107 protein-coding genes, 5 tRNA genes and 3 pseudogenes (2 of these 115 only partly in view) are annotated in these 113,683 nt (G+C 72.8%); 62 read left to right on the top strand and 53 right to left on the bottom strand.

Annotated elements, in window-relative coordinates; all coding sequences use genetic code 11:
* From OG946_RS20780 to OG946_RS20745, 8 genes and pseudogenes are all read right to left on the bottom strand, one after another.
* Positions 1–94, bottom strand: partial view of an ABC transporter ATP-binding protein gene (locus tag OG946_RS20780; protein WP_326797558.1) — the beginning only. It extends 830 nt beyond the left edge of the window; only the first 94 of its 924 coding nucleotides appear in the window; the start codon lies at positions 92–94; the stop codon falls past the left edge of the window.
* A gap of 46 nt (positions 95–140) precedes the next feature.
* Positions 141–1,250, bottom strand: coding sequence for a metalloprotease (locus tag OG946_RS20775; protein WP_326797557.1), 1,110 nt, complete (start codon positions 1,248–1,250; stop codon positions 141–143).
* Positions 1,247–2,362, bottom strand: a complete 1,116-nt coding sequence (locus OG946_RS20770) for a lantibiotic dehydratase C-terminal domain-containing protein (RefSeq protein ID WP_326797556.1) — start codon at positions 2,360–2,362, stop codon at positions 1,247–1,249. Before OG946_RS20770 ends, OG946_RS20775 begins: the two co-directional genes overlap by 4 nt.
* On the bottom strand, positions 2,359–5,190 hold the full coding sequence (locus OG946_RS20765; RefSeq protein WP_326797555.1) for a lantibiotic dehydratase: 2,832 nt from the start codon (positions 5,188–5,190) through the stop codon (positions 2,359–2,361). Before OG946_RS20765 ends, OG946_RS20770 begins: the two co-directional genes overlap by 4 nt.
* 10 nt (positions 5,191–5,200) lie before the next feature.
* The gene (locus tag OG946_RS20760; protein ID WP_326797554.1) at positions 5,201–6,835 is read right to left on the bottom strand and encodes a nitroreductase family protein; all 1,635 of its coding nucleotides are present in this window, start codon (positions 6,833–6,835) and stop codon (positions 5,201–5,203) included.
* A 59-nt stretch (positions 6,836–6,894) separates the two neighbouring features.
* Positions 6,895–9,168: a TOMM precursor leader peptide-binding protein gene (locus OG946_RS20755; protein WP_442814431.1), complete on the bottom strand. Its 2,274-nt coding sequence runs from the start codon at positions 9,166–9,168 to the stop codon at positions 6,895–6,897.
* On the bottom strand, positions 9,155–11,323 hold the full coding sequence (locus OG946_RS20750) for a TOMM precursor leader peptide-binding protein (RefSeq protein WP_326797553.1): 2,169 nt from the start codon (positions 11,321–11,323) through the stop codon (positions 9,155–9,157). The genes OG946_RS20755 and OG946_RS20750 overlap by 14 nt, the downstream gene beginning before the upstream one ends.
* 72 nt (positions 11,324–11,395) lie before the next feature.
* Positions 11,396–13,398 (bottom strand): annotated as a pseudogene (locus tag OG946_RS20745) (BTAD domain-containing putative transcriptional regulator); the annotation flags it as partial.
* Between the two features lie 453 nt (positions 13,399–13,851).
* Here OG946_RS20745 and OG946_RS20740 point away from each other — a divergent pair.
* Genes OG946_RS20740 through OG946_RS20720 form a run of 5 tightly spaced genes read left to right on the top strand, consistent with a single transcriptional unit; the run spans position 13,852 to position 20,417 of the window.
* The gene (locus OG946_RS20740; protein WP_326797552.1) at positions 13,852–15,036 is read left to right on the top strand and encodes a serine/threonine-protein kinase; all 1,185 of its coding nucleotides are present in this window, start codon (positions 13,852–13,854) and stop codon (positions 15,034–15,036) included.
* Positions 15,033–16,226: a hypothetical protein gene (locus OG946_RS20735; protein ID WP_326797551.1), complete on the top strand. Its 1,194-nt coding sequence runs from the start codon at positions 15,033–15,035 to the stop codon at positions 16,224–16,226. Before OG946_RS20740 ends, OG946_RS20735 begins: the two co-directional genes overlap by 4 nt.
* Positions 16,227–16,255: 29 nt before the next feature.
* On the top strand, positions 16,256–16,879 hold the full coding sequence (locus tag OG946_RS20730) for a hypothetical protein (protein ID WP_326797550.1): 624 nt from the start codon (positions 16,256–16,258) through the stop codon (positions 16,877–16,879).
* Positions 16,876–19,377, top strand: coding sequence for an Hsp70 family protein (locus OG946_RS20725; protein WP_326797549.1), 2,502 nt, complete (start codon positions 16,876–16,878; stop codon positions 19,375–19,377). Before OG946_RS20730 ends, OG946_RS20725 begins: the two co-directional genes overlap by 4 nt.
* Positions 19,374–20,417 carry a tetratricopeptide repeat protein gene (locus OG946_RS20720; protein ID WP_326797548.1) on the top strand — a complete coding sequence of 348 codons (1,044 nt, stop codon included), beginning with the start codon at positions 19,374–19,376 and terminating at the stop codon, positions 20,415–20,417. The genes OG946_RS20725 and OG946_RS20720 overlap by 4 nt, the downstream gene beginning before the upstream one ends.
* Here OG946_RS20720 and OG946_RS20715 read toward each other — a convergent pair.
* Genes OG946_RS20715 through OG946_RS20705 form a run of 3 tightly spaced genes read right to left on the bottom strand, consistent with a single transcriptional unit; the run spans position 20,404 to position 21,373 of the window.
* Positions 20,404–20,721: a hypothetical protein gene (locus tag OG946_RS20715; protein ID WP_326797547.1), complete on the bottom strand. Its 318-nt coding sequence runs from the start codon at positions 20,719–20,721 to the stop codon at positions 20,404–20,406. The two genes, OG946_RS20720 and OG946_RS20715, sit on opposite strands and share 14 nt — an antisense overlap.
* An 8-nt stretch (positions 20,722–20,729) precedes the next feature.
* Complete coding sequence (locus tag OG946_RS20710; RefSeq protein ID WP_326797546.1) at positions 20,730–21,200, bottom strand: NUDIX domain-containing protein; 471 nt, start codon at positions 21,198–21,200, stop codon at positions 20,730–20,732.
* Positions 21,201–21,238: 38 nt separating this feature from the next.
* Complete coding sequence (locus tag OG946_RS20705; RefSeq protein ID WP_326797545.1) at positions 21,239–21,373, bottom strand: hypothetical protein; 135 nt, start codon at positions 21,371–21,373, stop codon at positions 21,239–21,241.
* 10 nt (positions 21,374–21,383) lie between these two features.
* Here OG946_RS20705 and OG946_RS20700 point away from each other — a divergent pair, with 10 nt between their 5' ends.
* From OG946_RS20700 to OG946_RS20680, 5 genes are all read left to right on the top strand, one after another.
* Positions 21,384–21,620 carry a hypothetical protein gene (locus OG946_RS20700; RefSeq protein WP_326797544.1) on the top strand — a complete coding sequence of 79 codons (237 nt, stop codon included), beginning with the start codon at positions 21,384–21,386 and terminating at the stop codon, positions 21,618–21,620.
* A gap of 62 nt (positions 21,621–21,682) precedes the next feature.
* Positions 21,683–21,865, top strand: a complete 183-nt coding sequence (locus tag OG946_RS20695) for a hypothetical protein (RefSeq protein WP_326797543.1) — start codon at positions 21,683–21,685, stop codon at positions 21,863–21,865.
* 2 nt (positions 21,866–21,867) lie between these two features.
* Entirely contained in the window at positions 21,868–22,080 is a 213-nt protein-coding gene (locus OG946_RS20690) for a hypothetical protein (RefSeq protein ID WP_326797542.1), read from the top strand.
* A 367-nt stretch (positions 22,081–22,447) separates the two neighbouring features.
* A complete protein-coding gene (locus OG946_RS20685) occupies positions 22,448–22,885 on the top strand; it encodes a hypothetical protein (RefSeq protein WP_326797541.1) in 438 nt (145 codons plus the stop codon).
* Positions 22,886–23,262: 377 nt separating this feature from the next.
* Positions 23,263–23,751, top strand: a complete 489-nt coding sequence (locus OG946_RS20680; protein WP_326797540.1) for a hypothetical protein — start codon at positions 23,263–23,265, stop codon at positions 23,749–23,751.
* Positions 23,752–23,897: 146 nt separating this feature from the next.
* On the opposite strand, the gene OG946_RS20675 is transcribed toward OG946_RS20680, so the two are convergent.
* The 4 genes from OG946_RS20675 to OG946_RS20660 form a co-directional block, all read right to left on the bottom strand.
* A complete protein-coding gene (locus OG946_RS20675; protein WP_326797539.1) occupies positions 23,898–24,560 on the bottom strand; it encodes a class I SAM-dependent methyltransferase in 663 nt (220 codons plus the stop codon).
* Between the two features lie 76 nt (positions 24,561–24,636).
* Positions 24,637–25,152 (bottom strand): hypothetical protein, encoded by a 516-nt coding sequence (locus OG946_RS20670; protein ID WP_326797538.1) that lies wholly within the window; start codon positions 25,150–25,152, stop codon positions 24,637–24,639.
* A 164-nt stretch (positions 25,153–25,316) separates the two neighbouring features.
* The gene (locus tag OG946_RS20665) at positions 25,317–25,529 is read right to left on the bottom strand and encodes a hypothetical protein (protein WP_326797537.1); all 213 of its coding nucleotides are present in this window, start codon (positions 25,527–25,529) and stop codon (positions 25,317–25,319) included.
* A 2-nt stretch (positions 25,530–25,531) separates the two neighbouring features.
* Entirely contained in the window at positions 25,532–25,714 is a 183-nt protein-coding gene (locus tag OG946_RS20660; protein ID WP_326797536.1) for a hypothetical protein, read from the bottom strand.
* A gap of 165 nt (positions 25,715–25,879) precedes the next feature.
* On the opposite strand from OG946_RS20660, the gene OG946_RS20655 reads away from it, so the two are divergent.
* The 3 genes from OG946_RS20655 to OG946_RS20645 are packed head-to-tail and all read left to right on the top strand — an operon-like array spanning position 25,880 to position 27,518.
* Complete coding sequence (locus OG946_RS20655; protein WP_326797535.1) at positions 25,880–26,140, top strand: hypothetical protein; 261 nt, start codon at positions 25,880–25,882, stop codon at positions 26,138–26,140.
* Positions 26,112–26,639 carry a DUF6879 family protein gene (locus OG946_RS20650; RefSeq protein WP_326797534.1) on the top strand — a complete coding sequence of 176 codons (528 nt, stop codon included), beginning with the start codon at positions 26,112–26,114 and terminating at the stop codon, positions 26,637–26,639. Before OG946_RS20655 ends, OG946_RS20650 begins: the two co-directional genes overlap by 29 nt.
* 24 nt (positions 26,640–26,663) lie before the next feature.
* Positions 26,664–27,518, top strand: coding sequence for a helix-turn-helix domain-containing protein (locus OG946_RS20645; protein ID WP_326797533.1), 855 nt, complete (start codon positions 26,664–26,666; stop codon positions 27,516–27,518).
* Positions 27,519–27,603: 85 nt separating this feature from the next.
* Here OG946_RS20645 and OG946_RS20640 read toward each other — a convergent pair whose 3' ends face one another.
* The 4 genes from OG946_RS20640 to OG946_RS20625 form a co-directional block, all read right to left on the bottom strand.
* The gene (locus tag OG946_RS20640; RefSeq protein WP_326797532.1) at positions 27,604–27,750 is read right to left on the bottom strand and encodes a hypothetical protein; all 147 of its coding nucleotides are present in this window, start codon (positions 27,748–27,750) and stop codon (positions 27,604–27,606) included.
* A gap of 304 nt (positions 27,751–28,054) precedes the next feature.
* Positions 28,055–28,127 (bottom strand) — tRNA-Lys (locus OG946_RS20635).
* Positions 28,128–28,233: 106 nt separating this feature from the next.
* Positions 28,234–30,300: a LamG domain-containing protein gene (locus OG946_RS20630; RefSeq protein WP_326797531.1), complete on the bottom strand. Its 2,067-nt coding sequence runs from the start codon at positions 30,298–30,300 to the stop codon at positions 28,234–28,236.
* A gap of 182 nt (positions 30,301–30,482) precedes the next feature.
* Positions 30,483–32,702: a DEAD/DEAH box helicase gene (locus tag OG946_RS20625; RefSeq protein WP_326797530.1), complete on the bottom strand. Its 2,220-nt coding sequence runs from the start codon at positions 32,700–32,702 to the stop codon at positions 30,483–30,485.
* Positions 32,703–33,037: 335 nt separating this feature from the next.
* On the opposite strand from OG946_RS20625, the gene OG946_RS20620 reads away from it, so the two are divergent.
* Positions 33,038–33,601: a hypothetical protein gene (locus tag OG946_RS20620; protein ID WP_326797529.1), complete on the top strand. Its 564-nt coding sequence runs from the start codon at positions 33,038–33,040 to the stop codon at positions 33,599–33,601.
* Positions 33,602–33,702: 101 nt separating this feature from the next.
* On the opposite strand, the gene OG946_RS20615 is transcribed toward OG946_RS20620, so the two are convergent.
* The gene (locus OG946_RS20615) at positions 33,703–34,002 is read right to left on the bottom strand and encodes a hypothetical protein (protein WP_326797528.1); all 300 of its coding nucleotides are present in this window, start codon (positions 34,000–34,002) and stop codon (positions 33,703–33,705) included.
* Between the two features lie 102 nt (positions 34,003–34,104).
* Entirely contained in the window at positions 34,105–34,455 is a 351-nt protein-coding gene (locus OG946_RS20610; protein WP_186462007.1) for a metallopeptidase family protein, read from the bottom strand.
* 60 nt (positions 34,456–34,515) lie between these two features.
* Between OG946_RS20610 and OG946_RS20605 the strand changes: the two genes are divergently transcribed.
* Together OG946_RS20605 and OG946_RS20600 are read left to right on the top strand one after the other, a co-directional pair.
* The gene (locus OG946_RS20605) at positions 34,516–36,156 is read left to right on the top strand and encodes a metallophosphoesterase family protein (protein ID WP_326797527.1); all 1,641 of its coding nucleotides are present in this window, start codon (positions 34,516–34,518) and stop codon (positions 36,154–36,156) included.
* Between the two features lie 103 nt (positions 36,157–36,259).
* Positions 36,260–39,004, top strand: coding sequence for a glycoside hydrolase family 97 catalytic domain-containing protein (locus OG946_RS20600; RefSeq protein WP_326797526.1), 2,745 nt, complete (start codon positions 36,260–36,262; stop codon positions 39,002–39,004).
* Between the two features lie 159 nt (positions 39,005–39,163).
* Here OG946_RS20600 and OG946_RS20595 read toward each other — a convergent pair whose 3' ends face one another.
* Both OG946_RS20595 and OG946_RS20590 read right to left on the bottom strand, forming a co-directional pair.
* The gene (locus tag OG946_RS20595; RefSeq protein ID WP_326797525.1) at positions 39,164–39,499 is read right to left on the bottom strand and encodes a branched-chain amino acid transporter permease; all 336 of its coding nucleotides are present in this window, start codon (positions 39,497–39,499) and stop codon (positions 39,164–39,166) included.
* Positions 39,492–40,193: an AzlC family ABC transporter permease gene (locus tag OG946_RS20590; RefSeq protein WP_326797524.1), complete on the bottom strand. Its 702-nt coding sequence runs from the start codon at positions 40,191–40,193 to the stop codon at positions 39,492–39,494. Before OG946_RS20590 ends, OG946_RS20595 begins: the two co-directional genes overlap by 8 nt.
* Before the next feature lie 62 nt (positions 40,194–40,255).
* Between OG946_RS20590 and OG946_RS20585 the strand changes: the two genes are divergently transcribed.
* The 3 genes and pseudogenes from OG946_RS20585 (at position 40,256) to OG946_RS20575 (ending at position 42,204) form a co-directional block, all read left to right on the top strand.
* On the top strand, positions 40,256–40,714 hold the full coding sequence (locus tag OG946_RS20585; RefSeq protein ID WP_326797523.1) for an Lrp/AsnC family transcriptional regulator: 459 nt from the start codon (positions 40,256–40,258) through the stop codon (positions 40,712–40,714).
* Between the two features lie 217 nt (positions 40,715–40,931).
* Positions 40,932–41,396 (top strand): annotated as a pseudogene (locus OG946_RS20580) (glycoside hydrolase family 71/99-like protein); the annotation flags it as partial.
* 307 nt (positions 41,397–41,703) lie between these two features.
* Complete coding sequence (locus OG946_RS20575) at positions 41,704–42,204, top strand: glycoside hydrolase N-terminal domain-containing protein (RefSeq protein ID WP_326797522.1); 501 nt, start codon at positions 41,704–41,706, stop codon at positions 42,202–42,204.
* Here OG946_RS20575 and OG946_RS20570 read toward each other — a convergent pair.
* Complete coding sequence (locus tag OG946_RS20570) at positions 42,143–42,745, bottom strand: ScbR family autoregulator-binding transcription factor (protein ID WP_442814430.1); 603 nt, start codon at positions 42,743–42,745, stop codon at positions 42,143–42,145. The genes OG946_RS20575 and OG946_RS20570 overlap by 62 nt on opposite strands.
* Positions 42,746–43,249: 504 nt before the next feature.
* Between OG946_RS20570 and OG946_RS20565 the strand changes: the two genes are divergently transcribed.
* Complete coding sequence (locus tag OG946_RS20565; protein WP_326797521.1) at positions 43,250–44,023, top strand: HAD family hydrolase; 774 nt, start codon at positions 43,250–43,252, stop codon at positions 44,021–44,023.
* A gap of 219 nt (positions 44,024–44,242) precedes the next feature.
* Positions 44,243–44,434, top strand: a pseudogene (locus OG946_RS20560) (PKD domain-containing protein); the annotation flags it as partial.
* A 90-nt stretch (positions 44,435–44,524) separates the two neighbouring features.
* Here the strand turns inward: OG946_RS20560 and OG946_RS20555 are convergent.
* Complete coding sequence (locus OG946_RS20555; protein ID WP_326797520.1) at positions 44,525–45,538, bottom strand: NAD-dependent epimerase/dehydratase family protein; 1,014 nt, start codon at positions 45,536–45,538, stop codon at positions 44,525–44,527.
* Between the two features lie 40 nt (positions 45,539–45,578).
* Positions 45,579–46,427 carry a TetR/AcrR family transcriptional regulator C-terminal domain-containing protein gene (locus OG946_RS20550; RefSeq protein ID WP_326797519.1) on the bottom strand — a complete coding sequence of 283 codons (849 nt, stop codon included), beginning with the start codon at positions 46,425–46,427 and terminating at the stop codon, positions 45,579–45,581.
* A gap of 81 nt (positions 46,428–46,508) precedes the next feature.
* On the opposite strand from OG946_RS20550, the gene OG946_RS20545 reads away from it, so the two are divergent.
* Positions 46,509–48,029 (top strand): MFS transporter, encoded by a 1,521-nt coding sequence (locus tag OG946_RS20545; RefSeq protein WP_326797518.1) that lies wholly within the window; start codon positions 46,509–46,511, stop codon positions 48,027–48,029.
* Here OG946_RS20545 and OG946_RS20540 read toward each other — a convergent pair.
* Positions 48,008–48,847, bottom strand: a complete 840-nt coding sequence (locus tag OG946_RS20540) for an endo alpha-1,4 polygalactosaminidase (protein WP_326797517.1) — start codon at positions 48,845–48,847, stop codon at positions 48,008–48,010. The two genes, OG946_RS20545 and OG946_RS20540, sit on opposite strands and share 22 nt — an antisense overlap.
* A gap of 136 nt (positions 48,848–48,983) precedes the next feature.
* Between OG946_RS20540 and OG946_RS20535 the strand changes: the two genes are divergently transcribed.
* Complete coding sequence (locus OG946_RS20535; protein WP_326797516.1) at positions 48,984–50,018, top strand: LacI family DNA-binding transcriptional regulator; 1,035 nt, start codon at positions 48,984–48,986, stop codon at positions 50,016–50,018.
* 143 nt (positions 50,019–50,161) lie between these two features.
* On the opposite strand, the gene OG946_RS20530 is transcribed toward OG946_RS20535, so the two are convergent.
* Both OG946_RS20530 and OG946_RS20525 read right to left on the bottom strand, forming a co-directional pair.
* Entirely contained in the window at positions 50,162–50,548 is a 387-nt protein-coding gene (locus tag OG946_RS20530; RefSeq protein ID WP_326797515.1) for a peptidase inhibitor family I36 protein, read from the bottom strand.
* A gap of 118 nt (positions 50,549–50,666) precedes the next feature.
* Positions 50,667–51,581: an aromatic prenyltransferase gene (locus tag OG946_RS20525; RefSeq protein WP_326797514.1), complete on the bottom strand. Its 915-nt coding sequence runs from the start codon at positions 51,579–51,581 to the stop codon at positions 50,667–50,669.
* Between the two features lie 395 nt (positions 51,582–51,976).
* On the opposite strand from OG946_RS20525, the gene OG946_RS20520 reads away from it, so the two are divergent.
* Positions 51,977–53,986, top strand: coding sequence for a 4-hydroxy-3-methylbut-2-enyl diphosphate reductase (locus OG946_RS20520; RefSeq protein WP_326797513.1), 2,010 nt, complete (start codon positions 51,977–51,979; stop codon positions 53,984–53,986).
* 134 nt (positions 53,987–54,120) lie between these two features.
* Here OG946_RS20520 and OG946_RS20515 read toward each other — a convergent pair whose 3' ends face one another.
* The 9 genes from OG946_RS20515 to OG946_RS20475 all read right to left on the bottom strand — a co-directional run bounded on the left by OG946_RS20515 (position 54,121) and on the right by OG946_RS20475 (position 63,675).
* A complete protein-coding gene (locus OG946_RS20515; protein ID WP_326797512.1) occupies positions 54,121–54,714 on the bottom strand; it encodes a hypothetical protein in 594 nt (197 codons plus the stop codon).
* 312 nt (positions 54,715–55,026) lie between these two features.
* Complete coding sequence (locus OG946_RS20510) at positions 55,027–55,545, bottom strand: DinB family protein (protein WP_326797511.1); 519 nt, start codon at positions 55,543–55,545, stop codon at positions 55,027–55,029.
* A gap of 138 nt (positions 55,546–55,683) precedes the next feature.
* Positions 55,684–56,361: a class I SAM-dependent methyltransferase gene (locus tag OG946_RS20505; protein WP_326797510.1), complete on the bottom strand. Its 678-nt coding sequence runs from the start codon at positions 56,359–56,361 to the stop codon at positions 55,684–55,686.
* Positions 56,362–56,405: 44 nt separating this feature from the next.
* Complete coding sequence (locus tag OG946_RS20500; RefSeq protein WP_326797509.1) at positions 56,406–57,200, bottom strand: SAM-dependent methyltransferase; 795 nt, start codon at positions 57,198–57,200, stop codon at positions 56,406–56,408.
* Positions 57,201–57,612: 412 nt separating this feature from the next.
* Positions 57,613–59,664 carry a DNA methyltransferase gene (locus tag OG946_RS20495; protein WP_326797508.1) on the bottom strand — a complete coding sequence of 684 codons (2,052 nt, stop codon included), beginning with the start codon at positions 59,662–59,664 and terminating at the stop codon, positions 57,613–57,615.
* Positions 59,665–59,714: 50 nt separating this feature from the next.
* Positions 59,715–60,599 carry a hypothetical protein gene (locus OG946_RS20490; protein ID WP_326797507.1) on the bottom strand — a complete coding sequence of 295 codons (885 nt, stop codon included), beginning with the start codon at positions 60,597–60,599 and terminating at the stop codon, positions 59,715–59,717.
* 741 nt (positions 60,600–61,340) lie between these two features.
* Positions 61,341–61,416, bottom strand: a tRNA-Glu gene (locus tag OG946_RS20485).
* Positions 61,417–61,564: 148 nt separating this feature from the next.
* Positions 61,565–62,971: a GntP family permease gene (locus OG946_RS20480; RefSeq protein ID WP_326797506.1), complete on the bottom strand. Its 1,407-nt coding sequence runs from the start codon at positions 62,969–62,971 to the stop codon at positions 61,565–61,567.
* A 143-nt stretch (positions 62,972–63,114) separates the two neighbouring features.
* Positions 63,115–63,675 (bottom strand): gluconokinase, encoded by a 561-nt coding sequence (locus OG946_RS20475; RefSeq protein ID WP_326797505.1) that lies wholly within the window; start codon positions 63,673–63,675, stop codon positions 63,115–63,117.
* Between the two features lie 94 nt (positions 63,676–63,769).
* Here OG946_RS20475 and OG946_RS20470 point away from each other — a divergent pair, with 94 nt between their 5' ends.
* Positions 63,770–64,546, top strand: a complete 777-nt coding sequence (locus tag OG946_RS20470; protein ID WP_326797504.1) for a FadR/GntR family transcriptional regulator — start codon at positions 63,770–63,772, stop codon at positions 64,544–64,546.
* Positions 64,547–64,712: 166 nt separating this feature from the next.
* Here OG946_RS20470 and OG946_RS20465 read toward each other — a convergent pair whose 3' ends face one another.
* On the bottom strand, positions 64,713–66,887 hold the full coding sequence (locus tag OG946_RS20465; protein WP_326797503.1) for an MMPL family transporter: 2,175 nt from the start codon (positions 66,885–66,887) through the stop codon (positions 64,713–64,715).
* Between the two features lie 155 nt (positions 66,888–67,042).
* On the opposite strand from OG946_RS20465, the gene sigJ reads away from it, so the two are divergent.
* Positions 67,043–67,978, top strand: coding sequence for an RNA polymerase sigma factor SigJ (gene sigJ / locus OG946_RS20460; RefSeq protein ID WP_326797502.1), 936 nt, complete (start codon positions 67,043–67,045; stop codon positions 67,976–67,978).
* Between the two features lie 54 nt (positions 67,979–68,032).
* Here sigJ and OG946_RS20455 read toward each other — a convergent pair whose 3' ends face one another.
* Positions 68,033–69,463, bottom strand: a complete 1,431-nt coding sequence (locus OG946_RS20455; RefSeq protein WP_326797501.1) for a M20/M25/M40 family metallo-hydrolase — start codon at positions 69,461–69,463, stop codon at positions 68,033–68,035.
* 220 nt (positions 69,464–69,683) lie between these two features.
* A complete protein-coding gene (locus tag OG946_RS20450; RefSeq protein ID WP_326800320.1) occupies positions 69,684–71,723 on the bottom strand; it encodes a glycoside hydrolase family 6 protein in 2,040 nt (679 codons plus the stop codon).
* Positions 71,724–72,243: 520 nt separating this feature from the next.
* On the opposite strand from OG946_RS20450, the gene OG946_RS20445 reads away from it, so the two are divergent.
* Both OG946_RS20445 and OG946_RS20440 read left to right on the top strand, forming a co-directional pair.
* Positions 72,244–73,629: a sulfotransferase family protein gene (locus tag OG946_RS20445; protein ID WP_326797500.1), complete on the top strand. Its 1,386-nt coding sequence runs from the start codon at positions 72,244–72,246 to the stop codon at positions 73,627–73,629.
* Entirely contained in the window at positions 73,626–74,822 is a 1,197-nt protein-coding gene (locus OG946_RS20440; RefSeq protein ID WP_326797499.1) for a glycosyltransferase family 4 protein, read from the top strand. Before OG946_RS20445 ends, OG946_RS20440 begins: the two co-directional genes overlap by 4 nt.
* Before the next feature lie 161 nt (positions 74,823–74,983).
* On the opposite strand, the gene OG946_RS20435 is transcribed toward OG946_RS20440, so the two are convergent.
* Both OG946_RS20435 and OG946_RS20430 read right to left on the bottom strand, forming a co-directional pair.
* Positions 74,984–78,349 carry a S8 family peptidase gene (locus OG946_RS20435; protein ID WP_326797498.1) on the bottom strand — a complete coding sequence of 1,122 codons (3,366 nt, stop codon included), beginning with the start codon at positions 78,347–78,349 and terminating at the stop codon, positions 74,984–74,986.
* Positions 78,350–78,575: 226 nt separating this feature from the next.
* On the bottom strand, positions 78,576–80,657 hold the full coding sequence (locus OG946_RS20430) for an ATP-binding SpoIIE family protein phosphatase (RefSeq protein WP_326797497.1): 2,082 nt from the start codon (positions 80,655–80,657) through the stop codon (positions 78,576–78,578).
* Positions 80,658–80,903: 246 nt separating this feature from the next.
* Here OG946_RS20430 and OG946_RS20425 point away from each other — a divergent pair, with 246 nt between their 5' ends.
* From OG946_RS20425 to OG946_RS20415, 3 genes are all read left to right on the top strand, one after another.
* A complete protein-coding gene (locus tag OG946_RS20425) occupies positions 80,904–81,812 on the top strand; it encodes an amidohydrolase family protein (protein ID WP_326797496.1) in 909 nt (302 codons plus the stop codon).
* Between the two features lie 118 nt (positions 81,813–81,930).
* A tRNA-Asp gene (locus tag OG946_RS20420) sits at positions 81,931–82,008 on the top strand.
* A 54-nt stretch (positions 82,009–82,062) separates the two neighbouring features.
* A tRNA-Phe gene (locus OG946_RS20415) sits at positions 82,063–82,136 on the top strand.
* 132 nt (positions 82,137–82,268) lie between these two features.
* Here OG946_RS20415 and OG946_RS20410 read toward each other — a convergent pair.
* On the bottom strand, positions 82,269–82,688 hold the full coding sequence (locus OG946_RS20410) for a peptidase inhibitor family I36 protein (protein WP_326797495.1): 420 nt from the start codon (positions 82,686–82,688) through the stop codon (positions 82,269–82,271).
* Between the two features lie 279 nt (positions 82,689–82,967).
* Between OG946_RS20410 and OG946_RS20405 the strand changes: the two genes are divergently transcribed.
* The 3 genes from OG946_RS20405 to OG946_RS36155 all read left to right on the top strand — a co-directional run bounded on the left by OG946_RS20405 (position 82,968) and on the right by OG946_RS36155 (position 84,341).
* Entirely contained in the window at positions 82,968–83,585 is a 618-nt protein-coding gene (locus tag OG946_RS20405) for a hypothetical protein (RefSeq protein ID WP_326797494.1), read from the top strand.
* Positions 83,586–83,637: 52 nt separating this feature from the next.
* Complete coding sequence (locus OG946_RS20400) at positions 83,638–83,964, top strand: hypothetical protein (protein ID WP_326797493.1); 327 nt, start codon at positions 83,638–83,640, stop codon at positions 83,962–83,964.
* Positions 83,965–84,053: 89 nt separating this feature from the next.
* Positions 84,054–84,341, top strand: coding sequence for a DUF7660 family protein (locus OG946_RS36155; RefSeq protein WP_442814429.1), 288 nt, complete (start codon positions 84,054–84,056; stop codon positions 84,339–84,341).
* Positions 84,342–84,594: 253 nt separating this feature from the next.
* Here OG946_RS36155 and OG946_RS20395 read toward each other — a convergent pair whose 3' ends face one another.
* Together OG946_RS20395 and OG946_RS20390 are read right to left on the bottom strand one after the other, a co-directional pair.
* Positions 84,595–85,017 (bottom strand): hypothetical protein, encoded by a 423-nt coding sequence (locus OG946_RS20395; RefSeq protein ID WP_326797492.1) that lies wholly within the window; start codon positions 85,015–85,017, stop codon positions 84,595–84,597.
* Between the two features lie 11 nt (positions 85,018–85,028).
* Positions 85,029–86,042, bottom strand: a complete 1,014-nt coding sequence (locus OG946_RS20390; RefSeq protein ID WP_326800319.1) for an ABC transporter permease — start codon at positions 86,040–86,042, stop codon at positions 85,029–85,031.
* Between the two features lie 337 nt (positions 86,043–86,379).
* Between OG946_RS20390 and hrpA the strand changes: the two genes are divergently transcribed.
* The 3 genes from hrpA to OG946_RS20375 all read left to right on the top strand — a co-directional run bounded on the left by hrpA (position 86,380) and on the right by OG946_RS20375 (position 90,999).
* Entirely contained in the window at positions 86,380–90,408 is a 4,029-nt protein-coding gene (gene hrpA / locus OG946_RS20385; RefSeq protein WP_326797491.1) for an ATP-dependent RNA helicase HrpA, read from the top strand.
* Between the two features lie 69 nt (positions 90,409–90,477).
* Positions 90,478–90,552: transfer RNA gene (locus tag OG946_RS20380), tRNA-Asp, on the top strand.
* 222 nt (positions 90,553–90,774) lie between these two features.
* Positions 90,775–90,999 (top strand): DUF6274 family protein, encoded by a 225-nt coding sequence (locus tag OG946_RS20375; protein ID WP_326797490.1) that lies wholly within the window; start codon positions 90,775–90,777, stop codon positions 90,997–90,999.
* 354 nt (positions 91,000–91,353) lie between these two features.
* Here the strand turns inward: OG946_RS20375 and bldC are convergent, their stop codons facing one another.
* Both bldC and OG946_RS20365 read right to left on the bottom strand, forming a co-directional pair.
* Positions 91,354–91,560: a developmental transcriptional regulator BldC gene (gene bldC / locus OG946_RS20370; protein WP_003949541.1), complete on the bottom strand. Its 207-nt coding sequence runs from the start codon at positions 91,558–91,560 to the stop codon at positions 91,354–91,356.
* A 614-nt stretch (positions 91,561–92,174) separates the two neighbouring features.
* Entirely contained in the window at positions 92,175–93,008 is an 834-nt protein-coding gene (locus OG946_RS20365; protein ID WP_326797489.1) for a hypothetical protein, read from the bottom strand.
* A gap of 195 nt (positions 93,009–93,203) precedes the next feature.
* On the opposite strand from OG946_RS20365, the gene OG946_RS20360 reads away from it, so the two are divergent.
* The gene (locus tag OG946_RS20360; RefSeq protein ID WP_326797488.1) at positions 93,204–94,286 is read left to right on the top strand and encodes a Leu/Phe/Val dehydrogenase; all 1,083 of its coding nucleotides are present in this window, start codon (positions 93,204–93,206) and stop codon (positions 94,284–94,286) included.
* 350 nt (positions 94,287–94,636) lie between these two features.
* On the top strand, positions 94,637–94,909 hold the full coding sequence (locus OG946_RS20355) for a DUF3073 domain-containing protein (protein ID WP_047017158.1): 273 nt from the start codon (positions 94,637–94,639) through the stop codon (positions 94,907–94,909).
* A gap of 209 nt (positions 94,910–95,118) precedes the next feature.
* On the opposite strand, the gene purM is transcribed toward OG946_RS20355, so the two are convergent.
* From purM to OG946_RS20330, 5 genes are all read right to left on the bottom strand, one after another.
* On the bottom strand, positions 95,119–96,219 hold the full coding sequence (gene purM, locus OG946_RS20350) for a phosphoribosylformylglycinamidine cyclo-ligase (RefSeq protein ID WP_326797487.1): 1,101 nt from the start codon (positions 96,217–96,219) through the stop codon (positions 95,119–95,121).
* A gap of 57 nt (positions 96,220–96,276) precedes the next feature.
* Positions 96,277–97,794 (bottom strand): amidophosphoribosyltransferase, encoded by a 1,518-nt coding sequence (gene purF / locus OG946_RS20345; RefSeq protein WP_326797486.1) that lies wholly within the window; start codon positions 97,792–97,794, stop codon positions 96,277–96,279.
* A gap of 38 nt (positions 97,795–97,832) precedes the next feature.
* Entirely contained in the window at positions 97,833–99,506 is a 1,674-nt protein-coding gene (locus OG946_RS20340) for a recombinase family protein (RefSeq protein ID WP_326797485.1), read from the bottom strand.
* 74 nt (positions 99,507–99,580) lie between these two features.
* Positions 99,581–99,883, bottom strand: coding sequence for a hypothetical protein (locus OG946_RS20335; RefSeq protein WP_326797484.1), 303 nt, complete (start codon positions 99,881–99,883; stop codon positions 99,581–99,583).
* 20 nt (positions 99,884–99,903) lie between these two features.
* Positions 99,904–100,359: a helix-turn-helix transcriptional regulator gene (locus OG946_RS20330; protein WP_326797483.1), complete on the bottom strand. Its 456-nt coding sequence runs from the start codon at positions 100,357–100,359 to the stop codon at positions 99,904–99,906.
* A 258-nt stretch (positions 100,360–100,617) separates the two neighbouring features.
* On the opposite strand from OG946_RS20330, the gene OG946_RS20325 reads away from it, so the two are divergent.
* The 23 genes from OG946_RS20325 to OG946_RS20215 form a co-directional block, all read left to right on the top strand.
* Positions 100,618–100,842, top strand: coding sequence for an XRE family transcriptional regulator (locus OG946_RS20325; protein ID WP_326797482.1), 225 nt, complete (start codon positions 100,618–100,620; stop codon positions 100,840–100,842).
* Entirely contained in the window at positions 100,839–101,021 is a 183-nt protein-coding gene (locus OG946_RS20320; protein WP_326797481.1) for a hypothetical protein, read from the top strand. Before OG946_RS20325 ends, OG946_RS20320 begins: the two co-directional genes overlap by 4 nt.
* A 67-nt stretch (positions 101,022–101,088) precedes the next feature.
* The gene (locus tag OG946_RS20315) at positions 101,089–101,445 is read left to right on the top strand and encodes a hypothetical protein (protein ID WP_326797480.1); all 357 of its coding nucleotides are present in this window, start codon (positions 101,089–101,091) and stop codon (positions 101,443–101,445) included.
* On the top strand, positions 101,442–101,768 hold the full coding sequence (locus OG946_RS20310) for a helix-turn-helix domain-containing protein (RefSeq protein WP_326797479.1): 327 nt from the start codon (positions 101,442–101,444) through the stop codon (positions 101,766–101,768). Before OG946_RS20315 ends, OG946_RS20310 begins: the two co-directional genes overlap by 4 nt.
* On the top strand, positions 101,765–102,145 hold the full coding sequence (locus OG946_RS20305; RefSeq protein WP_326797478.1) for a hypothetical protein: 381 nt from the start codon (positions 101,765–101,767) through the stop codon (positions 102,143–102,145). The genes OG946_RS20310 and OG946_RS20305 overlap by 4 nt, the downstream gene beginning before the upstream one ends.
* Positions 102,142–103,179, top strand: a complete 1,038-nt coding sequence (locus OG946_RS20300; RefSeq protein WP_326797477.1) for an ERF family protein — start codon at positions 102,142–102,144, stop codon at positions 103,177–103,179. The genes OG946_RS20305 and OG946_RS20300 overlap by 4 nt, the downstream gene beginning before the upstream one ends.
* Entirely contained in the window at positions 103,176–103,778 is a 603-nt protein-coding gene (locus OG946_RS20295; protein WP_326797476.1) for a hypothetical protein, read from the top strand. The genes OG946_RS20300 and OG946_RS20295 overlap by 4 nt, the downstream gene beginning before the upstream one ends.
* Positions 103,775–104,314: a hypothetical protein gene (locus OG946_RS20290; protein WP_326797475.1), complete on the top strand. Its 540-nt coding sequence runs from the start codon at positions 103,775–103,777 to the stop codon at positions 104,312–104,314. The genes OG946_RS20295 and OG946_RS20290 overlap by 4 nt, the downstream gene beginning before the upstream one ends.
* The gene (locus tag OG946_RS20285) at positions 104,311–104,589 is read left to right on the top strand and encodes a hypothetical protein (RefSeq protein WP_326797474.1); all 279 of its coding nucleotides are present in this window, start codon (positions 104,311–104,313) and stop codon (positions 104,587–104,589) included. The genes OG946_RS20290 and OG946_RS20285 overlap by 4 nt, the downstream gene beginning before the upstream one ends.
* A gap of 81 nt (positions 104,590–104,670) precedes the next feature.
* Positions 104,671–105,630: a mucin-2 gene (locus OG946_RS20280; protein ID WP_326797473.1), complete on the top strand. Its 960-nt coding sequence runs from the start codon at positions 104,671–104,673 to the stop codon at positions 105,628–105,630.
* Positions 105,627–106,304: a zinc finger domain-containing protein gene (locus OG946_RS20275; RefSeq protein ID WP_326797472.1), complete on the top strand. Its 678-nt coding sequence runs from the start codon at positions 105,627–105,629 to the stop codon at positions 106,302–106,304. The genes OG946_RS20280 and OG946_RS20275 overlap by 4 nt, the downstream gene beginning before the upstream one ends.
* Positions 106,301–106,846: a hypothetical protein gene (locus tag OG946_RS20270; RefSeq protein WP_326797471.1), complete on the top strand. Its 546-nt coding sequence runs from the start codon at positions 106,301–106,303 to the stop codon at positions 106,844–106,846. Before OG946_RS20275 ends, OG946_RS20270 begins: the two co-directional genes overlap by 4 nt.
* Positions 106,843–107,010 (top strand): hypothetical protein, encoded by a 168-nt coding sequence (locus tag OG946_RS20265; RefSeq protein ID WP_326797470.1) that lies wholly within the window; start codon positions 106,843–106,845, stop codon positions 107,008–107,010. Before OG946_RS20270 ends, OG946_RS20265 begins: the two co-directional genes overlap by 4 nt.
* Positions 107,011–107,162: 152 nt before the next feature.
* Positions 107,163–107,663, top strand: a complete 501-nt coding sequence (locus OG946_RS20260; RefSeq protein WP_326797469.1) for an HNH endonuclease signature motif containing protein — start codon at positions 107,163–107,165, stop codon at positions 107,661–107,663.
* Entirely contained in the window at positions 107,663–108,142 is a 480-nt protein-coding gene (locus OG946_RS20255) for a single-stranded DNA-binding protein (RefSeq protein ID WP_326797468.1), read from the top strand. Before OG946_RS20260 ends, OG946_RS20255 begins: the two co-directional genes overlap by 1 nt.
* Before the next feature lie 99 nt (positions 108,143–108,241).
* Positions 108,242–108,871, top strand: coding sequence for a zinc finger domain-containing protein (locus OG946_RS20250; protein ID WP_326797467.1), 630 nt, complete (start codon positions 108,242–108,244; stop codon positions 108,869–108,871).
* Positions 108,868–109,140, top strand: a complete 273-nt coding sequence (locus tag OG946_RS20245; RefSeq protein ID WP_326797466.1) for a hypothetical protein — start codon at positions 108,868–108,870, stop codon at positions 109,138–109,140. The genes OG946_RS20250 and OG946_RS20245 overlap by 4 nt, the downstream gene beginning before the upstream one ends.
* Complete coding sequence (locus OG946_RS20240) at positions 109,137–109,571, top strand: hypothetical protein (protein ID WP_326797465.1); 435 nt, start codon at positions 109,137–109,139, stop codon at positions 109,569–109,571. Before OG946_RS20245 ends, OG946_RS20240 begins: the two co-directional genes overlap by 4 nt.
* Positions 109,571–110,038, top strand: a complete 468-nt coding sequence (locus OG946_RS20235; RefSeq protein ID WP_326797464.1) for a hypothetical protein — start codon at positions 109,571–109,573, stop codon at positions 110,036–110,038. Before OG946_RS20240 ends, OG946_RS20235 begins: the two co-directional genes overlap by 1 nt.
* Positions 110,035–110,910, top strand: a complete 876-nt coding sequence (locus tag OG946_RS20230; protein ID WP_326797463.1) for a hypothetical protein — start codon at positions 110,035–110,037, stop codon at positions 110,908–110,910. The genes OG946_RS20235 and OG946_RS20230 overlap by 4 nt, the downstream gene beginning before the upstream one ends.
* Before the next feature lie 62 nt (positions 110,911–110,972).
* The gene (locus tag OG946_RS20225) at positions 110,973–111,128 is read left to right on the top strand and encodes a hypothetical protein (RefSeq protein WP_326797462.1); all 156 of its coding nucleotides are present in this window, start codon (positions 110,973–110,975) and stop codon (positions 111,126–111,128) included.
* 18 nt (positions 111,129–111,146) lie between these two features.
* The gene (locus OG946_RS20220) at positions 111,147–112,040 is read left to right on the top strand and encodes a hypothetical protein (protein ID WP_326797461.1); all 894 of its coding nucleotides are present in this window, start codon (positions 111,147–111,149) and stop codon (positions 112,038–112,040) included.
* Between the two features lie 143 nt (positions 112,041–112,183).
* Positions 112,184–113,683, top strand: the 5' portion of a protein-coding gene (locus tag OG946_RS20215) for a zinc finger domain-containing protein (RefSeq protein ID WP_326797460.1). Its footprint extends 132 nt past the window's final position; the window shows 1,500 of its 1,632 coding nt (coding positions 1–1,500); its start codon is at positions 112,184–112,186; its stop codon lies off the right edge, out of view.

Raw genomic sequence — 113,683 nt, 5'->3', positions numbered from 1 at the left:
CGTCCACCGCCCGCACGTCGCCGTAGCTCTTGCGCACCGCCTCCAGGCGGACGGCCGGGGGCCGTCCCCCGGGGGCGTCGGTGTCGGTCGTCACGGGGGTCTCCTTCGGAGGTTCTGCGCGGGGTCGGGGGGTCATCGGGCTACGCCGCCAGCACCACGGCGCGTACGAGCAGCACCAGCACCGCGGCCAGCGCCGCGACCGTCAGCACCGTTCCGGCGGCGTAGCCGGCGTAGACGGCGCGGGCGCGGCGCGGGTACGCGGCGGCGTCCGGGGAGCGGCGCAGGGCCAGGGAGAGGTACGTACGGCTGGACTCGGCGAGCCGCAGCCCGCGCAGGAGCTGCCCGGCGATGGTGTAGCCGTCGAGCGGCGGCAGCGGCACCAGCATCGCCGCGGCCTGGAGCACGCCGAGGAAGAGCAGGCCCGCGAGCCCTTCGCGGGTCGAACCCTCGGGGGCGAGCAGCCACCAGCACCAGAACGGCAGCAGGAACAGCAGGTTGGCCACGGCCCCGGCGCCCGCGACGACGATGCGGGCGCGGCGGCCCGCGAGGTACATGTAGTCGTCGACGGTGCAGTACATGATCACCACGGGCAGCCGCCAGCGCAGCCCGATCTCCCCGACCCGGCCGCCGTAGTGCCGGGCGGCGACGCCGTGGGCGAGTTCGTGCACCGCGGTGGAGAGCCAGAGCGCGGTGGCGACGGCCACGAGCAGCACCGGCTCGGTGAACACGGCGGCGGCGCCGTCGACCAGTTCGCCGGGGTGCAGGGCGAGCACCAGCAGCATCGCGCCGAGCGCCGCGAGCAGCAGGGTGCCCCAGACGCGGCCGAGGAGGAAGCCGGTGGCGCGGTGGAGCCGTCCCGCGGTGGCGTGGGCGTCGGCGACGAGCCGTACGCTGCCGGCGAGCAGGCTCCGGGCCCTCTCCGGTGCCGGCTCGTCGCGGCGCTCGGGGCGGGGGGCGCCGTCGAGGAGGCCGCGGCCGCCGAGGAGCTGGAAGAGCCGGCTCCAGTGGGCGTCGCCGAGCCGCTTGCCGAAGGCGGCCGCGTACTCGCCGCCCAGCTCCGCGACCGTACGGGAGCCGTCCATCCGTACCATCAGGAACCGCTCGCGCGGCCCGACCTCGAAGGACTGCCCGGTCGCGGTGTCCTTGACCAGGTGCACGGTGCGGGGCCCGTGCAGCAGCGCGTCGCTGACCAGCACCTCGGGGCGCAGCCTCGGCTGGTGGGCGGCGAGCGACTCCCGGGTGCTGCTCACCGCGCGCTCCCGGTGGCCGGCGCGGCGGCGCGCGCGTGCAGCGCCCGGGCCAGGACGTGGGAGAGGTACGCCTCGTCCTGGATCGTCACGTGCAGCCGGTTGTTGGTCATGTGCATGTACGGGGACAGCAGCCGCTCCAGCGCCTCGTCGGGGTCGTCGACCGGCTCGTCCTGCGTGCCGTCCCAGGACCGGAAGACCAGCTCGCCCCGCCCGGCCAGCTCCACGACCCGCTCGCGCAGCTCGCGGCAGTGCCCGGCCCAGCGGTCCAGCAGCCCGGGCAGCGTGCCCTCGCCCGCGGCGGCGGCGCGGATGCGGCCGTGCCAGGTGAGCAGACCGGGGGCGACCTCGTCGGCCTTGCGCTCGTACTCGGCGCTGCCGATGAAGCCGGTGTCGGGGAACGCGCGGTGCCAGAAGGTGTAGTAGCGGTCGAGGAAGTCCGCGAGGCGGTCGTCCTCGGGCAGGAACGCGGTCGACATGATCAGCATGAGCTGCGCGGAGGTGCCGAGCAGCACGGTGCGCAGGTGCAGGTTCTTGCCGCGCAGCGCGTCGCACACCAGCTCGCTGGAGCGGGCGAAGTGCCACTCGGCGAGCGCGACTCCGGCCGGGCCGCCGTACTTGCCGTACTCGGGCTCGTACGGCAGCCAGGCGCGGGAGTTGTTGGGCCGCAGGTTCATGCGGCCGTCGGCGTCGGTGTAGGCGACGCGGTCCTCGGGGCGGAACTCGATGTCGAAGAGCTGGTTGTAGAACTCGTTGAGGAAGCCGGAGTCGACCTGGTAGAGCGCGGGGCGCTCGGCGAGGAAGGCGTCGACGGCCCGCTCCGCGCGGGCCCGTACCTCCGCCTCCCGCCCCGGGGAGGAGGGGCGGAGGCGGAGGCGGACATGGGGGCCTTCCAGCCAGTAGTTCAGGAAGAACCAGCCGTCGAGAAGGCCGTCGTCGTACAGCTCGCGGACGAGCGGACGGACGCATTGGAGGAGCAGGGGGACGGGGTTGGCGGCGTAGTAGACGTGGAGTGCCTGCCAGTCGCCGGGGGGTGTGGCCCCGGCGGCGGGCGCGCCGGCCGCCTTGGACGCGGCGGGCGCTTGCGGCGCTTCGGGCGCGGGCTGGTCGGTCACGGGGTCTCCCCTTCTGCGGTGCCGGTGCCGATGCCGGGCGGCGCGGGGGCCGTCTCCACGGCCGTCTCCACGGCCAGCTCCACGACGTGGCCGCCGTGTTCTGTCGTCAGGTACGGGCCGTCCTCGTCCGGCAGCGCTTCGCGGAACGTCACGCGCGCCGCGTCGCTGCGCAGCAGGCCCTCGAAGGCCAGCAGCGACAGCGGGCTGTCGAAGTCGACGTACTGCGGCTTGGCGCCGGTCGCACCGCGCGCCGCGTCGTCCTTGACCATGGCGTAGACCCGGGCGGGCAGCCCGTGCCTGCGCCGCCAGCGGTGCCAGGCCAGCAGCCATCCGGCGTCCCCCGTACCGGCGGCGCGCGGCGGGAGCGCGGTCGCGGGGGCGCGCCAGGAGCGGCGGGCGAGCACGAGGCGGCCGTGGCGTACGCGCGGGCGGTGGGTGACGCCGTCGTCCGGATCGCCCTCGGGGACGCCGGCCCAGACGTCGACCGGGGACATGGACGTCGGCGAGAGCAGGAGCAGGGTGCGGGGGATCTCGGGGAGCGCCAGCGGGACGAGGTAGCCGAGGTAGACCGGCACCACCTCGCGGCCCAGCCGCGCCGAGCGCAGCACCAGCCGGTCGGTCGCGGGGTCGTGCTCCAGGCTGAGGTCGTCGAGGGCGATGCGGTACCGCTCGGGCACGGTGCTGGTCTCGCCGGGGCAGACGATCTCGTAGTCGGTGAGCCGGCCGTGCAGGTTGAGGTTGCTGGTCACGGGGCCGCCGGTGACCTCGGCGAAGACGGCGCCCCTGGGCTGGAGCGCGCGGGCCCGGGTGCGGAGTTCGGCGGAGAGGGTGCCGTCGGCGCCGTCGAAGCAGTGGGTGAAGCGGCTGAACGGGAAGTGCAGCCCGCCGTACGAGCGGTTGAGCACCACCAGCGGCTCGGAGCCGGCGAGCTGGACGTGGTGGCTGTGCAGCGCCGGCTCCGCGGGGAGCGCGGCCAGTTCGGCGGCGACGGAGTCGAAGAGGTCGGTGCCGAGGACGAGTTCGGCGTCGCGGTCGGCGTGGTCGGCCCAGCGGGCCCGTACCCCGGCGTGGAACGCGCGCCGTGCGGCGTCGACCGCGCGGAGCTGCGGCAGGCCGAGCCAGTTCTCCTCCGGTACGTACTCCCCCTTCGCGTCGAACGGGGTGCGGCGCGAGGTGAACGACAGGTACTGGTCGAAGAAGTCCTCGTGGAAGTCGTGGATCAGCTTCAGCAGGTCGGTGCAGCGCCCGCCGGTGCCGTAGCGGGCGAGGAAGAACCCGCGCAGCGTCAGCCGCTGCGGCAGCGTCAGGTCGAACGCGGGCAGCACCCGCTCCACGGCGGCGAGCGGCCCGGCGAGGGCGTCCACGAGCCCGGCGGCCCGCGCGGCGCCGGCCTGTGCGGCGTCGGCCCGCGCGATACCGGGCTGTCCCTCGCCCGCCGCCCGCCCGGTGCCGGGGGCCGTCACCTCCGGCGCCGTCGTGTCCTCGTACAGCACCGTGCGCGGCACCCGGGGCCGCGCCACGCCCAGTTCCCGCTGCACGTCCGCCAGCCGCCGCCGCAACTCGCCCAGCAGCTCGCGCCGTTCGGCCGGACCGGCGGCGGGATACCGGGCCAGCAGCTCCGCCGGCCCCTCCAGCGCCGCCGCGACGTCGTCGGCCCAGGGCCGGTCGAGCCCGCGCAGCGCACGCTGGAAGGCGCCGAGGGGGTCGGTGTCGTGGGCGCGCAGGTCGAGGCACGGCACGCGGATCATGCCGACGTCGAGCAGCGCGGCCAGGTACGTGTCGACGGCCTCGCGGTCGGCGTCCAGGTCGGCCCCGAGCCAGTCGGCCAGCTCCCCGTAGCGGACCGTCTCCCGCTTCTCCAGCAGCCCGAGCATGCGCTCCAGCACACCGCTGCGGCGCAGGAAGAAGAGCTGGTCCTTCACGGTGTCGAAGGTGACGGCCGTGTCGTCGTCCCCGGCGGTCACCCACCGGCGCACGTAGCGCACGCGGTCCTCGTCGCGGCCCCAGCCGGGCGCGGGGGCGACGGGGAGGTCGGCGCGGCGGCGGGGGTCGGCGAGCACGGCGTCGGCGAGGCGGCCGACGGCGAGGACGTTGAGGCGCGGGTGGCTGCGGGGGGTGTAGGGGCCGGTGATGCGCAGGGGCGCGCCCTCGGCCGGCCCGGTGTCCGTGAGACGGCCCAGCGCGACCGACGTGAAGGCGGCGAACGGGCTCGTCTTGCACGCCGTGCGGTAGAGGTAGGCGAGCAGCGAACGCTCCACCTTCCGCGTCCGCTTGTCCGCGCGCGCCGGGTCGGAGGCGGCGAAGGCGTCGAGCTGCGCGTCGAGTACGGGCGAGGCCAGCAGCACGCCGCCGCGCAGCCGGTCCTCGCCGAGGACGGCGCGCAACGCGCTTCGGGTACGCAGCAGTTCGCCGCTCAGCAGCTCCTCGCCCGCCGCCAGGTCGTCGTCCAGCCGGGCCCGCAGCTCCAGCCAGCCCCGCAGCGGCTCGGCGACCTGCGGCGCCAGCCCGCCCACGAGCGCCAGCGCGGCCGCGGGGTCGGCGGGGCGCCGCCCGTTGAACACCTCCCGGCGCAGCCGCAGCAGGTCCCGCCGCACCCGCTCGTCGTCCCGTCCGGCGACGAGGTCGTGCAGCCGGTCGCCAAGCGGCCCGGCACTCTTCGCCAGCCGGGCCTCGGCGGCGAGCACGCCGTCCGCCCAGTCCCGTACGGCGGGCGACCGCAGGGCCCGTACGGCATCGGCGGGCAGCCCCGCGATGCGGGCGAGGAATCGCGGGCCGAGGGCGGGCGCGGTGCGCGCGGCGCTGTCGGCGGGGGCCGTCGTCGTTGCCATTCCCGCCCCCTCAGGCGATCTCGAAGCGGAAGTCGGACGCACCGCGCCGCTCGTGGCCCAGCATCATGATCAGCAGCGGCATCTCGTCCGTCTCCAGCAGCTCGAACCGCTCGCGGTACGCGATGTTGTCGAAGCCCAGCGCCACCCCGCAGCCGACGTCCAGCGCCGCCGCCGCGGTGTACGTGGCCTGGGCGACGCCGCCGATCAGCGCGTTGACCAGGCGGTAGCCGCGGTTGCCCACCGCGTCCAGCACGCTGTGCGTGCGGACCGTGGGCACGAGGACCGCGGCGGCCTGCTCCAGGTTGTAGTTGGCGAGGAAGTAGTTCTCCTGGAGGAACGCGCCCGGCGGCTCCGCCGAGACGCACCGCAGCGCGCCGTGGTCGCCGTCCCGCACGTACTCGTACGTGCCGGGCTCCACCCCGGCCACGTGGTTGACCAGCGCGTACATCGTGACGAGCCCGTCCGCGCCCGCCGCCGCCGCGTCCCCGCCGAGCCGTGAGCCGCCCACGGCGGCGGCCAGGCAGGACGTCAGATGGGCGCCGTCCAGCGGCCGTTCGGCCGCGAACCGGCCGAAGCTGCTGCGCCGCGCGCGCAGCGCCCCGCGGACGTCCCGGGCCAGCGGCGCCCGCCGCGGCAGCGCCGTCTCGGGCCGCTCCGGGCGGCCCGGCGCGACGGCCGCGGCGGCGGCGAGCGCGCCGGGGGCGGGGCGGGCGGTGGCGTCGGCGGCGGTGGCGCGCTGCATGGCGGTGAGGGCCTCGAAGTCGAGGACGGTACGGGAGCGTTCGCGGTCGCGGTGGCGGACGGAGACCTCGGGCGGCGGGGCGGGCAGCGGCGCGGCGGCGGCCCCGTCCCCGGGGCGCGCGGCGACCCCGTACCCCGCCCAGGGCAGCGGTACGACGGCGAAGATCCCCTCCTCGTCGCCCGCGACCCCGAGCAGCCGCGCCAGCCGCTCCTCGTCGAACCACAGCGCGGGCTCCAGCGCCGTCCCCCGCGCGCCGGCCCACGTCCGCCAGGTGCCCAGCAGCGCGCCCACGTCCATGCTCACGGCGTGGAAGGAGAAGCTGTTGTACTTGAAGGAGTTCTGCCAGTACTTCACGCCCAGCACCAGGAACTGGTCCGTCTCGGGTCCCGGCGCCCCCTCCCCCAGCGCCTCGCGCACCACGCCGCTGACGTCGCCGGTCAGCAGCCGGCGCAGCGCGTGGTGGCGGGGCGAGTAGTGGTGCACGCCGGGCGGTACGGGCGCGGAAGGGCCGCTGACCCAGTAGACGGAGACGGGGTAGAGGCCGCCGCCGGAGGCGGTGCCGCGGGACCAGTTGGCCAGGGGGTAGAACGGCAGGGCATTGAGGTCGGTGTTGGCCTGCACGCCGAGGCGCCGGCCCACCAGCCCGTACGAGTCCCGCAGCAGCCCGGCGAGCAGCCCGAGGTCGAACGCGGGCCCGCCGCCGCCCGCGGGGGTCAGCAGCCCGCGCTCGACGGTGGCGTACGCCGGGTAGGCGGGCCCGGCAGGCAGCGGCAGCCGGTCCGTGCCGGGGTAGTGCTTGGTCTTGCGGGGACCGTCCGCCCAGTCGGGCACGAAGTCCACCGGCTCCATCGGCACCCGGCCGCGATGCATGATCGCGGTCGCGTATCCGTGGGCGTATCCCATCGTCTGCTCCTTCTCCGGGTGGTGGCTTCCGCGGCGGTTCACGGGGTCGGTCGGGCCGGTCAGGGGAACGGGTGCGGTGCGGGGTTCAGCTCGGCGTCGGTGAGGTCGTGGTCGCGCAGGCCGGCCTCGCGCAGCCCCGTACGCAGCCGGGGCATGCGCAGCGCCCGCTGCCGCGACCAGCCGAAGTCGATGGGCAGCAGCCCCGGTACGAGCACGCTGACCGTCCACAGCCCACGCTCCCGCTGCTCGGGCAGGGTCTGGTCGACGACGATCACCTCGAACCCGGCCTCGGCGACCGCCGCCACGCACGCGGCGGCGTCGTCGGCGAGGTCGTCGGAGACGGGCAGGGTGCGGGCGCCGTAGCGCTCGTGCAGCGGCACGGGCGGCCGGTCGGTCTTCAGGAGGAAGTCGGCGTGCCGGGCCATCTCCGGCAGCCCGTAGACGAGCGGGTGGTCGTGGAGGGCGGCGACCTGGCCGAAGTCGGCGGCCATCGCCTTCAGCCTGACCTCCTCGCGCTCCGTACGGCCCGCGAGGTTGACGGCGTCGGTGGCGATCTCGTCCAGCGCGGAGGCGAGCGCCGCCTCGGGGTCGAGCCCGGCGCCGGCGCCGAAGCACATCCGTCCGGGACCGCCGTCGTAGCGCTCGGCGACGCCGGTGACGACGGGGATGGGGAAGGTCAGCGCGGCGTCGAAGAACCGGGCGCGGTAGCCGTACATCTCCAGCCGCGCGACCATCTGCCGGGTGGCCGGGCGGGTGGCGGAGGCGGGGTCCAGCTCGGTCAGGGGCTGCTGCCCGTACCAGGCGAGGAGGAAGGCGTCGCGCTCGACGACCTCCATGAGCCCGTAGTAGACGGCCTCGGCGGCGGAGCCGCCGGAGGCACAGCCGTTGGAGCTCTCCTGCACGAAGCGGTCGGCGAGGCCGGGGGTGTGGTAGTACGTCAGCACCTCGGGCACGAGCAGGGGACGGTCCCCGGTGAGGGAGTGCCCCCAGACCCAGGAGACCTCGCGCTCGGGCGTGAACGGGGCGATCCCGGTCGCGGTGTGGAACTCGGGGGCGTAGAGCCCGCAGCGGCGGGGGTCGAGGGCGGGCCGCCCGGCGGCGGTGAGCTGGTCGAGGCTGGCCCGCACGGTGGTCGCGCGGGCGCGGGGGCGCATGCCGGCGTAGCGCTCCAGGCCCTCCAGGACGCCGATACGCAGGCTGTCGCGGAAGGTGTCGGCGTGGCCGCCCCAGAACGTCTCGCGGAGGTAGTCGCCGGAGCGGAGCGAGAAGCAGCCGATGGTGGCGGAGGTGGAGGTGGACGACACGTCGAGCACGACGGTGGGCCCGAGGGCGCCGCAGACGGGGTTGGCGAACGCCGCGGTGGGCAGGTCGTAGTCCGCGAGCGCGCGGGTACGGAAGGCGCCGGGGCGGTACTTGGGGGACGGGGCGAGGTCGAGCACGGCGGCGTCGGCGGAGTCACGCTCGCTGGGGCCGCAGCCGGGGCACTCGGGGTCGGGGACGAGGGGGTAGCGGCGGACGGTGAGATCGCCGAGGTCGAGCTGGTGGACGTGGGGGAAGGGGGCGGGGCGGGTTTCGGCGGTGCGGCGAGGGGTGCTGGTGCTGCTGTCGGCGGTGTCGCGAGCGGCGGTGGTCTCACGGCGGGCCGCGGAGACGGCCTCGGCCACGACGCCGGCGAGCGCCTCGGCCGCGAACGGCCCCCAGTGCGGGGGCACCCCGGCGGCCCCGGTGTCGCCCCCGAGTTCGACGGCCTCCCGCAGTTGCCGCGACCGCGCGGCCTGCCACCGCCGCTCCAGACACCGCACGCACCCCCGTTGCCCGGGGCCGGCAAGCGGCCCGACGACGGCGTGCCGCCCGTAGATCCGTACGGGCACCGCGTCCGCGGACGCAGCGGCACGCGGACGGTCGTCGGCACCGCCCGCCCGCGGCGCCGCAAAGCGGCCGCCCGGCTCCGCCGGGGCGGCGGCCGTACGCAAGCTGGAAGCGTCGGCCATCTGGCTCAACCGGTCACCGCCGCTGGCGGAATGGGGCGCCGCGGAGGCTGCGACCGGCACGCCGTCCGGCTCCGCCGGGACGGCGGCCGCATCCTCTCCCGCCTGCTCGCCGGCGAAGCCGGCGGCCACCCCGCGGGCCGCGGAGTGCGGCGGCGCCTCGCGGTCCGACCGCTCACCGACTGCGGCACCACCCCTACCGCCCGCCGGCTCCGCAAAGGCGTTCGTCAGCCCCAGCGGGGCCACGTCCACCCCCGGGGGCGCGGCAAGCAGCGTCGACAAGTGGGCGCCCAGGTCCGCGGCCAGCGCCTCGCACCCGGCGGTCCACGCGTCAGTCGTCGGCACCGGCGTGCTCCGTGGTCAGCAGCACCCGGGCGGTGTACAGGCCGGCCGACCGCAGGTCGGCCGGGGTGGTGTCCCGCCACAGCACGTCGCGGCCCGCCGCGCGGAGGCGGTCCAGGACCTCCGGGAACGTCACCGGGCCGCCGTCCCCGCCGTCCCCGCCGGACGGTTGTATCGCCCCCGGCGCCAGGTCCGGCAGCAACTCGTCGCCCGTGTCCGGCGCCTCACCGGTCTCCGCCGCCAACTGCACCTGCCCCAGCAGGTCCCGCAGCGCCGCGACCGCCGCCCCCGCGGGGGTCAGCGACGCCCCCACCGCCCAGCGTGCGCCCACCCCCGGCTCCCGGGCCAGCGCCACCGACACCCCGCTGCGCTCCGTCTCCCCCAGGTCCAGCAACTCCACCGGCACGCCCAGCGTCTCCGCGGACCGGGCCAGGAACACCCACTCCGCGTCGTCCGACGTTGGCTGCGCGCGGACCGGGGTAGCCCCGTGACCACCCCGAGCCGCGCGCAGCAACGCCTCGTGCGCCAGCGCCGACAGCAGGGCATGCCCCGCCGCCTCGCCCGCGCACCCCCCCGCACCGGTACCCCAGGAACCGCGCAGCACCACGCCGTCCCGGTTCGCCGCCCCCGAGGGGCACAACGCCGCCGCGGGCACGGCGACTTCGTCCTTCGTCAGCAGCGACGTGACCCGCGCCCACGCCGTCACCCCGTCCGCCGTGACCCCCGTGCCGCCGGAGGCGACCAGCGCCCCGGGCCCCAGCCGCCGCAGCTTCGCCGGGAGTTCCGGCAGCGGCCGTACGGGCGCGGCGTACTCCGCGTACAGCGCCGCCGCAGCGCGCAGTCCCCGCCCGCGGGCGCCCGCCAGGTGGTGCACGTCGAACGCCGAGACCAGCCGGGTCCCGCCGCTCAGCGGCACCTCGATGCGGCTGACCTTCAGCGGGGTCTGCGTCAGCTCCTCGTCCCGGTAGCGGGTGAAGACGCCGACGTGCGGCCGGATGAGAGCGTTACCGAGCCGGTTGAGCCCGGCGACCAGCTCCTCCGCGTCGCGGGCCGTGTCCACCGTCACCGGCTCGGCGACCGTCAGCTCCTCAGGCCGCAGCTCGGAGCCGTCCGCGCCGGGGCCAGAAGCCCGTTCCGCGCACCGCGGGCAGCGCGGGTGCGGGCGCAGCGGTTCGGCGACGACGTCGAGGGAGTCCAGGTCCTGGATGAGCACCTGGCCCTCGGTCTCCGCGGGCAGCGCGCCGGTGACGGTACGGAAGACCTCGTACGCGAGCAGGTTGCCGACCATCGCCGCGACCGGCCCGGCCAGCGCACCGCCCGCGGGGACCGCGGCCGGCTCGGCGACCCCCGCCAGCTCCGCGAGCAGCGCCGCCGCTGCCGCCGCGTCTGTGGTGTCGCCGAGGCGCAGCAGGGCGCAGCCGAGGCAGCCGGCGGTCAGCCCGCCGGAGCGGGGGCCGACGACGACGCGGTCGCCGAACGTCCAGGCGGGGATGAGGAGCTGGCCTTCGGCGAGGCCGGCGCGCAGCAGGGCGTGGGTGCGGGCGGGCGCGTCGGCGCCGGTCACGATGAGCACCTGGTACGAGTCGAGCGCGCCGGCGTCGACGGCGTCGAGCGCGGCCGGGGTGCCGGCGGCGGTCAGCTCGTCGGCTTCGGCGAGCGCCGCCTCCGGCCGCTCCTCGGCGGCGACCGCGGCGAGCCCGTTGCGTATCAGACCCAGCACGCACCAGCGCGCCGCCTCGCCCGTGCCGAGGACCGCCACGCGGGTGTCGCGGAAGCGGGCGAAGCGGGCCGCGGCCTCGTCCACGTAGTGGTCGACGTACGCGATCTGCGCCGCGAACCGCTCCGCGACCGCGGCCGGCGGGCCCGGCTCGACGGCCGGCGCGGCGTCGCGGGCGAAGTCCCGCTCCACCAGCGAGCCGACGAGTTCCGCGACCATCGCCCGCTGGGGCGCGCCGAGTCCGGCGCAGATGTCGGTGAGGGGGCGGCTGCCGTCGAGGTGCGGCACGATCAGGGAGGCGAAGCGGTACGCCGTACGTCCGGCCAGGTGGAAGCCGCCGTCGGCGTTGTGGAACAGCACGCCTCCGGGGGTCTGGGTGAACAGCACGTCCCGGCGCAGCCTGGGCCGCATCCCCGCGAGGTCGTCGAACGCTCGTGGCATCCCTCTCACACCTTCTGTCTCGGCTGACTGGTCCGGTTCGACTGGGTCGACCGACTGGGCTGGCTGGGCGAGTTGGCGAAGCCGGTCGGTCCTGACTGCGCGGACCGGCCGGCGGGGCCGGACTGGGGGACGTGGCCCTGGCGGCCGCCCTGGCCCGTTTGCTGACCGGACTGACCGGACTGACTCGACGGACCGGTCCGGCCCCGCTGAACGGGCCGGCCCGACTGAACGGGCTGACTCGCCGTACCGGCCTGGCTGAGCGCTCCGGCCCCGCCCGCCGCATCGGCCCCGCCCGCCGTCTCGCCCTCGCCGCCCCGCCCCGCCACCAGCCGCGCGTGCAGCCGCAGCAGCGGATGCGGGTGGTACGGACCCGGCGGGCCGTCCTCCACCAGTCCCGCGTCCGCGAGCCGTTCGAGCACCGCCTCGCACTCCGCCACCGGCAGCCCCAGCACCGCCGCGCCGTCCGCCGCGTGCCAGCCGGGTTCGCCGAGCGCGCCGAGCGCCACGTAGGCCGCCGCGAGGTCGGGGTCGAGCCGGTCCAGGGCCGCGTCGAACAGCTCCACCACCGACATCCGCGGGTGGCCGCTGAGCGACAGCCGGCCCAGCGGTTCTTCGGCCAGCCAGCGGGCGCAGTCGCCGAGCCGCAGCGCCGGCCGGGTGCCGAGCCGGGCGGCGGCGATGACCAGCGCCAGCGGGTGGTGGCCGCACACCGCGGCCAGTTCCTCGGCGCCGCCCGGCTCATCGGCCACCCGCTCTGCGCCGAGGACCGCCGTCAGCAACTCCCGCGCCTCCGCCTCGGCCAGCGGGCCGAGGCGGTGGACCCGTACGCCGTGGGTGGCGACCAGCCCGGCGAGCCCCAGCCGGCTGGTGAGCAGCACCCCGTGCCCGGGCACCGCGGCCAGCACGGCGCGGGCCTGCGCCGCGTCGACCACGTCGTCCAGGATCAGCAGCGCCCGCGGTCCCGAGCCGGCGTCCGGCGTGCCCAGCCGCGCGGCGAGTTCGCCGACGACCTCCGCGGCGGCGCGCGGCGAGCCGTCCGGCGCCGCCATGGGGACCAGTGTCCGGCCGCCGGGGAAGTCGTCGCGTACGAGGTGCGCCACCTGCTGGGCGAGGGCGGTCTTGCCGATCCCGGGCCCGCCGCAGACCAGTTCCGCCACCGGCGTACCCGGTCCTTCCGGCGCCGCGGTCAGCCGCCGCCGCAGCGTCGCCACCGCCTCCGCCCGCCCGGTGAACCACGGCACCGGCGGCAGCCCCGGCGGTTCTGGGACCGGCGCGGGCGCGGCCGGCGCCCCGGCCGGGAGCCCCGCCAGGGCGGGCGGTTCGCTCGCCGGGCCCAGGTCCTCGCCGCGCAGGATGGACAGCTCCAGCCGCTGGAGCGCGGCCGAAGGGCCGACGCCGAGGCCGTCCGCGAGGTACGCCTTGAAGCCGCGGTACTCCGCCAGCGCCTCCGTCTGCCGCCCGGTCCGGTACAGCGCCTCGATCAACTGCTCCCGGAACCGGCCGTGGTCGGGGTGCGCGCGGGTGACGCTCCACAGGTCCACGAGCGCCTGCCCGCACAGCCCCAGCTCCAGCCGCAGGTCGCACAGCCGCTCCACGACCCGCAGCCGCTCCTCCAGCAGCCGCGGCACCTCGTCGCGGTGGATGGCCTCCGACCGCACATTGGCCAGCACCCCGGTCTGCCACAGCGCCAGCGCCCCCTGCAGCGCCCCCATCGCCGCCTCCGCGGACAGGCCCGGCTCCTGCGTGCGCCGTACCCGCTCGCGGAACTCGACGAGGTCGAGGGAGCGCCCGCCCGCGGTGATCCGGTAGCCGCCCGGCACCGCCTCGATGGGGGTGTCGACCACCTCGTGCTTGGCGAAGAGCCGCCGCAGCCGCAGCACACAGGTCTGGAGCGCGGCCCGCGCGGTGGCGGGCTGCTCGTCGCCCCAGACCATGCGCTGGAGGTAGTCGACGGAGACGATGGAGCCCGCGTTGAGCAGCAGGGCGGCGAGCAGGTTGGCCGGCTTGGAGGGGTGCAGGACGACGGTCTCGCCGCCGTCGGTGATGCTCAGCGGCCCGAGCAGTTGGAACCGCACCGCGCTCACCGGCGCCCCCGGTGGCCGAACGAGCCGGGCAGCGGGGATGCGGGCGGGAGCGGGAGCGTGGTCCGGGTCGTCATGCGAGGCCACCTGTGTCCTGTCTGGGGGGTCGGAAGGACGCTCGCGACGCTACCCACGTGAACCCCCCTCCTGGCAGGCCGGAAGCTGTCATGAACCTGCATCGGCGCGCGCAGCAAGCGGCCAGATCCCCCCGAAGCGGGAACCCCGCCAACCGCCCGCCAACCGGCGTCCAGCCGCGGGTCTACCGCGGGCCTGGTGCCCGTCCCACCGCCGCCATGTCCCCGCTAGCCGCGGCCGCGCGCGGGAGGGGTCCCGGGGCCCCCGCGATACAACGGTTCCGATGGGTCAACGGGCTCCGGCCGTACGGCCACCGGAGGCTCCGCGACCGCACTCAGCCGGGCAGGCAGGGGGAGAGGGGGAAGCGTGCCGATGGCGGCATACCGGACGACGGGCGGCGCGACCGGCGCGCGCGCACCCCTGCTCACCCCCGGACAGCGGGTCCACGACGGGCTGGTGGTGGACCGCAGGCTGGGCGAGGGGGCGTTCGCCGAGGTGTACCGCGTACGCCACCACGTGCTCGGCCGGCAGGCGCTCAAGCTCTTCAAGCACGGCGCCTCCCTCGGCGCCAACTTCAGCAGGCTCGACGAGGCGCGCATCCTCTCCACCCTCGGCCACCCGAGCATCATCCGGGTGTTCGACGCCGGCACGGTGGACACGGCGGACGGCGTACGCGGCTACTTCACCATGGAGTACGTCGCCGGGGGCAGCCTGCACCAACTGGTCAGGAGCCACGGCGGCATCGTCCCCGTCCCCCAGGTCACCGCCGTGCTGCGGCAGGTGGCCGACGGCCTGTCGGTCGCCCACGGGCGGCGGCAGCCGGTCGTACACCGGGACCTGTCGCTGGCCAACATCCTCGTCGGGTACGACGAGTCCGGACTGCGGGCCAAGGTGGGCGACTTCGGGCTGGCGCGGGAGACCGACCCGGTCACGCGGGCGGCGAGCGCGCAGGGCACGGTCGCGTACATGCCGCCGGAAGTCCTCATCCGCGGGCGCGGTTACTCGGCCGCGGGGGACGTGTGGGCGCTGGGCACGATCGTCTACTACCTGCTCACGAACCGCTTCCCGTACGACGCGGACGCCCGGGCGCGGGCGTTCTCGCCGGCGCGGTTCGAGCAACCGCTGCGACCGCCGGGCGACTTCAACGACGACGTGGACACCTCGCTGGAGTGGCTGGTGGCGGACATGCTGCGGGTCGACCCGGCGGAGCGGCCGGCGATGCGCGAGGTGGCCGAACGCGCCGATCTCCCGCGCCGGCCGGCGGAGCTGCCGGTGGAGCGGCCGGTGGAGCGGCCGGTGGAGCGGCCGGTGGAGCGGCCGGTGGAGCGGCCGGTGGAGCGGCTGGTGGAGCGGCCGGTGGAGCGGCCACCCGAGCCGCCGCCTGCGGTGGCCCCGCCCGCCGACGATCCCGTCCGCGCCGCCATCGCGCTCTCCCGCGTCCCCGGCCGCCTGGCGGACGCGGCCGACCGACTCGAAGCAGCCCTCAGCCGCCGGCCCCGCCTGCGGGAGCGGCATCTGACCCGGCTCGCGACCTGGCGTAGAGGAGTCGTTCAGTGAAGGAGTCCCCGGCCCGCTTCGCGGACCTGGCGGGTCTGCGGCTGTACCGCAGGAACATCTTCGCGGTCACCGGACTGCCCGTGGCCGCCCAGGGTCCCGCGGTACGGCGGCACAGACAGCGGCTGGACGCCCGGCTCGCGGTCGAGGAGACCTGGGCGGGAGACGCCGCCGCGCCCGCGCCGGACGGGTACCGCAGGGAGGAAGTCCGGTACGCCTTCGAGGAGTTCCAGGACCCGCGGCGCCGGCTCGTGGACGAGCTGCTGTGGTTCTGGCGGGACGCCGACCTCGGCTGCGGCTGCGCCCCTGCGACGCACGAGCAGCACGACGAGGCCGTACGCGTGCACAGCCAGGCGATCGAGGCGGAGACCGGCGGCACAGGACCGCGGGGTGACGGACCCAACCGGTCCTGGCGCGCCGCCGCGACGGCCTGGGCGTCCGTGCTGGAGAACCCCGACCTGCGCGGCCACATCGCCCACCGCATCACGGCCCTGGCCGACCCGCGGCTCGACGGCTACTCCCCCGACGACTTCCTGGCCGGCGTCCCCGGGCTGCTGCTCTCCCCGTTCGGCGAACTCGCCGCCGACCGGTCCGCGCGGCCGCGGCTGGCGGAGGTCAGCGCCGGCTGGTCGAAGTACCCGGTCTTCGCGACGCCGCTCCCGGACGTCTTCGAGAACACCGTCGAGCAGTCGGTCGACCGGCTCAAGGACGCGCTGCGGACCGCGGGCGAGCGGCACCAGGCGGGGGAGCACGCGGACGCGCTCGCGGCCCTGGAGCAGCGGGTGCTGCCCGCGTACGCGGAGTTCGAGTCGCTGAAGGGGTTCGTCTCCCAGTCGCGGTCCGAGGAGATGGCGCACACGGTCACCGTGGCGCTGAACAACGTGGCGCTCGGTGTCTGCGAGGCGGGCCTGCAGAAGCCGTTCCGGAGCACGCTGATCGAGGTGATGGAGCACGCGAGCCGGATCGCCCCGCGGCGGGACAAGGCGCAGATCGACCAGAACCTGGCGGCCGTACGGCTGGGCCGCGCGGGTGCGGGGGCCGCGCAGCAGCTCAAGCCGAGCGAGTGCGCGGGGTGCGTCGTCCTGCTGCTGGCGATCGTCGGCGGAGTCATCGGAGGGATCACAGGAGGACCCGCCTGGGCGGTCGGCATCATCGTCGGCGGCTTCGTGCTCGCCGGGATGTTCGCCTCATGAACCCGTACGCCACCGAAGGAAGGGCTCCGATGACACAGCACGCCCGCCACCGGGCGAGGGGGCGCCTCGGCGCCGCGCTCGGACAGTGGCGCCAGCCGCCCGAGTTCCGCGTTCCGCCGCCGCAGCTCGACCCGGCCCAGACGGCGTGGGTCGCGGAGGTGCTGGCGGAGGTGGAGGCGGCGGAGGCGCTGGCCGCGGCAGCGGCGTCGTCCGCGGACGCCGGGACGGACACGGCCGGGACCGGCACGACCGGCACCGCCGACCCGGCGGCCGCCGACGCCGGGGCCGGGGCCGGCGCCCTGGTGGGCGCGGCCACCGGCATCTGGCGCGCGCTGCGCAAGCTCGACCAGGACGCCGGCAGGCTCTCCCCCGCCGACCTGCGGCAGGTCCGGCTCCAGGTCCGCGCCAGCCGCCAGGCCCTCGCCGAGGACGGGCTGGAGATCCAGGAGCACGACGGCGAGCCGTTCGACACCGGTCTCTCCCTGGAGGCGCTGGTCTTCCAGGAGGACCCGGAGCTGACCCGCGAGGTCGTGCTGGAGACCGTACGGCCGTCCGTCTACTTCCGCGGCCGGCGCATCCAGATGGGCCAGGTCATCGTCGGCAGGCCCCCGCAGGACCCCGGTGACGAGACGACCAAGGAGACCCCGGAGTGAGCGAGACCATCGACTACGGCATCGACCTCGGCACCACGAACAGCGCGATCGCGGTGGCGGAGGACGGCGGCGTACGCATCGTCAAGAACAACGAGCAGTGGGACTACTCCCCCTCCGCCGTCTACATCCCCAAGAAGGACATCGTCCACGTGGGCCGGCGGGCCAAGGAGCGTACGGAGTCCGACCCGGCCAACGCCCACTCCGAGTTCAAGCTGGAGATGGGAGTGGCGGGGGCGGCGCGCCGGTTCGAGCGCGCGGGGCTGTCCCTCACGCCCGAGGAGCTGTCCGCCGAGGTGCTGAAGTCGCTGCGGCAGGACGCCGCGGCCGAGACGGGATACGCGCCGGAGGTCGCGGTGATCACCGTGCCCGCGGCCTTCGCCCTCAACCAGAACACCGCCACCTCCGAGGCCGCCGCCCTGGCCGGGCTCAGCGAGCACTGCCCGCTGGTGCAGGAGCCGACCGCCGCCGCCATCGCGTACGGCGTGCAGGACACCTCGGACTCCGCCCACTGGATGGTCTTCGACCTCGGCGGCGGCACCTTCGACGCCGCCGTGATGAGCAAGCGCGACGGCGAACTCCAGCTCATCCAGCACGCGGGCGACCCGTACCTCGGCGGGAAGCTCATCGACTGGGCGGTCGTCGACGACCTGCTGGCCCCCGCCGTCCGGCGCGACCTGGGGCTGGCGGACTTCAACCGGAGCAACCGCCGCTGGCTGGGCAACTTCGCCAAGCTCAAGGCGGAGGCGGAGAACGCGAAGATCGCGCTGTCCCGGATGGACAAGATCGACATCGCCTGCGACCTGGACGACGGCAACGGCGACACCGAGAACTTCGAGTTCACCCTGACCCGGGGCGCGCTCGACGACCTCGCGCTCCCCTTCTACACCCGTGCGATCAAGCTCTGCCGAGAGGCGCTGGCCGAGAGCGCGCTGCGCCCCGACCACATCGACCGGCTGCTCCTGGCCGGCGGCTCGACGCTCAGCCCGGGGCTGCGCGCGCTGCTCACCGACCGGCACACGGGGCTCGGTATCGAGGTGGACCACAGCCAGGACCCGACGACGGTGGTGGCCCGCGGCGCGGCGGCGTTCGCCCGTACCGTACGGCGGCCGCGGAAGGTGCGGGCCGCGGCGCCGGGCGAGTTCGCGGTGGAGCTGAACTACCCCGCGCAGACCGTCGACACCACGGACATCCCGGTGTCGGGCAAGGTGACCAGCGGCAGCACGGTGGACTTCACCCGGTACGCCGTCGTGCTCGCCAACCCGGACGGACAGCCGCCGTTCCGCGGCCCCCGTACCGCGCTCTCCCAGGACGGCACCTTCTACACCGAGGTCGCGCTCACCGCCGGCGCCACGTCCCACTTCACCGTCGAGCTGACCGACACCTCCGGTACGCGGCAGAAGCTCACCGGCGGCACCCTGTCGATCACGCACGCGAAGGTCGTCCCCGGCGAGGCGGTGCTGACGGGCACCCTCGGCATCGGCCGGGCCGACGGCTCGTTCGACCCGCTGCTCCGCAAGGGCACGACGCTGCCGGCCATGGTGACGAAGATCTACCGCACCACGATCCCGCTGCACCGCTCGGAGCCGGACGCGGTGATCCGTATCCCGCTGCTGGAGGGCGAACGGCCGCGTGCCGAACGCAACACGCGCGTGGGGCAGTTGGAGATCCGGCCGCGGGACGTCCGGATCGACCTGCCGGCGGAGAGCGAGGTCGAGGTGACGTTCGAGATCGCGGCGAGCAGCCGGGAGGCCCTGGTCACCGCCCATATCCCGCTGGTACAGCAGCAGTTCGAGGCGACCATCAACCGCACCGAACTCCTCGCGCCGGAGCAGCACGAGCTGGCCGGCCGGCTACGGCACCTGGAGCAGCGCCTGCGCGGCCTGAAGGGCGACGCCGCGTCCGAGCACGCGGAGCAGGCCGGGGCCCGGCTGCGGAAGCTGGAGGAGCACCGCCCGCTCACGCAGCTCGGCAGGGAGGTCGAGGCCGCGGGCGTCGACACGGGCGCGGCGGTGACGAGCGACCGCCGGATGCGCGATCTGGAGGCCGAACTCGACGACATCGAGGAGGCCATCGAGATCCCCGGCCTCGAACGCCGGCTGTGGGACGTGCTCGGCTCGTGCGAGGACATCATCACGCAGGTCGGCGGGACCCCGGCCGACCGCCGGGAGCTGGAGAACCTGCGCGGGCGCGCGAGCGCGCCGGGCGGGGACGCGACGCCGGCGGAGCTGCGGAAGCTGGTGAAGCGGGCGGAGGAGTTCCAGGTGGAGCTGCTGCGGCGGACGGACGAATGGGACTTCGTGGTGTTCAACGCGCTGGTGGAGATGCGCGACCTGATGCACCCGAGCCACCAGGCGGACGCGGCGATCCGCGACGGCAGGAGGGCGATGGCGGTGGGCGACCGGGGGGCGCTCGCGGCGGTGAACCAGCGGCTGCGGCGGCTGCTGCCGCCGGAGGCGGCGGGGAACGAGCTGGGGAGGAAGGAGGGCGGGGTCAGGTGAGCACGGACACGAGCACGACGGCGGCGGGCGAGGTATCGGGCGGTACGTCGGCTGGCGGCACTTCGGCAGGCCCTGCGTCCGCGGGCGGCGGCGGCCCCGCGTCGGCCGGCGGCACGCCGGCGCCGGCGTCGGGCACACTGCGGGCGGCCCTGCTGGTGGCACAGGTCCGTACGGCGGCGCGGGCGGGCGACCTGGACGAGGCGCTGCGTCTCCTGCGCGCGGCGGAGGCCAGGGACGCCCGCGCGGTGGGCGAACGCCCGGAGGTCCTGGACCTGTTCGCCCGCGTCCACGCCCAGCGCGGCGAACTGGACGCCGCCGCCACCTACTGGCGCCGCCTCCAGACCCACGACCCCGCCGACCCCGCCGCCCGGGCCGGCCTCGCCCGCATCACCCGCCTCACCGCCGACGGCCCCCGGGCCTCCCTGGCCCGCCACCGCACCCGTACGGCTGTGGTCGCGGCGGTCTGCGCGCTGGCGGTGGCGGCGACGGGCGCGGTGGCGCTGACGGGGGACGAGGAGCCGGGGCGTCCGGGCGGTACGGAGCGGGCGGCGGCGACGGAGCAGCAGATCGAGGAACGCGTACGGAAGGAACTGGAGGCGGCGCGGGAAGCGGACCGTACGAGCGAGGAGACCCGCCGGGAGGAAGCGGCCGAGGCACTGGCAACGACCCTCCGCTCCCCCGGCATCCGCCCGCAGGTACGGGGCGGCTCTGTGGAGGTGGCCTTCACGGAGGGCGTCTTCTCCGAGGGCGCGGAACTGACCCCGGAAGGCGCCGCCCGCCTCGCGACCCTGGGCGAGCACCTGGCCCGGCTGGACGCCCGCATCGCCATCCGGGGCCACGCCGCCACGGTCCCCGACGCCCCCCGCAGCGGCGGCTCGGTGCTGGCGCTGTGGCGCGCCCTGATCGCGGCCCGCGAACTGAGCGCGGCGAGCGGCGAACCCCTCACGGCGTTCACGACCTCAAGCGCGGACCAGCGAGAGGCCCCGTACCCCGAGGACGCCAAGAACCGCACGGTAACGGTGGTGATCACGCCGAAGTAGGCGGGATGTGACCGGGCTTGGCCGGGTCCACCTCGACCGAGACGATCCGGTCCGCCTCGACCCGGATGAGCACGAAGTAGTCCTTGCGGCAGCACCGGCACTCGGCGTACCCCTCGCCGGCGTAGGTGCCGTCCGGGGGCCGGGTCCGGGGGTGGCGCAGCCCCTTCACGCCCCAGTCGACGGCATCGCCGACCGCGTACCGGCGGAGGTCGAGCAGGCCGAACCTGAACTCGATCTCCGCCGCACACTGCTCGCCGCACCGCGGGCACTTCATGTCCGCGTCCAGGTGGTTGTACATCCCCATCGGGTGACCTAGCCCAGGTAAGGCGTGGACCGGTGGTCCAGGAAATGGCGCAGCCGGAGTCGCTGGGTGTGGTGCATCGGCAGGTCGTCCAGCTCACCGGGGTCGACGAACCGCAGTTCCGTCGACTCCTCCGAGATCGCCAGTGTCCCGCCGACGACGCGGGCCGTGAAGCAGACGTTGAACTGCCGCCGTACCTCCCCGTCGCTGTACGCGACGACGTGCCGCGGGTCGGTGTACGTGCCGACGAGCCCCGTCACCTCGACGTCGAGCCCCGTCTCCTCCTTCACCTCCCGCACCGCACACCCGGGCAGCGAATCGCCCAGCTCCATCCCGCCGCCGGGCAGCGCCCACAGGCCGTTGTCACGGCGGCGCTGGAGCAGGATGCGGCCGCCGCCGTCGGTCACCACGGCGGAGGCGGCGGCGACGAGGCTGTTGGGCTCGGGGGCGGCGGGGTCGTCGTAGTACTCGGTACGGGTCATGGGGAGATCATGCGCGGGGGCGGCGCCTCGGGGGCGGCTCAGTCGACCTTGCCCGCGAAGATGGCGGTCTCGGACTCCCCGTCAGGGGTGACCTCGATCTGGGCGTAGCTCTCGCTCGCCGGGAGTTCGCAGCCGGTGGGGACGTCGATGGGGCACCTGATCGCCGTCGGCACACTGCCCGCGGTGAGCCTGGGCGTGATCCCGCTCGGGGTGGCGCGGGGCATCGGCTGGCCCGTGGAGTCGTTCACCATGTACGACGACGTGCAGGTGAACGTCGAACTGGTCTCGGCGCACCTGACCGTCACCCAACCCCGGGGGATTGAGGAGTACGCGCAGTCGTTCGCGAACCTGGCGCAGATCGCCGTGTACGGCCCGCGGGCGCGGACACTGATCACCTCCGCGATCGACGCTCTCGGGTGATCCCATGCACGTTCGTAGAAGTTCGTTGAAGCCCCTCTGACGGGGTTCCTACCTTCCTGGGCATGGCCGCCCAAGCAGAGGCGCCGACGGCGCCCGAACGTCCGTTGCCGACCCTGCGCGTGTCCCGCGACAGCGGGCGCACCTTCGAGCCCGAGAAGCGGTTCTACTCCCGCGACTGCGAGCCGCCTCTGCTCAACGGCGTCTACCCGCCGTGCGAGTGCCCCCGCTGCGGTAGAAGGCGGTGACCATGAGCGCCGCTGCCGGGGACGTGACCGCGCCGCGGACCTACCCCTCGTCACCCGTGTTCCTTCCAGTCCGCGAGGGCCAGGTAGCGCGGCCCGTCCTCGACTGCGAGGGATGCAGCCGGCTCGACCAGGAGCGCCGGGACGCGCGCAACCGCGGCGGCCACTCGGCCGCCAGCGACTGCTCCGTCCTCATCCGCCGGCACCCCCACCACTGAACTCCCGCCCCTTGGCCGCCTGTCCGATCTGCCAGGGGGCGGGCCACCGGACGGTCGGCCGAGCAACGAACCGGCCGGGCGCGCCTCGCCCAGCCGTCGCGCCGGCTCCGGCGGGCGGGGCGCCGCACCACCGCCCCGGGCGGCCCGGGGCGCTGGAGAGGAGGCACACCCGATGACCGGCAACATCCCGCTGACGATCACCCCCGCCGTGTGGGGGCGACCCGGGCGACGAGGACGACAACACCGACATCGAGGACGGCGACGGCGGAGGCGGCAACCCGTCCCCCGGCCACCGCTGACATACCCCGAAATGTCGGTCCCCGCGGCTACTGTGCCGCGGGGGCCGACCCGGACCGACAGGAGCACCATGGGCAGCGAGCAGACCGGCACCGGCCGCGTCACCGTCTTCCCGCTCACCCACCACTGGCCCGACCGCCGCTGCCTGCTCGCCTACACCACCACCGGCTACTTCGGCACCACCGCGATCGTCGGCGTACTGCCGGTCCCGGAGCTGGAGCACCCCGAGCTGCTGGCGGTCGCCGCGGCACATCACGCCCAGGGCCTGTACGGCTCCCGCGGCGGACACGAGAACGCCTGCGCCGGCTGGGTGATCTGCACCGGCTGGTCCGCCCGCATCGGCGGCTCCGGCCCCCGCCTCGACGTCACGAACACCGGCTGGAGCCTGCGCCTCGACCGCCGCATCAAGCTGGCCCAGCAGATGTACGGCCACGACGTCCTGCACACCGGCACCTTCGCCCTCGACGACGGCGAGCTGATGAAGCAGGCCCTCCAGCTCGTCCGCTGAACGCCCGCCGCCGGCACGGCGGGCATTCCCCATCAGCCCCGGCCGCGCCGCTGCCCCGCGCGCGGCCGGCCCGCCCCGAGCAGCCCCGCCCGCCCGGTCGTAGCCGCTGGACGGAACGGGGCCTCATCGTCCGCATATGGCACCGTGGCGGCGGCTGTGCGCCTCCCGTCTACGGAAGGACGGGCGCTGGCAGAGGACGGCCCCGAGAGCGTGCATCCACTCCCGGGGCCGTTCCGTGCGCGCGGCCTTCTGGTGTGATCGCCTGAAGTTCGGCCGAGCTATCGATCTTCACGGGCCTCGGGAACGAGTTGGGGCCAGATCAGATGTCTTCTGACCTGGCCCTGAGCGGTAGGCCGCGTGGGCTTGTCCTGTGGCCCGTGCACCGGCTCGCCGACCGCGTCGAGACCGTGGTCGAGGAGCCCGCCGAGCGACACCACGTCGCTGCCGCACCGGTCACCCCAGGCCCCGCGTCGACACCTGCCGGGCACCCGCTTGAGGTGGCCGCCGCACCCCGGGCCGAGGTGACCGACAAGCAGGCCGTCGAGCAGACGCCCGCCGACACCGCGCCGCCCGTGTCGCCTCTGGTCATCTGCGGTGACCGCAAGGTGTACGTGCTCAGGGCACCCCACGCCGACACCGGCGACGAGGTGACCGACGAGCAGCCCGAGCGGCTGTCCACCGCCGCCGCCCGCGTCGTCCTCGAATCGTGCTGGGCAAAGGGCACCCCGCCCGCCGAGGCCGCGCGCCTCGCCACCCGCAGCACCTCGTACGCCAAGAAGGTGTACGCCCGACTCGACGAGACCCGCGGGCACGCCCCGGTGCCCGGACAACTCGCCCTCGCCGCCGGGGGCGGTGAGGGCCGATGACTGCCGACCGCACCACCGAACAGGCCGTCGCCGCCGCGGTCGCCGCCGCCGTCGAGGTACGGACCGCGCTCGCCGAGGACGCCACCGCCGCCGGTTGATGGCACGGCGGGGGCTGCGGGGCCGTCGGCCATGCCGGCGGCGGACGTTCATGCGGCCAGGGCGGCGCGGGCGATGAGGGTGCCGATGTGGTCCCTCTTCGGCGCCTTAAGCACGTCAACTGTGATGTCGGTGAAGCCGGCGCGCTCCAGCAGGATCCGCCACTTCCTCGGCGTGTAGCTGTAGCGGTAGGTGTACAGGGCCTTCCCGGCGAACCCGCCCTTGTACATGCCTTGGGGGCCGTAGGCGCCAGGGATGGGCGGCGGCTGGGAGAAGGCGAAGACGCCGCCGGGGGTCACGCGCTGGGCGACGAGCGGAAGCAGCTTGACGGGGTCGGTGAACCAGGCGGCGCCGAAGATGGAGTACACCGCGTCCCACGTCCGGCCGGTCCCGGTGAGGTAGTCCAGTACCTCGGCGCAGACGAACTCCGGTACGCGGCGGCCGGCCCAGTGCGCGGTGATCTGCTTGACCATCACGGGAGACAGGTCCAGGCCGGTGACCTCGACGCCGCGGGCGGTGAGGTGGACGGCGGCCCGGCCGGTGCCGCAGCCGATCTCCAGCGCGGTCTTCGGGTCGCCGAGGAGTTCGGGGCCGGGGCCGTGGCCGGCGTACTGCGTCCAGTTCAGGACGGGCTCGGTGATGTCCTTGGTGACGCTCTCGGCGTAGGCGTCCCACAGTTCGGTCTCGTGGGCGAGGTTGTGACGGGCGGGCAACCGGGTCTCCTTGGGCGCTCGGGGAAGGGCCGACCCCGCCCCTGGGGGGTGCGGGGCGGGGCCAGCGTAGGGGCGGTCAATGGCTGTCAGGGGCCTTGTCGTCGCACGGCGAGCACTCCGCGCCGTCCATCGCCCACAACTCCTCGTCCGGGGCGAAGCCACAGCCGCGGATGAAGTCGGCGGTGCGCAGCACGGTGCCGTCCCGGCGGCGCTCGATGAGCGGGGCGTGGTGCTTGTACCGGCCGCCGTTGTACGCCTCGCAGAACGCGAAGTACACGGGGGTATCCAGGATGATCTGGTGCACCCCGATGTCGACGACCTTCCCGACCCCGAGGTGGACCTCGGGGTGCTCCATGGCCGTGACGAGGTACATGATCGCGTTGTCGAGGATCCGCTCGGCCATGTTGCGGACCATGGTGCCGTCGCGCATCAGGAGTTTGATCTCCCGCTCCCACAGCGTGACCTGCTCGGAGCCCGGGGACTCCAGCACGTTGTACGTCAGCTCCTTGATCCTCGGCCGGACCGCGTCCAGCAGCGCCCGCGGGTCGCGATCCGTTGTCGCGGTGCGGACGGGTTCGAGTGCGATGCTCATGTGCTCCTCCGTGATCCGTTGGTGTGGATGCGGTGGTGCAGTGCCCCGCCCGCCGGAGCCGGCGCGACGGCGGACGGGGCGCCCCGTGTCCAGGCCGGGGGCAGCCGGACCCGGCTCCGGGCCCCGCCCCTGGCCCGACGGATGGCAGGGCCAGCGGCGGGAGTTCAGTGGTGGGGATGTCTGCGGATGCGGACGCCGGCGTCGCTCGCGGCCGAGTGGTCGCCGCGGTTGCGCGCGTCCCGGCGCTCCTGGTCGAGCCGACTGCATCCCTCGCAGTCGAGGACGGGCCGCGCCTCCTGGCCCTCGCGGACGGGCAGGAACACGGGCGGCGAGGGGTAGGTCCGCTGGCTGGTCGCGTCCCCCACATCGGCGCTCATGATCACCCCCTTCCGCCGCAGCGGGGGCACTCGCACGGCGGGTAGGCGCCGTTGAGCAGTGGAGGCTCGCAGTCGCGAGCGTAGAAGCGCTTCTCGCGCTCGAAGGTGCGCCCGCTGTCGCGAGACACGCGCAGCGTCATCAGGGGGTCGTCAGGCGCCGACGGCGCCTCTGCTTGGGCGGCCATGCCCAGGAAGGTAGGAACGATCGGTTTGCACACACCATGAATTTGCAGAAATTTGCGTCTCCTTTCTGCACCACGAGACGTTGGCCGCATCACGCCCTTGACGGGTATCGCCCTGCGGGGGACGGTGACGCAAAGGACTGCAAGCCGATGTAGACGGAGGCTGACATGCCGTTACTGTTCGTCGGGATCGACCCCGCTACGGAGAAGGACAAGAGCCCTACCGTGTGGGTCGACCAGGAGACCAACGAACTCGTCTTCCAGGGCTGGAAGCCGGGGGCCGAACTGGAGGCAGAGTGCGCCGCGTTCGAGGTGCCCGGGCACGCGAAGGGCATTCCGTCCGATGAGGCGGTGATCCGGGTTCCTGCCAGGATGGTGCACATGATCAGGAAGGCGTGCGATGTCGTCGAGCGAGCCGACGTTCCCTGAACTCCTCTCGGGCTGCAAACGCTCCGCTGTGCACCTGGAGATGCGGGACCAGTACGGGGTCAGTGACGAGGCCGATGGCTTCAGCACCTGGCTACGTACTGGCCAGCGTGACACGGACCCCGGATCCGAGTCCTGGGCTTCCTGGGTGGAGCTGATCTCCCAGGCGGTAGCGCGCGGCGTCACCGTGCGGCGTGCCCGCGTCATCTCTGAGCCGGTTACGGACTACATCCGATACGAGCACGCCGGAACGGTCGTCAACGTCGCCGCGGGCGAGCAGGTTCGCTGGCTGCCCCGACGACGCGCCTCGGACATCGCTCTGCCGGGAAACGACTTCTGGCTGTTCGACGAGCGGCTGATCCGCTGGAACCACTTCACCGGCAGCGGCGCCTGGGCCGGCCAGGAGATCACCGACGAGCCTGCCGCGGCCGAGTTGTGCGCCGCGGCCTTCGAAGCAGTGTGGGCGCGCGCTGTCCCGCACGATCAGTACGAGATCCGCTGACAGGAAGCACCGGCTGGCCAGCTCATGCCCGTCTCCCCGTCCTCCGCCGCCCAGGCCGCGCGCGAAGCCGTCGCCGGGCGGCTGCAAGACCTTCGTAAGGAGGCCGGGCTGACCATCGTCGAGCTGGCCCACCGGTGCGGCTGGCACTACTCCAAGACCTCACGCATCGAGAACGCCCTCACCGGGCCCACGGCAACGGACATCCGCAAGTGGTGCGAGGCCACCCGCACTCAGGACCAGGCGCAAGACCTCGTCGTCCAGTCCATCAACGCGGAGTCGATGTACCGGGAGTGGCGTCACCAGATCCGCAGAGGCCAGAAGCAGTTGCAGGAAAGCCTGGTGCAGTTCTACCGGGACACCGAGTTGTTCCGCGTCTACTCCTCCACCCTGGTTCCCGGATTGCTTCAGACCGAGGGCTATGCAGCCGCTGTCCTCCGCAGGGCAGCCCGCTTCCGGGATCTCCCCATCGAGGACAGCGCCGAGGCGGCGCGGGCCCGCGTCGAGCGCTCCCGCGTCATCCATGAGCAAGGCCACAGGTTCGTGATCGTCGTTGAGGAGTCGGTCCTGCGCTACCAGATGGCGGACTCTGACGCGATGGCCGCCCAGCTCGGGCACCTGCTCACTGCGGGCGCCTTGCCGGCGGTCTCGCTCGGCATCGTCCCGATGGCGGCGCGCGAACGGATGCGCTGGCCGGACGAGACGTTCAGCGTGTACGACGACGCACTCGTATCAGTCGAACTCGTCTCCGCCGAAGTGAACGTCACGCAGCCCTCCGAGATCGCCCTGTACCTGAAGGCGTTCGAGGAGTTGCGTCGGCTCGCGGTGTACGGGGCCGAGGCTCGCGCGCTGATACTCCGCGCTATCGAAGCCCTGGGCTGACGCGCCGGCGCCCGGCGCCTCGAAGGCGCCGGGCACGGGGAAGGCCGAGCAGCGGCGAGTTGACGGTGGGTCGGCCGAGAGCGGGTTAGGCGTGCCCCATGAGGCGGTCGTACACCTCACGGTGCTCGCGGTAGGTGCGCACCTGATCGGCCGACTTCATGGCGAGCAGTTCCTCGCGCGACTCCGGCACCTGGTATCGGTCGCGGGCGGCCTCGTCGGCCTGGCGCTGCATCATCTCGGCGTACCGGCGGGCGACTGGTGAGACATATCCGCTCGCCTGCTCGACTGGCGTCTGCGCTCGGCGTCGCGGTCTGACACATACTCGCACCTGCTCGGCGGCGTCGGCCGGGACGCTGGGACCGCGCCTCGGCCCTCGTACCGCGTCGCCGTCGCGCCGAGCCTTCTGCACCTGCCGATGGCGAGCGTGACCACTCTGTGACCACCTCATCGACGGATTCGCCCGAAGCGCAAGCGCCGGACACGACTGAACCCCCGCAGACGCAGGTCAACGGGGGTTCGGATGCCGAGGGCATCAGTAGGCCGCGTGGGACTCGAACCCACAACCAACGGATTAAAAGTCCGGTGCTCTGCCAATTGAGCTAGCGGCCCGCCCGGCCAGCATAGCCCGGACCCCGGCGTGCCCCCGAGCGGATATCCCCTGGCGGGCGGGGCGCGGCCCCTCCCTGGGGCGGGAGGGGCCGCGGGTGGGTGGCGGTCAGACGTCCGGGTCCGTCCAGGGGCCCCTGATCATTGCCACCTGCTCCTTGGAGAGCGCTCCGGTGTAGGTGCGGACTTCGTCGATCGCGGCGGTCATGGGGTCGGTCCAGCCGGTGGGGGTGCGGGCGCGGCCGAGTTGGAGGCCGGTGGTGGCTGGCCAGGTGGCGGCGTCGGGAAGGGGGAGGTCGGCGGCGAGCATCCCGTCGGTGTAGAGGCGGATGCGGTCGGCGGGGTCGTCGTGGACAACGGCGACGTGCTGGCCCCACGGGTTCGCGTACGCCTCCGTCACGGTGTGCGTCGCGGTCGGGGTGTCGGTGTCGGCGACGACGAGTTCCCACGCCCCGGTGTCCGCCTCATAGCGGACCTCGACGGCGTTGGTGTGGTCGCCGGGGAGGGAGAACAGCGTCATGTCCCGGGTGGGCAGGTCGTAGCCGAAGCGGACGTACGCGGCGACCGAGTAGCCGGCGGTGGTGTCGACGGGCGGGGTGGCCGTGGCGGCGTAGCCGCCGTTGCCGGTGAGTTCGAGGTGGCCGGTCCCGGCGATCGGGTCGGCGTCCGTGACGGCCGCGCCGTCGGACAGGGTGAGCGGCTGGCCGCCGGTGTATTCGGGGCTGGTGCCGTCCGAGGCTTCGTCGAGCATCCAGTAGCCCGTGCGCTGGGCCTTGCGGGTCGCCAGCGTCGCGGCCTCGTCCGCGACCACGACGCGGTCCCAGACGCGTACGTCCGCCAGGCGGCCGCGCCAGTTGCCCGCGTGGCCCGCGGCGGTACGTACCCGGCCCACCTGCAGGTCGCCGGCCGTGGACGCCGCGGTGGCGCCTTCCGCCGTCGCCGCGAGGCGGCCGTCGACGTAGAGGCGGGCTGTCCTGGCCGGGGCGTTGTACACCGCCGTGAGGTGGGCCCACTTGCCGGTCGCCGCCGCGCCGCCCGTCGCCCGGACCGGGTCGGCGGTCCCGTCCGCGACCGCGAGGGACCAGCGGCCGTCGTGGATGCCCAGCGCGAATGACGCGGGTGTCGCGCCGCCGTTCTGGCTGAGTACGGTCATGCCGCCCTCCGCCGCCGTCTCCGGCCGCGCCCACGCGGCGACCGCGAAGGACTCCGAGGTGTCCGCGACCGGGGTCTGCGGGGTCAGGTAGGCGTCGGGGGTGCCGTCCAGTGCGGCGGCCGTCCCGTACGCGGTGCCTTCCGGGCCGGCGGCGCCGAAGGTGACGCCCGTGCCCGCCGTGGCCGCCGCGGTGCCGGTGGTGGGCGCCGCCTCGCTCGCGCCCGCGGCGTCGCCGAGCGCCCAACTCGCCACCGGCGAGCGGCCCGAGCTGACGCGGATCGTGTAACTCGCGGGCGCCGAGGTGGTGCCCGCCCTGCTCACGGACTGGACCTCGAAGACGTGTACACCCGACCGCTCGGGCGTCCACGTGACGGTCACGGGCTCGCCGGGAGCGGGGGCGTCGATCAGGCGGGGCGCCGAGCCGCCGACGGAGTAGTAGTACTTGACCGCCTCCTCGGCCGGCGCGTCGAAGATGAACCGGCCGGGGACGCCGACGCCGTCGGTCCAGCCCTCGGGGTCCTCCGGGTAGTCGGGGGAGGAGATCACGGGCGGCGCGGGCGAGGTGGTGTCGTAGACGAACTCGCAGGGACCTGCGCCACCGTCGGAGCTCCACGGCCCCCACGCCGTGCCGTCTGTGGCCCGCACCCGCCACTGCACGGGGATGTCCTCGGGGATGTCCTGCTGCTTCAGATGCCAGGAGAACTCGGAGCCGCTGGACTTCGACGTCGTGGTCAGCTCACGCGTCTGCGGCTCCCCGGACGGGTCCTGCCAGCTCAGCTCGAACTGCGCCGCCAAGCTGTCGCCGTCCGGGTCGTGCAGGACCGCGCGCAGCGGTGGAGCCATGTTGAAGTACGGGCGGTCGGGCCCCGCGGTGCAGGGGCGGGACCACATGGTGAGGTCGGCCGTGTCCGGCCGGTCGGGCGCGGCGTTCGCGGCTGCCGCCGCCGTGAGGGGCGTCGCCGCCAGCACGGCGGACAGCGCCGCGCCGACGAGGGCGGAACGTAAGAGAGCATGACGGGCCAAGGTTTCCCTCCTGAGTGAGAACCGACGGGATTTCTCCTGGCGGAGGGTGTGGGGCCCCTCAAGGCATTACGCTCGCGCAGCCTAACAACCCGCTGTGACAATGCACCTACGCGCAGTTTCGGCAAGAGGGCGCGGACGCGTGCGGGCCCCCTCCCGGGGGAGGGGGCCCGTCGGTGGTGCGGTCAGCCCTTGCGGTTGTTGCGGTCCTGGCGCTTCCAGCGGGGCTTGTCCGTGCGGCGGTCGTCCGTGGTGCGGCGGTCGTGGCTGTACGGGCGGCCGTCGCGGCGGTCGCGGCCGGCCGGGCGGTCGCCGCCGAAGCGGGAGCGGTCGGCGGAGTCGCGGCGCTCGTAGGGGCGGCGGTTGTCGCGGTCGTAGGGGCGGGCGGCGCCGCGGTCGTCGCGGCGGGGGTAGGAGCGGGTGCCGCGGTCGTCGCGGCGGGTGTCGCGGCGGTCGTACGAGCGGGGCTCACGGGTGCCGTACGAGCGGTCGTCGCGGCGGTCGTACGACGGGCGGTCGTCGCGGCGGTCGTAGGAGCGCTCGTCGCGGCGGTCGTTCCGGTAGTCGCGGGTCTCCCGCGGCTCGCGGTAGTCCCTGTTGTCCCGGTCGTTACGGTCGTTGCGCCGCGTATCCCCCGACCTGTCGAAGGCGCGGAAGCGCTGCTCCCTGCGGTCGTTCCGGATCCCGGTGCGGTTGTACGGGCGGTCGGTGCGGTCACCCCGGTCCGTCCGGTCCGTACGGGCCTCGTACGGAGCCTCCTCCGCACGCGGCTCCGCCGGCGTCTCGTCCTGCGCCACCGGCTCCGCCGGCTGCTCCAGCGTCACGCCCGCGCGCGTCGCCAGGCGCGTCGCCTCCGCGCGCAGGTCCGCCGCGTGCTTGCGGGCCCGCTCCAACTGGGCCTCCAACTGCGTCACATCCCGCTCCGCAGCCGTCGCCGCCTGGGCAGCCGAGTCCGCCTGCACCTCGTCGATCGACCGCGCGCCGGTGATCCGCGCCACGTCGGGGTCGAACGCCCCGCGCCCGCTGATGATGTGCCGCGAGGCGTCCACGGCCGCGTCCTCCAGCAGGCGGAAGACCGTGCGGCGCTGGTGCGGCAGCGCGAGGGAGACGACCGTGCCGGACTCGCCGGCGCGGGCCGTGCGGCCCGCGCGGTGCAGGTAGTCCTTGTGGTCGCCCGCCGGGTCGACGTTCAGCACCAGGTCGATGCCGTCGACGTGGATGCCCCGCGCGGCGACGTCCGTCGCCACCAGCGCGTGCACCCGGCCGTCCTTGAAGTCCGCCAGCGTGTGCGTGCGCGCGCCCTGCGTCATGCCGCCGTGCAGCGCGGCGGCGCGCACGCCGGTCTCGCGGAGCTGGTCGGCGACGCGGTCGGCGCCGAGCTGGGTGCGTACGAAGACGATGGTGCGGCCCTTGCGCGCCGCGATGGCGGCCGTGACCGGCGCCTTGTCGCGCGGCTTCACGACGAACACGTGGTGCGTCATGGTCGTCACCGCACCCGCCGACGGGTCCACCTCGTGGCTGACCGGGTCGACCAGGTAGCGCTCGACGAGCGTGCCGACGCCCTTGTCCAGCGTCGCCGAGAAGAGCATCCGCTGGCCGCCCGGCGGCACCTGGTCGAGCAGCTCGGTGACCTCGGGCAGGAAGCCCAGGTCGGCCATCTGGTCGGCCTCGTCGAGCACGGCGATCTGCACCCGGTCGAGGGAGCAGGCGCCGCGGTCGATCACGTCGCGCAGCCGGCCCGGAGTGGCGACGAGCACGTCGACGCCGCGCTCCAGCGCGCCGATCTGGCGGCCCATGGACGTACCGCCGCAGACGACCTTCATCGACAGCCGCAGCACGTCGCCGTACGGCTGGAGCGCGTCGGCGACCTGCATGGCCAGCTCGCGCGTCGGGGTGAGGATGAGGCCGCGGGGGCGCTTGGGGTCGGTGTGGCCGCCGGCGAGGGTCGCGAGCAGCGGCAGGCCGAAGGAGAGGGTCTTGCCGGAGCCGGTACGGCCGCGGCCGAGGACGTCACGCCCGGCGAGGGCGTCGGGGATGGTGGCGGCCTGGATCGGGAACGGGGTGGTGACGCCGTAGTCCGCGAGCTTGGCCACGACGCCGCGGGGCAGGCCGAGGTCGCCGAAGGTCGGCGCGGGGGCCTCCGGGGCGTCGCCGGTGACGGCAGTGTCGTCGGTGACGGCCGCCTCGGCGGTCTCGGGTGCCTCGGAGGTCTCGGGTGCCTCGGAGGTCTCGGGTGCCTCGGCGGTCTCGGGTGCCTCGGCGGTCTCGGTCGCCTCGGCGGTCTCGGTCGCCTCGGTGAGGGTGGTGTCGCCGGTGACGGCGGTCTCGGTCGCCTCGGTGATCTCGGTCACCTCGGGCGTCTCCGCCTCGTCGAGGGCAGGGGCGAGCACAGGGGTTTCAGACATGAACGAGTTAAAGCCTTCCGCAGTCGTCGGCACGCGCCACGACTCCGCGGCGGAATTACAAGGACCGCCTCTTGCGGTCTGCCACGGCAGGGAAGGGAACGCGCCACACACGGCGCGCTTCGGTGGGGCGCCGGGCAAATGGGATCAAACGATCTACCAGAGTACGCACCCGGTGGCCCGGCTGGCAAATCCGTTCCGCGGACACGGCTCGCGGGGTGGCGTCCCAGGGCGCGCGGATCGGGTACGCGCCGGTCGGTGCGCCCCGCGACGCGCCCCGTGTCCTCCGCGGGCGCTGGGGAGTTGAGCCGTACGACACGTCCTGAAAGGGGCTCCCCATGCCTGAGCCGACAGCCCGTGCCGCCGCCCTGCGGATCTCAGCCGCCACGCTGGCGGTGCTGGCGCTCGGCGGGTGCATGACCGTCTCCGGCTCCGGCAAGCCCGGCGCCCCCGACCCCGGCTCGGGCCGCAGCGGCACCGAGCCCGACGGCGGCGTACGGGTCAACGACGCACCGTCCGCCGCGGCCGGCGGCACCGGCACCGGCACCGGCGAGGCGGGCGGCGCCGGGGGCGCCGCCGGCGAGCGCGACGGCGACGAGAAGGAACCCTCCGCTACGGGCCGGAAGAGCGGCGGCGCGGCCGACCCGGCGGCGCCGTCCCCCGGCACCGGCGAACCCGCCGACGCGGGCCGCACCCGCGGCACCCCGGACCCCCCGCAGCCCACCACCCCGCGCCCCCGCCCCCAGCCGACGACCCCGTCCCCGACCCCCTCGGTTCCGGACCCGACGCCGACCCCCACACCGACCCCGACCCCGACCCCGACGCCCACCGACGACGACACGACCGGCGGCGGCACAGCCGCCGGCGCCGGCGGCTCCTCCCCCCGACTCCCCTCCGCCTGACCGCCACCCCTCCGGATGGACCTGGCCGAACTCGCCGTCGAGCAGCAGCCGATCCCGCTGGGTTCCACCCTCGCCCCGCGGGACCGCGGAAGCGCGTGGGCTCACAGCCATCCCTTTGCGATCTCCGCGAGGGCGGACGCCCGGAAGTCGGCCGTGGGGATGTCCTGGACGATGCGCTCCGCCGCCTCGGTGTCAACGGGCGGGTCGGCGTCCGCCAGTGCCAGGTGAAGGCGCTCGCCCAGGTCGCGCAGCCCGTGGCCCGCGAAGTACACGACCAGCGTGTCCTCGGCGGCCAGCGCGGCGTCGCGGACCGCCGTCGGTATCCGTTCCTGCGTCGTGCCCCTGCCCAGGACGGAGACGTGCTCCTGCGGGAGTCCCCAGACCGGCGGGTCGCGCAGCAACCGCGCCAGGTGCCCCTCACTCCTGGCGGACCGCCGTCATCAGGCCGTCCCGCACGGCGAGTTGCATTATCGCCGTACGCGCGCCAGCCCCGACCGGCCCTCTCAGCCGTAGCCCAGCGCGTGCAGTCTGTCGTCGTCGATGCCGAAGTGGTGGGCGATCTCGTGGACCACCGTGATCTCCGTCTCCGCCACCACGTCCTCCCGCGACTCGCACATCCGCAGCGTCGGCCCGCGGTAGATCGTGATCCGGTCCGGCAGCACCCCCGCGTACCACTCGCCGCGTTCCGTCAGCGGCGTGCCCTCGTAGAGGCCGAGCAGGCCGGGGTCGTCCGGCGGTGGCTCGGGTTCGACGAAGACCGCGACGTTGTCCATCAGGCGGGTCAGCTCCGCCGGGATACGGTCGAGCGCCTGCGCGACCAGTTCCTCGAACTCTTCGTTCGACATGTCCAGCACATGGCCCATTCTGCTTCAGGCCGCTGAATACTGACGGGTCACACCGGGCATACGTTGCGAATGGCCCGCGAAGTGCCTTTTGCGGTCTCGCCCGTCCGCGCACTGTTCGAGCGGCTCCGCCGCGCCCCCGCCCGTGTCCGCCGCTTCCCCGCCGCCGTCCGCCGCCTGGCCGACCGGGCGCGCGGGGGCCGGCGGGCGCGCCCGCCGCGCGCGCCCCGGCGGCGCCGGGTCGAGTCGTCCCTCGTCCAGCGCCCCCACCCGTACGCGCGCGCCCTCGGCCTCGCCGCCGTCACGGTCGTCGGGGCCGGGCTCGGCCTGCTCGTCGTCGGCGGGGTCGAGACGTCCGTGGGGCCGATGGACACCCGGATGGCGCTCACGCCGAGCGTCACCGGCGACACCCGGATCAGCGTCTCGCCGCTCGGCGCCATCGACATGGACAGCCACGACGCCCCCCTCCGCCTCGACGTCGAGGTCGAGCGGCTCGACCCGGACCGCTCCCGCGCGCTCGTCGCGCACCCCGAGGAGTTCTCCGGGCTGGAGGACGAGGTGGCCTCGGACATCCTCCGGAGCACGTTCGATCTGGGCGTACGCTCCGGGGGCGCCGCCCTCGTCGGGGCGACCGCGCTCGGGCTCGCCGTCTACCGCACGCCGCGCCGGGCGCTGGCCGCCGGCGGGCTGGCGCTCGCGCTGCTCGCCGCGTCCGGCGCCGCCGCCTTCGCGACGTGGAACCCCAAGTCCGTGCTGGAGCCGAAGTACTCCGGGCTGCTGACCAGCGCGCCCAGCGTCATCGGCGACGCGCGCAGCATCGTCACCGAGTTCGACGTGTACCAGCAGGAGCTGGCCCGGCTGGTGACCAACGTCAGCAAGCTGTACGACGCCGCGTCCACCCTCCCCGCGTACCGACCCGACCCCTCCACCGTCCGTTTTCTGCACGTCTCCGACATGCACCTCAACCCCGCCGCCTGGGGCATCATCCGCTCCCTGGTCGACCAGTACGAGCTGGACGCCGTCATCGACACCGGCGACACGATGGACCACGGCTCCGAGGCGGAGAACGTCTATCTCGACCCGATCGCCACGCTCGGCGTCCCGTACGTGTGGGTCCGCGGCAACCACGACTCGCTCGCCACCCAGGCCGCCGTCGAGCGGCAGAAGAACGCGCGGGTCGTGGACGACGGCGAGTCGGTGGTCGTGGCGGGGGTGCGGATCGCGGGGATCGGCGATCCGCAGTTCACCCCTGACCGCTCCGTCGCCGCGGCCGGCGACCCCGCGGAGACTGCGGCCGGCGAGCGGCTGGCCGCGGCGCTCACCGGGCTACGGGACCGGGGCCGGCCCGCGGACCTGGCCGTCGCGCACAACCCGGTCGCGCTGGAGGAGGTCGACGGCCTGGTGCCGCTCGCGCTGGCCGGCCACCGCCACCACCGCAAGCAGCACGACCTGCCGGACGGTACGCGGCTGATGGTCGAGGGCTCGGCGGGCGGCGGCGGGCTGCGCGCGGTGGAGGAGGACGTACCCGAGAACGTGAGCGCGTCCGTGCTCTATCTCGACCGGAGTACGCGCAGGCTGCAGGCGTGGGACGAGATCACGCTGGGCGGGCTGGGGATGACGTCGGCGGAGGTCAGCCGCCATCTCGTGGAGGAGAACCGGCCCGGTGGCGCCGATGGGACGGACCCGTCGGCCGCCCCCGGCGAGGACTCTTGACAGCCCTCCCTCACAAGAATTAACTCAACCAGACGCGAACCAACAGAGTGCAACACGTCAGTTCATCGGTTCCTCCTGCTCATCCGATGTGTAAGGAGCACCCGTGCCCATTCTCGGCCCGCTGGGACGGCGGCCGGCCGGCACCATGCTGACCGCGTTCACTGTCCTGGCCACCGCCTGGCTGTCGCCCGCCGCGGCGACGCCCGTCCCCGACTCCCCGACCCGTACGGCTACGACCTCCGATGTCTGGACCGTAGCCGCACCACAAGGCAACAAAGATCAACTCACCGCCGACGTCGTACGCGACGACGCGACCGGCGCTCTCACCCTCACCGTCCGCCGGGGCGCGGACGAAGTCCTCCCCGACTCCCCGCTGGGCCTGCGCACCAAGGACGCCGACCTGACCCGGGGGCTCGACGTCCTCGGCCGCGACGACCGCAGCCTCCGTGAGCAGTACGAGATGACCACAGGCAAGCAGCGCCGCGTGGACTCCCCCATGACGGAGTCCCGCTTCGCGCTGCGCGGCGACGGCGGCGTGCGCATGGACCTCGTCGTCCGCGTCGCCCGCGACGGCGTCGCGTTCCGCTACGAACTGCCCGACTCGAAGGGCACCGTCGTCACCGGCGAGGCCAGCGGCTACCGGCTGCCCTCCGACGCGCCCGCCTGGCTGCTCCCGCACACCTCCTGGTACGAGGAGGTACGCGGCGAGACCACCGCGGGCGGCGCCGCCGCGGACGACTACGGCTACCCCGCGCTCTTCGAGGTCGCCGCCGACGACTACGTGCTGCTCACCGAGTCCGGCATGGACTCCACGTACCCCGGCAGCAAGCTCGCGCACGCCGCCGGCAGCGGCGCGTACGACGTCGCGCTCGCCGAGGCCGAGGTCGTCTCGCCCGGCGACCTGGCGACCCCGTGGCGTACGGCGATCGTCGGGGACCTGGCGACCGTCACCGAGTCGACGCTCGTCAGCGACCTCGCGCCGGACGCCGAGTTCTCCGACACCTCCTGGATCCGGCCCGGCACCGTCTCCTGGTCCTGGCTCGTCGAGCACGACAGCCCGCGGGACTTCGAGCGGCAGAAGGACTACGTCGACTACGCGGCCGCGCACGGCTGGGAGTACACGCTCGTCGACGAGGGCTGGAGCCGCGAGTGGGTGCCGGAGCTGGTGCGGTACGCGCGCGCCAAGGGCGTCGACATCCTGCTGTGGTTCCGCTGGTGGGAGGTGGACACCCCGCAGGAGATGGACACCGTCTTCGGCGAGCTGAACGACTGGGGCGTCAAGGGCGTCAAGGTCGACTTCATGAACTCCGGCGGGGGCGAGCCCGAGGGCGTCGGCAGGCACGCCTGGTACGAGGACGTGCTCGCCGCCACCGCCGAGCACAAGCTGCTCGTCAACTTCCACGGCGCGACGCTGCCGAAGGGCCTCCAGCGCACCTGGCCGCACCTGATGACGTACGAGGCGGTGCGCGGGCACGAGTACTACTCCTTCAACCAGCCGCTCACGCCCACGTACAACACGATGCTGCCGTTCACCCGGAACGTCGTCGGCTCCGCCGACGTCACGCCCGGCACCTTCTCCATGACCAACAGGACGCACAGCGACGCGCACGAGCTGGCGCTGCCCGTCGTGTACGAGTCCGGGCTCCAGCACCCCGCGGACAGCCCGGAGACGTACGCCACGCTGCCCGAGGCCGAGCGCGTGCTCGACCAACTGCCCACGGTGTGGGACGAGACCCGCTACCTCGGCGGGCGGCCCGGCGACGACGCGGTGCTGGCGCGGCGCGCCGGCGACCGGTGGTTCGTCGGCGGCATCCACGCGGGCGCGGCCGGGACCGCCGAGGCGGACCTCGGCCGGCTCGGCGCGGACGACGGCGAGCGGCTGCTCGTCGAGCTGGTGACGGACGGCGCGGACGGGCTGGCCCGGGAGACCCGCAGGGTCGACGGCGACGCCCGGCTGACGGTGCCGGTGGCGGAGAACGGCGGGTTCGTGGCGGTGGTCTGCGCCGCCGGGAGCGGCCGGACGACATGCGACGAGCCGGTACGGACCACGCCGGCGACCGGGCTCGCGATCACCCCGGACGCGGCGACCGCGGCGCCCGGCGACGAGATCGAGGTCACCGGCCGCTTCGCCGCCGCCGACGGGGAGTCCGCGACGCTGCGGAACGTCACCCTCGGCGCCCGGCCGCAGGCCGGCTGGACGGCGGCGGGCGAGAACGTGGCGCGCCCGGCGCTGCGGCCGGGGCAGGCGCTGTCGGGAAGCTGGACGGTACGGGTGCCGGAGTCGGCGGAGCCGGGGTACGTGGACGTGCCCGTCGTCGCGGAGTACCGCGCGCCGGGGGCGGGTCTCGCGGAGCCCCGGGTGCACGTCGAGCGGGCCGTGCGGGTGCTGGTCGCCCCGCCGGTGCCGCGGGGCGACGCGCACGTCGGCGACCTGCACCTGCTCACCGCGTCGAACGGCTGGGGCCCGGTCGAGATCGACACCAGCGTCGGCGACAACGGCGCCGGCGACGGCGCGCCGCTGACCATCGGCGGCACGACGTACGCCAAGGGCCTCGGCGCCCACGCGCCGTCCCGCGTGACGGTCTACCTCGGCGGCGCGTGCACCTCCTTCACCGCGCAGGTCGGCGTGGACGACGAGGTCGGCGACCGCGGCTCGGTGAGCTTCCGGGCCCTCGGCGACGGCACGGAGCTGACCACGACCGGCACCCTGCGCGGCACGGACGCCGCGCAGCCGGTGACGGCGGACGTGACCGGCGTCGACCTCCTCACCCTGGAGGTGGCGGACGGCGGCGACGGCATCAGCTACGACCACGCGGACTGGGCGGACCCGAAGGTCACCTGCGGCTGAGCGGCACCACACCTCTCGCGGCCCGGCGGATTCGTCCGCCGGGCCGCGGCATGTGCGGGCCGCAAAGCCCCTTCCCCGCAAGGGAGTCGAGAGCAATCCACTTTTCCCCGACGATCCCGCACCCACCCGCGGCAGGGCGGGCGCAGACGTCGGAGGGCTTCAGAACACCGCGCTGGCGAGCACCACATGGACCGCCGTGCCGCCGAGTATCGACAGCAGCACGTTCCGCCGCCACAGGTGGACGGCCACGGTGGCGGCCAGCGCGAGCACCGTCGGCCACGCCGTCCCGGGGTCGCGCGGAGTGAGGTGGCGCAGGGTGTAGGCGGCGAGGACCACCATGACGCCCACGGGCATCGCCGCGTCGAGGTACGCCACGAGCGGGCTGGACCGCAGCGGCGCCAGCGCGGCGAACGGCAGCGCGCGCAGCGACCAGGTGACGGCGACGGCGACCGCGACGGCGGCGAGCAGGTACCCGGCGGCGGGGGCGTCAGGCACGTGCGCCCGCCTCCCGGCGCCGTACGACGGCGTAGCGGGCGAGGAGCGCGGCGGCGAACAGCACGAAGGCGGCGAAGAGTTGCCCGCCCGGCACCGCGAACCGCGCCGCCAGCGCGCAGCCCAGCGCCAGCGCGGGCACGGCGAGCCCGGGGCGGTCGCGGAGCGCGTCGAGGGCCAGCACGGTGAAGAGCGCGGTGACGGCGAAGTCCAGGCCCTCGACGCCCGCGGGGACGGCGGCGCCGAGCAGGGCGCCGGCCGTGGCGCCGCCGGCCCAGTAGAGGTGGATGAAGACCTGGAGCCACAGCACGCGGCGCCCCGGGTAGGACTGCGCGGCGGGGTGCGCGGTGACGGCGTACGCCTCGTCGGAGAGCGCGAAGGTGCTGTACGCCCTGGCCGCGCGGCCGCGGACGCGGTGCAGGGGGAAGGACAGGGCGTAGAAGACGTGCCGGAAGTTGACCGTGAACGCCGTCAGCGCGATCTGCCCCAGCGGGGCGGCGGCCAGCACCAGGCCGAGGAAGAGGAACTCCAGCGAACCGGCGTAGATCAGGCCCGAGAAGACGCTCGCCCACCACCAGTCGAGGCCCGAGTGGACGACGAGGACGCCGAACGCGACGCCCATGGGGAAGGCGCCGAGCCCGACGGACCCGGAGTCGGCGAGCGCCCGGGAGAGATCGGCGCGTAGCTGGTGCGGCATGTGCCGATCCTAGAAATATCCGCGGCTCATATGGTTGCGGATTGTGGCGCTAGGCTGGTGCTGTGAGCAATGAAAGAAAACTTGACGAGCTTGATCGTGAAATTTTGCGCCAGCTCCAGCGGGACGGCCGGCTGACGAACGTCGAGCTGGCCCGCCGCGTCGGGCTGACGCCGCCGCCCTGCCTGCGCCGGGTGAAGCGGCTGGAGGAGGCCGGGATCATCACGGGCTACCGGGCGCGGGTGGACGAGGAGGCGGCGGGGCGCGGGCTCGAAGTGATCGTGTCGATCGAGGTGTCGGTGAGCGACCTCGACACCCTCGCCGGGCTGGAGGCGACGATCGACGCGTACGACGAGGTGGTGGAGTTCCGGCGGGTGTTCGGCACGCCGGACTACTTCCTGCGGGTGCTGGTCGCGGACTACGCGGCGTACGAGCAGTTCCAGACCGGGAAGATCATCGGGATCCCGGGCGTCGCCCGGGTCATCTCGCAGCCCACGATGAAGAAGATCAAGGTCGTGGACTGACTTTCCGGCGCGCCCGATTTCGTCAAATAAATAGCCTGACAAAGAACCGGGCGGGGAAATCGAATTCCATTCGCCGGATCTCTTGCTACGCGACTTGCGCCCGACTACGTTACGGCTCGCGTCCCTTGGCGCGGCGCCTTTCGCCGCCGCCGGGAATTCCCCCACCGCAGACCGGAACGTGAGGTAAGCCCTCGTGACGATTTCCAGACGCAAGCTCATCCTCTCCGGCACCGCCGCCTCCGCCGCGGCCGCCGGCGGCGTGTTCTCCACCCGGCTCGCCGCCGCCGAGGAGCCCGCGGCGGCGGCGAAGGCGGGCGCGCGGCCCGCCGCGAGCCCCGTGGGCGACGTGGTCGGCAAGGTGACCGTCGGCTACCAGGGCTGGTTCGCGTGCCCCGGCGACGGCGCGCCGATCAACGGGTGGTGGCACTGGAGCCGCGACATGAGCCGGCCGCCGTCCCCGGACAACACGACCATCGCGTCCTGGCCGGACATGCGGGAGTACGAGCACACGTACCCCACCGCCTACGCGAACCTCAACGGCGGCGGCCCTGCCACCCTGTTCTCCTCCTGGGACGACCAGACGGTCGACACGCACTTCCGCTGGATGGCCGAGCACGACTGCGACACCGCCGCCCTCCAGCGCTTCAACCCCTTCGGCGGCGAGGGCGCGACGCGCGACGGCACTCGGACTACTACCTGCGGCTGACCGCGGACGGCGGCCGGATGCTGAAGGGCCAACTCGCCCTGACCCCGGACCGGCCCACGCCGCCGCGGCCCTGAGCGCGCCCCGCCGGACTCGCCCGTACCGCCCCCGCGGGCGGGTCCGGCGGGCGCCCCTGCCCGCGCGCCCGCACGGCGCCGGGCGTCCCGACGCCGCGCGCGGAGCCCCACGCGCCACGCGCCCCCGGCGCCGTGCCCCGACGCCGCGGCCCGGCGCCCGCACCACCCGAGTCCTTCCGTCGCACGAACGACCTTCGAGGTGAGTGGACATGTCCGGAGACATCACCCGCAGAACCACCGTGAAATCCGCCCTCGCCGCCGCCGGCACCCTCACGCTGGGCACCCCTGCCCTGGCGTACGCCGCCCGCCGCGCGGCGGCAGACCCGGGCGACGCCTGGCGCCTCTGGTACGACAAGCCCGCCGCCGACCGGGAGCGCGAGTCGCTGCCGCTGGGCAACGGGGCCTTGGGCGTCGGGGTGTTCGGCACGCTCGCCTCCGAGCGGCTGACGCTCAACGAGAAGACGCTGTGGACCGGCGGCCCCGGCTCCGGCGGCGGCTACGACTTCGGCAACTGGCGGCGACCTGCTCCCCGGCGGCGAACAGGTCGTCGACGCGGTGGCGGGCCAGACGTACACCTTCGACTGACCCGGCCGGAATGCCGCCCGGACCCGCGATGCTCCCCGGGTGCTGTCGGCGCCCACCCGTGCGTCAGGGCCGGCGCCGGAGGGCGGGCAGGGTCAGGTGCCACCAGTCGGTCAGCCGGTCGCTGATGGCCTGTGGGCCGTCGAGAGCACCGGTCACGGAGCAGAGCCCGAAGAAGGCCCGAACCAGAGTGCGGGCGGCGGATGCGGGACGTACCTCCGGGGCGAGACTGCCGTCGGCGTGCGCTTCGGCGAGAAGCCGCGTCGCGGCTGCCGTCCACAGGGCGAACGGACCGGGAATCGGGGTGCTGATGCTCTCGCGCTCCGCCCAAAGGCGGGCGCCGGCCCGCGTGATGGGGTCGTGGGCAAGGGCGCGGGCGACGTCAAAGCTGAGCGCAACGAGTCGGTCAAGGGGCGGAACGACCGGGTTCGTGTACTTTTCGGCGAGGTCAGGCCAGGTGGCAAAGCGGTCCTGGACCACGGCCAGTGCAAGGGTCTCTTTGCTCGCGTAGTGGAAGTAGACCGCGCCGCTTGTCTTCCCTGACCTGGCACTTATGTCGTTGACGCTGGTCCCTGCGTACCCCTGTTCGGAAAAGAGCGAGGCTGCGGCTTCCAGGAGTGCCCTGCGGGTTGCCTTGGCTCGGTCCTGCAACGTCCAGTCCACCTTCATTAACGATCCGGTAAAGCAAGCAAAAAGAAGTACGCCCGTGCACGCTACCGCAGCACAGATGAAGGTGGAGTTATTACGCTCTTCTTTCGGATGCGAGCGCCGTCGGGATGAAATCTGACCCCATTGAGGCGCGATGTGTCTTGTTCGGGAACCTCCGGGCAATGAAGGACCACCACCACAGAAAGCATCTGCCGACTCAACTCGGCGGTGCAGACGCGTAATTGGCGGGTCTCCCCGCCACCGGGCCGTCACGTCCGGCGCGGTCCGTGCACTCCCCCCGAGCCCGCCGCACCCATCACCCTTTGGAGTGCTTGCCCCGCCGAGAGCAGGCAAAATAAAGTAGTCATCGTGATGTTTGCCACGTGCTCGTGAATGTCGGAGACATTCGCTTTTCCCGTCCGGGCAGGGTTCGGTTTCACCAACGCTTGAAGCGGTCCAGCGCTAAGCCCACGAGCGTTCCTGATCGTGACCAAAAAGGCCACCAACCCAATCCCAGGAGGAATCATGCACGCAGCATTCCCTTCTCTTCCCGATTGGTCCCCGGATGCCGTGGTATTCGACTGCGACGGAACACTGGTGGACAACGAAAGTCACTGGCAGGACGCACGTGTCCGCGCATTCCTGGAGTTCGGATTGCGCATTCCTTCAGGTTTCGCCGAGCGCGCCAAGGGAGTTCACTACGCCGACTGCGGGCAGATGATGGCGCAGGCGGTGGGCAAGCCCGAACTGTCGGCCGACCTGACGAGTGTGCTGCTCACACAGTTCATGTCGCTCGCCACCCACGACCCGGTGACCATGCCCGGTGCCACCGAGCTGGTCGAGGTGCTCTCCGGCCGTCTCCCGCTGGCGGTAGCCAGCAACTGCCCGTTGGAAGTGGTGGAAATGAGCCTTGAGATCGCCGGGTTGCGACCGCACTTCCGGCATGTCGTCGTTCCGACACCGGCCCCCGGGGGAACCGAAGGCGCGGACACGGCGGGAGAACACGACCGGCAGCCGGTGCGGCCGAAGCCGTACCCGGACGTCTACGCGGAGGCCGCACGTCTCTGCGGCGCCCCGCCCCACCTGACGCTGGCCGTCGAGGACTCCGCGACCGGCGTGGAATCCGCTCGTGCGGCCGGGCTGCGCGTGCTCGGAGTCGGTGCCCGTCCCTTCGGCGGCAAACCGCTGCAGGCCGACCTGTGGCTCCCGTCCCTCGACTCCCCGCAACTGCTGGCGTGGGCCGCCGGCATGGCGGAGAGCCGGGCGGCCCCGAAGCGATGGGAGGGCGGGCACCCTTAGGTCCTGGGTGCCGCCCGCGTGCACGCAGCGCGGCTGTGTGTGTGGTGGGGGGCCCGGCCCGCCCCGCGGTCCGGGCAGCCCCTGCCGGCGGACCCGCCCGCGGCGGGCGGGGGGCAGTTGCCCCCCACGAGAGGCAGAGAGCACCGGTCAGGCAATTACTTTCCATTCCCGCAGCCCATTGTCATTTATTTCCCCTGACTATGCACCAGCGCTTCTCCGCTGTACCGCATCGAGTACCTCGCGGGCTCCAACCGCAACCCCCTCGCCGAGGCGTCCGCCGACCGCGCCTCGGGCGGCACGCCGCTGACCGTGAAGGTCAGCTCGGCGGGCAGCGCGGACCCGGAGGGCGGGGCGCTCACGTACCGCTGGGACTTCGGCGACGGCACCACCTCGGACCAGGCCGACCCCTCGCAAGGGTAGGCCGCTCCACCGACAACCGACTTCCCTACGACAGTTGGGCGCCCCCCGCGCCGCCCGCGACCCCGCGATCCGGAGCGGCCCCTACGCCTCCGCCGCCGCCAGCGCCGCCAGCAGCTCGCGCTCCCGGGCCGGGCTCAGACCCGCCCGCCGCGGCCGGTGGAGACCCTGCTCCCGCTCCCACGCCAGCGTGTCCTCCAGCAGCTCCGTGCGCGGCCTGTGCGTCAGCCCCGCCGCCACCGCCGCGGCGCCGCTGCGCGCCGTGAAGCCCTCCCAGCCCGGCTCGTCCAGCCACATCGCCAGCGACTCGGCCCCCATGAACTGCTCCACGCCCTGCCGCCGCAGCCACGTCGAACCGGCCGCGGCCACAGGACCGGTGTGCCCGCCGACCTCCCGTGAGAGCCGGATCCAGTCGTCGAGCGAGACGACGGGGCCGACCGTGTCGTACGTGCCGGTGCGGCCGGACTCCGCGTTGTCGAGCAGCCAGGCGACGAGGTCGCGGACGTCCACGACCTGCGTCGACAGATGCGGCCCCGAGGGGACCAGCATCGGGGCCCCGGGGTCGCGTGCGGCGCGGGCGACCCAGTAGCCCGTACGGCCCGTGTGGTCGCCGGGGCCGCCGATGAGGCCGGCGCGGGCGACGACGAGCCGGTCGCCGTCGACCGCCGCCCGGGTGGCCTGCTCGCAGGCCGACTTGGCCTCGCCGTACAGCTCGCGGTCGACCTCGTCGCGGTCGGTGGGCTCCATCAGCGGCGCGGACTCGTCGGCGCCCGGCCGGTGGTGGGTGGCGTAGACGTTGCCGGAGGAGACGTAGGTCCAGTGCCGGGCGACGCCGGCGAGCGCGTCGAGGGCGCCGCGGACGAAGCCGGGCTGCCACGACACCTCGACCACGGCGTCCCAGGGGCGGTCCGCGGTACGGGCCGGCAGCGCATCGTACGCGCCGGGCTCCCGCCGGTCGGCGGCCACCAGCTCCGCGCCGTCCGCCACCCCGCCGCTCTCGCCGCGCGCGAGGCACGTCACCCGGTGCCCCCGCGCGAGCGCCAGCGTCGCCACTTCCCGGCCCACCCAGGCCGTACCGCCCAGCACGAGAATGTCCATCCCCGCACCCAAGCACCGATCCCGCCCCTGCACAGCGTCGCTACGCCGACGGCAGAGCCCGGTCACCGCGAACGCGCTGGGCCCCTGCGCCCCGCGCCCGGGCCGCCCCTCGCCCGGACCGCCGCACCCCCGGCGCACCCGGCGCCGCCGTCCGCGCGAGCCGCGCCTCCAGGCCGTCGAGGATGAAGTCCAGCCCGGCGGCGAAGGTGCCGTTCCAGTCGTCGTCGCGGAGGTAGTCGCTGGCGGCGAGCGTCGGGTAGCGGTCGGCCGCGGCGCGCACCCGCTCCTGGGCCATGTCCCGCTCCTCGTCCGTCACGTCCAGCGCCACCTGCGTGGAGGCGGAGCCGAGGACGTGGTTGTGCAGCGCCCACGTGGCGGCGAGGAGGTCGCGGCCGGTGAAGCCGGCCCGTACGAGCGTGGCCTGCAGCACCTCCATCCAGGCGAGGAAATGCGGCCCGATGCCGGGCTTGCGGCGGGCCGGGACGGCGGCGGCCCAGGGGTGGCGCAGCAGCACGGCGCGCCAGGTGCCGAGCACGGCGGCGACGCCCTCGCGCCAGTCGGCGTCCGGGTTCTCCTCCAAGGTGCCGGCCGCCGGCGGCTCCACCTCGCCGAAGACCGCGTCGACCGCGAGGTCGATGACGTCGTCCTTGGTGTCGACGTGCCAGTACAGGGAGGGCGCGACGACCGCGAGCCGGTCGGCGAGGCGGCGCATGGTGAGCCGGTCGATGCCGTCCTCGTCCAGCAGCGCGACGGCCGCGGTCCCGATCCGCGCCCGGGTCAGCGGCGGCTCGCCCCTGGCCGACGTCCGCCCGGGGCGCAGCCAGATGCTCTGCGCCTCGCCTCCTGCACCACGTTTCCGCTGGTCACGCGGCTTTCTCTCGCTGCCCACCCGGCCCAGTGTAGTACGGTGTGCAACATTCCCTAACGCCGTTAGGGAGTCACATACGATGTGAGAGAAGGATGGAATCCCTTGCCGGATGAGACGCACGCACGCGCCGGGGGCCGGCGCCGCTGGTGGACCCTGCTGGCCGTCAGCACGGCCCAGTTGCTCGTCGTGCTGGACAGCACGATCGTGAACATCGCCCTGCCCTCCGCCCAGCAGTCGCTGGGCATGACCGACGCGAACCGCCAGTGGGCCATCACCGCGTACGCGCTCGCCTTCGGCGGCCTGCTGCTGATCGGCGGCCGGGTCAGCGGACTCCTCGGCCACCGCCGCGCGTTCGCCGCAGGACTCGTCGGCTTCGCCGCCGCCTCCGCCCTCGGCGGCGCCGCGACAGGGCCCGAGATGCTGTTCGGCGCCCGCGCGCTCCAGGGCGTCTTCGCCGCGCTCCTCGCGCCCGCGGGGCTGTCGCTGCTGACGACGACGTACACCGAGACGCGCGAACGCGGGCGCGCCTTCGGGGTGTTCGCCGCGGTCGGCGCGGCGGGCGCGGCGGTCGGGCTGATCGCGGGCGGGCTGCTGACGCAGTACGCGGGCTGGCGCTGGTGCCTGTACGTCAACGTGCCCGTGGCGCTCCTCGCCGCCCTCGGCACCGCGTTCGTGCCGCACGCCCCGCCGCTGCGCACCGGGGGCCGGCTCGACGTGCCGGGCGCGCTGCTCAGCACCGCCGGCTTCGGCGCCCTCGTCTACGCCTTCAGCGAGGCCGAGCCGCGCGGCTGGGGCGACCCGAAGGTGCTCGCGCTGCTCGGCGCCGGGGTGCTGCTGCTGACCGCGTTCGTCGCCGTCGAACTGCGGGCGCCGCATCCGCTGCTGCCGATGCGCGTACTGCTGCACCGGGCGCGGGGCGGGGCGTTCGCGGCGATCACGCTGATGTTCGTCGCGATGTTCGGCTTCTACCTGTTCATGAGCTACTACACGCAGACAGTGCTCGGCTACTCGCCCGTCGAGTCGGGGCTCACGCTCATCGTGAACGCCGCCGCCGCGCTCGTCGGCTCCATGCTCATCGCCGGGCGGCTGCACGGGCGGGTCGCGCCCGCGGCGCTGATCGTGCCGGGGCTGGTCGCCGCGGCGTTCGGCATGCTGATCCTGACCCGGCTCACGGCGGACACCTCGGCGGTGCTGGGGGCGTACCTCGTACCGGCGCTGGTGCTCACCGGTCTCGGCCTCGGCTGCGTCATGCCGCCGACCGCGGCGCTGGCCACCGCGCACATGCGCCCACACGAGATCGGCGCGGCCTCTGCGGCGTACAACGCGTCCCAGCAGTTGGGCGCCGCGCTGGGCACGGCGCTGCTCAACACCCTCGCCGCGAGCGCCGCCGCCGCGCACCTCACGTCGGCGGCCGGCACCACGGCGACGGCGGCCACGGTGCACGGGTACACGACGGCGCTGACGGTGGGGGCGGCGGTGCTGCTGGGCGCGGCGTGCCTGACGTCGCTGCTCGCGACGCCGCGCCCGGAGCGCGAGCCGGACGCGGAACCGGAGCCGGGGGCCGAGCCTGCGTACGCCGCGGAGCCGGAGGCGGCCGTCGCTCAGCAGATCTCGCGGACGTAGTCCGCGGCGCCCTCGGGGGAGACCGCGCGGTCGCGGCGGACGATGCTCAGGCGGTCGGCCCACTGGCCGCAGGCCGCCGCGAGCCCGCCGGGCGTGTACTCGACGACCAGCACCCGGTCGTCGAACGCCGCGGCGTAGGCGGCGCACTCGTCGTACTCGCCGCACTCCTCCGCGACCGCGAAGTCCAGCCCGGTACGCGCCCGGTCGGGGGCCAGCTCCGCGGTGTTCTTCTGCGCGACGGCCAGCCCGCGCTCGTGCGCGCGGTCGGCGAGGAGCGCGGCGTACGCGCGGGCGTGGCCGGCCGTCAGCAGGCGCGGGAAGCGGGTGTACGTGTCCAGGTTGTCGGGCTCGACGGCCTGGTAGCCCCGCTCGGCGCAGCCGTCGATCCACCGGCCGACCTTCGCCGCGATGCGCTCGCGCTTGCCGGCGGTGCGCAGATCGAGCACGGCCTCGCCCCAGTCCTCGTCGTAGACGACCTCGCCGGCCGCGTCGCGCAGCAGCAGGTCGGGGTCCCACCGGTCCTCGGCGCCCGGCTGGGCCTGGAAGGCGTTGACGTAGCAGACGTTGTACGCGCCGGGGGCGGGGGCGTCGCCGCGGTCGCGGACGACGACCTCCACGCCGGGGGGCGGGTCGTACGCGCCGCCGATCTGGTAGTCGACCCCGGCGCCCGGCGGGGGCAGCGCGGGCTCCCGCGCCGCGTCGCCGTCGTCCCAGGGGGCGACGACCAGGGCCACGACCAGGGCCACGAGCAGGGCGGCGGCCACGACGGCGGCGCCGGCGAGGACGGCGCCGGCCCGGCGGGTGCGTACACGGGTCACCCCGCCACTATCGCGCGCACGCCAGCGGCCCGGGCGGGCGCCCTGCCGCTGCCTGTGGAGCGCCTCCCTAGAATTGGCGGGTTCGCGGCCCCGACTGCCCGCGGACACCGGGGCGGAGCGGGCGGAGGGAACGGGCATGTCCCAGCAGCGACCGGGCGACGCCGGGGCGCCGACGATGCGTGACGTCGCCAACCGCGCCGGGGTCAGCACCATGACGGTCTCGCGGGTGCTGAAGGACGACGCCCGGGTCAGCGAGGAGACCCGGCGCCGCGTCCTGGCCGCCGTCGACGCCCTCGGCTACCGGCTCAACGCGACCGCGCGCAGCCTGCGTCTCGGCGGCAGCGGCATGATCGGGCTGATCGTCACCAACCTCGCCAACCCCTTCTACTCGCGGCTCGCGCTCGGCGTCCAGGAAGTGGCCTCGCAGCACGGGCTGAGCATGCTGCTCAGCAACACGGGCGAGCAACTGGACCGCGAGCGCGGGCTGGTGGAGGACCTGGCGTCGCGGCAGGTCGCGGGCATGATCGTGGTCCCGGCGGGCGGCAGCCACAGCCATCTCACGCCCGCGGCGCTGCGGGACATGCCGGTGGTGCTGGCCTCCCGGCCGCCGTCCGGCATGGAGGCGGACTGCGTCCTCGTCGACGACTTCGGCGGTGCCCGGGACGCCACCGCCCGGCTGCTCGCCGCGGGCCACCGCCGGATCGGCTTCCTCGGCAACCCGCCGGCCATCCACACCGGCGCCGAGCGCTACCGCGGCTACCGCGCCGCCCACGAGGCGGCCGGTCTGGAGCCGGACGACGGCCTCGTCCGGCGCGGGCTGACGGACGTGGCGACGGCGGAGCGGGCGGCGCGGGAGCTGCTGGCCCCGGGCGGCGCGCCCGGATCCGGTACCGCGCCCACGGCGCTCTTCTGCACCAACAACCGCCTCACCCAGGGCGCCATCCGCGCGGTCCGCGCCCTCGAACTGCCGGTCGCGCTCGCCGGGTTCGACGACTTCGACCTCGCCGACGTCCTCGGGATGCCGCTGACCATCGTGTCGTACGACGCGGACGAGATGGGCCGGCAGGCCGCGCGGCTCCTCATCGACCGCATCAACGGCGGCCCCGCCGCCTCCTGGCCACCGCGCCGCACGGTCCTGCCCACGCACGTCATCCGCTACGGGCCGGGGTGAGCCGGCGCGCGCACCGCGCCGGGCGGGTTCCCGGCGCGGGGCGTACGGGGCGTACGGCAGGCGTTGGGCGCGGACGGCGCGCGTTGGGCGCGGACGGCGCGCGTTGGGCGCGTACGGCGCGCGTTGGGCGCGGACGGGCGTCGTCAGCAGGACATGCCGTTGGGCTCGTCGATCTCGACCGAGCTGAAGAAGTCCTGGAACGAGGAGAAGAAGTTGCCCTTGCCGCCCGGGCTGGTGACCGCCATGCAGCCGGTGTAGTCGGCGTCGGACCACAGGTTGATCCAGTAACCCGTCCGGTTCCAGTCCGACTTGGCGCGGTCGTCCATGCCGACCGCGGCCAGGTCCGGGGTGTCGTCCTGGAGCGCGACCATGTCGCCGGTGCCGTCCGGTCCTGAGAAGAGGCAGTAGTGGTCGGCCGGACAGCGGTCGTAGCCGTCGGCCACCGCCTGGGCGGACGCGCCCGGGGCGGCCAGCAGGGCGGCGGCGGCCGCGGCGGCGGTGACGAGGGCGGCGTGGAGCTTCTTGGTCATCTCTCTCCTCGGTGGGGCAGAACCCGAACACCCCGCCGCCCACGGGCAACCCGGGGCGGCGGGGGGGGGGAGCATGCGCGGGCGGCGGCAGGTGCCGCCGCCCGGTTTCCGGAGCGCCTCAGTCCAGGGCCTCGAACGCCTTGACCAGCTTCCGCTGATAGTCCGTGATCTGGTAGTACGACCCGAGCTTGTAGTACTCCTCCTTGGGCGTCAGCGTGAGCCCGTAGACGAGGGTGCGGTTCTCGCCCGCGTACGCGTACGGGGCGTTGTTCGCGTACGTCGAGAACTGCGTGACCTCCGGCTCCGACGTCGTCGGGGCCAGCGCCGGGTCGGAGCTGATGACGGCGTAGCAGAGCCGGTCGCTGGCATCGGTGTCGTAGCTCAGCGTCGGGTACACCGCGAACGATCCCTTGGCGAACTCCAGCCCCAGCCCGGACGGCTCGACCAGGCCCATCTCGGCGGCCAGCGACTTCACCTGCGCCGGCTGGAGGTAATCGGTGTTCAACTCGCTGAAGTACAGGTTCACCTGCCTCTTCGGGTAATCCACGGAAACCATCTGGACCTTGTCGAGACCGTAATTGGCGAAGAGCTTGGCGTTCGCCCGCGCACTGGCCGGCATCGACGGCACGTCGAGCAGATCGGCCAGCGGCTGCGGCTCGTTGGTCGGGAAGGAGGCGTACGTCTTCTTGAATCCGGTGCTGACCATTCCGTCGATGGCGTACATACCGAGCGGGAATCCCTCGCGCAGTTCCGCGAGGAGATTGTCGACGGGGTGGCCGGTCTTTTCGGTAAGGCCGCGTTGCAGCGCCGTGGTGAACGGGTCGCCGTGGTCCGTGGGTACAGAGATGCTGAAGTCGAGTTCCGTCGCCCGGCGGCCGCCCGCCATCGAGAAGACGACGACGGCATCCGCCAGCGCGTCCTGGTACGCGGTCAGGACCGGCCGGACCTTTTCCCGTGCGACGGGCACGCCCAGGAGCCCGGCCGCTTCCTCCATGGCGGAATAGACACGTTCGACGTCGTTAGCCCCGGACATGGAATCCTCCGCTTTCGATCACGAGTGACTACGTGGGGGGCCTGGTCGGACTGGGTGGAGCCAGATCGGCACATCGGCATTCATCGGGGGGTGTCCCCAGACCGTGGCCGCCGCCTGCTGCTCCACTCCCCCGATTTTCGCCGAGCCTACGGGCCAGGACTGTGAATCCGCTTGGCGTCCACTTGGCGTCGGGCCGGTCGTCGGCGGCAGTCGGCGCTATGCACGGGACCCGCCGTGTCCGGCAGGCCCAAGTCGGCACCAACTCAGCCCCCAGTGCCGCACAAGGCAGCTACCAGATGCTGACGGCACCATGGCCGGAACGGGGATTTCCCGGCGACGGACGGGACCCATCCGCGTCGACCTCGAAGATGTACGAAGAATACCGAGAGGCGAACATGCCAACTCCCCGAGGCAGGGTCCTCCTGGCCGAGCCCCGCGGCTTCTGCGCCGGTGTCGACAGGGCAATCGAGATCGTGGAGCGTGCGCTGGACATTCACGGCGCACCGGTGTACGTGCGCAAACAGATCGTGCACAACGAGCATGTGGTACGTGAACTCGAGGAGCGCGGCGCGATCTTCGTCGACTCCGAGAACGAGGTGCCGGAGGGCGCGGTCTGCATCTTCTCCGCGCACGGCGTCTCCCCGCAGGTGCGCAGCAATGCCGCGGACCGGCAGTTGAACGTGATCGACGCGACCTGCCCGCTGGTGTCGAAAGTGCACCAGGAGGCGCGGCGGTTCGCGCGGGACGAGCGGACGCTGCTGCTGATCGGCCACGCGGACCACGAGGAGATCGAGGGCACCTACGGCGAGGCGCCGGACCGTACGCTGATCGTGGAGGACGCGGAAGAGGCGCGGCGGATCGAGCTGCCCGAGGGCACGCGGTCGGCCTTCCTCACCCAGACGACGCTGTCGGTGGACGACACGTCGGAGATCGTCGACATCCTGCGGGAGCGCTTCCCCGGGATCGTGGGCGCGGGCAGCGAGGACATCTGCTACGCGAGCCAGAACCGGCAGAACGCCGTCAAGGCCATCGCGGCGGAGAGCGACTTCGTGCTGGTCGTCGGCTCGGAGAACTCCAGCAACAGCGTACGGATGGTCGAGGTGGCCGAGACCGCGGGCACCCCGGCGAGGCTGCTCCCGTCCGTCGACTCGCTCGACCCGGCCTGGCTGGAGGGCGCGGAGACGGTCGGCGTCAGCTCGGGCGCCAGCGCACCGGAGGTGCTGGTCGAGCAGGTGGTGGCACGGCTCGCGGAACTGGGCTACGGGGAGGTCGATGCGGTCGTGACCGCGCAGGAGAACGTGGTGTTCCGGCCGCCGGCGGGCCTGGCACGCACGACGAGCGAGAAGGACGAGGCGGAGCCCGCCGGGGACCCTGGCGTGGCCACGAAACGGCTCCTCACCCGGGTCTCCGCCCGGATCGAGGACCTGCTGGCGGCGGAGCGCAAGACCTGGGACGACGTCGACGCCCGGATGACGCGGCCGATCGACGCGATCGCCCACCTGGTCGCGGCGGGCGGCAAGCGGCTGCGGCCGACGTTCTGCATCAGCGGCTACCTCGCCGCCGGCGGCGCGCTCGACGGCTCGCAGGCGGAGGACGCGGTCGTCTCCGCGGGTGCCGCGCTGGAACTGCTGCACGCCTTCGCCCTGATCCACGACGACGTGATGGACAACGCCCCGACCCGCCGCGGCCGGCCCACCGTCCACATGAAGCACGCCGCCGTGCACGCCGAACAGGGCTGGGCGGGCGAGCCCCGCCGCTACGGCGACGGCGCGGCGATCATCGCGGGCGACCTGGCGTACGGCTACGCCCACACGGCCGTGGAGGCGCTGTCGGGCCCGGCGCGCCGGGTGTGGAACCACCTCGGCACCGAGATGATCTTCGGTCAGCAGCTCGACATGTCCCTGGCCGCCGAACTCGTCCCGGACCCGGCCCTGGCGCGCTACGTCGCCGTCTGCAAGTCGGGCCAGTACACGATCCACCGGCCGCTGGCCCTGGGCGCGACCATCGCCGGCCGCGACGACCTGGACGACGCCTTCGAGACGTACGGCGTGGCGGCGGGCGAGGCGTTCCAGCTCCGCGACGACCTCCTCGACGCCTTCGGCGACCCGGAGGTCACGGGCAAGCCGGCGGGCCTCGACATCCGCCAGCACAAGATGAACCTGCTGCTCGCGCTGGCGGCGACGAAGGACGCGGAGGTGGCGCGCCTGGTCGCGGACGGCGGCGACTGGGACGCGGACCGCCTGCACGAGGCGCTGCGGGCGTCGGGGATGCGGGAGGAAGTGGAACAGCGCATCAAGGACCTGGTGGCGACGGCCCACCAGGCGCTGGAGAACGCCCCGCTGGCACCGGGCTGGCGGGAGCGGCTGAAGCAGATGGCCGTCAAGGTCGCCTACCGCGAGACCTGATCGCCGGCGGCTGGCGGCTGACGGCGCACCGCGGACCTTTGCCCGCCGTCCGCCGTCGCCGTCCGCCCCGGACACCGCGCCCTCGCCCCCGGGTCGGTCGGGGACGAAGGCGCGGGCGCGTACGTCCGGCGGGGCTACGCGCCCGGGAGGTGGCCGGTGAAGGCGGTCTGGAAGAACGCGTTCTTGGCGAAGTGCTCCAGGTAGCGCGGGTCGCTCACTTCGAGTGTGAAGAAGGCGGACGTCCCCCCGGGTTCGTCCTCGTCGGCGTCGGCCGGATCCTCGTCGTCCTCCTCGATCTTCCAGGAGACGATGATCTCTTCGGTACGGCGGGCGAACGCGCCCGGCTCCGGCGTGAGGCAGATGTAGCGGACGCCGCCCGAGGTGCCCCGCCCGCCGTAGGGGTCGATGCGGCCCTTGTAGAACTCCTCCGCCTTCACGCGGGGTATCCGCACCTCGGTGGAGCCGTCCTCCAGCAGATAGCCGTCCTCGTCCACCCACGCCTTCGGGCCGAAGTACAGCTCGAAGAGCTGCTTGAACTCGGCCTCGGTCTCGGCCGATACGGGCCCGGCACCGAAGTCGCCGCCCTCGCTCCAGGCGTCCATGATGAGCTGCAGCCCGAACGCGGGCCCCTGATTGAACCCGTAGTTGTCGGGATCGCGGTACTGCACGGTGCCGGAGAGGGTCGTCCCCCGGGTCGCCTCGGTGAAGACGTCGAAGATCATGGTCATGCGGCAGGAGCCTAGCGACGGGGACTGACATCGACTCAGATACCGCGCAGGAGGCAGGTCATCGCACCCAGCGCGGGCAGAACTCCACGTGCAGTAGGGGCGGTCGGCGTCGAGGTCGGGAAAGCCCCGCTCCGGCATGCGCGCGGTGTGCACCTCCCGGGCGGCGCCGCCCGTGCGGAGAGCTCCCGTACGCGCTTCCAGCGCGGCCGTCCGTCCGGTCCACGTACATCTCGTAGTGGGGCGGGCTCCTGTAGAGCGCCCCGTCCTCAGCGGCTCGGCCGGCCGGACCACGGCGCCGCTGCGCGCGCCGCGTCAGTAGTAGCCCTTCGTGCCGTCGACGAGTTCGCGGACGATGTCCGCGTGGCCCGCGTGCCGTCCGGTCTCCTCGATGAGGTGGATGAGGATCCAGCGGAGGTTGGCGCGGTTCCGGGGGAAGTCGGGGTGGCGGGCGACGTCGTCCAGGGAGGCGGCGGCGATGATCTCGTCGCTACGGGCGCACTGGGCCTCGTAGTCCGCGAGGACCTGCGCGAGGGTGACGCCCTCGGTGAACCAGTCGGCGTCCTCCTCCGCGGACTCGTCGAAAGCCGGGTTCCGCGAGCTGTCCCCGCCGAGGAAGATGACGTCGAGCCAGGTGTGCTCGGTCCAGCGCATATGGACGATGAGCCCGGCCATGGTCATGAGCGGCGACGTCGGGACGACGGAGCGGTGCGCGTCCGCCTCGCTCAGTCCTTCGCACTTCCATCGCAGGATTCTGCGCTGGAGTTCGAGCCAGCCGGTGAGCGAGGTGTGTTCGTCGGCGAGGAGGGGAGGGCGTTCGAAGACGTGAGACATGGTTGCGGACGCTATCGCGCGAGGTCACGGGGTGTCGCCGGGTTTTCGGCGGGGCACGGGCGGGCTCCGCGGGGGGTCGGCGGGGGTCGGCACCCGCTCCGCGGCGACCGCGGGGACCGGCCCTCGCCCCCTTCCCTCCTACGCCTCCGGCTTCTTCGCCATGACCACCACCCCCGGCCCGGTCTGCCCGTCACCCGGCAGCCGCAGCTCCGCTACCGGCCGCAGCCCCGCCCCCTCGATCACGGCCACGAACTCCTCCGGCCGCCACCTGTGCGTCGTCCAGCGCACGCCCTCCTTGCCGTACGCCTCCGTCCGGACCAGATCCCCCTCCCCCACGTGCGTCCCGGTGAGGAAGTGCCCGCCCGGCTTCAGCGCCCGCGCGAACAGGCCGAGCACCTGCGGCAGGACGTCCCGCGGGAGGTTGAACAGCGACCACCACCCGAGCACGCCGCCCAGCGACCCGTCGGCGAGTTCGAGGTCGGTCGCGGAGGAGACGCCGAAGCGGCACTGCGGGTGCAGCCGGCGGGCGTTCTCGATCATGCCGGGCGAGAGGTCCACGCCGGAGGCGTCCACACCGCGTTCGGCAAGGTACGCCGTCACCTGGCCCGGTCCGCAGCCGACGTCGAGGACGGGGCCGGAGTCGCCCACGGCGTCGGCGAACACGTCGACCGCGGCCTTCAACCAGGGGTACCGGCGGATGTCGCCCATTCCCGTCGTCTGCATCAAGTGGACGTAGTTGCCGGCCACTTGGTCATAGGACGTGCGGACGGCGTCGAGGTCTGCCGGGCGGTCGATACGGGGGGTGTCAGCGCGCATCCCGCCAAGGTAGGGCAGGGGTCTGACAGCGGCGCGGGCGCCGGTCAGTCCTTGCGGCCGACGCCCGCGTAGATGCCGATCTCCCGGTACCGCGCGGGCGGCGGCATGTCCGGGCGCCAGAACGGGACCTGCACCAGGCCGGGTTCGACCAGGCCGAAGCCGTCGAAGAACGGCTCGATCTCCGCGTACGGGCGCAGGTTCAGGCCCGCGGTGGCCCTGTTGTAGACGGCCTGCGCGTCGGTGCGGTCGGCGAAGTCGCCGGTGGCGTGGGAGAGCACCAGGAAGCTGCCGGACGGCAGCGCGTCGCGCAGGGTGGCGACGACCTCCCGGGGCCGGTCCGCGTCGGTGAGGAAGTGGAGCACGGCCACCAGGAACACCCCGACGGGCTCGTCGAAGTCGAGGACCCGGCGGACGTCGGGGTGGTCCAGGATGGACCGCACGTCGCGGACGTCGGCCTGCACGATGCTCGTCGCGCCTGCCTTGCTGAGCAGCGCGTCGGCATGAGCGCGGACGATGGGGTCGTTGTCGACGTACACCACTCGCGTGTCCGGCGCGGTCTCCTGGGCGGTCTCGTGCACGTTGGGCGCGGTGGGCAGGCCCGTACCGATGTCGAGGATCTGGCGGATGCCGTGGGCGACGACGTGGCGGACGGCGCGCTGGAGGAACGCCCGGTTGGCGCGCAGCCCGATCCGCGCCTCGGGGGCGGCGGCGACGAGCTTTTCGCCGGCCTGGCGGTCGACCTCATAGTTGTCCTTGCCGCCCAGCAGGTAGTCGTAGATCCGCGCGGGATGCGGCCTGCTGACGTCGATCTCCTCGAAACGGAAGCCCTCCGTTGTCACACTGCGCTCCTCTCGACGTCCGCCACAGTAGTACGGCAGAACGGCAGTACGACCCCGGTTCGGCATCCAGCCCCGTCGTCACGTCCGTGGAACCATGTGCCCGCGGGCACGACGATCTTCTGCCCGTTCCGAGCCGTCCACATGAACAGCGCTAGATACTTTCGGAGGCCCTTCAGCATAGAGGTGGCAGCGGGCAGTCGTGTTCACTCAGTGGCAGTGGACGGTTGGCTTTCGTGTCTCCAGCCGTCGAGGTCGCGAGACTAAGTCGACTGTTCGGCGCCGCGCTACCCCTCTTGGGGACCGACATAACGAGGTAGAGGTCGCCGAGAATCTCGGAGATTTCGTCTAGCTTGCCGCTGGACCGGGTGAAGTACAGCAACTTGGCACCATCTTCTCGGCGTTCTTGCTCGTGTCAGACGAGGATCGCAGCTGATTGCTTCGGGGCAAACAGTGCGTCGATTGCCTCTGAAGCTAGCGCGTCCACCTGAGCGGTGACCGCATCGTTCAAGCCGTTGCCCGCTGACGAGAGGTAAGCCAACAGGGAGCCGCGAACGACGGACCGGACATCTCCAGCCCCCACATCCACACCGGCCTCCAGCAGTGCGCTCAGTTCCTTCTGCGCGGTCGCCAGAGCTTCTTCGAGCGAGCCGTTCGGGTTGGTCGCGTCGTCGGCTGCCCGACGACAGACGACCACGCTGTCCAGATTCGACGGCTCCCGAGCGCCAGACTTCACGATGCTCGTCGACATCTCGCCCTTAACCGGTTGGACGGCGGTGATCACGAAGCCGGCGCGGCGAAGCGACTCGACCACCTGCACCCACCCACTGATGCGTGCCTGATGGAACGTGAAGGCGAGGAGACCACCCGGTTTCAGCACCCGTGCGCACTCGCTCCAGACAGCTTCGATGGCCTTGCCGAACTCCACCGGATCCGCGTGCTGGACTTCTCCGGTTCGCCGTGTTGTCGCCGTCGCCGCATACGCGTCGTACGGCCGCATTCCGCGAAGCCAGGCGTGGAAGAAGTCAGCGAGTTCCGCGTAGTGAACGTTGTCCATGTAGGGCGGGTCTGTGACGACTAGATCGATCGACCCATCGGGGAGATCGGTCTCCGCCGAGTTCCGCGTGGCGACGTAGGCGGTTTGGCCCTGGGCAGCTTCAAACGATGCCCATGAGTCGACAACGTTCGCAACCAGCGGCTTTGCGAGCCCGGTGACACGTTCGACCACTGCGCCTTGGTTGACGAGATCGGCGGGCTTCACCTTGTACTCATGCGCACGCTGCAGCCGACTCCTGTAGAGAGTCGAAAAAGAACCCGACGACTGCGCCGTCCCCCACGGATGGGCTTCGAGGGGCGTGCGCTCCGGCTTGAGGACGTGGTGGCTGAACATGTGCCGGACAGCGCCGGTCCCCTCGCCCTTAAAGGACGTGAAGAGACTGTTGAACTCAAGGGTGCCCGAGAAGAGTGTTGCGAGTGCTTCACGTTCTGCGGAGCCGCTGGGCAAGTCCCGGATTGCGGTCGCGATCAGCGAGAGCGAGACCAATTGGCGCGCGTTGAAGAAGTCGCGCCACTCACGGAAGTTCCACTTGAGCGCCTGGTCGGTGTTGTTTCCTCTGGCGAGCTCACCCTGCGGCAGGACCATGGAGCCGGGCAGACTGGCCAGCCGCTCGACGCACTGTGCGTAGAGGTCGCGATCCCAGTCAATGATGCTCTCATAGACCTTTGAGCCGTCCGGATTCGCGACCATCTTGGCGTACATCTCGAACTCAACCCTGTTGTCGCCAAGAGCAGTCAAGATCTTGAAGGTGTGGCCTTGCTGGCAGGTTGTGACTTGACCACGGACTGCGCCGCGATGGCCGATTTCGTGGCCGTTGGAGCACGTTTCGGAGTCGAAGTCATACCTGCTCTCCTTGACAGCCAGGCACTGAGGGCAGACGATCTGCGCCTTCGGCACCCGCTTAGGATAAGCGTTCTTGGAGAAAACTGGCGAGTCGAACAGCCGCACCTTGTCGGAGCATCCGGGGCACTGGACGGTCGCGACCCAGAAGTAGTACAAGACGGTCCGGCCGTCCTCGGTCCTATGGAGGCGGTTGATCTCCTCGCGGCAGGCAGACTCGACGGCCTCATAAGCAGCCGCCAGGCGCTCCATGTTCCAGGGCTGCATTGCTTGGCGCTGGACTAGGGTTGCCACGGGGTTGATATCGAAGCAGACGGCTCGGGCTCCGAGCTTGAGCGCTTCGACACCAGTGACACCAGAGCCAGAGAAGGGATCGAGAACGACGGCACCCTTCAGATCCAGCGGGGAAGCGTATGCCGCGGCGCCATCAGCGTCCCCGGGTGTCGTAGCCGAGGCTAGAATCCCGCGGAAGACAGTGCCGAGGCGCTTGGCCCACCACTTGTGTGTGCTGGTCGCAGGGCGGTGAACCTCCTTGCGCCAGGACTCCTTCGTGCCAACGGCACTGAGCATCGCGGCAGGAAAGGCCGACTCCAGGCTGGTCCGGGCAGGCACCACGGGCGTCATGAGCGAGGCCCACTCAGCGTGACCCTCTTCGTGTCACCCGCACCACGCGATCGGTAGGCACGGAACTGGTGCACGATACCGGCGTTCGGGTTCGGCTCCTTATTTGTGACCACCTCGTTGGTCTGCATGTTGAACTCGTAGGACACGAGCACATCGTCGGCCTCGACACGGTCCAGCTCGCCTACCTGGACGAGCTCACTCGACTGCACCTGGTACTCGGCGGGGGTGATGAGTGTGGCGAGGCTGGCCGTTCCGGTGGTCAGCGCAAAGGGCGTCGGCACGCGGTACATCTTCCGGTCGCGGACCCATATGTCGCCGTAGGAGCCGAAGCCGCGGAAGGATTTGTTCTTGTGGACATAGTCAGTGTCGGCGTTCAAGAAGCTGCCGTGGCAGACCACGAGATCGACGACGGGGTACTCGTCGACGCCGCGCTCGGCCTTGGGGTAGCGTCCGAAGACGTAGAAGATCTCGCGGCCTCTGTGACTCCCCATGGGCACCTGAGAGTTGGAATCATAATCAGCCTCTCGACCTGGGAACGCCAGGCCCTTGACCTCGTAGCCCTCTGGGTAATTGACGAGCCGGAAGTCCGGATACGTGTTCCTGCCCGGTTCGTCGTAGGCGAGGCGGCACGCTTCGATGCGTTCCCCAACCCAGTTCTGAAAGTGGTACTCCTTGTCGCTCGCCGACACCCGCTGGATCAGGTCGCCATCCGCCCGAGCGCGCTCACACTCCAGAAACACCTGCTCGACTGCGCTCACCTGCTGCCCCCTGTTTGCTCTGTTCGTCAGAACGCACCGCCCGGAGAGGGGTACGTCTTCCGGCGTTACTATATCGGCGAGCGGCGACATCGCCCTATAGACGGTGCTCGCAGCCTCGGTCACGCCGTGACTGACGGCCGCACCTGCTTTGGCTCAACCTGCACTGTCTCCGAGTCGAACGTCTGCGGGCCCCTCAGTTGGTCCCGCTTGAAGGCGCGGGAAACCTCACGGACCCGGAAGTCTTGGACGCGCTCCCCCGTGAGGGCCCGGACGTCCGAGGAGAGCGGTATGGCGCCGAGGGGCGGTTGAGTGCCACCATCCCGGAACGACCATGCGCACTGTTCCCTTTCAGATTGTGCGGGCAGTCGTACTCCCCGGCCACACCCTCCGGGCTGTCAAGGACCAGCTCCCCTCGTACCGCTCCGTGCCGGGTGTGATCGCGGTGACCCAGGTGTCACCGATCTCGACTCAGGTGACCGCGTCGAGACAGCTGAGTCCGCGCTCGAAGAAACGGTCACCCGCCGGGCCCTGAGACTCTTCTCGCCCGTGCACGAATCGCTCCACACGATTCCACCTCCGCTTGTGCCGACCGTGAGCTTAGATCCACAGGTCAGCGCGGTCCGTCGATCCGCCGGAAGGCAGAGTTACGGACGACCTGCACCTGTGCCCACACCGCCCGGCCCCGAGGCCACTGCTATGACCTGCTACGCACGCTCCAGCAACGGGATCGTTACGGGAGAGGGAACGTTTTCTGGCCCCGGAAACCTGGGGCGGAGAGCTGGTGTGTCAGCAGAGCCGTGCTGACACACCAGCACAAGAAAACACCCCCGGCCGCGTTTTTGCAGGTCAAAGGGATGAAGGTGGTGGTGCCCCCAACGGGATTCGAACCCGTGCTACCGCCTTGAAAGGGCGGCGTCCTGGGCCACTAGACGATGAGGGCCGACGGCCCGCCGGGGCGCTGGCTGAGCTGCGCTCGGGGGCTCCAGCAGGATATGGGATGGCGGGGGAGATCGCCAAAACGATTCCTGCCCAGCCCTCGCGCATCCGGCGGGCCGTGGGACGGAGGGGTCCGGGGAACCCGGGAGGGGTCAGGCGATGACGAAGAGGAGTGAGGCGAGGCCGAAGGCCGAGAGGCCGATCGTCGTCTCCATCACCGTCCAGGTCTTCAGCGTCGTCTTCACGTCCATGTTGAAGAACCGCCCCACCAGCCAGAACCCCGAGTCGTTCACGTGGCTGGCCGTGACCGACCCCGCCGCCGTGGCCAGCACGATCGCCGCGAGCTGCACCGCGTTGTAGTCCGCGTCCAGCACGACCGGCTGGATCAGCCCCGCGGCCGTCGTCAGGGCGACCGTCGCGGAGCCCTGGGCGATGCGGAGGGCGGTGGCGACGACGTAGGCGACGACGATGACCGGCAGGCCCAGGTCGCTCATCGCGTCGGCGAGGGCGTCGCCGATCCCGCTGGCGCGCAGGACGCCGCCGAACATGCCGCCGGCGCCGGTGATGAGGATGATCGCGCAGACCGGGGCGAGCGCCGAGTCGACGAGCTTCTCGATCATCTCCAGGCCCTTGCCGCGGCGCGTCCCCAGGACGTACGACGCGACGAAGACCGCCAGCAGCAGCGCCACCGGCGTCGAGCCGAGGGCGCGGGCGACGTTGTACCAGGACTCGGTGTCCTCCACCCAGCCCGCCGCGCGGGCGGTGTCCAGACCGGTGTTGGCGAAGATCAGCACCAGCGGGAGCAGGAGCAGGCCGATGACGGTGGCCGCGCTCGGCGGGTCGGTGTCCTTGTCCTCCTGCGGGCCGCCGGTGAGGATGTCCGGCACCTGGAGGACGATCTTCTCGCCGATCCACAGGCCGTAGAGGTAGCTGGTGACGTACCAGATCGGGATGGCCATGACCACGCCGATCGCCACGACCAGACCCACGTCCGCGCCCAGCAGTTCGGTGGCGGCGACCGGGCCGGGGTGCGGCGGCACGAAGACGTGCATGACGGAGAACGCGCCGGCGGCGGGCAGCCCGTAGCGCAGGACGCCGCCGCCGAGGCGGCGGGCGATGGTGAAGACGATCGGCAGCATCACGACGAGGCCGGCGTCGAAGAAGATCGGGAAGCCGAAGATCAGCGACGCGACGCCGAGCGCGAAGGGGGCGCGGTCCTCGCCGAACTTCCGGATCATGGCGTCCGCGAGGCTCTGCGCGCCGCCGCTGACCTCCACCAGCCGGCCCAGCATCGCGCCGAGGCCGACGAGCAGCGCGACGCTGCCGAGCGTCGTGCCGAAGCCGTCCGTCGCCACGGGGATCACCTGGGCGGCCGGGATGCCGGCGGCGAAGGCGGTGAGGATGCTGATGGTGACCAGCGCGAGGAAGGCGTGCACGCGCAGGTAGATCACCATGAACAGGAGCACGGCCACGGCCGCGCCGGCTATCGCGAGCAGCGGGCCCGCGGACATCGTCTGGGTCCAGTCTTCGACCTCTTGGGCCAGATGCACCGTCGTCATCGGAAAAGCTCCATCGCTTCTCGGGTACGGGGACGGGGTTGTGGTCGGGGGTGCGGGGAGGGGGGACGGGTCGGTCGAGCGGGTTGGGTGGGTTGAGCGGTTGAGTGGGTTGAGCGGTTGAGTGGGTCAGGAGGACGGGGGCGTTACCTGTCCGGTGAGGGCTCCGGCAGGCCCAGGCGGCGTAGCGCCTCCTCCGCCACCTCCTCCGGCGTCCCCCGGATGTCCACCGCCACCCCGTCCTCGTCCTCCGTCAGCGGCTCCAGGTCCGCCAACTGCGAATCCAGCAGCGCCGGCGGCATGAAGTGGCCCGACCTGCCGCCCAGTCGGCGGGCGAGCGTGTCGTGGTCGCCGTGCAGGTGGACGAAGCGGACGCGGGGGCCGGCTTCGCGGAGGATGTCGCGGTAGGCGCGCTTGAGGGCGGAGCAGGTGACGATCGCGTTCTCGCCGGCGTCCGCCCGCCCCGCCAGCCACGCGGCGATCGCCCGCAGCCACGGCTCGCGGTCGGCGTCGGTGAGGGGGGTGCCGGCGCGCATCTTCTCGATGTTCGTACGGGGGTGGAAGTCGTCGGCCTCCGCGAGCGCCCAGCCGAGCCGGTCGGCGAGGAGCCGGGCGACAGTGCTCTTGCCGGCGCCGGAGACACCCATGACCACGAGCCCGGTGTGGGTGCCCGGGGTGGTCGGCCGGTGCGTGGAAGGCGGGGACATCAAGACCTCCCTAGAATGGTGTTACCAATCGCCGGGAAAGGTAGCACCAATGTGCGAGATCGGGGAAGGACCCTGCCCGGGATACTCTTCAGCGGTGGAGCTACAGGACGTTGGCCATGGGAAGCGGGAGTACGCGACGTCCCCGCCGCCCCCCGCCACCGACTCCGTCGTCCTCCACAGTTCGGTCCTCGACACCCTCGGCGAGGAGATCACCGGCAACGCCCTCCCCGAGGGCCACGTGCTCACGCTGGAGCAGATCCGCGAGCGCTTCGGCGTCTCCCGCACCGTCGCCCGCGAGACCATGCGGATCCTGGAGTCGATGGGCCTGGTCCGCTCCCGCCGCCGGGTCGGCATCACCGTCCAGCCCCGCGCCTCGTGGAACGTCTACGACCCCCGCGTCATCTGGTGGCGCCTCTCGGGACCCGGCCGCAACGCGCAGCTCCGCTCGCTGACCGAACTCCGCATCGCCGTCGAGCCGCTCGCCGCCGGTGCCGCCGCCCGCAGCGCCTCCGCCGCGGAGCGCGAACGGGCCACCGAGATCGCCGCCACCCTCCGCACCCTCGGCGAGGCCGGCGACCTCGACCGCTTCCTGGCGGCGGACATCGCCTTCCACACCCTGCTGCTCCAGGCCAGCGGCAACGAGATGTTCGGCGCGCTCGCCGACGTCGTCGCCGTCGTCCTCCAGGGCCGTACCCAACTCGGCCTCATGCCCCACCACCCCGAGCCCGCGGCCCTCGACCTGCACGAGGCCGTCGCCGACGCGGTCGCGGGCGGCCGGCCGCGGGACGCGGAGACCGGGATGCGGGAGCTGCTGGCGGAGGTGCGGCACGCGATGCTGCCGCTGTGGGAGCCGCGTAGGCGCAGGGGGTGAGCGCACGCGGGTCGCGTACGGGCACGTCACGCTCACCGATGACGCTCACCGATGACGCGTGCCTGCGTCCGGTGCGCCCGTCCCCGTACGGCAAAGGGCCCCGCCCGTCGTCCTTCGACGACCGGCGGGGCCCCTCGGCTGTCCGGCTCCTGTGAGCCGGAAGCCGTCAGTGCTTCTCCAGCTCCACCTTCGGCAGGATCTTCGCGAGCGGCGCCGGCAGCCACCAGGCGCGCTTGCCCATCAGCTCCATCGCCGCAGGCACGATCATGCATCGGATGATGACCGCGTCGACGAAGATCGCCACCGCGAATGCCAAGCCCGACTGTTGCAACATCCGTGTCGGGCTGAGGACGAAGGCCGCGAAGATCACGATCATGATCGAGCCCGCCGCCGTGATCACCGAGCCGGTGTGGGCCAGGCCCTCCCGTACGGCGCGCGAGGGGTCGCCGTCCTTGGAGTTGACCCATTCCTCGTGCATCCGGGAGATCAGGAAGATCTCGTAGTCCATCGAGAGGCCGAAGACGATCGCGAAGATCATCACCGGCACGTACGCCTCGATCGGTCCGCCCTCGAAGCCGAACCGCCCGTCCTGGAAGACCAGCTTCATCACGCCCAGCGCGGCGCCGATGCTGAGGAGGTTCAGGAACGCGGCCTTCAGCGGGATGAGAATCGATCGGAACACCGCCATCAGCAGGACGATCGCGAGCCCCACGACGATGATCATGAACAGTGGCATCCGGTCGGCGAGCTTGCCGGCGTAGTCCTCGGACGCGGCCGTGCCTCCGCCGACGAAATATTCCGCGCCGTTGTCCGCCGTCAGCCCCGGCAGCACGTCGTCGCGCAGGGTGCCGACGAGCTCCGTGGTCTCCTCGTCCTGCGGCGAGGTGACGGGGTAGACGAGAACCGTCGCGGCCTCGCCGTCCGGCGTGGGCATCGGGGGCACGGCGGCCGCGACGCCTTCGGTCTCGCCCAGCGTCTGCGCCGCCGCGGTGGCGGCCTCTTCTGCGCTGCCGTCGCCGCCGTCGGTCACGACCAGCAGCGGGCCGTTGAACCCGGGGCCGAAGCCGTCGGAGAGCAGGTCGTATGCCTGGCGGCTGGTGGAGTCGCTCGGGTCGTTGCCCGCGTCGTTGAAGCCGAGGCGGATGCTCAGCGCCGGGAAGGCGAGGGCGCCGAGGAGCACCGCCGCCGTCAGCAGGGCGGCGAGCGGGCGCTTCTGCACCGCCGTCGCGAGCTTCCGCCACCGCTCGCCGTCCTGGGACTTGCCCTTGGCCTTGCGCTTCTCGGCCCGCGCGAGGAACTGGCGGGCGAAGCGCTTGCCGAAGATGCTGAGCAGCGCGGGCAGCAGCGTCAGCGAGGCGATCATCGTCATCAGCACGGTCAGTGCCACGGACAGCGCCATGCCCTGGATCGAGCCGAGCCCGAGGGCGGTGAGGCCGAGCAGCGCCAGGAGGACGGTGCAGCCGGCGAAGAACACCGACCGGCCCGCGGAGTCCATGGCCGTGATGGTGGCCCGTTCCGGCTCCACGCCCTTCACGAGTTCGGTGCGGTAGCGCGCGAAGATCAGCAGCGCGTAGTCGATGCCGACGCCGAGGCCGACGAGGAACATGACCGGCGGCGTCCAGGACGCGATGGTGAAGAGGTGCGACGCCAGGATGATGACGCCGACCGTCGAGCCGACCGCGAAGAGGGCGATCATGATGGGCAGGCCGGCCGCGATGAAGGTGCCGAACATCAGCACCAGGATGACCAGCGCGGCGACGAGGCCCACCATCTCACCGACGCCGGTCTCGCCCTCCGCCAGCGCCCGGACGGCTTCACCGCCCAGCTCGACCTGGAGTCCCTCGCCCTCGATCTCCTGCGCGGCGTCGAGGATGCGCTCGGTGTCCTCCACCGGCATGTCCACCGATGCCACCTCAAGCTGCACGGTGGCGTAGCCGATCGTGCCGTCTTCGGAGATGGCGTTCGGGTTCTCGTAGACGCTCTGGACGCCGCCGACGTTGGGCAGCTCCGCGACGTCCGCGAGCATCGGCTCGACGCGCTGCTGCACCTGGGCGAGCCCGCCCTCGTCGTGCAGGACGATCTCGATGGTGTCCCCGGCGCGCTCCGCGCCGTGATCTTTCAGCAGGTCGGCGGCGGCCTGCGCCTCGGTGCCGGGGAGGGACATGTCGTCCTTGTAGGTGTCGCCCACGGCGGTGGCAACGCCGTACACGCCGAACAGGACCACCACCCACAGGATCACGGCGAGCCATTTGCGTCGGTAGGCGAAACCCCCGACCCGGACGAACACCCCCTTCTGCAGGGGCGGTTCCGCGGTTTCTTCTCGATTATCGGTAATCGTCATGGTCTCTTCCCCGGAGGGTCGTCAAGCGTCCCCGGGGTGGCCCCGGGCTTCCGTAGCCTGTTGACGACGTAGCCCTTCGAGGTGTGACATGGACACTCGTCGGAACTGGGCCGTGTCACCATGTGACCGGCCCTTCGGCTGAACGGGACAGGGGAATGACGAATCGGGACGCGCAGGACGCCGCACCGGACACCAAACAGGGCGCCCCGCGGGACACGGAGGAAATGCTCGCACGGTCTTTCGAGGCCAACAGACCGCGGCTGCTGCGTGTGGCGTACACGATGACCGGCTCCCTGGTGGAGGCCGAGGACTGCGTGCAGGAGGCGTGGCTGCGGCTGCGGCGGCTCGACGACCCCGGCTATGTCCGCGACCTGAGCGCCTGGCTGACGACGACGGTCAGCCGGCTGGCGCTGGACGCGCTGAGCAGCGCGCGGGCGCGGCGCGAGCAGTACGTGGGCACGTGGCTGCCGGAGCCGCTGGTCGCGGACCGCTCGGACGACCCGGCCGACCGGGTGACGCTGGACGAGTCGGTGAGCATGGCGCTGCTGGTGGTGCTGGAGCAGTTGTCGCCGGCCGAGCGCACCGCGTTCGTGCTCCACGACGTCTTCAGCGTGCCGTTCCCCGAGATCGCCGAGGTCGTCGGCCGCTCGCCGGCGGCGGTACGGCAGTTGGCGTCGCGGGCGCGGCGGCAGGTGGAGGACGGCAGGCCGCGGACGCCGGCGACGGAGGCGCAGCAGCGGGAGCTGGTGGCGGCGTTCACCGCGGCGTGCCAGGACGGCGACCTGCCGGGGCTGATCGCGCTGCTCGACCCGGACGTGGTGCTGCGGGGCGACGGCGGCGGCAAGGCCGTCACGCTGCAGCGCACCGAGCGCAAGTCGGGCCGGGTGGCGCAGATGATCGTCGCGTACGCGGGCTACGTGGGCCCGTTGGACATCCGCCCGATCAAGGTCAACGGCACGGCGGGGCTGGCGATGCGGGGCAACGACGGGTACCTGTCGGTGCTGTCGTTCACGGTGGACGCGGGGCGGATCACGGCGATCGACATCATGCGCAATCCCGACAAGCTGGCGAGGGTCCCGGACCTGGACTGAGACCTGGACCGAGCGGGGCCCCCGCGGCGGCCCCCTGGGCTCGGTGCCCGGCGCTCAGCTCCGCGGGACCGGGAAGGCCACCGGGCTGCGCTGCCCGGCGCGGTTCACGGCCCGTACGCCGAAGAAGAGGTTGTCCTTCGACGCGCGCACGGTGTGCCGGGTCACGTCGCCGACCGGCTCCACCTGCGTCCACTCCGGCGCCGTCGTCTCCCGCCGCACCACCTCGTACCCGGCGAGGTCCGGCTCCGTACCGCGGTCCCACACCAGCTCCGTGTCGTTGGTCAGCGCGGAGGTGACGATGCCCACGCCCGTCGGCGTGCCCGGGGCCTGGGCGAGGGTCCAGACGGCGGCGAGGTTGACCCGCGCGACGCGCGCGATGTAGCCGAAGTCGCAGAACTCGGGCAGGTCGCCGTACTGCTTGCCGTCCTCCACGCGGACGTCCTGGTGCTGGTGCGCGTAGTCCTCGGCGGGCTCGGTGAAGCGGGCGGCGGGGAAGCGGCGTTCGAGGAACGGGATGTGGTCGCCGCCGCGGAGGTAGCGGTCGCGGCGGTAGATCACGCGGACGCCCATGCCGGTGGCGTCGTTGTCCGCCACGTCGCGTACGAAGCGGGCGAGCTGCCGCGCCGGGGAGTCGTTCTCGCCGCCGACGGAGCGGCGGGTGTTGGCCTCGGCGGGGGTCTCGGCGGTGGGGACGCCCTCGGCGAAGAGCCGTACGGTACCGGGGTCGCGGGTGCCGTCGTCGGCGGTGGAGCTGCCGACGATGTCGTTGGTGAACATGCCCTGGACCCGGGTGCCCCTGATCCGGAACTGCTCGGCCATGTGCGCGGCCCCGTAGAGCCCCTGCTCCTCCCCCGCCACCGCGGCCAGCACGATCGTCGCGGCGGTGCGGCGGGTGGCCAGCACCCGGGCCAGCTCCATGGCGACGGCGACGCCGGAGGCGTCGTCGTCGGCACCGGGGGCGTCGGAGGTGGCGTCCATGACGTCGCTGGCGCGGGAGTCGTAGTGGCCGGAGACGACGTAGACGCGGTCGGGGTCGGTGTCGCCGCGCAGGGTGGCGAGGACGTTGGTGATGCGGGTCGGGACGGGGATGCGGTTGGCGGGCTGCTGGACGTACGACTGCAGCTCGACGGTCATCCGGCCGCCGGACGCGGCGGCGTGCTGGCGCATCCGGCGGTGGATCCAGTCGCGGGCGGCGCCGATGCCGCGGTCGGGGTCGTCCTGGGTGGAGAGGGTGTGCCGGGTACCGAAGGCGGCGAGGCGGCGTACGTCTGCCTCGATCCGTCCTGCGTCCACCTCGGCGAGCAGGGCCCGCAGCTCCCGTCCGGGCCGCTGGACGGTGGCTGGCGGGCGGCCCGAGCCCTGGTCCGCGGGCGCGGCGGGGCCGCTCGCGGCGGCCGGCCCGGCCGTGACCCCGGCGGCGGCGGTGGCAGCGGCACCGGCCGCCAGGACGGTCCTCCGGTTCGTACCTCGCGGTTGCGGCGACACGGGGTCTCCCCTCCGTCAAACGGCAGTGGCCATGTCAATTACGGGCGCTGCCATGCTCGTTGACGCCGAGGTACCTGACAACCCCGCGCCACGGCGCACGCCGCCGCCGGGCGCACCGGGAGTGACGAGACGCCCCCACGCCGGTGGTGGCCGGGTGGGGGCGTCGGGCCCGGACGGGTGGTCCGGGGTGGGCGGGGCGGGGGAGGGTCCGCCCGGCCGGTCAGGGGGCGGTGCCCCAGGTGAGCGTGCCGGAGGTGTAGACGCCGACCCGCGGGTTGTCCGCGTAGCCGGTGTTCGTCGCGCGGCTGTAGTCGTCCGACTCGTTGAAGTTCGACCAGTCGCTCTTCGCCAGCCGCACCTGGATCTCGCCCGTCGACGCGCCCGGCGCCAGCGTGCCGGAGCCGAAGCCCACCTCCAGGTACCGGTCCGCGCCGGGTGCGGAGGAGCCGGACGCGCTCACGCCGTGCGTGACGCTCCCGCAGCCGACGACGGCCCAGTCGCACCACGTGGCGAACGACGTCGCGCCGGAGTCGCCGCTGAACCAGTAGCGGACCTTGACCGTGGCCAGGTTCACCGGCGTGCTGCCGGTGTTGACGAGCTGGAGGCCCATCCGGATCTGGCTGTCGGCCGCGGCCGTGTCGGTGTTCTTGTACTGCGCCTTCACCGCGCCGCCCCCGCCGCCGTCGCTCCCGGTGGTGGCGGTCACCGTGGGCGTACGCGCCGAGGCGTTGCCCGCCGCGTCGCGGGCGCGGACGGCGTAGGCGTACGACGTGCCCGCCCGCAGGCCGCTGTCCGTGAACGACGTGCCGGCCGTCGAGCCGACCTGCGTGCCGTCGCGGAAGACGTCGTACGCGGTGACGCCGACGTTGTCGCTCGACGCCGTCCAGGACAGGGAGGCGCTGGCGCCCGTCGTCCCGGTCACCCGGAGCCCGGTGGGGACGGTCGGCGCCTGGGTGTCGTCGCCGGGGCCCGGGCCGCCGCCGACCGGAGGGTAGGCGTTCGCGACGAGCTGGCGGAACTGCGCGGAGAACCAGTGGCCTGACAGCGGCGAGTCGGCCAGCGCGCCGGTCGGGCTGTTGCCGTTGCGCGGGTTGCCCTCGTACGTGGGGTCGCACATCCGGTCGAAGCCCTTGCCCTCGTCGTTGTCGATCGCCCGGCTGGAGCCGTCCGACTCGCCCGGGGGCTTGGCCCACACGTACGCGTCGATCCCCGACTCGGGTGCGGCGACGGGCCGTTCGCCCAGACCCGCGCCGGACTGGTTGCACCAGTTGCCGGCGTGGATGCGCCGGTCGACGCGGCCGCCGTTGACGAAGTCGTCCACGGAGGTGGTCGGCCCGGGGCCGGTGGGCCGGGCGGCGCCGCCCCAGCCGTTGCGGGAGGTGTCGATCAGCATGCCGATTCCCGGGTCGAAGCCGCCGCGGGAGACGAGGAGGCCGCGCAGCGCCTGGGCGTAGGACAGCTCGTCGACGTACTGGTTCCAGTCGACCCACTTCGCCTGCCGCACCGGGGTGCCGCCCACGTTGCCACCCACCTCGAAGTACGGCTCGTGCAGGGCGGAGTAGTTGGCCGTGTTGACGATGAAGCCGTGCACGTCCCCGACGGTGGCGCCCTCGGAGGTGGCGGCCTTCTTGAACTCGTCCACGGCGGGCGCCAGGTTGGAGTCCCAGCCGAGCCAGCCGTGGTGGGCGGCGTCGACGTAGTTGTAGACGTTGGGGATGTCGGCCAGCGTGCTCAGCGCGTAGCCGACGCCCTTCTCGTAGTTGCCGAGCTGCTTCATCCGTACGCAGGCGTCCGTGGAGCCGTCGGTGCCGCCGGCGTTGGTGACCATGTTGGGCAGCGAGTCGGGCTCGATGAGCGTGACGATGCGCAGGCTCGCGTACTGGGGATCGGCCAGGATGTCGGCGATCGGGTCGATGTACTGGGACTTGTAGAGGTCGAGTTCCTCGGGCTTCAGCTCGCCGTTGGAGGCGAGCGCGGAGCAGTCGCGGCCCGGCAGATTGTAGATGACGACCTGGAACAGGTCGGCGCCCTGGGCCAGCGCCTCGTCCAGGTGCCGTTCCAGGCCCCAGGCGTCGCCGACGCCGCCGATGGCGGCCCGGCGGTCCATCCAGACGAAGGTGGGCTCGTCGGCGACGGCGGCGCCGCCGTCGGCCGCGGCCCTCGCCGACCACTGGGGGTTCACGTACGGGGTGGCGCCGGCGTACGGGTTGTCCACGCGGGCGGCCGCGCCCGCGGCGGGCGCCGCGGTGCCGGTGAGCACCAACGCGGCGCCGACGGCGAGTGCGGCGAGGATCGCCGCGGGGCGCCAGGGTCTGCGTCGCGTACGGGCACGGGTGCTGGTGCGTGGTCCGCCACTGCTTCGGCCGGGGCTGCCGCCACTGCCGGTTCCACTGCTGCTTCTTCGCGCTGTCATCGCGGCTCTCGTGCTCCTCTCGGATAGCGGGACCGGTGGCGGGACGCAGCGGGAAGGCTCTCCCGCCACCGGGGCTTTGCGTGCGTGCGCGGCACGTGGGGGAGTGCCCTCGGATCGACGTGCAGAGCACATGCGCGGCGCATGGGCCTGCGACGTACGTGCAACGTGCGTACTGCGTGCAAGGCTTGAAGCTATGGGAGCGCTCCCACCGTCGGGCAACCCCGCGGGGCTGTCAACCCCCCGCGCACGAACCGTTCGAGCGCCCCCCGCCTCACCGGCGGTTTCCCCCGTACGGAGATCTGAAGAATCCGCCGGAGCGCAACCCTTTTCCCGCAGCGTCGTTTTCCGGGCCGGAAACACCTCTCGCATGGACGGGTGGACAATGCTGCGGCAACTGAACAGAGCACTCGGCCGGTTGACCGGCCTCCAGATCCGGCGCGCGCCCAGGCCGCACCGGAAGAAGCCCAAGGCCGCCGCCCCCGCCGTGCGCCCCGGCCGCCGGCCCGACTACCGCCCGCCACGGAACCCGCAGGTCGACCGGCTGATCAAGCGGCCCGTCTTCCTGATCACCCCGGTACGCTCCGGCGCCACCCTGCTGCGCATGCTCCTCGGCGGCCACTCCCGTCTGCACGCGCCGCACGAACTGCACGTGCGCCGGCTGGAGGTCACCGCCGGCACCGAACTGGCCGTCGAGGCGATGAACGAGCTGGACCTCCAGCGCACCGACCTGGAGCACCTGCTCTGGGACCGCGTGCTCCACCGCGAACTGGTCCGCTCCGGCAAGGACATCCTGGTCGAGAAGACGCCGAACAACGCCTTCGCGTACCAGCGCATCGCCGCCTGCTGGCCCGACGCCCGCTTCGTCTTCCTGCTGCGCCACCCGGCCTCCATCGCGCAGTCCTGGTACGAGGCCGACCCCTCCAAGCGCACCCCCGAGGAGGCCGCGGTCCAGGCGCTGCACTACACCCGCGCCACCGAGCGCGCCCGCCGGGAGCTGCCAGGACACCTCGTGCGCTACGAGGACCTCACCACCGACCCCGAGAGCGTGCTCCGCAGCATCTGCGACTTCCTCGGCATCGCGTACGAGCCGGAGATGCTCGACTACGGCACCCGCGAGGAGGGCGAGCTGCCGAAGGGGCTCGGTGACTGGAAGGAGAAGATCCGCAGCGGCCGCGTACAGCAGGGCCGCGCGCTGCCCGAGCCCGCCGAGGTGCCCGAGCCGCTGCGGGAGATCAGCACCGCGTGGGGCTACCTCAGGGACCCCGCGGGAGCGGCCGCGGACGCGGCGGCCGACGACCCCCGCGCCGAGGTCACCGAGGTCTGGCCGCGCGACGGCCTCATCCGCATCGTCGGCCGCCTGCACGGTGTCCCGGCGGCCGAGGAGCCCGCGCCGCGCTGGCGGCTGGCCGTCACGCTGACCGGCTCGCCCGAGCGCCGCCTCGACTACCCCGCGACGCTGCACGGCGAGACGTTCGAGGCCAGCGTGCCCGTCGCCGACCTGGCGCCCTCCGGGATCGCGCTGCCCGCGAAATGGGACCTCCACCTCACCGCGGGCGCGGGCGCCCGGGAGGTCCGGCTGCGGGCCACCCGGATCCTCGACGACATCGAGCAGAAGAAGAACATCATGGTGTTCCCCGCCCAGTCCGTGTCGTCCGACGCCGACACGATCCAGGTGAAGCCCTACTACACCGTCCGCGACAACCTCTCCATCGCGTGCCAGCTCCGCGACGACCTCTCCCGGACGCTCTCGTGAAGATCCGCTATCTGCTCCTGAACGCGTACGGCAAGGGCGGCACCATCCGCACGGTCTTCAACCAGGCCGGCTCCATGGCCGCCGCGGGCCACGACGTCGAGGTGATCAGCGTCCTGCGCCGCCGCGAGTCGCCGTGGTTCCCGCTGGACCGGCGGGTGCGGGTGACCGCGATCGTCGACTCCTACGGCGCCCCCGCCGTCCCCGAACCGCGGGTGTGGGCCGCCCGGTTCAGCAACCGCGGCCGGCCCTCCAGGTTCGTACCGAACGGCGAGGTCTCGCGCGAGCACTTCACCCGGGACGTGGAGACCCGGGTGATCCGCTGGATGGCGCGGCTGCGCGGCGGGGTGCTCGTCACCACCCGCCCGTCGCTCAACATCCTCGCCGCGCAGCACGCCAGCACCGACGTGGTCCGGGTCGGCCAGGAGCACATGAACCTGGCCACCCACCACCCGGACGTGCGCGCCGCCATCACCCGGCTCTACTCGCGCTTCGACGCGGTCGCCGTGCTCACCGAGCGGGACCGCGAGGAGTACGCGCGGCTGCTGCCCGGCACCCGCGTCGTGTGCATCCCCAACGCCGTCCACACCGGCGCGAAGCGGCAGTCGACGTACGCGAACCGCATCGCGATCGCGGCCGGCCGGCTGAAGAACCAGAAGGGCTTCGACTTCCTCATCCCGGCGTTCGCGCAGGCCGTCGCCACCCGCCCGGACTGGCAGTTGCGCATCTTCGGCACCGGCGACAAGGAACCGCAGCTCCGCCGGCTCATCGAGAAGCACCACGTTTACAACCACGTCTTCCTCATGGGCTTCACGGCCCGGCTCGACGACGAGCTGGCCAAGGCGTCGATGTTCGTGCTGAGTTCGCGCTTCGAGGGCCTGCCGATGGTGATGATCGAGTCGATGACGCACGGCCTGCCGGTGGTCAGCTACGACTGCCCGACGGGACCGGCGGACGTCCTCACCGACGGCCGCGAGGGGCTGCTCGTGCCGCCGAAGAACGTCGACGCGCTCGCGGTGGCCATGGGGCAGATGATGGACGACGAGGGCATGCGCGCGGACATGGGCATGGCGGCCCTCGCCAAGTCGCGGATGTACGCGCCGGAGTCCGTCCATCCGCGGTGGGAGGAGCTGTTCGCGTCGCTGGCGGCGGAGCGGGCGGCACCGCGGCGGAAGCTCGTACGGACGGCGGCCTGAGGCCCGTACGGCGAACGGCCCTTGCTCCGTCTCCGGACCAAGGGCCGTTCTGCCGTGCTGCCGTGCTGCCGTGCTGCCGTTCCGCGGTGCCGGCCGTTGCTGCCGTACGGGCCGGTCAGCGACCGTTCACGTACGGCACGTCCGGCGTGGACCGCTCGCCGTCAGCGCGCCCGGTAGGCGTCGAAGATCCGCTGCTGGACGCTGTTGCCCTGCTTGTCCACGGCCTTCGCCTTGAACGACACGGTCTTGCCCGCGGCCGGGTTGACCACGCTCACCTTGCCGTCCCGCACGGGCAGCTCCTTCCAGGTCGCGCCCCGGTCGGTGGAGACCCACACGGTCAGCGACTTGAGGTTGCTGCCCGCCGCCGAGCCCAGCACCTTGACCGGCACCGACTTCGTCGCGCCCGCGTTGGAGCTGCTCGCCGCCGACAGCGTCGGCGAGTAGCGCACCACGGAGATCGGCAGCTTCTTCGGGCTGTCGGTCGTGGCGGAGGAGAAGGTCCAGGTGGCGGTCACCTTCGTGGACGTCTGCGCCACCGTGGCCGGGCGGGTGGAGGTGGTGGTGAGCTGGTAGTCGGCGCTGCCCGCCGGCACCGTGAACCGCGTGCCGATCGGGAGGTCTGCCACCGACCCCAGCTTCGTGCCGTTGCGGTAGAGGGTGGTGTCGGCGTTCTCGTACAGCGAGTAGCCGTAGTGGGCGGGGTTGTCGAGGTAGACCGGGATCAGGGCGTCGATCGTGTTGCCCTCGCGGTAGGCGCCGGTGTCCTGGGTGAGGATCGGGCCGACCACGGCGGCGTTGAAGGACTCCTTGTACGTGCTGCCGCCGGCGTAGGTGCGCGCCTCCGTGGTGTAGGCGATGTCCTCCCACTCGTCGCCGAGCTGCCAGTACTCCAGCTCCCAGTTGATGCGGTCGCCGCCGCGCACGTACAGCGTGCCCTCGTACGGCAGGTCCCGCGCCGTGGCCGTGGCGCCGGTGCTCCCGCCGATGTACGGCACCGCCCAGACCCAGCCCTGCCGGCCTTCCGCCGAGGAGCCGAGCGTGAGGTCGAGCTTGGCCAGCTCGCTCTGCGGGGTGGCCCGCGTGATGCCGGTCCAGGCGGTGGTGCGGTTGGCGTCGCTGTAGACGGTCTGGTACTCGGTGCGCGCGCCGCTCGCGAAGTTCGCCTGCACCTGCTGGTACAGGTCGCCGGCGGCGAGCGCCGGGCCGAGGTGGGCGGTGCGGGCGTCGACGTCGCCCTCGATGGAGGTGCCCAGCCCCGTGCCCCCGCTGTCCGCGCTGACGTCCATGCTGACGTCGAGGTTCGTCCGCACGGCGGCCCCGTCCGGCACGCTGAGGTCGACCGGCTTCGCGGTCCTGGCGTCGAGGGTGACGGTCGTGTCCCCGGTGACGTCCAGACGCGGCTGGTTGATCCAGTCGTACGCGGTCAGCGTGTCGCCGTCGAACTTCGCGACGTCACCGTTGAGCAGGTAACGGCCCTTGGGCACGCGCACGGTGGCGGTGCTCTGGCCCGCCCGCTCCTCCCAGATCTCCCAGTTGCTCTCCTCCATGCCGGTCAGCAGCGCGGTGCCGTCCGTGGTCGGCTGCCCGTCGCGGCCGAGGAACTTCAGGGTGACGTCGTACGCCTCGCCCTCGCGCTCCACGCCGCCCGGGGTGACGACGCGCTGGCCGTCGCCCGTCGCCGTGACATACACCGAGTACGCGCCGTTGACGTCCCCGCCGCGGCGGGTGTCGACGGTCACCGGAAGCTCGGCGGTGCCGCCGCCCGGGACGGTGATCACGTCGGTGCCCATGCTGAACATCCCCGAGGGCGCGGCGGCGCCGCCGGGCTGCACGGTGGACGCGGTCAGCGACAGCGTGACGTCCTCGGTCCCCAGGTTCCGGTACGTGATGGTCTTCGTCACCGGCTCGTCGTCCTGGTGCGGCCACTCCTGCCGGCCGAAGCTCAGCGAGGCCGGCTCGCTCACCACGGACTGCCCCACCGCCTGGTCCGCGGCGATGAGCCCGGCGCCCTGGCCGAACGCGCCGCGCTTGGCGGCGGGCTTGGCGGACGCGGACAGCGCGGCCTTGATCTCCTGGCCCGTCCAGTCCGGGTGCTGCTGCGCGAGCAGCGCGGCGGCGCCCGCGACGTGCGGGGTCGCCATGGACGTACCGTCGATCGTCAGATACCCCTCGGGGTTCTGCCCGACCTCCTGGTCGATGACGCTGCCGGGCGCGGCGGCCGCCGTGATCGCCACGCCGGGGGCGGTGACGTCGGGCTTGACCGCACTGTCGCCGATCCGCGGGCCGCGGGACGAGAAGCCCGCCAGCCCGCCGTCCGCACCGACCGCGCCCACGGTGAGCGCGGCGTCGGCGGATCCGGGCGAGGAGATGGTGTGGCTGCCGGAGCCCTCGTTGCCGGCGGCCACCGCGAACAGCACGCCCTCGTCGGCGGAGATCCGGTTGACGGCCTCCTCCAGCGGGTCGATCTCGGGGGTGTCGCCGCCGCCGAGGCTGAGGTTGACGATGTCGGCGTCCTGGGCGACGGCCCACTCGAAGCCGGCGAGGATGCCGGAGTCGTCGCCGTAGCCGTCGTCGTCGAGCACCTTGCCCGCGAGCAGCTTCGCGTTCGGCGCGACGCCGGTGAACTTGCCGCCCGACTTCGCGCCCGTACCGGCCGCGATGGAGGCGACGTGGGTGCCGTGGCCGTAGCGGTCCTCGGCGTCGGCGGCCGGGGTGAAGTTCTCCCTGGCGACGACCTGTCCCGCGAGGTCCGGGTGGGTCTCGTCGACACCCGTGTCGAGCACGGCGATCTTCACGCCGTCGCCCTTGTAGCCGGCGTCCCAGGCGGCCGGGGCGCCGATCTGGGGCACGCTGACATCCAGGCTCGCGCGGCGCACCCCGTCGAGCCAGACACGCTTGACCCCGGTCTCGGCGGCCAGCGGCTCGGCGGCGCTGTCGCCGCGCTGGGCGCGCGTCAGCGCCTTCCAGGCCCCGGCCGCCTCGCCCTTGGCGGTGGTGACGGCCTCGGCGTTGAGCCGCGGGAAGCGGTGCTCGACGTCGGTGCCGTCGGCGGCGTGCAGCCGGTTCTGCGCCGCGGGGCTCTCGCCGCGGTAGTCGACGATGAGCTTCAGGCCCGCGCGCTGCTGGCGTACGTACTCGGGGCGCGCCTGCAACGTGACGTCGAACAGCCGGCGATCCAGCGTGCCGTCCGCGACGAGCGCGGTGGCGTCGCGCGGGACGACGTAGGTGTGGCCGTCCCGCTCGAAGGTGCGTACGGGTATCTCCGCGCGGCCCGGCCCGCGGTCGATCACCACGGCCTTCCCCTCGGCGTCGACCCGTACCCGGTCACCGGTGAGCAGCGTCACCCAGGTGCCGCCCTGCTTCGCGTACTGCGCCTGGCCGTTCCCCCCGGACGACCCGGCAGAGCCGGCCGAGCCGGCTGCCGGCGAGGCGGACGCCGCGGGCGCGGCCGTGAGGCCCGCCGTGAGCGCCGTCGCCGCGGCAGCCGCTAAGGCGGCGGCCCCCGCCCTCTTCATGTGTCTGCGCACTGAACCCCTCCCCTTGCGTCACGAGGTCAGGAGTCACTGGCGCCCCCGCCCCTCATTCGCACAATGATCCGACAAACCGCGCGGAGTTGCCCCCTCCATTTAGTGGTTCGCCGGACAGCCGGACGGGAGTGCAGGTCAGAGGGTGGCGAGGGGAGTTGTTCAGCGGGCAGTTTTGTTCAGCGGCAACAAGTACTGCTGTTCGCACGGGCGTTACCCGCCGTACGGCTCACTCCTGGTCCTGCTCGCGGAACTCCGCCCAGATCGCCTTGCCGTCCCCCTGCGGCTCCACGCCCCAGTTGTCGCACAGCGCCTGCAACAGCAGCACCCCGCGGCCCGACGACGCCATCTCGCCCGGGTGCCGGCGGTGCGGAAGGTTGCCGTCCGCGTCGGCGATCGTCATCCGCAGCACGCGCCGTCCCGGCGGTCCGGTGAGGTCCGCGAGGACGTTGGCGGTGCTGTCCGTGTGCATCATGACGTTCGCGATCATCTCGGAGAGCGCCAGCTCCGCCGCGTCGATCTGGTCCGCGGTCGCCCAGTCGTAGAGCAGGCCGCGCAGTTGGTGCCGGGCGTCGGAGATGCGCTGCTGCTCGGACTGCGGCACCGCCAGGTACATGTGCCGCTCCGACTCCGGGTGCGCCAGCCGGGTCGCGCCCGCGGTGCGGAGCAGGACGAACGCGATGTCGTCCTGGCTGCGCCCGGAGTGCGGCCCGCGGGTGGCGTACGAACCGGGCCCCGTGACCGTGTCCACGATCGTGTCCGCCACCGTCTCCAGATCCGCGCCGAGCGTCGCCCCGAACGCGGCCCCGAGCCGGGCCTGTCCGCTGTACAGGTCGTGGCCGCCGGTCTCCACCAGGCCGTCGGTGCACAGGAGCATGGTCTCGTCCGGGTCGATCTTGTGCTCGGAGAGCGGGTACACCGGGTCGGCCTCGATGCCGAGCGGCAGGCCGCCGTCGCTGGGATGGATGATCATCGTGCCGTCGGGCAGCGCCACCGCCGGGTCGAGGTGGCCGGCGCGGGCCACCGTCAGTGTGCCGGTCACCGGGTCGGCCTGGAGGTACAGGCAGGTGGCGAAGCGGGCGTCGACGGGGTCGTCGACCTGCCGCTCGTTGAGCCGGGTGAGGAAGGCGGAGGCCCGGGTCAGCACCGCGTCCGGGCGGTGGCCCTCGGAGGCGTACGCGCGGATGGCGATACGGAGCTGGCTCATCAGCCCCGCGGCCCGTACGTCGTGCCCCTGGACGTCCCCGATGACCAGGGCCGTCTGCCCGGAGGGCAGGCCGAAGACGTCGTACCAGTCGCCGCCGATCTGCAGCCCGCCGCCGGAGGGGACGTACCGCGCCGCCACGTCGAAGCCGGGGACGCGGGCCACCGCCGGCATCATGCTGCGCTGCAGCCCGTCCGCCAGCTCCCGCTCGGACTCGTGTACGTGCGCGTCGGACAGCGCCTGCCCCAGCATCCGCGCCACCGTCGTCAGCACCGACCGCTCGTCCGGCGTGAACGGCACCACCTCCTCGAACGCCGCCACCCACGCCCCGACCGTCCGCCCCTCCGCGATCAGCGGCAGGAACGCCCACGACCCGCGCGGCACGGCCTGCGCGTACCGCCACGCCTCGGGGAAGCGGCGCTGGTACTCCTCGCGTCCCGCGATGTACACGGCGCGGGAGGTGCGGGCCGCCTCCGCGGAGGGGAAGGAGGAGTCCATCGGGATGGTGCGGAAGGGCCCGGTCTCCTCGGGCCGGTAGCCGTGCTGGCCGATAAGGACCAGGTCGTCGCCCTCCACCGCGAAGACCCCCATGCCGTCCGGCGAGAACCCCGGCATCGACAGCGACGCCGCCACCCGCAGCACCTGGTCGGTCGAGCGCGCCTCGGCGAGCGCGCGGCCGGCGGAGAGCAGGAACGCCTCGCGGGACAGCCGCCAGTCGCTGGCCCCCTGCGGCCCGTCGCCGGGACCGGCGGGTGCGTCGATGACTTCCTGGACGGTGCCGGCGATGTCGGTCTGCTCCCCCGGCGCCGACTCCAGCGCCCGCATCCGGCAGCGCACCACCCGTACGACGTCGCCCTCGGTGTCGACGACCCGCAGCCGGCCCTCGGCGAGGGTGCCCTCGGCGAGGGCGAGGTCGAGGATGCCGTTGAGCTCGATGAAGTCGACGCCGTGCAGCCGGGCGCGTACCGCGGAGGCACGCACGGTGACACGCGCGGGCGGCAGCCCGAGCAGCCGGGCGGCCTGCGGATCCAGCACCACCCGGTCGGTGTGCGCCGCCCAGCGCCAGACGCCCGTACCCAGACCGGATAGGACCTCTTCGGTGCGCATTGTCCACATTTTATGCTTCAGCGAGCAAAGTGGTCTGCTTTGCGGCGTTCTTCCCACCCGGGCGAGGCGCGGCGGCCGCCCTCGAAGGCGGCGGTCACATGACCTGAGGGCACCGGCGGGGACGTACGGCGACTGAGGCATCGGTCTCTCCTCACCGAGACGGCTTACGGACCGCCTCCCGGCCGGGGGACGATCGACGGAGGCACGCTGTCGACCCCTGCCCGAGCCGAACGGGAGAAGAGCCCTGTGACCTGCGCTGGTGATGCCGAACGCGACCGGGTGGCGGCGTTCCGCCGCGCGCTCGGCCTGGAGCATCTGATCGACGTGCACACCCACTTCATGCCGCAGCGGGTGCTGGCGAAGGTGTGGGCGTACTTCGACGCCGCCGGCCCGCTGGTCGGGCGGCCCTGGCCGATCATGTACCGGCAGGAGGAGGACGAGCGGGTGGCGCTGCTGCGCGGCTTCGGGGTGCGCGCGTTCACGTCGATGCTGTACCCGCACAAGCCCGGCATGGCGCGGTGGCTCAACGACTGGTCCGCCGACTTCGCCGCCCGCACCCCGGACTGCCTGCACACGGCGACGTTCTTCGCGGAGCCGGGCGCGGTGGACGACGTGCGGCGGGCGGTGGGGCAGGGGGCGCGGGTGTTCAAGTGCCACCTCCAGGTCGGCGCGTACGACCCGAACGACCCCGTGCTCGACGAGGTCTGGTCCCTCCTCGCCGACACCGCCCTCCCGGTCGTCACCCACTGCGGCTCCGGCCCGGTCCCGGGCCCGTACACCGGCCCGGCGCCGATCGCGGCGCTGCTGAAGCGGCACCCGCGGCTGCGGCTGATCGTGGCGCACCTGGGGATGCCGGAGTACGAGGACTTCCTGACGCTGGCGGAGCGCCACGAGGACGTCATGCTCGACACGACGATGGCGTTCACCGCCTTCTCCGAGTCCGCCGCCCCCTTCCCACCCCACGCCCGCCCCCGCCTGGCCGCCCTGCGGGACCGCATCCTCCTGGGCACGGACTTCCCGAACACCCCGTACCCCTACGCGGCCGCCCTGGACGCGCTGACCACCCAGGACCAGGACGACGACTGGCTCCGCGCCGTCTGCCACGACAACGCGGCCCGCCTCTTCGGGCTGGAGGAGACCCGCGGCTTCGTTTAGGGGACCCGGCTGGGGTTCTGCTACGCTGATCCAGCGACGTCACGGCCCGTAGCCGACGACGGAGAATCCCAGTAGGGATCACGCATCACCTGTGCGAGACTAGGGCTCGCGCAAGCCTGGTCCTGTGGAGCAGTTTGGAGTGCTCGCCACCCTGTCAAGGTGGAGGCCGCGGGTTCAAATCCCGTCAGGACCGCCACCCTCAGGCACGCCTGAGGGCCACCCGACTGGGGACCCCGGTCCCCAGCCATCGGGCTGGGTAGCTCAGTTGGTACGAGCGTCCGCCTGAAAAGCGGAAGGTCGCCGGTTCGACCCCGGCCCCAGCCACACGAAGCCCCCTCTTCGGAGGGGGCATTTTCATGCCCGCGTACGGCGCGGGACGGCGGGAGAACCGGTCAGCGTCCGGAGGAAACTCCCGCCGGCCTGGTCGGCGGGAGTTTCGGAGGCCGACCGTAGCTACTAGACGAACCACCCGTTGTCGATCTTGTTGTTCCAGCTACCATCACAACCGATTCGGTCGATGCTGCCCAGGTCCGGCGCTTTCTGGCCGGGGTCTATGCGGAGGACGACCTTGCAGGACTTGTCCTCCAGGAGGGCTATCCGCCCCGTGCGGTTCCAGATGCTGTTCGCACGGTTTACCGAAGCGCTGGTCAGGCTCCAGTCGCCGGGGGGCGTCAGGGCGGCGAGACGCAGACCGCCTCCCTCTTGGTTGTCCCAGAGGCACAGACGGCCCTCGGGGCAGTCACTGAAGGCGGTCACTCCGATGTCGCTTCCGGGAGCGCCGAAGCCGTCCCCCTTGGGGTAGGAGTCGGCGATGGCGGGCGCGGTGCCCGCCGCGAGGGTCGCCGAAAGTGCGCCGATGGTGAGGATGCGTCGCATGCGCTTCATGTATTCCCCCTGAACTTGGCGGAAGTGCGGGCGCCCGGTTTTGCTGGATGCCACCGTGCCCCGCAAAGCTGACGAGCCGACCCTAGGCAGCAATACGCATCTGAACCAATGTGCACGGCGCCCAATTCGGTGTACCGATGGTGCACGGTGCTCACTGATCGGCATTCGTCACGACGGCAGTTGCCCACGCCGTCGAGGTCCGCTCGGCTATGTCAGTGCTCGGGCGTAGTCTCCGAGCACCACGAGCCGCCGCAGCCGTCTGGAGGGCGCATGACCGGTTGGATCCTGACCTGTAACCCGAGCGTCTTCGACTTGGAGTCGTATCGACGTGACGGGCACACCCTCGACTCCTGGAGTGTCCACCGCTACAGGCAGCAACTGACAGCCGGCGACCCCTTCGCTCTGTGGGTCACCGGCGCCGACGGCGGCTTAGTTGCCCATGGACGCATCACGGGGGCGCCGTGGTTCGGTCCGCCCAACCATGGTGGGTACTGGCGGGAGGACCCCGGTGAGCGGTGGTACGTGCCGCTGGCTGTCGACGAGTGGCTGGAGCGCGTCGTACCGCGCAGGCTGATCGCCGAAGACCTGCGTGTGGCGAAGGCCACCATCTTCACTCAGCCGTTCGCCGGCAATCCTCACCGGCTTGCAGACTCCCAATGGGAGGCGGTCTCCGAGCTGATGGGCCATACCTCGGGAGAGGACCCGGACCCGGAGCTGAAGCCGGGCGACGGGATGCACCGTGCGGAGCTTCAGGGACGTTACAGCGGTGACGGGAAAGGAGATATCAGCTCTACCACGGAGCCTGACCAGGTATCGGTGGGAACGAACTACCGGCCCGCAGACGAGGACGTGACGCCAGCGGCGTCAGAGACACCCGAGTGGTCCTGATCTGGACCTGTCCGGCCGCAACCTTCGGGTCCATCGCCGGCTCCAGAATCACTTGGCTGCTGCCGCTCAAGTGCGGGGCCTCGAAGTGCTCTCTCCTACGGCAGCCGACCCCGACTTCGACGTGGCATGGCGAGACGGTCACAACCGGCTGACGGTCTCCGAAGTCAAGTCGCTGACGTCGGACAATGAGACGCGGCAGTTGCGTGCAGGGCTGGGGCAAGTGCTCGATTACCAAGACCAGTTACAGGGACGCGCCGCGGAGGTGCGCGCTCTCCTGTGGGTGGAGCGTGAACCGACCGAGGCCCGTTGGGTTTCGCTCTGCGAGCGGCACGGGGTCATCCTCGCCTGGCCGGGTCGCGAAGCGGACATCTTCACGTAGGCCGTGGCCGTGTCTCCTCGTGCCGGGCGGGGTGGTCGGGGCGTTCGGGCGGTGAGTCTCCCGGGGCGGCCGCCGCGGAGACTCACGGCATGGCAATCAAGCCGCCGGGAGAGATTCCTGACCGCCAGGCATTCGTGCCGTTCATCGAGGAGTTGCGCGCCGACTACGAGGCGAACGGGCACGAGTGGGAGAACCCGGCCCTTGAGCGGTTTCTGGAAGCGCTCGGGGCCTGGGGCGAGGGGGCCCACGGGTGGCGGTACGCGCGCGCACCGGGCAGGAGATACCGGTGGACGGGGGCCGGGCGTTTTTTGTCAACGCCCTTGGGGGCGCCGCCATTTACGAGTGAGTCACCGTCCACAGCCAGCCCAGTGGCGTGAGGTTCAGGGTGCGGGCCACCGCTCGGGAGGCGTGGTTGCCGGTCGTGGTGCTGTAGAAGAGGGCTTCCGCACCGGCGCGTTGGAGGCCCCGTCCACGCCACGACCGTGTGCGGTGCCAGGCCCCGGCCGCGGTGTTCCGGGTGGGTCCAGGCGCCGGCTTCGGCTGAAGTCGGGGTCGATGCCGGGGTGTGGCAGATCGAGACCGGTGTGTCGTCGTGTACGGCCATCGCCCACGGGCCCAGCGTGCCCGTCGTCAGCTCGGCCCACTCCCCCGGTTCCCAGTGGCCGGCCGCCGCAGGCTCACCGCCCGGCGCAGGCCCGGGGCGTCCGACACCAGGAGCGGGAGCGGGGCCGGGGGCAGGGGTGGGAGGGTCGGGGGGAAGACGTAGCTGGGGCCGCCCTCCAGGGTGCTGTCCAGGGTGCGGGCCAGGGCCTCCATCGCGCGCGGGGCCCTTTCCGCTTCGTACGGAGTCGAATCCGACGACAGGGCGCGCTCGTGCTCCGTACCCGCCAGGTCCTCCGCCACCGCCACCAGCCGCGCCTCCGGCGACCACCCCCACACCGCCCGTACGCCGGCCGGCGCGCTGGCCGTCGGCAGCCCTCCGGCACTCCCCCGCGCCAGCCCGTGCACCCCCGCCACCTGCGGCGCCAGCAACCGCTCCTCGTCCCGTTCCATCCCGGCAACCCTTACGGCGCGACCCGCTCCCGCCCGCCCGGGTGCCGGTGGCGCCAGGTCCAGAAGACCGCCGTCCCGGCGATCGCCCACCCCGCCAGCACCAGGTACGGGAACGGGTGCTGGTGCCCGGCGAAGTACACCGCCGTGTGCTGGGCGTTGACCGACGCGCCCGGCGGCAGCCAGCGGCCGATCTCCCCCAGCGGCGACGGCAGCAGCGGCCACGAGACCGCCCCGCCCGACGACGGGTTGCCGACGAGGACCATCACCACCCACGTCGGCAGGATCGCCCACCGCCCCATCAGAGTGTTGAACATCGTGAAGACCATCCCCGACGTGAACATCGTCAGCGCCAGCGTCAGCCACGACTGCGGGAACGGCAGCCGCACCACCCCCAGCAGCAGGTCCACGACCACGTAGATGGTGAACCCGCCGAGCAGCGCGTACGCGGCCGTGAACCCGATCCGCTCCGTCGGGTTCAGCGCGTGCGCGTGCACGCTCAACTGGATCGCGCCCATGAAGCCGACGATCACCGCTGCGAGCGAGATGTAGAAGAGCGCGAGCCCTTGGGGGTCGCCGGACTGCATCGGCTTGATGTCCCGTACCGTCACCGGCACCCCCACCCGCTTCGCCACCCGCGGCGCGTCCTCCATCAGCAGCCGCGCCACCGACGCGCCCGCGGCACCCGACAGGTCCACCCGCGTCCGGTCCTGCCCGACCCGCAGCACCGCGAACACCCGCTGCTCCTCCACCGCGTCCCTGGCCTGCGCGTACGTTCCGTACGGGCGCAGTTCCACCGACGCCTCCAGCGCCTCCTCCAGCCCCTTGACGAACGCCCGCGCGCCCGGCTCGGCGGCCACGTCGCCGACGACCGCGACCGGCAGGTTGTGCGGCGTCGGGTTCGCCATCGCGGCGGTGTACGAACCGGCGAAGAGCCCCGCGACGGCGGCCAGGAGCAGCACCAGCACCACCGGCGTCAGGAACGGCCCGGCGCGGAAGGCCCGGATCTGCTCGGGTACGGGCCGCAGGCGGACCCGCGGGACGGGCCGCGGGAGGGGCCGCGGGCCAGCCCTCAGGAAGCGGGGCCGTCGGAGGGGCCACCGGACGCGCCGCCCCCGCGCGCCCCGCGACCGGAGCCGCGACCGGAGCCGGGGCCGGGGCCGGGGGCGTACGTGCGCCGGCAGCACCCGCCGCCGGGAGTGCGGCCACCGGACCGGGCGTGACCGCCCCGAGCCGCCCCCTCGCCGCCCCTTGTCCTCCGTCACAGACGACCAGCTTAGTGCGATTTACGGCTTTCGCCCCATCCGAACCCCCCGCCGAAATAGTTCGCCGACGCCCCCGCCCGGGTGAGATCCTTGAGTCCGTATGTCCACTTCCGCCACCCCCAGCCTCGCCGACCTCGGCGCCCGTCTGTCCGCCCTCACGCTCCGCGACGAGCAGCGGCTCGGCCGCCGCCTCGACGGCGCCCGCCGCGTCCGCAAGCCGGAGGCGCGGGCCGCCGTGCTCGCCGAGATCGCCGCCGCGGTCGACGCCGCGGAGCTGACCGCCGAGCGCCGCCGCGCCGCGGTGCCCCCCGTGTCGTATCCGCGGGAGCTGCCGGTCAGCCAGAAGAAGGACGACATCCTCGCGGCCATACGCGACCACCAGGTCGTGATCGTCGCGGGCGAGACCGGATCCGGCAAGACGACCCAGATCCCCAAGATCTGCCTGGAGCTGGGCCGCGGCGTCCGCGGCCTCATCGGCCATACGCAGCCCCGCCGCATCGCCGCCCGCACAGTGGCCGAGCGCGTCGCCGAGGAGCTGCACACCCAGCTCGGCGAGGCCGTCGGGTGGAAGGTCCGCTTCACCGACCAGGTCGGCGGCGACACGCTCGTCAAGCTCATGACCGACGGCATCCTGCTCGCCGAGATCCAGACGGACCGCGAGCTGCGCCAGTACGACACGATCATCATCGACGAGGCGCACGAGCGCAGCCTGAACATCGACTTCCTGCTGGGCTACCTCGCCCGGCTCCTCCCCCGCCGCCCCGACCTCAAGGTCGTCATCACCTCCGCGACCATCGACCCGGAGCGCTTCTCCCGGCACTTCGGCGACGCGCCGATCGTCGAGGTCAGCGGCCGTACGTACCCCGTCGAGGTGCGCTATCGCCCGCTCCTCGAAGAGGGTGCGGAAGACAGCGACCGGGACCAGATCACCGCCATCTGCGACGCCGTCGACGAGCTCCAGGCCGAGGGCGACGGCTCCGGCGACATCCTCGTCTTCCTCTCCGGCGAGCGCGAGATCCGCGACACCGCGGACGCGCTCGCGAAGCAGAAGCTCCGCAACACCGAGGTCCTCCCCCTCTACGCCCGCCTCTCGCACGCCGAGCAGCACCGCGTCTTCCAGCGGCACGGCGGCAGACGGGTCGTGCTCGCCACGAACGTCGCCGAGACCTCGCTGACCGTCCCCGGCATCCGGTACGTGATCGACACCGGCTTCGCCCGCATCTCCCGCTACAGCCACCGCACCAAGGTCCAGCGCCTGCCCATCGAGCCCATCTCGCAGGCCAGCGCCAACCAGCGCAAGGGCCGCTGCGGCCGGCTCGCCGACGGCATCTGCATCCGGCTGTACGCGGAGGAGGACTTCCTCGCCCGCCCCGAGTTCACCGACGCCGAGATCCTCCGTACGAACCTGGCGTCCGTCATCCTCCAGATGACCGCCGCCGGCCTCGGCGACATCGAGAAGTTCCCCTTCATCGACCCGCCGGACAGCCGCAACATCAAGGCGGGCGTCCAGCTCCTGGAAGAGCTGCACGCGCTCGACACCGCGCAGAAGGACCCGAAGAAGAGGCTCACCCAGACCGGCCGCAAGCTCGCCCAGTTGCCGGTCGACCCGCGGCTGGCCCGCATGGTGCTGGAGGCCGAGCGCAACGGCTGCGTACGCGAGGTCATGGTCATCGCCTCCGCGCTGTCCATCCAGGACCCGCGCGAGCGCCCCGCCGACAAGCAGCAGCAGGCCGACCAGCACCACGCCCGCTTCCGCGACGAGTCCAGCGACTTCGTGACGTTCCTCAACCTGTGGACGTACGTGCGCGAGCAGCAGAAGGCGCTGTCCTCGTCCGCGTTCCGGCGCATGTGCAAGCGCGAGTTCCTCAACTACCTGCGTATACGCGAGTGGCAGGACATCTACTCCCAACTGCGCACCATCGCCCGCGGCATGGGCATCCACCCCGCCGACCAGGACGCCGCGCCCGACCTGGTCCACCAGTCGCTGCTCGCGGGGCTGCTCAGCCACATCGGGCTGAAGGACACCGACGCGAAGAACGAGTATCTGGGCGCGCGCAGCGCGAAGTTCGCCGTCTTCCCCGGCTCCGCGCTCTTCAAGAAGCCGCCGCGCTGGATCATGTCGGCCGAGCTGGTCGAGACCTCCCGGCTGTGGGCGCGGGTCAACGCGAAGGTCGAGCCCGACTGGGTCGAGCCGCTGGCGCAGCACCTGGTCAAGCGCACGTACAGCGAGCCGCACTGGGAGAAGGACCAGGCCGCGGTCATGGCGTACGAGCGCGTCACCCTCTACGGCGTGCCGCTGGTGGCCCGCCGCTCGGTCAACTACGGCCGCATCGACCCCGAGACCTGCCGCGACCTGTTCATCCGGCACGCGCTGGTCGAGGGCGACTGGCGTACGCACCACAAGTTCTTCGCCGCCAACCGCCGCCTCCTCACCGAGGTCGAGGAGCTTGAGCACCGGGCCCGCCGCCGCGACATCCTCGTGGACGACGAGACCCTCTTCGACTTCTACGACCAGCGCGTCCCCGCGGACGTCGTGTCGGGGGCGCACTTCGACTCCTGGTGGAAGAAGAAGCAGCGCGAAGAGCCGGAACTGCTCAACTTCGAGAAGTCGATGCTCATCAACGAGCAGGCGGAGGGCGTCACCAAGGACGACTACCCGGACTCCTGGCGGCAGGGCAAGCTGAAGCTGCGGGTGACGTACCAGTTCGAGCCGGGCACGGACGCGGACGGCGTCACCGTGCACGTACCGCTGCAGATCCTCAACCAGGTGGTTCCCGAGGGCTTCGACTGGCAGATCCCGGGGCTGCGCGAGGACGTGGTCACCGAGCTGATCCGCTCGCTCCCGAAGCCGATCCGGCGCAACTACGTGCCGGCGCCGAACTACGCCAAGGCGTTCCTGGAGCGGGCCGTGCCCGTACAGGAGCCGCTGACGACGGCGCTGGCGCGGGAGCTGCAGCGGATGGTGGGGGTGCCGGTCGCGGCGGAGGACTTCGACTGGGGCAAGGTTCCGGACCATCTGAGGGTCACGTTCCGCGTGACCGACGAACGGCGGCGGCAACTCGCGGAGTCGAAGGACCTGGAGGAGCTGCGGCTGAAGCTGAAGCCCAAGACGCAGGCGGCGATCACCCGGGCGTTCGACGAGGCGTCGGGCGGCGGGAAGGGCGCGCGCGGGGCCGAGGCGGAGAGCGGCGCCGGCGGGCCCGCGCTGGACCGGCGCACCGGCCTCACCTCCTGGACCGTCGGCACCCTCCCCCGCACCTTCGAGACCCTTCCCCAAGCTCTCGGCTCCGCTCGAGCAGGGGATACCCCATTCGGCGGCAACACCGTCAAGGCGTACCCGGCGCTGGTGGACGAGGGCGAGACGGTCGCCGTGCGGCTGTACGACACGGAGGCGGAGCAGGCCGCCGCCATGTGGGCCGGCACCCGCCGGCTGATCCTGCTCCAACTCCCCTCCAACCCCGCAAAGTTCGCCAACAGCACGCTGTCCAACCAGGCGAAGCTCGCCCTCTCCCGCACCCCGCACGGCGGCGTACAGGCCCTCTTCGAGGACTGCGTGACGGCCTCCGCGGACCGGCTCATCGCGGCCCGCGGCGGGCCCGCGTGGGACGAGGAGGGCTTCCGCAAGCTCTTCGACTCCGTACGGGCCGACATCGTCGACGCGACGATGCAGACCATCCGGCAGGTGCAGGAGGTGCTGGCGGCCTGGCACGCCTGCGAGGGGCGGCTACGGGCCGTCAAGAGCCCCGTGCTGGCCGAGTCCGCGGCGGACGTACGCGAGCAGTTGGCGTGGCTGGTCAAGCCGGGCTTCGTCACCGAGCACGGCGCGGGCCGGCTGCCGGACCTGCTGCGCTACCTCGTCGCCGCGGACCGCCGGCTGCAGCAGCTCCCGACGCACGCGGAGCGGGACCGGGCGCGGATGGCGAAGGTCAAGGAGATGCAGGACGAGTACGCGTGGCTGCTGGAGCAGCAGCCGCGGGGGCGGCCGGCGCCGAAGGCGGTGCTGGACGTGCGGTGGATGATCGAGGAGCTGCGGGTCAGCTACTTCGCGCACGCGCTGGGGACGGCGTATCCGGTCTCCGACAAGCGGATCGTGAAGGCGGTCGACGCGCTGGTGCCGCCGACGAGGTGAGCCGCGGGAACCGGTTCGACCGGCGGCCTGAGCTGCTGTAGAGTCGGGCACGCGCGTTCGCGCAAGCAAGGTCCTGTGGAGCAGTTTGGAGTGCTCGCCACCCTGTCAAGGTGGAGGCCGCGGGTTCAAATCCCGTCAGGACCGCACAGCAACTCGTAGCCCTGTCCGAGGCCGCGCCCGCGGCGAAGCCGCAGACAGACGCAGCAAATCCCGTCAGGGCCGCACAGCAACTCGTCAGAACTCAGCAGCCTCCGTCGTCACGGCGGGGGTTTTCTGTTTCTCCCGTGGCGCGTTCACCCTGGTACGCGGTCTAGACCGGCTGCTCGTTTCCTTGACGGGCGTACGGGCACCCGGTACTCAACGGCTATGACGACGACGGTGCGGCACGAGACCAAGGCCCTTCTGCGCGCCCATCTCTCCGCCGCCTCGCCCTACGGGCACCTCACCCCCCACTGCGCCGTCTGCAGCCGTCTGCTGCGGCTGGCGATGGAGTCAGGGCAGCCGCCGGAGATCGCGGACGCGAACGACGCGGCAATGGCGAACGACGCGGCGGACACGGCCGCGCCGGACGGGGCAACGCTTCCGGCATAGGGCAGGAGTTGACCGGGGGTCACTATCGCAGCGGTCACCGAGGCCGCAAGCCGCCACGACTGTGACGGGGATCACTCATTCGGTTTCGAAACATGCGGATTTACGTCCCTCTTAGGTTAGGTCAATTTTGTATATGCCATTGCACCCATGCCCGGACGGGCACCGACACTTCCGGACGTCGCGTACGCGAACGACCCCCGGCGGCCGCCCGGGGAGGGCGGCCACTGGGGGCCGATCGGCACATCGCGCTGGACCCGGCGGAGTCCAGCGCGATCGATGACGCTGCGTCGCGTGTGGTGCGAGGGGCGTGAGCCGGGCTAGGGGGTCCCGGCCGGCCCCGGCGACGCGGGTAAGTCAGGCCTCGCTGCGCTGCTGCGGAATGCCCGCCAGCAGTGCACGGACCTCCGCCTCGCGGTAGCGGCGATGCCCGCCGAGCGTGCGGATCGACGTGAGCTTGCCGGCCTTCGCCCAGCGCGTGACCGTCTTCGGGTCAACGCGGAACATCGTGGCTACCTCGGCGGGGGTCAGCAGCGGCTCGGCGTCAGGGGTGCGAGCGGTCATGAGCGGCCTCCTCGGGAGAACCGAACCTTCTCGGTTCTTTCCTCTAAATTCTGCACCTTGACCCTCGTTGACCGATATGGCCAACGGGGGTCGAGTCGGTAATAGGACGAACGTCTTGTCCTCGGCACTACAACTACACCATCTGTCCAGCGGCGTCGGCCAAACCGATGGAATTGCCCTCTGAGGTGTTCAACCTCGACGGATCCCGCTGGACCGTGCCATAGCGGACAGTCACACCTTCGTGACGATCAGTCACAGCACCCCCAGGGGCCACAAGGCCTCCCACGAGAGGATCAATGGTCGGCATTCCACCCTAAGTTGGACGGAACATACCCCATCTGGACTCCTTGCCCTATATCGTCACCCAGGCTACGCGGTGACGGCAAGACCCAGGTACGTGCTTTCCATCACGCTTGACCAAATAGCCTGGTTCGGGACCTTCGTCCGGGGCCAAGGTCCCCAGGGGCAGGGACCGAACGGCCCCTTCCGTACCGAGGCATGGCGGGACACTAGTCCGGATTTGTTCGTCACACTAGTGAGCGCTTGCCGGACCCCTTGCCAGAACCCCCGCCGACACCCCGCCGAACGGCCGCCGGGCGCCCCGCCCGTGCGGCCTAGCTGGCGAACTGCCGCTCGCGCACCACGCCCCAGCGGTCCGTCAGCCGCTGGTACGCCCGCCCGGCCCGCTCCTCGTCCCCGGCCGCCAGCGCCGCGATGCCCTCCGCGACCTCCGCCGCGGACCGGTCCTCCGCCAGGTGCTCCTTCGGCAGTACGTGCACGAGGCCGCCGTAGTCGAGCTCCACCAGCGACCGCGGATGGAACTCTTCCAGCCACTTTCCGACGTCCACCAGACCCTCGACCAGCGGCGCCTGCCCCACCGCGTCGCGCAGCGACTTCAGCCCGCGCGCCACCCGGCGCCTGGCCTGCACCATGGGCGTGCGGTAGCGCAGCAGGGTGCGTGCGCCCGTCTCGTACTCCCGCTCCTCGTCGGAGAAGAGCACGAACCAGCGCATCGGCACCGTCCACACCGCGGACCTGATCCATGGGCGGGCGTCCGGGTTGTCCACCCGCCACCGCGCGTGATCGGCGAGCGCCTGTTCCCGTACGACCTCGGGCAGCGCCGCCTCCAGCACCGGCTTGGGCAGCTCCTCGACCAGCTCGTCCAGCGCCAGCCAGCTCCGCAGCCGCGTGCGCCACGGGCAGACGCACGTCACGCCGTCCACGTCGGCGACGAAGGCGTCGCCGCTCTCGTGCGCCGGGGCCGCCGTCGGCGGGGTGCCGGCCAGCCCGGCGAGCGCCCGTAGCAGCTCGTCCTGGCTGGTGGGGGCGGCTTTGCGGGCCGCGTAGCGGTACCAGTGGGTGCGTTCGGGTTCGGGGAAGGCGGCCAGCGGCTCGTACACGCGCAGATACGTCGCGTACGGGACCACCAGTGACGACATCACGGCCACACCCTCTCCCCTCGCCCACGTAGGTATCCGAGTCTCCCGCAGACTATGGTGCTGAGTCCTCCGGGGGGACGCCTCCTGGGGACCCGAGACCCCGCCGGGGGGTCCCGGAGGGCGGCGCCGCTCTACGCTTGAGCCACTACCTGCCCTCCCCACCCCTGGAGGGCAGCAGCCCGCGACCAAACCGGAGTCACCACCGTGACCGACGTTCTCTCCACACTCTTCCGCTCCGATCAGGGCGGACATGAACAGGTTGTCCTCTGCCAGGACGGCGAGACCGGCCTCAAGGCGGTCATCGCCCTGCACTCCACCGCCCTGGGCCCGGCCCTCGGCGGCACCCGCTTCCACGACTACGCCTCGTCGGCCGACCCCGAGCAGGCCGCGGTCCTGGACGCGCTGAACCTCTCCCGCGGCATGTCCTACAAGAACGCAATGGCCGGCCTCGACCACGGTGGCGGCAAGGCCGTGATCATCGGCGACCCCGACCGGGCGAAGACCGAGGACCTGCTGCTGGCCTACGGCCGCTTCGTCGCCTCGCTCGGCGGGCGCTACGTCACGGCGTGCGACGTCGGCACGTACGTCGAGGACATGGACGTGGTCGCCCGTACGAACAGGTGGACCACCGGCCGCTCACCCGAGAACGGCGGCTGCGGCGACTCCTCCGTGCTGACGTCGTTCGGCGTCTTCCAGGGCATGCGCGCGGTGGCAGAGCACCTGTGGGGCACGCCGTCGCTGCGCGGCCGGCGGGTCGGCATCGCCGGGGTCGGCAAGGTGGGGCACATCCTGGTGGACCACCTGGTGGCGGACGGCGCGGAGGTCGTGGTCACCGACGTACGGGAGGAGTCGGTGGCCCGGGTACGGGCCGCGCACCCCGGCGTGGCCGTCGCGGCGGACACGGACGCGCTGATCCGCGAGCCGCTGGACGTGTACGCGCCGTGTGCGCTGGGCGGGGCGCTCAGCGACGAGACGGTGCCCGTGCTCGCCGCGAAGGCCGTCTGCGGCGCCGCGAACAACCAGCTCGCGCACCCGGGCGTGGAGAAGGACCTGGCCGACCGCGGGATCCTCTACGCCCCGGACTACGTGGTCAACGCGGGCGGCGTCATCCAGGTCGCCGACGAGCTGCACGGCTTCGACATGGACCGGGCGCGGGCGAAGGCAGCGCGGATCTTCGACACGACGGTGGAGATATTCCACCGGGCGGCGTCCGACGGCGTGCCCCCGGCGGTGGCGGCGGACCGGATCGCGGAGCAGCGCATGGCGGAGGCCAGGCGCCGCGGCTGAGCGCCGTACGCCCCCGGCCGCCCTGCGGCCCGCCCCGCCGTGCGCGGGGCGGGCGAGGCGGATGTGCACATTCGCCAAGGCAAAGCAGCGACGTCACGTAACGCATCTCACCACCGCGCGGCGGGTCGCTCCTCGTCAGACGATAGAATCGGGTCTTGACCAGCGGGGACACGGGCTCCACCGGGATCGGCGGCGGGGCCCGTGCTGCCAGCGACGTACCGTCAGGGTGCAGAAACAGGTACCGTTGAACCCCGATGGACGGTCTCTCTTAAACGGAGAGTCCGCTTCCGATCATGAACGCGTGTCAGACTCTGGGGCCATCGAGCCCCGTCGTTTGAGGGGGTCGACCCATGGGGCGCGGCCGGGCCAAGGCCAAGCAGACGAAGGTCGCCCGCCAGCTGAAGTACAGCAGCGGTGGGACTGACCTCTCACGCCTTGCCGAAGAGCTGGGCGCATCGACGACGAAGCCGCCGTCGAACGGTCAACAGCAACAGCAGCAGCAAGTCGAGGAAGAGTCTCCCGACGACGACCTGTACGCACGCTACGCGGAGCTGTACGAGGACGAGGACGACGACGACGGCGAGGACTCGGCCGGCTCGTCGGAGCAGCGTCGCGGGGCCTGAACCGCAGACAGCAAATCGGAGCTCGGCTCGGGGGCACCCCCGGACGGGCCCTTTTTGCTGCCGTGAATCGGGTACAGCCGCCCGCACACTCAGGGCGTACGGGCCCGTAGGCACACTCCCCGCACACGACCCGGGCGCCGGTGACGCCGTACGTGCCGTACGCCCGGTACGCGTCGTAGGCGCCGGCGGCGGCAGTGGCGGCGGCAGTCTCAGCGGGCATAGCCCCCCGTAAGCTCGACACCACCCGCCCCCGTCTCGTCCTGCCCGCGCACCTCGCCGGCGACCCAGGCGTCGACCCCGCGGTCCGCGAGCAGCGCGAGCGTGACGTCCACCGACGCCTGCGGCACGACGGCGACCATGCCGACGCCCATGTTCAGCGTCCGCTCCAGCTCCGCCCGCTCGACCCGGCCCACTTCCCCGACCACGTCGAAGACGGCGCCCGGCGCCCACGTCCCGCGGTCGATGACGACCCGCAGTCCTTCGGGCACCACCCGGGCCAGGTTGCTGGCGAGCCCGCCGCCCGTGACGTGCGAGAAGGCGTGCACCTCGGTGGCGCGCAGCAGCGCGAGGCAGTCCAGCGAGTAGATCTTCGTCGGCTCCAGCAGCTCCTCGCCGAGCGTGCGGCCGAACTCCGGCACCGCCCGGTCCAGCGCCCAGCCCGCGCGGTCCAGCAGGACGTGGCGCACCAGCGAGTACCCGTTGGAGTGAAGGCCCGAGGAGGCCATCGCGACGACCGCGTCACCCGTACGGACGCATCGGGCGCCCAAAAGGGCGTCGGCCTCGACGACGCCGGTGCCGGCGCCCGCCACGTCGTACTCGTCGGGGCCCAGCAGCCCCGGGTGCTCCGCCGTCTCGCCGCCGACCAGCGCGCAGCCGGCCAGCACGCAGCCCTCGGCGATGCCCTTGACGATCGCCGCGACCCGCTCCGGCACGACCTTGCCGACGCAGATGTAGTCCGTCATGAACAGCGGCTCGGCGCCCGTCACCACCAGGTCGTCGACGACCATGGCGACCAGGTCGTGCCCGATGGTGTCGTGCACGTCCATGCGCTGCGCGACCGCGACCTTCGTGCCCACGCCGTCCGTCGCGGAGGCGAGCAGCGGGCGCTCGTAGCGCTTGAGCACGGAGGCGTCGAAGAGGCCGGCGAAGCCGCCGAGCGCGCCGACCGACTCCGGCCGCCGGGTCTTCTTCACCCACTCCTTCATCAGCTCGACGGCGCGGTCACCGGCCTCGATGTCGACGCCCGCCGCCGCGTAGGAGCCGGCGGCGGGGGCAGCGGCGGGGGCGGGGGGCTGGCTGGCACCAGACATGGCGTTGGGGTCCTCCGGGTCGTTCACCTGGGATCGGATGGGGCCTGGGCGCCGGCGCTACGGGCGGCGCAGGGCATCGGCGGCGTCGCGCCCGCCGGCGACCTCGGTCTCCAGCAGGTGCTTGCCCAGCAGCTCCGGGTCGGGCAGGTCCATCGGGTACTCGCCGTCGAAGCAGGCGCGGCAGAGGTCGTTCTTGGGGATGCCGGTGGCCTCGATCATCCGGTCGGTGGAGATGTACGCGAGCGAGTCCGCGCCCAGCGACTGGCAGATCTCCTCGACCGACATGCCGTTGGCGATCAGCTCGGCGCGGGTGGCGAAGTCGATGCCGAAGAAGCACGGCCACTTGATCGGGGGCGACGAGATGCGCACGTGCACCTCGGCGGCGCCGGCCTCGCGGAGCATCCGTACCAGCGCGCGCTGCGTGTTGCCGCGGACGATGGAGTCGTCGACGACGACGAGGCGCTTGCCGCCGATGACCTCCTTGAGCGGGTTCAGCTTCAGCCGGATGCCGAGCTGCCGGATGGTCTGGGAGGGCTGGATGAAGGTCCGGCCCACGTAGCTGTTCTTGACCAGCCCGGCCCCGTACGGAATGCCGCTGGCCTCCGCGTATCCGATGGCGGCGGGGGTGCCGGACTCGGGCGTGGGTATCACCAGATCGGCGTCGGCGGGGGCCTCCGCGGCGAGCTGGCGGCCCATCTCGACGCGGGAGAGGTAGACGTTCCGGCCGGCGATCTCGGTGTCGGGCCGGGCGAGGTACACGTACTCGAAGACACACCCCTTGGGCTTTGCCTCGGCAAAGCGGCTGGCGCGCAGCCCGTTCTCGTCGATCGCGATCAGCTCGCCCGGCTCCACCTCACGGATGAAGCTGGCCCCGACGATGTCGAGCCCGGCGCTCTCCGACGCCACCACCCAGCCGCGGTCGAGGCGCCCGAGCACGAGCGGCCGGATGCCCTGGGGGTCGCGGGCGGCGTAGAGCGTCTGCTCGTCCATGAAGACGAGGCTGAACGCGCCCTTGGCCCGCCGCAGCACCAGCGGCGCGGCCTCCTCCACGGTCAGCGGCTTGCCGTCGTCGTCCACCTGGCCGGCGAGGAGCGCGGTCACGAGGTCGGTGTCGTTGGTCGCCGCCGCCCTGCCGCTGCGCGAGCCGCCCTCCGGGGGCAGCGCGGCGACCATCTCGGACAGCTCGGCGGTGTTGACGAGATTGCCGTTGTGGCCGAGCGCGAGCGACCCGTGGGGGGTGGCCCGGAAGGTGGGCTGCGCGTTCTCCCACACGGAGGCACCGGTGGTCGAGTAGCGCGCGTGACCCACGGCGATGTGGCCCTGGAGGGAGCCGAGGGATGTCTCGTCGAAGACCTGCGAGACCAGGCCCATGTCCTTGAAGACGAGGATCTGTGAACCGTTGCTCACCGCGATACCCGCGGACTCCTGTCCCCGGTGCTGCAGTGCGTACAGTCCGAAGTAGGTGAGCTTGGCGACCTCCTCGCCCGGGGCCCAGACGCCGAAGACGCCGCAGGCGTCCTGGGGGCCCTTCTCGCCGGGAAGCAGGTCGTGGCTGAGTCGTCCGTCTCCACGCACAAAGACACTGTAACTCGCCTGGATCTGTGTCAGACGAGCTAGGAGGCCGGCGCCCCTACGGCTTCGGCCGCCTCTTCCTGGGGCTCAGCCCAGGGATCAGGCTCCCACACGGGGTGTACCTCGTATCGATAGTGAGGCTTGTCACTATCGCCACCATCGCTCTCGATGGGTGCCAGCACCACACGCCGGATGAGCTGGCGCAGGATCGCGTTCCGCGCTTGGGTCGGGAGCGTCGTCCACTCCAGCAGCAACCCGACGACGACCGGTTCGCAGTCCTGGAAGGTGGGGCCTTCCTCCTCCTCTGCCTTCAGCTCGCCGAGCGCTTCCATGGCCCGATCGCGGTCCCGTTCAAGTTCCGCCTTCGCTACACGGAAGGTCTCTTCCGGGTAGAGGTCCGGTGCCTTGGCGCGGTCCACCATCAGGCGAGCGATGGCGGCTTCCGCCTGGTCGTGATCCGCCTCCAGCTTGGCGCGGCGCTTCGCTCGTACTGCTGCACCGTTGGGGGTACGCGGTCGCTCGGCCTCCCCGGGCACGGCGTCGATACCGTCGGCTGCCCCTTCCGCCAGCCACTCGAACACTGCGGCCTCGACGACGGTTCGTCGGCTCCATACGCCCTTGCACACCGTCTCTCCGGCGTGGCTGTGCTTGAGGCATCGGACGGAGTACCCGGGCTTGCGTATGCGGCGCTTCTTGCTGGAGAAGGCGACGATGCGGCATGCGCCGCGGCATCGCCCGCACCGCATCAACCCGGTGAGGGTGTACGAGCCCTGTAGCTCACGGGGCGCCATCCGCTGTGCTGCCTGACGACGTTTGAGGTACACGCGCCATTTCTCGGCCGCCGCCTCCCGCGTCGTGGCGATGACAGGTTCGTGTGCCCCCTTGATGTAGTCGTACCGGTTGCAGTGCCGGCCGTCGCATGGGCAGTCCGCCGCGTGGACGCGGAGAAGACCGGCGGCGAACCCGCTGTCCATCCATCGGGCGAGGGTGCTCACCGCCCATGCGTTGCCGTTGACCGTGGTGTATCCGGCGCCGTTGAGGTAGCGGACGAGCTTGGTGAAGCCCTCGCCTGCGATGTACCGGTCGTACAGGGTGGCGTTCACGCCGTCCAACTCGGGATCCGGCTCGTAGCGCTCGCGCTGGAGGATCCACCCCCCTTTCCCGTCGGGTAGTCGGCGGGGGTGCCAGATGTAGCCGAAGCGTGGGCGGCCGGTGGCGGGTAGTCCGTTGCTGCGTCGGTGGTCGTGGGCTTCGGTCCACTGCTCGCCGGCGCGGTTGCTCTCGAAGTTGCCGAACGCGAAGATCATTTCGCGTTGGAGTTCTCCGACGGCTGTCCGTGCGTCGATCGGTTCGGTTGCCGATTCGAGCTGCCCGCCGACGGCTTCGAGCCGGGCGAGGTTGGCGGCGTTGCCGGTGCGGTTGCGGCCGAACCTGCTGTATCGCCACACCGCGATACCGCGCGCTTCACCTGCCTCGACCCGTTCGATTGCGCCCACGATCCTGCGTTTGAAGTGGCGCCCGGAGACGTCGAGATCGATAACCCAATCGATGATGCGGCGGCCGGTGCGGCGGGCCCATTGCTCGATGGCCTCGCGCTGTAGTTCCGGGCTGATCTGCTCCTCTTTGTAGGTGCTGACTCTGATGTACCCGAGCCAGGGCTCGCCGAGCACGTCGGGCGAGCCTTGGAAGGTAGCGGGTAGGTGGGTGATCGTCATATGGCGTGCCTTTTGTCGGGGGTAGGAAGCACGTGCAGTCGGCGCACGCCCGGTAGCGGGTCGAGGTCGTCGAGTCAGTACCGGGCGCCGTGCGGGGGTGTGTGGTCGGCCGGCTGGTCGAGCAGGCCGCGGGCCACGTGGTCGAGGGCAAGCTCGTATCCGGCGCGGTGCGCGTCGGCGAGCTGGTCGTCGGCGAGGATGTGCGCGCGCTGCATCATGCCGAGGACGGCCGCGGGGAGTGCGGCAAGGCTGGTGAGCATGCCGGCCCGCATGGGCGAATCGCTGCCCGTGATCACGCCCGCTACGCCCATGGCGAGGCCGATGAAGAGCAGGCCGAGAGCAAGCGGCCTGAGTGCGTACATGGTGTGGCTGATCACGTGACCTCCGGGTGGGGGATTTACTGGTCGGCGACCCTCTGATCGCCGTTGGTGGAGGTGGGGGGTTGGGTGCGTTGCAGGGTCTCGGCCATGGAGACGAAGACGCGGCGTGACTGCGCGTCGGTGATGCCCAGTTCGTCGGCGGCCTGTTCAGGGGTGATGCGGCGGTCGCCGGGGGATGGTCGCTGTACAGCGCCGAGTTCGTCGGCCGTGATGATGCCGGCACGCACGAGGATGTCGCTGAGCGGTTCGCCGAGGGCCTGGGCGAGTAGGCCGAGTACGCGCGTGTCTGTGATCTTGTCCCCGCGCAGCATCCGGCCGACCGTGGAGGCGCTGATGCCTGAGTGCTCGGCGAACGCCGACTTCCCGCCGCTGCGCGGGCCCGAGAGGTCGTACCCGCGGCGCGTGAGTTGATCTCGCAGCCAGTCGGCGAACCGCTTCGCGCGGTCGCCGTCGTCGCGCTTGGTGTTTTTCATGCGTGAAATTTAGCGCGCCTGGCTGTGGCATGCCATGCCTACTGTCAGGCGTGGCACTTAAGTGCTGCACCGCGTTACTCCTGTTGAACCGTGTGTCTACCTGGGCTTTCGTGTCGAACGCCAGTGCGATTCTACCGACGTTGTACCGCCTCGCAAGGGGGCACCCCGGGCAAGACTTGCAGCTAGCTTTCATTCCAGAAAGCAAGGTGCTACTTTCTGTCTCGCCAGACAATCTGTCTGGCGAGAAAGGAAAGCATCGTGTACGACCGCACGCTCTTCCGCGCCGTCGCCCAGGACAAGGGGGACGCGCACTACCTAGACACCGCAGCCCGGCTGAAGGTTGCCCCCACCACCGCATGGCGTCTCTGGACGGGCAAAACCGCCCCAAGTCTCCGCCTGGCCGCCGCCGTTGAGGCCGCGTACGGCGTCCCCGCGGCCCGCCTGCTCAAGCCCGCCGAAGCAGCGAACGGCGCCGCCACGTGACCGCCGACGTGATCCCCCGCGAGCAGGCGTTCGCCAACGCCCGCGCCGTGCTCGATGCCGCCCGCGCCCGCCTCGCCGCCGACCGCGCCGCCGGCCGCCTCCCCCGCGATGTCGAGGAACGCCTCGCCGCCCTCGAACGACAGCACTCCCCCACCGCGGCCTACCGCGCCGCCGCCTGACCACGCGAAAGGGCCGCCCGGACGCGACCCGGACGGCCCTCCCAACCGAACCCCGAGAGGTCCGATCGTGAACACGCCCAAGCCTACCCACCAGACCCCGACCCCCGACGCCGACGACCGGCACCGCACGCGGACGGCCGTGATCGCCCGCCAGCTCGACCAGATCGCCCCCGGAACCGCGCGCGTCCGCACCGTTCCCGTGACGACCGACCGCGCCGGCGCCCGGCACCGCGCGACGTGGGTCGCCCTCGACGACGCCGACGGCCGGCCGATCGAGGCCGACCGGGACGCGCACCGCGCCGCCCGCGGCCTGCTGCGCCGCATGTTCCCCGCCGCCGACTGGACCCGCCCGCAGCTCTACGACGCCATCACGGGCGCCCTGGCCGTCGACGAGCCGACCATGCCCGAGGAGCTGCACCAGTGATCCGCCCCGAATACCCGCCAGCCGCCGCAGTCTCCGCCGACGTCATCGCCCGCATCCGGGCGTACCGCATCGGCCGCAGGATGAGCGCGCAGAAGCTCGCCGACGCCATCACCGCCGCCGGGTACCCCATCACCCGCGCCGTCATCTCCAACCAGGAAACCGGCCGAGTCGGAACCATCCCCGTCGATCTGGTGGTCGCCGCAGCCCAGGTGTTCGGCCTGAGCATCGCCGAGATGTTCGAGGGCGGCCCGTGTCCGACGTGCGCGGGCCGCCCGCCCGCCGGGTTCACCTGCAAGGCGTGCGGGACGGAGGCCGACCGGTGATCCGCATTCGCCCACAGCTCACCGCCGACGGCAGGGCCGTACGGATCCCGCTCGCCGACCGCTTCGCGCCCGTCGTCGACGACCTCGCGACCGCCTACGCCGACGACCCCGACGCCGTCGGCCGGTTGCTGCTCGCCCACGCCGACGCCGTCGGTCACCTTGACCACGCCGTCACCGACCCGGACGCCACGGACTACGGCCGCGCGATGTGCGCGGCCGAGGCCGACGGCACCCGCGAGGCCCTGCTCGACGAGTCCCCCGCCGCCGCCCACCTCGACGCCGTGCTCGGCGACCGCGAAGCGATCCGCCTCGCCGACGACCTGACCGCCCGCGCCGCCTGTACCCGCCGCACCTCGCAGAACGGAACCGCCGCATGACCACCCCCGCCCCCGGCACCGCGCCGCACATCCAGACCGCGTACCTCCCTGCACCCGAGGGAGCGCCGACCGACGCCCCGCGAGTGTTCGCCGTCGTCGCAGCCGTCATGCGCGACGCGATGCCCGTCGGGAAGAACCAGCGCAACACCCAGCAGAACTACCAGTTCCGCGGGATCGATGACGTGATGTCCGCCATGGCGGGCCCGATGCGTACGCACGGCCTGTTCATCCTGCCGAGCATCGCCGAGCACCAGCAGGCCCGGGACGGGAAGATGACCCGCACCGTGATCACGATGCGGTACCGCATCTACGGGCCCGCAGGCGACTGTCTGCTCGCCGACGTGCCGGGCGAGGCGTTCGACTTCGCCGACAAGGCGACCAACAAGGCCCAGTCCGCGGCCTTGAAATACCTTCTGTTCACCCTGTTCATGCTCCCCGTGGACGGCCGCAGCATCGACGACGGCGACCGCCAGACCCCGGAGCCGCCCGCGGAGCACCGCGCCGAGCGGGCCCAGCGCCAGCAGCAGCGCCAGCAGCGCCGCGGCGGGCAGCAACGCCAGCAGGGCGGACAGCAGCGCCGCGACACCCGCGCCGAGCAGGACCAGCAGCAGCGTCCCGACTACCTCGCCGTCGCCCGGAACGCGAACAGCCGCGAGGAGTTCGACAAGATCCGGGCCGCCGCCGTCCAGGCGGGCGCCCCCGCCGACTACCTCGCCCAGCTCGACGCCGTCGCCGCCGAGCGCGCGAAGGCCGCCCAGCAGCCGGCCGGGCCGCGGGTCGTCGACGAGGTGACCGACGCCGCGGGGGAGGCGAGTTGGCAGGGCGAGCCCGCCAAGCAGGAGGCCGCCGCCGAGCACGCCGCCGCGCTCGGCGAGATGTACGACGCGGCCCAGGCCGCCGGGCTCACGGACCAGCGCGAGGCCGACGAGGCGTTCGGCGCCCGGTTCCAGACCAGCCCGCAGCAGGCCACGCCCGAGCAGCTTCGCGAGATGCGCGACGACCTGCTCGACGCCGCGAACGGGGCCGCCGCGTGACCGCCACCGAGCAGCCCGAGCAGCCGGTCGAATCGCTGCGCGACCTCGCCCTCCAAGCCGCCGCAATCGACCTGGTCGCCGCCCGCGTCGCCGCGTTGAAGAAGGACGTACGGGCCCGCACACAGCGCGCCCTCGACGCCGCCGACGAGCGCGACGGAACCGAGCGCGTCGCCGCCCAGCTCCCCGACGGCACGGCCGTTGCCACGATCTCACTCCGCAAGGGCGAGACCGGGCCGGTTGTCGTCGATGAGGAGGCGTTCGCCCGATGGGTGCGCGAGCGATTCCCTGACGAGGCGTGGACCGAGACCCGCGTCGTGCGCACGGTCAAGCCGTGGGCCACCGCCGAGCTACTGGCAGCCATTGCAGCCGTCGGCCTCTCCCCCAGCGAGACCGGCGCCCGACCCGCCCAGTGGGCCGACCCCCAGACGGCCGAGGTGCACGAGGTTCCCGGAGTCATGATCAAGCCCACGCGGGCCCGTACGTACAGCCGGACGTGGCGCAAGGGGGGTGAGGACGCCCTCGCCGCCGCGTGGCGTAACGGCACCCTCGCCGGACAGCTCGACGCGCTCACCGCGCCCGCGGAGGTCGAGGCCCCGTGAACGCGACCGCGCCGGCCGTCGTCGACGGCCTCGCCGAGCAGTTCGCCCGCCGTTCGCGCTCCGTCGACGGCGGACACCGCGAGTGGACCGGCACCAGCCGCACCGCTTCCGGCGCCGGACGCTTCCGGCACCGCGGGAAGGACTACACCGCCGCACAGGCCGCGTTCATCCTGCGTACCGGCCGCGCCCCCGTCGGACTGGTCCTGCCCGCGTGTGAGCACGCGCACTGCTGCGAGCCCGCCCACGTCGACGACCGCGCCAACCGGCAGCACGAGCGCGAAGCCCTGGCGGACATCACGGGGATGGAGCATCGGGCGTGGGCGTGCGAGCACGACAAGGCGGTATACGCCCGCCGCCGCGCCGACGGCCGCCGCTACTGCGCCGAGTGCAACCGGCAGGCGAGCCGGCCGCACTGCGAGCACGGCAACCCCGTGTGCGCCGACGACGAGGGCGTACGCCCCTACGTCTGCGGGCCGCGGTGCGAGGGGCACCAGCCCGCCCGCACCCGCCCCTTCTCCACCCGGGGGCAGGCGTGAGGGCGTTCTACCGCGGCTACAGCAGCCGCACCGGCCGCCGGGCCGCCCAGGTCCGGCGACTGCACATCATGCGCGAGGACGGCGCGTTCCCTGGCCGCTCCGGCGAGTGCGGCGCCGCCGGGTGGGCCCACCGCGACAGCGACCCCGTGATCGTCGACCCGATGCCGGCCGAGCCGCCGCCCGGTCTGGAGTGGTGCCCCGCATGCGTCGGCCGCGCCGCCGAACGCGTCGGGCTGCTCCGCGAGTTCGCCGCCGCCCTCACCGCCCCGCAGTAGCCCCGCACCGCCCCGGGGCGAGGACGAGCCGAACGGCCCCTCGCCCCGGGCGCCCCACCCCAGACAGGAGCACCACCCCCCGTGCCATGGTTCAAAGTGGACGACACCGCCCACGCTCACCCGAAGATCCTCCGCGCCGGAAACGCCGCGCTCGGCCTGTGGATGCGCGCCGGCGCCTACGCCGCCCAGCACCTCACCGAGGGCACCGTGCCCGGTGTCGTCGCCCAGCTCTACGGCACCGCCCCGCAGGCCCGGAAGTTGGTCACCTCCGGCCTGTGGCACGAGCACGGCCACACCTGCTCGCGCTGCCCGCAGCCACCCGCGGGCGACTACGTGATGCACGACTTCCTGATCTACAACCCGACCCGCGAGAAGGTCGAGACCGGCCGTGCCGCAGCAGCCGAGCGGCAGCAGCGGGCCCGCGAGAAGGCCGCCAACGCGCGGGCCCAGGAGCGTAATCGTTCCGAATCGCCGTCGAATCGTCCGCGAATCGACGACGATTCGACGACGGAAAATCTCGAAAGCGGCGCGAATCAGATCGAGTTTCCGGACTGCATCGCAGGTCAGGATGGGGTGTCACAGCGTGACGGGTTGGACCCGTCACGGTCCCCCCGACCCGACCCGACCCGACCCGCTGTACCTCCTACGGAGGTACAGCAAGCTAGCTGGGACGGCCCCGCCGTGCCGCCGAACATCCGGCCCCTACGGGAGGCGATGACCGCGGCCGGAATCGTCGTCGAGTGGAGCCTCGCCACGGCCGATTGGTTCCGCCTCGAAGCGCTCGTGAAGCGGACCGCCGTCGCCGCGCTGGTCGACCACGCCCGCGGCCAGTGGCAGAACGCCCGCAGCCGCCCCCGATCGGTCCGCTACTTCCTGCCCGGCTGGACCGCGCTCCCGCCCGTGGCCGCCGGCGCCCCGACCACCCCGGGCGCCGACGTGATCCCCCTCGCCGCCGCCCGTTCCTCGACCACCGATCAGCGCGTCGCCGCCGGGATGGACCTCGCCGCCCGGCTGCGCGCGCAGGAAGGCAGCCCCGCATGACGCCCGCCGACGCCGCCGAACTGCTGACGCTGGCCGCCGCGTTCGACCGCCGCACCGTCGGCGAGGCCGACGCCCGCGCATGGGCCGCCGCGCTCCACTGGATGCCGCTCGACCAGGACGCCCGCGCCGCGGTTGCCCGCCACTACGCCGAGTCCGAACGCTGGATCACCCCCGCGCACGTGCGCCAGCAGCGCGCCCGCATCCGGGCCGAGCGCGTCGAGCGCGCGAACGTCGTCGACGACGGCCGGCCCGACGAGACGCCCGAGCAGTACCTCGCCCGCCGCCGCGCCCTGCTCGACGCGGTCGCCGACGGCCGCATCGCCCCGCAGACCGCGACGCAGGCCGTCGGCCTCGCCCCCTCGACCGCGCCGCGCGCACTCACCGGCGGCCCCGCCCCGGAGGTCGCCAAACGCCTCGCCGGCATCGGCCGCCGCATCCCCGACGAGGCCGCCGAGCAGCTACGCCCGCACCGGCCCGTGCGCGCCGAGCGGGAATCCCTCGCCGCCCACGGCGAGCCCGACCCGCTCGACGAGCCGTGCGAGTGGTGCCAGGCCCGCCCTGGCCAGCCGTGCCGCCAGGGCAAGAACCGCGCCCGCACCCGCGCCACCCCGCACCCGTGCCGCCTCGACCGCGCCGCCGCCCGCCACACCGCCCGACAGGAGCAGACCGCATGAACCGCAACCGCAAGCACCCGGCCAAGGCCCCGTACCGCAGAAAGGCCACCAGCGGGGACCGCACCAAGAACACCCGCGGATACCGGGTCACCGGGTCATGGGACGCACGCCCCGACCGTCCCGCCATCAAGCCGACGCAGGACAAGAAAGCCCGCGACCGCATCGCCCGGCAGATGGCCGACCAGGGGGCGTACGTCGTCGTCGAGGAGCACGTCAGGTACGGCGTATGGCGCACCGTGTACGAACTCGACGGGCCCGCCCTGGCCGCCGAGCGCGACGCCGAGCAGGCCCTCGCCGCGGCTGGCCACCCGCCGACCCCGCCCGGCTACCGCCCCAACGAGTCCGACCGTCACCGGTCATGGCTGTGGTTGCTGAAGGTCCGGGCCGAGGTCGCGCGCCGCGGCCGGGCCGCCGTCGAGGAGCGCCGCCGGCGCCTCGCCGTCGAGGCCGCGACCACCGCCCGCGAGCTGATGACCCCGCCGGCCATCGTCCGCCCGGAGAACCGGCAGCGGGCCCGGCACGTCACCGGGGCGCAGCGGTGATCCCCGCCGCCGCTGTCGCAGTCGTACACGCCGCCGTCGCGGACGGCCGCCGCGACGACCTCGCGGACGCCGACGCGGCCGAGCTGGTCGTCGCCGAGCTGACCGCCGCCGGCTGGACCCTCGCCCCCGCCGTCGAGGTCCCCGCCCAGCAGCCGGCCGCGTAGCCGGACCCCGGGGGGCGCCGGAGCCACCACGGCGCCCCCCTGGCCGGTAACTTTCTGCCTCGACAGAAAGCATGTCTGTCTCGCAAGAACATTCAGAACGACACCGAACCGGGAGCGCCCCGCCGCGCTCAGCACGAAACGGAGAACCGCCGATGCCCGCACCATCAGCCGCCGAGCGGTTCGCCGCCAAGGTCAACCCCGCGGGCCCCCTCCCCCTCGTACGCGGCGTGCACGGCCGTTGCCACGTCTGGACCGCCGGCGCGAACGACAAGGGATACGGGACGTTTTGGGCCGGCCGCACCGTCAAGGCCCACCGCTTCGCGTACGAGCAGGCGCACGGGCCGATACCCGACGGCCACGACGTAGACCACCGCTGCCGCAACCGCCGGTGCGTCCGCCCCTCCCACCTCGAAGCCGTCACGCACCGCGAGAACATCCTCCGCTCAACCAACCACGTCGCCCGCCGCGCCGCCGTCACGCACTGCCCCGCCGGCCACCCCTACGACGCGACGAACACGTACATCGCGCCGAACGGCACCCGGAAGTGCCGCGCGTGCAAGCGCGAGCAGGCCCGCGCCCGCAAGGCCGCCGCACCGGCCGTCGCGCGCCTCACGCCCCACACCACCCCCGAGACGATCAGGAGCGCCGCGTAATGGCAGGCGAAACCATCATCACCGTCGCCGGAAACCTCACCGCCGACCCCGAGCTGAGGTTCACCCCCGCCGGGCACGCCGTCGCATCGTTCACCGTCGCGTCGACCCCGCGCACCTACGACAAGAGCACGAAGGAGTGGCGCGACGGCGACACCCTCTTTCTGCGCTGCTCGGCGTGGCGCTCCCTCGCCGAGAACATCGCCGAATCCCTCACCCGCGGCACCGCCGTAATCGCCGTCGGCCGGCTCAAGCAGCGGTCGTACGAAACGCAGCAGGGCGAGAAGCGGACCGTCGTCGAGCTGGACGTCGACAACCTCGGCCCGAGCCTCGCCCGCGCGACCGCCGCCGTCACCAAGACCACCGGCGACCGCCAGCAGGGCCAGCAGAACGCCCGCCCGCAGTCCGGCGGATGGGGCCAGCAGCAGGCCCCCCAGGACGACCCATGGGGCCAGCAGCCCAGCAGCGAACCCCCGTTCTGACACCACGCCGCGACCGGACCGGCGCGCGTCCGGTCGCGGCCCGCGCCGCGCGCACGCGCGACCCCCTCGACCACACCGAGACAGGGAGACACCCCCGTCATGACCGCACGCCCTCTGACCCCCGCCGAGCGCGAAGCCCTCGGCACCCGCCTGGCCGTGACGTGCACCGGGTGCGGCGCGCAGCCGGGCGACCCGTGCACCTCGCACGGCGGAACCCGCATCCGGCGTGCCAGCGTGCACAGCGAGCGGATCGCTCCGTACGCCGGAATCTCGCCGGCCGCCGAGATGGACGCCAACGACCACGCGCGCGCCGCGGCCGAGTTCGACAGCGGAACCGCGCTGCTGGTCGGCGAGCAGGTCACCGCCTACGCCGCCGCCGTCGAGGCGAGCGCGCTCCGCGCTGCCGCCGAGCGCATCACCGCACTCGGGAAGGCCCGCGGCTGGTCGACATGGGCCGCCGACTTCATCCACCCCGAGCGCGAGTTCGTCGACGCGGGCGCACCGGCCGCCGTCGAGGAGCCGGCGCCCGCCGTGCCGGTCGTCGTCGACTGCGCCCACGGGTACGGCCTCATGCGCGATTCGTGCCCCGGGTGCGACGCCGAGCAGGAGCGCCCGCACGACGCCGACCCCGTCACGCTGCGCCCGAGCTACGCCAAGCGGCCGATGCGCCGGTGCCGGCGGTGCGCCCTGGTCCCCTCGAACCCCATCCACCGCAGGGCCAACCGATGAGGGGCGCCCTCGACCTGGTCGCGTTCGTCGCCCTGGTCGTCATCGCCACAGCGATACCGCTCGGCCACGTCGCCCGCCGCCGCGCTGGTCGCGCTCCGTTGCGCTCCGCCAGCCACGCCGCCGCGGCAGGCTTCGCCGAAGGCATCCGCCGGGGGAAGCACTCCGCCGCCGCCGGCGCCCTCGCCGCCCTCGCCCGCGACGGATGCCGCCGCCGGCACTGCCTCACCTGCCGAGCCCTCACCGAACACCCCAAGGGAGACCAGCCGTGAACGCCGCCGCGCCCCTCGCCATCGACGACCAGCTCGACGACACCACCACCGAACCCGACGCCTGCTCGGAGTGCGGCCGAGCGCTCAAGCACCCCGCCGCCGACGGACTCGGCCCCGTGTGCCGCCGCAGGCTGCGCGCCGAGCGCGACCGCGCGAGCAGCACGTCGACCCGGTACCGCGTGACATACACCCGCGTCGGCCGCCACGGCGGACGCGACGGCAGCCAGCCGCCCGGACAACTCACCGTCGACGCCGACGACGCCGACCAGCTCGCCGAGCAGGTGCTCAAGAACGTTCGCCCGTACCTCGCCTCACGGGGCGTCGAGGTCGTCGTCGACCTCGACACGGGCCGCGGTCACCTCCTCGCCGGATTCAGCAACGCCGGCACGTTCACCGTCGAGCAGATCCACGCCGAGGGGGTCGCCGCCTGATGGCCCGCAACATCGGAGCCGACGGCCGCGACGTGTTCCGCGCCGTCATCACCAGCACCGGCAAGGACGGCCGCCCGTCGACGTGGCACGAAGGCCCGTACGCGAAGCCTGGCGCCGCCCGCGCCCGCGTCTCGTTCTGGCGCAACCACCTCGCCGACAAGGGCAGCACCGTCACGGGGCACCCCGAGCGCGCCCTCACCGTCTGGCGCCCCGTCGACGACGCCCAGCCCGACCCCGAGCAGTACCGCACCGACCGCGACGGCCGGCCGACATGGCACAGCACCGACGTCGACGGCGACCGCCTGCTCGCAGCCGTCGCCGTCATCCCCGAGCAGGGCCCCGGGATCTACCTCCGCACCGACCTCCGCGGATCGTCCATCCCCCTCGATCAGCTCGACGACTTCATTGCCCGGTTGCACGCCATCGCCGACGCCGCCCGCACCGCCCACCAGGAGCGCACCCAGTGACCCACCGCCGTCGACCCGCACCCGCCTACCACGCACGCCACCGCCGCCGCGAAGCCGTCGACATCCTGCTCGCCCGCGCCACCCGCCGCACCCTCAGCACCACCGAAGTCGCCGCCCTCGCCGAGCACGTCCGCGAGGAGCAGCGGGCCGCTGACGCCGGCCGCGCCAGCCTCACCGGCACGACACACGCCCTCGAACGCAACCGCGCCGCCGCCGACGCCGCGATACGCGAGATGGAACAGCGCGCGCTCGACGCCGAGGAACAGCTCACCGCGTACCGGGCCGTGTTGGGCCCGCGCCCCCTCGACACCATCCGGGCCGCCGAGCAGCGCGCCCAGGCCGCCACCGAGCGCGCCGAGAAGGCCGAGGAGTTCGCCAAGTTCGCCGAGGCCGCCACCACCACGGCCGAGCAGCGCCTCGACCGCATCCGCACCATGGCCGACGCATGGACGCGCCGACTCCCCGCCACCATCCGTACGGCCACGGCAGCGGACGCCGTCCGCCGCGCCGCCAACGGGGATGACAGCCCGGTCGTGTTCGGCATCACCGCCGACCCCGACGAGCGGGGCCGCACGCTCGCCGCCGAGCAGCAGCTCGCCGCCATCCGCCGGTATGTCGACGCCGCGTACGAGGCCGACATGTGCGAGGGCGTGCGCGGCGACCTCCGGCGCCTGCTCGACGGCAAGCCGCCCACCTACGCCGCCCCCACCGACCCCGACGAGCCGATCCCGTACCAGCTCGCCGACCCCGCCCCGACCGGGCCCGCGGTCGTCGACGAGCACGACGCCCGCGGCTGCACCGGTTCGTGGGAGCAGGACGGCCACGCCCGACGCTGCGCCGACTGCAAGCGCCCCCTGCCCGACGCCGCATAGCCACCCCGGGCGCCCCGCCTCGACCGCGGGGCGCCCGCCCTCGACCGCCCAGGAGACGCCCCATGCCCCTGTTCCTGCTCGGCGCCCTGCTCGGCGCCCTCTCCGGCGCCGGCACCTACGCACTCACCGCCGAGGCGCAGCTCGCCGCCATCGTCGCCGCCGTCGCCGCGGTGCTCACGTGGTGCGGCGTGGCCGCCGTCGTGTTCGTCGACAACTGACCAGGGAGACCCCGCACCATGACGACCGCCCTCGACACGCCGCCCCTCGCCCGCCGCGCGGCCGACGACCTCACCGCCGTCCGCGACCAGTGGGGCGACCTGCTCGCCGCCATCGCCCGCCCGCCGGCCGCCGAGTGGCCGCCCCGCGAGGCCCGCGGCTTCCTCGACCAACTCGCCACCGACGCCCGCGGCGAGGGCGACCTCGACGAGCAGCCGGCCGAGCTGCGCGCCGGCCGTACGCCGCTCGTTCTGCGCGAGCACCCCGCGCCGCTCAACCTCGACGCCCTCGACGCCGCCATGCAGACCGAGGCCGAGCTATTCGACCTCGCCGACCGCGTCGCCGACGCCGTACAGCGCCCCGTGCGCCGCCGGCCGGAGGTCAGCATCCCGAGCCCTTCCGGCCGCACCCTTCCCACCCGCGTGCGCATGGTCGTGGACCAGGCCGACCGCGACGACCCCGCACGGTGGCGCCTGCCCAAGCACAGCGCATCCGTCACCGGCCGCGCCGCGTCCCCCGGCAGCCGCGCTCACGGACTGCACTGGGCGTGCGTGTGGCTGGAGGGCCGCGCCCTCGACGAGCCGGCGGACGACCTGTTCGCCCCCATGCCGGCCGTACTGCTCGACCAGATCGCGGCGACCGCCCGCGCCGCCCGCCGCCGCGTCGAGCGCGCCCTCGCCCGCGACGGGCGCACCACCTGCCTCGACGAGCCGTGCCCGTGGTGCCGCGGGCCGCTGGTCGGCATCACCCAGCCCGGGGGCGAGCCCGCGGTGACCTGCTCGACGGGGGAGGCGTGCGGGGCGCCCGCCACGCTCGACGAGCGGCGCCGGCGGGCGTGGCACGGGGCCGAGCTGGTCGGGCTGTGGGCCGCTCTCGACGCCCGCCAGCGGGGCGTGGAGCCTGCCGCGGCGTGAACGGGCGTGGGGGGCGCCGGAGTTGCCCGACGCCCCCCACTGTCACCGTTTGTCAAACCGCTTGTGTTGTCGTTTGTCAAAGCGCTATATTGCAGTTCCCGCCGGACTCCACCCGGCACCCGACAACCAGGGAGACACCCCCGATGGAAACCAGCTTCACCACCGAGCAGGCACCCGAGTGGCGGACCCTCAAGGGCGTCACGACGCCGTTCCGCATCCACACCAACAGCGACGGTCACCCGCTCGGCCGGAAGGACACCCCCGGCGACGAGACCATGACCATCGTCGACATGGAGTTGCGTGGCAGCGTTCGGTACGGCACCACGGCAGACGGCCGCAAGGTGATCCTCTGGGGTGTCGCTACGAGGTATTGGGTCACCACCGGCGCGGGCGAGGAGCCCACCAACGACGAGCAGCCGGCCGCGCCCCACTCCGGCCGCGAGGTCACCATCCCGGGCGCCCTCGCCGACTTCCTCGCCGGTACCAACCTCGCGACCGGCGCAGACGACCACGACCCCGCCAGCAAGGCCACCCGCGAAGCCCTCGACGCCGGACGCCGCGGCCGAGGCCGCACCCTGATCATTCGGCCCACGATCGACGTACTGCACGTCATCAGCGAGTACGCCGAGACCCTGCTCGCCCCGGGTTTCGAGGCCACCCCCGCAGAGCGCCGCGCCGCGAAGTTGTGGATTGAGCGCGCCGGTCACGCCGCCAAGCCGGCGCCCGCCGCGCTGGCCACCGAGCGGACCGAAGACACGCCCAGCCTCGAAGACCTCGCCACCACCGTCACCTGCCCGACCTGCCACGTCCCCGCGGGCGCCCGCTGCACCACCCGCACGGGCAAGCCCGCCCGCGAGTCGCACGGCCGCCGCTTCGAGGCGGTCGAGCAGGCCGCAGGCATCACGGCGCACCGCGCCACCGCCGACCGCGAGGCGCAGGCCCGCGGCGACCGCGCCCCCAGCCTCGACCGCAAGGCCGAGCAGGCCCTCCTGACGGCCTACGCCGCCCGTATCAACGCCCGTGCCCAGCTCGACGACGAGCAGCGCCTCGCCGCCGAGCTGGTCACCGAGGCCGAGGCCGCCGACGGCACGTGGCGCGGCGAGTGGATCGGCCAGCAGCCGGCCGACGACGGCGCCGTGTTCACCGTCGAGCCGGACGCCGATCAGGGCGCCCTGTTCGACGACCGCGTCGCGGCGCTTGACGCCGACATCAAGCAGGGCCACGCCGAGGCCGACCAGCTCGCCGACGAGGTCGCCGCGTGGGGCGCCGAGGTCGACGCCGTCACCGCGCCGGCCGAGACCGTCGCGCCGGAGGTCACCCGCGCGTCCGTTGACGCCTACCTCGCCCGCACGTACCCCGCACTGTTCGCCCCCGAGCAGCCGCGCCCCATCGAGCTTGAGCCCGCGCTCATGTGGTCCGTATCGCACCGCGTCGTGATCCGCGGCGAGTGGCAAGGGCTGATCATGTGCGGACTCGGCCGCCGCGAGGCCGAAGACCGCGCGTCCGTACTGCGCTACACCGGCAGCAAGGCCGTTGAGGTCGCGCCGTGCGAGCACGGCCCGCACGCGCACCGCGACGCGCGCCGCGCCGCACGCTGCGATGGGTGCGGGTACGTCGTCCCGCGCGGCGAGCAGTGGCACGAC

Source organism: Streptomyces sp. NBC_01808 (assembly GCF_035917395.1).
In the GTDB taxonomy this organism is placed as follows: Bacteria; Actinomycetota; Actinomycetes; order Streptomycetales; family Streptomycetaceae; genus Streptomyces.
This window is presented reverse-complemented; position numbering and strand designations above follow the sequence as displayed.

Excerpts from the sequence above, each read along its gene's own strand:
- OG946_RS20765 (WP_326797555.1), bottom strand. The coding sequence starts at position 5,190 with ATGGCAACGACGACGGCCCCCGCCGACAGCGCCGCGCGCACCGCGCCC.
- OG946_RS20760 (WP_326797554.1), bottom strand. The coding sequence starts at position 6,835 with ATGGGATACGCCCACGGATACGCGACCGCGATCATGCATCGCGGCCGG.
- OG946_RS20750 (WP_326797553.1), bottom strand. The coding sequence starts at position 11,323 with ATGCCACGAGCGTTCGACGACCTCGCGGGGATGCGGCCCAGGCTGCGC.
- OG946_RS20740 (WP_326797552.1), top strand. The coding sequence starts at position 13,852 with ATGGCGGCATACCGGACGACGGGCGGCGCGACCGGCGCGCGCGCACCC.
- OG946_RS20730 (WP_326797550.1), top strand. The coding sequence starts at position 16,256 with ATGACACAGCACGCCCGCCACCGGGCGAGGGGGCGCCTCGGCGCCGCG.
- OG946_RS20715 (WP_326797547.1), bottom strand. The coding sequence starts at position 20,721 with ATGGGGATGTACAACCACCTGGACGCGGACATGAAGTGCCCGCGGTGC.
- OG946_RS20710 (WP_326797546.1), bottom strand. The coding sequence starts at position 21,200 with ATGACCCGTACCGAGTACTACGACGACCCCGCCGCCCCCGAGCCCAAC.
- OG946_RS20695 (WP_326797543.1), top strand. The coding sequence starts at position 21,683 with ATGGCCGCCCAAGCAGAGGCGCCGACGGCGCCCGAACGTCCGTTGCCG.
- OG946_RS20690 (WP_326797542.1), top strand. The coding sequence starts at position 21,868 with ATGAGCGCCGCTGCCGGGGACGTGACCGCGCCGCGGACCTACCCCTCG.
- OG946_RS20685 (WP_326797541.1), top strand. The coding sequence starts at position 22,448 with ATGGGCAGCGAGCAGACCGGCACCGGCCGCGTCACCGTCTTCCCGCTC.
- OG946_RS20670 (WP_326797538.1), bottom strand. The coding sequence starts at position 25,152 with ATGAGCATCGCACTCGAACCCGTCCGCACCGCGACAACGGATCGCGAC.
- OG946_RS20665 (WP_326797537.1), bottom strand. The coding sequence starts at position 25,529 with ATGAGCGCCGATGTGGGGGACGCGACCAGCCAGCGGACCTACCCCTCG.
- OG946_RS20660 (WP_326797536.1), bottom strand. The coding sequence starts at position 25,714 with ATGGCCGCCCAAGCAGAGGCGCCGTCGGCGCCTGACGACCCCCTGATG.
- OG946_RS20655 (WP_326797535.1), top strand. The coding sequence starts at position 25,880 with ATGCCGTTACTGTTCGTCGGGATCGACCCCGCTACGGAGAAGGACAAG.
- OG946_RS20650 (WP_326797534.1), top strand. The coding sequence starts at position 26,112 with ATGTCGTCGAGCGAGCCGACGTTCCCTGAACTCCTCTCGGGCTGCAAA.
- OG946_RS20645 (WP_326797533.1), top strand. The coding sequence starts at position 26,664 with ATGCCCGTCTCCCCGTCCTCCGCCGCCCAGGCCGCGCGCGAAGCCGTC.
- OG946_RS20640 (WP_326797532.1), bottom strand. The coding sequence starts at position 27,750 with ATGCAGCGCCAGGCCGACGAGGCCGCCCGCGACCGATACCAGGTGCCG.
- OG946_RS20625 (WP_326797530.1), bottom strand. The coding sequence starts at position 32,702 with ATGTCTGAAACCCCTGTGCTCGCCCCTGCCCTCGACGAGGCGGAGACG.
- OG946_RS20620 (WP_326797529.1), top strand. The coding sequence starts at position 33,038 with ATGCCTGAGCCGACAGCCCGTGCCGCCGCCCTGCGGATCTCAGCCGCC.
- OG946_RS20605 (WP_326797527.1), top strand. The coding sequence starts at position 34,516 with ATGGCCCGCGAAGTGCCTTTTGCGGTCTCGCCCGTCCGCGCACTGTTC.
- OG946_RS20590 (WP_326797524.1), bottom strand. The coding sequence starts at position 40,193 with ATGCCGCACCAGCTACGCGCCGATCTCTCCCGGGCGCTCGCCGACTCC.
- OG946_RS20575 (WP_326797522.1), top strand. The coding sequence starts at position 41,704 with ATGTCCGGAGACATCACCCGCAGAACCACCGTGAAATCCGCCCTCGCC.
- OG946_RS20570 (WP_442814430.1), bottom strand. The coding sequence starts at position 42,745 with ATGAAGGTGGACTGGACGTTGCAGGACCGAGCCAAGGCAACCCGCAGG.
- OG946_RS20565 (WP_326797521.1), top strand. The coding sequence starts at position 43,250 with ATGCACGCAGCATTCCCTTCTCTTCCCGATTGGTCCCCGGATGCCGTG.
- OG946_RS20555 (WP_326797520.1), bottom strand. The coding sequence starts at position 45,538 with ATGGACATTCTCGTGCTGGGCGGTACGGCCTGGGTGGGCCGGGAAGTG.
- OG946_RS20535 (WP_326797516.1), top strand. The coding sequence starts at position 48,984 with ATGTCCCAGCAGCGACCGGGCGACGCCGGGGCGCCGACGATGCGTGAC.
- OG946_RS20530 (WP_326797515.1), bottom strand. The coding sequence starts at position 50,548 with ATGACCAAGAAGCTCCACGCCGCCCTCGTCACCGCCGCCGCGGCCGCC.
- OG946_RS20525 (WP_326797514.1), bottom strand. The coding sequence starts at position 51,581 with ATGTCCGGGGCTAACGACGTCGAACGTGTCTATTCCGCCATGGAGGAA.
- OG946_RS20520 (WP_326797513.1), top strand. The coding sequence starts at position 51,977 with ATGCCAACTCCCCGAGGCAGGGTCCTCCTGGCCGAGCCCCGCGGCTTC.
- OG946_RS20515 (WP_326797512.1), bottom strand. The coding sequence starts at position 54,714 with ATGACCATGATCTTCGACGTCTTCACCGAGGCGACCCGGGGGACGACC.
- OG946_RS20510 (WP_326797511.1), bottom strand. The coding sequence starts at position 55,545 with ATGTCTCACGTCTTCGAACGCCCTCCCCTCCTCGCCGACGAACACACC.
- OG946_RS20505 (WP_326797510.1), bottom strand. The coding sequence starts at position 56,361 with ATGCGCGCTGACACCCCCCGTATCGACCGCCCGGCAGACCTCGACGCC.
- OG946_RS20495 (WP_326797508.1), bottom strand. The coding sequence starts at position 59,664 with ATGCTCAGTGCCGTTGGCACGAAGGAGTCCTGGCGCAAGGAGGTTCAC.
- OG946_RS20480 (WP_326797506.1), bottom strand. The coding sequence starts at position 62,971 with ATGACGACGGTGCATCTGGCCCAAGAGGTCGAAGACTGGACCCAGACG.
- OG946_RS20475 (WP_326797505.1), bottom strand. The coding sequence starts at position 63,675 with ATGTCCCCGCCTTCCACGCACCGGCCGACCACCCCGGGCACCCACACC.
- OG946_RS20465 (WP_326797503.1), bottom strand. The coding sequence starts at position 66,887 with ATGACGATTACCGATAATCGAGAAGAAACCGCGGAACCGCCCCTGCAG.
- sigJ (WP_326797502.1), top strand. The coding sequence starts at position 67,043 with ATGACGAATCGGGACGCGCAGGACGCCGCACCGGACACCAAACAGGGC.
- OG946_RS20445 (WP_326797500.1), top strand. The coding sequence starts at position 72,244 with ATGGACGGGTGGACAATGCTGCGGCAACTGAACAGAGCACTCGGCCGG.
- OG946_RS20430 (WP_326797497.1), bottom strand. The coding sequence starts at position 80,657 with ATGCGCACCGAAGAGGTCCTATCCGGTCTGGGTACGGGCGTCTGGCGC.
- OG946_RS20410 (WP_326797495.1), bottom strand. The coding sequence starts at position 82,688 with ATGCGACGCATCCTCACCATCGGCGCACTTTCGGCGACCCTCGCGGCG.
- OG946_RS20405 (WP_326797494.1), top strand. The coding sequence starts at position 82,968 with ATGACCGGTTGGATCCTGACCTGTAACCCGAGCGTCTTCGACTTGGAG.
- OG946_RS36155 (WP_442814429.1), top strand. The coding sequence starts at position 84,054 with ATGGCAATCAAGCCGCCGGGAGAGATTCCTGACCGCCAGGCATTCGTG.
- OG946_RS20395 (WP_326797492.1), bottom strand. The coding sequence starts at position 85,017 with ATGGAACGGGACGAGGAGCGGTTGCTGGCGCCGCAGGTGGCGGGGGTG.
- hrpA (WP_326797491.1), top strand. The coding sequence starts at position 86,380 with ATGTCCACTTCCGCCACCCCCAGCCTCGCCGACCTCGGCGCCCGTCTG.
- OG946_RS20375 (WP_326797490.1), top strand. The coding sequence starts at position 90,775 with ATGACGACGACGGTGCGGCACGAGACCAAGGCCCTTCTGCGCGCCCAT.
- bldC (WP_003949541.1), bottom strand. The coding sequence starts at position 91,560 with ATGACCGCTCGCACCCCTGACGCCGAGCCGCTGCTGACCCCCGCCGAG.
- OG946_RS20355 (WP_047017158.1), top strand. The coding sequence starts at position 94,637 with ATGGGGCGCGGCCGGGCCAAGGCCAAGCAGACGAAGGTCGCCCGCCAG.
- purM (WP_326797487.1), bottom strand. The coding sequence starts at position 96,219 with ATGTCTGGTGCCAGCCAGCCCCCCGCCCCCGCCGCTGCCCCCGCCGCC.
- OG946_RS20340 (WP_326797485.1), bottom strand. The coding sequence starts at position 99,506 with ATGACGATCACCCACCTACCCGCTACCTTCCAAGGCTCGCCCGACGTG.
- OG946_RS20330 (WP_326797483.1), bottom strand. The coding sequence starts at position 100,359 with ATGAAAAACACCAAGCGCGACGACGGCGACCGCGCGAAGCGGTTCGCC.
- OG946_RS20300 (WP_326797477.1), top strand. The coding sequence starts at position 102,142 with ATGACCACCCCCGCCCCCGGCACCGCGCCGCACATCCAGACCGCGTAC.
- OG946_RS20275 (WP_326797472.1), top strand. The coding sequence starts at position 105,627 with ATGACGCCCGCCGACGCCGCCGAACTGCTGACGCTGGCCGCCGCGTTC.
- OG946_RS20270 (WP_326797471.1), top strand. The coding sequence starts at position 106,301 with ATGAACCGCAACCGCAAGCACCCGGCCAAGGCCCCGTACCGCAGAAAG.
- OG946_RS20260 (WP_326797469.1), top strand. The coding sequence starts at position 107,163 with ATGCCCGCACCATCAGCCGCCGAGCGGTTCGCCGCCAAGGTCAACCCC.
- OG946_RS20255 (WP_326797468.1), top strand. The coding sequence starts at position 107,663 with ATGGCAGGCGAAACCATCATCACCGTCGCCGGAAACCTCACCGCCGAC.
- OG946_RS20250 (WP_326797467.1), top strand. The coding sequence starts at position 108,242 with ATGACCGCACGCCCTCTGACCCCCGCCGAGCGCGAAGCCCTCGGCACC.
- OG946_RS20245 (WP_326797466.1), top strand. The coding sequence starts at position 108,868 with ATGAGGGGCGCCCTCGACCTGGTCGCGTTCGTCGCCCTGGTCGTCATC.
- OG946_RS20235 (WP_326797464.1), top strand. The coding sequence starts at position 109,571 with ATGGCCCGCAACATCGGAGCCGACGGCCGCGACGTGTTCCGCGCCGTC.
- OG946_RS20225 (WP_326797462.1), top strand. The coding sequence starts at position 110,973 with ATGCCCCTGTTCCTGCTCGGCGCCCTGCTCGGCGCCCTCTCCGGCGCC.
- OG946_RS20220 (WP_326797461.1), top strand. The coding sequence starts at position 111,147 with ATGACGACCGCCCTCGACACGCCGCCCCTCGCCCGCCGCGCGGCCGAC.